The sequence below is a fragment of the Streptomyces massasporeus genome (assembly GCF_014648995.1).
Classification (GTDB): domain Bacteria; phylum Actinomycetota; class Actinomycetes; order Streptomycetales; family Streptomycetaceae; genus Streptomyces; species Streptomyces massasporeus.
Genome location: NZ_BMSE01000013.1, coordinates 1 through 114597, shown reverse-complemented (window position 1 = coordinate 114597; position 114597 = coordinate 1). Strand labels below are relative to the sequence as shown.

Genomic DNA, 114597 nt, shown 5'->3' with positions numbered 1-114597 from the left:
ACCGCGTCCGTGCTGTTCTGCCGCCAGACCGGCCAGACGATCGGCGCCGCGGTGTTCGGGGCGGTCGCCAACGGGGTGCTGGCCGCCAGGCTCGGCGGTGCGGGCGACCTGGACTCGGTGACGCGGGCGCTCGATTCGGGCCCGGCTCCGGAGGCGACCCGGCGCGCGATCGCCGACGCGGTGCACGCGGTCTACCTCGGCGCGGCGGGGGCGGCGGCCCTGGCGTTCCTGGTGCTGCTGTTCCTCGCGCCCCGGAAATTCCCGATGCTCAAGGACTGAGCGTCCGTATCCTCACGCCCATGGTGACCTTGGAACCCCTGCGGGCGGATCACGCCGACGCGCTGCTGGCGTTCGAGCGGGAGAACCGGGCGTACTTCGCGCGGACGGTGCCGGACCGCGGGGACGCCTTCTTCACGCCGGCCGGGTTCGCCGCCCGCCTCCAGGCGCTCCTCGAGGAGCAGCACGCGCGTGTGTGCCGCTTCCATGTGGTCCTCGGGGAGGACGGCGAGCTGATCGGCCGGGTGAACCTGATGGATCTGGCGGACGGCAGCGCCGAACTCGGTTACCGCGTCGGCGAACAGGCCGCCGGCCGGGGCGTGGCGACGGCGGCCGTCGCGCAGGTGTGCCGGCTGGCGGCGACCGACTACGGCCTGACGTCCCTCACCGCGCGCACGACCCTCGACAACCCGGCTTCCATGAGGGTCCTGGCCCGCAACGGCTTCACGTGGGTGGAGAACACGACGGTGGGTGGACAACCGGGGGTCCGCTACGTGCGCCGGTCCCTCGACACCTCCCCCGACAGCCCTTAGGGCACCCCTAGGGCGCGACCCCGACCCCTTTCCGGGTCCGCACACTCTTTCGGGTGACGCGGAGTGACGGGCCGTGCGGGTCTGCTGGTGGCATGGACTTCAACAGGCGCACGGCGATGGCGACGGGGCTCGGGGCGATGCCGGCAGCAAGCGGCGGCAGCGCCCGGGCGACCGCGCCCGGGACAGTGACGGTGCAGGGCGAGTCCGCGGTGCGGACGAACATTCCGGTGGTGAGGGACCGCCGGGCAGCCCGCGGCCGGTATTGGGGTTACGGACGACGGAGAAACCCCCTGCGCGAACGAGCTGGTACGCGACGTACACCGTGCGCGCCCGGCAGGCAGGGGTGTACACGCTGACGGCTGTGGCCACGGCGCCGGTGGAGACGCCGCACACCGTGACCGTCGACGTCTACAACTTCGGCGACACCGCACGCCGGGTGACCCTCACCGCACGGCCGGTGGGTGGCGGGTGGACCGTGCGGGCGGAGCAGGAGACCCGCATACGCGTGCCGGCCGGAGGCCGTGTCGGCGTCAACTTCACACTTCTCGCGAGCAGTTCGGTCGCGCGTCGGACCGACCGGCGGCCGGCCTTCCGGGCGACGCTCGACGACCGCTCCGAAATACCGGCTTCCGTGGCGCTGATCCACCTCAGGTGACGCGCCGGGACCTGCGAAGAATCCGAGTTAACGCGGGTAACACCCGAGGTCGGAAAGGTAAGCGCATACCGACCGATCAGTTTGCCAAAACCCTCGCGCTGGACCCCTACTCCGAAGTAGCGTGCGTGGCTCCCGCCCCCCACCTCCCTGCGGCCCGCCGCACCGGATCCCACCCTCGCAAGGAGAACCGGGATGTCCTACGACCCGTCCCCGTCCTACCCGTACCGACCACCCGATCCGCCACCGTCCTACGACCCGTACACGTACGACACCTACCCCTGGGCACCGCAGGAGGCGCCCGAACCGGCCGGACGGCGCCCCCAGCGCCACACCGCGCTCGGGCACCACAGCGACCTCCGTGTCCTGCGCAGCGCCTACCGCTGGCAGCGACGCGTGGCCACACTCACGGCGCTCGGCTACTTCGTCCTGTTCCTGATCCTGTCGGCGTTCGCACCGTCGTTCATGACGAGCACCGTCACCGACGGCCTGCCCACCGGCCTGCTGCTCGCGCTCATCCAGGTCCCCGTGACCTGGCTGGCGATCGCCCTGTACGAGCAGACGGCCCGACGCCGCGTCGACCCGATCGCGGACCGGATACGCAAGCACGCCGAGCTGGACGCGAAGCGAGAGGGGACACGGTGAACACCGACTTCAGCGGCAACGCCCAGGCCATGTCCCTGGTCGGCTTCTCCGCCGTCGCCACGATCACGCTGCTGCTGTGCGTGATGACGGGCCCGGACCGGGACGACCTGGACGAGTTCTACACCGGCTACAGCTCCCTGTCCCCCATGCGCAACGGCCTGGCCATCGCGGGCGACTACATCTCCGCCGCGACCGTCCTCGGCACCGGCGGCGTCATCGCGCTGTTCGGCTACGACGGGATCGTCCTGGCTCTGAGTACGGCCCTGTCGCTGATGCTGCTGATGTTCCTGCTGGCCGAACCGCTGCGGAACGCGGGCCGGTTCACCATGGGCGACGCGCTGACCCGCCGGATGCCGGGACGCGGTGTCCGCATCGCGGCCTGCGCAGTGACCCTTGCGGCGTTGCTGCCGCTGATGCTGGTCCAGCTGGCGGGGACCGGGCAGCTGATGGCATTCATCCTCGGCTTCTCCGGCGAGTCACTGCAGACCGGATGCATCATCGGCGTGGGCGCGCTGATGATCAGCTACGCGGCGATCGGCGGCATGAAGGGCACCGCCCTCATCCAGATCCTGAAGATCGTGATGCTGCTCGGTTCCGGCATGGTGGTCGCGGTGCTGATCCTCAACCGGTTCGACTGGGACCCTGGAGCCCTGTTCGACGCGGCCGCCCAGAACAGCGGCGTGGGCTCGTCGTTCCTCTCCTCGGGCCTGCAGTTCTCCGGCGGGCCCAGCCCCGACCTGGACATGATCACCGCGCAGCTGACGGTGGTCCTCGGCGGTGGCGTCCTGCCGCACGTCACCATGCGCATGTACACGGCCTCCAGTGCCCGGCAGGTGCGGCGCTCGATGTCCTGGGCGGTGTCGGGCGTGGCCCTGTTCGTGCTCGTCATCACGGTCGTCGGCTTCGGCGCGACCGCGCTGGTCGGGCGGGAACTGATCGCGCAGGTCGACCCGCAGGGCAACACGGCGTATCTGCTCGGATCGCAGGCGGCGTTCGGCGCGGACGTGTCGTCGGCGGAGACGTTCCTGTTCACGACCGTCACCACGGCGGTCTTCCTCACGCTGCTCGCCTCCGTCGCCGGCATGATCCTGGCCTGCGCCAACTCCCTCGCGCACGACGTGTTCGCGGCGCGGGTGCAGGAGATGTCGCCGCGGCGGGAGATGACCGTGGCGCGGCTGTCGGCACTGGCCGTGGGCGTCCCCGCGATCCTCCTGGCCACCCAGGTCCAGCACCGCAGCCTGCAATGGCTGGTGACGCTGTCCTTCTGCCTGGGCGCCTCGGCCATCGCGCCCGCGCTGGTCTACAGCCTGTTCTGGCGCCGCTACACGCGAACGGGCCTGCTCAGCACGCTCATCGGCGGTTCCCTCGCGGTCCTGTTGCTGATGCCGGGTACCAACCTGGTCTCCGGCTCACCCGTCTCGGCCTTCCCCGAGGCCGACTTCAACTGGTTCCCGTTCACCACCACGGGCCTGGTCTCCATACCCCTGGGCTTCGCCTGCGGCTGGCTGGGCACGATGGCCTCCGGCCACCGGAAGTCGGAGGAACAGCGCCACCAGTACGAGGCGGTGGAGGGCTGGATCCTGGCGGGCGCGGCCCGCAGGGACCAGTGACCCCGGCGACACGGCAGCCGGGGACGGCTCGCCGTGCCGCCAGGTGGACGGAGAGCCCGACCGGCACACCGGGTCGGGCTCGTCAGCGGCTGGCGGTTGGCTGGCTGTATGGCGACTGGCTGCTTCCTTCGGGCTGCGGGCTGCGGGCTGCTGACGGTCGGCGGCTGTCTGCCGGCCGGCCGTTGACTGGCGGCTGCTTGCCGCTGACTGCCTGATCCCGGCTGCCGGCTGCTGACTGCCGACTACCGGCAGCTGGTTGCCGCCCTCTGGCTGCCGGGCCCTGGCCGCCGGCTGCGGACTGCACGCTGCCGGCCCCCGGCCCCCGGCCCCCGGAACGAGCTCCGCAGCACCGGATGGGGCCGGACTACGGGGTCACCACTCCCTTGCGGCCCGGGCGGCGGCTGCCCCACAGGCGGCCGCCGCCGGCCTCATTCTGCCGCCACCCGCCCCGCCCAAGCCGTCAGGCTGGAGTGGACGCGGTCGATGTGGGACAGGGCGTCGTCTCGTTGCTCGGCGTGTTCGCCGAGGAGCCGGGCTGTCTCCTCCGCCACGGTCTCGGCGTGCTCGCGGGCCTGGGCGACCAGCTCCGCCGCATGGGCATGGGCCTCCTCCTCCAGATCGCGGGCGGAGTCCTCTGCGTCGGCGAAGGCGTGCTCGGCGTCGGACAGTGCTTGCTCGGCGCGCGACATGGCCTCCCCGTCGTGCGCGTCCGACGCAGCCTCGCGGGCGGCCTCCTCCCGCTCCGCCTGCGCCCACCGTTCGGCGTGTTCCTTGGCCTGCTCGGCCAGCATCCCGGAGGTACGCCGGCGCATCTCCCGCAGCGCGGCCACTGCCTCGCCCCGTTCTTCCTCCGCCTCACGCCCTGCCACGCCCCGGATCTCGTCGGCCTCGGCGTGTGCGGCGAGCAGCCGCTGGCGGGCGCGTTCGTCGCCGTCGGCGCGTACGGCATCGGCGTGCGCCTGGGCGGACTCGCGCACGCCGGCCGCGGTCGACCGCACCGAGTCCACGCGTTGCCGCGCTTCCCGCAGCGCTTCCTCCCGCACGGCAGCGGCCTCCTGCTCGCCGAGTTCGAAGAGTCGCCGTGCACGCTCCCCGAGCGTCTCGTAGGTCTGCGGGGCCAGCCGGGCCACGGCCTCGCGCAGCCGCTCCAGTTCCTCGTCCATCCGCCGGGCGAGCACCGTCAGGCGGGCTGCCCTCTCCCAGGCCGCGTCCCGGTCCGCGGAAAGGGCCTCGGCATACGCGTCGACCTGCTCGGGACGGTAGCCGCGCCCCCGCACGGCCGTGAAGCCGTGCGGTGACGCCGTCGCGCTGCTCATCCAGGCCCCTCTCCACCACACCGATGCGCAGGCAAGCGCACCGATGCGAAGTCGCGCTAGAAATGGGATGATTTCGCGCACATCTTGGTGGATCAGGCGGAAGTGTTCATAACGCGACACTCCGCACAGAGGTCACGGGCCCACGGCCCGTACGGGCCGTCAGCCCCAGGTGGTGCCCGCGGGCTCCTGGATGGTCGTGTTGATGCGGTTGAACATGTTGGTGACCGAGACGGTGAGGATCAGGGCGGAGAGTTCCTTCTCGTCGAAGTGGTCGGCCACCTCGTCCCACAGCGCGTCCGGCACCGACTCCCCCGAGAGGTCGGAAAGCCGCGTCATCGCCTCCGTCAGCTTCAGCGCGGCGCGCTCGGCGTCCGAGAAGAAGGGCGCATGCCGCCAGGCGGCGACGGCCGCGATGCGCTCCTCGCTCGCCCCGGCCTTGCGGAGGTTGGCCACGTGTCCGTGCACGCAGGCCCCGCAGCCGTTGATCTGGCTGGCGCGCAGCCCGACGATCTCCGCCACGTCCGGGGCCAGGCCGCCCTCCCCGATCGCCTGGAAGAGGGTGCCGATGCCCTTCATCGCGCCGGAAAGGACGTACGCCGGGTTCGTCATCCGTGCCTGCATGATCTCTGCCTCCTGTGTCGGCGGTGCGTCGTGCGTCGCTGTCACTGCACTGACGGAACAGCGGAGAGAGATGTGACAGCCCGGCGCGAAGAATCTTCGGCACGGGCATGAGAAGAGCCGGGCCCGGTCGTACGAGCGACCGAGTCCGGCTCCTTGTGGCACGTCAGCGGCGAGGCGTCACAGCAGTCCGTCCCACATCTGCTCCAGCAGCACCGACCACCAGCTCTCCGGCGACCCCAGTGCCGCCGGGTCGAGCGCGGCCAACTGGGCCTGGAAGTCGACGGTCCAGCGGCCCGCCTGCTCCTGGTTCAGCCCGAACCGCAACCGCCACATCCGCCCGAGCAGCGCCAGACAGCGCGCGAACTCCGGCAACCCGGTGTTCACGAACTGCGGCGGCACGGGCGCTCCGCCCGGCCCCGCCTCCACCGGCACGGCGACGATGTTCGCCGTGCCGTACTGCACGCAGATCGCCTTGCCGAAGTCGCTGCCCATCACCAGGTAGGAACCGGCGTCCGAGGCCGACTGCACCCCGCGCTCGGCCGCCAGCTCCGCCAGTGTCGGAACGGGCCGGCCGGGCTGCGCCTGCGCCCAGAAGAACGGGCCCATGTCCATCGGCAGTCCGGCCGCCACCAGCGTGTGCGCCACCACCGGCGGCACACCCTGCCGCGACACGGCGGCCTGCTCGAACCGGAACACCCCCGGCCCGAACGCGGCCCCCAGCTCCTGCCCGATGGCCTCCGGCGGGATCGGCGGCGCCATCTGCACCGGCGGCAGCGGAGCGCGCACCGGCGCAGGGCGCGCCGGGCCGTCCGCCACCTGGTGCAACTCGCCCTGGTGGGCCAGCAGCTGCTGCATGCCCTGCTGGCGGCTGGCGTGGTCCGTGCCGTACGGCGCGATGCTCGTGATGCGCGCCTGCGGCCACTGCTCCCGGATCATCCGCGCGCAGTACGCACCCGGCAGCTCGCACGACTCCAGCTCGGTGTGCAGCTCCAGCACCTGGTCCGGGGGCACGTTCATGGCCCGCAGCTCGTGGAAGATCTGCCACTCCGGGTGCGGCGTACCCGGCGCGGAACGCCGGATCAGCTGCTGCTCGGAGCCGTCCTGCGCGCGGTAGCGCAGCACGGCCTGATAGCCGGGCCCGACCGTCGGCTGCCCGGTCGGCTGCTGCGGATAGCCGTACGCCGGCGGCTGCCCGGGGACGGGCTGGCCGGGCGGCGGCATCGCACCCGGGGGCATCGCACCCGGCGGCATACCGGGCGGCACCGCGCCCGGCATCCCCGGCGGAAGCGGCTGAGCACCGGGCGTGCCAGGGGCGCCCGGGGCGGCACCCGGGGCGGCGGGTGGTGCGCCGGGAGCCTGCGGCGGCGGAGGCACGCCGGGACCGCCCGCCGGGGGCGTGGCCAGCATGGTCTCCGCATGGTGCACGGGACCCGGACCACCGGGAGCACCGGGAGCACCAGGGGCACCGGGCGCACCGGGCGGCTGCGGCGCACCGGGCGGGCCGGGCGGGTGGGGAGCACCCGGCGGGTTCGGCATCCCCGGATGCTGGGGGGCACCCGGAGCACCGGGCGCTCCAGGGGGAGCCGGAGGCTGCGGCGCACCCGGGCCCATCCGGCCCGGGTCGGCAAGCATCGTGGCAGCGTGGTGGACACCGCCGGGCGGCGTGCCGCCCGGAACGCCAGGAGGCTGCGGCGCACCGGGAGGACCGGGCGGGTTCGGCGCACCGGGAGGGCCGGGCGGGTTCGGCGCGCCCGGAGCACCGGGAACCCCCGGCGGCGGCAGCGGCGTGCCCGTCCCCGAAGAGTCCCCGGATCCGGATCCACCCGGCCCGTCAGGCCCGAGCGCCGACACCATCTGCGTGGGCACGTAGCCGCCCGCGGGAGTGCCCGGCGCCCCGGGCCCGGACGGCGGAGGCGTGCTGCCCGGCTGAGCACCGGGCGTCCCCGGGGCACCCGGAGGAGGCGGAGTGGACGGACCCGTACCCCGCCGCCCGGGCGGCGGAGAGGCCTTGCTGGTCGCGGCGTCGGCGATGTCCCCGGCGTTCGGAGCGGCCCCCGGCCCGGCGGCCGGCGGAGGCGTACTCCCCTGCGGGGCCTGCGGATACCCGTACGGCTGCCCGCCGGGCACGGGCGGAGGCGTACTGCCCTGCGGGGCCTGCGGATACCCGTACGGCTGCCCGCCGGGCACGGGCGGAGGCGTACTGCCCTGCGGCACACCACCGGGCGGCGTCCCCGGCACACCACCGGGCGGCGTCCCCGGCACACCCGGAGCACCCCCCGGACCTGCCGGATAGCCGTACCCGGGACCACCAGGCGCGGGCGGGGGCGCCGCCCCCGGCCCCTGCGCGTTCGGGTCGTCGACCGCCGGCGACAGCGCCGTGGGCGGCAGCTGACTGCCACCCGACATCAGAGTCGTCTTGGCCTCGGGCGTGGCCGAGGGCGGCGCGACGTCGCTGTCGGCCCCGCTCAGCGGCGGCGCGAAAACCGTCGCCGGCAGCGGCACGGAACGGTCGTCACCGGCGTCCGCGTTGGTGTCCGTGCCGGCCCAGGGCGTCGCCCCCGCAGGCACGGACGGCGCCACCGGAGCCCCGGAAGCACCCGCGTCGGCGTCGGAGTCACCGCCCCCGGCCGCCGGCCACGAGGCACCACTGCCCGGCGCGGCCGGCGCACCCTGCGCGGGAGTCGCCGAACCGGAAGCAGGACCGGACCCAGAACCGGAAGGGCCAGCGCCGGAACCAGAACCAAGCCCAGAACCAGAACCAAGCCCGGCACCAGAGCCGGAATCCGACCCCCCAGCCGCAGAAGCCGCTTGCTCCCCGGCTCCAGCCCCCGCACCCCGCCGATCCGGAATCCCCAGCTTGTCCGCCGCGTCCTGCAACCACTCCGGCGGAGTCAGCAGGAACGACGTCTGATTCAGATCCACCCGCGCGGCAGGCGCCTGCGGTGCCGGCTCGTCCACCGCGTCCGGACGGCCGTACTCCTCCTCGTACCGGCGGATCACCTCACCCACCGGCAGCCCGGGCCACAACGTCGCCTCGCCACTGTCCCGCGCGATCACCAGCCGCTGCGCACCACCGTCCGACCGCGGCCCGTCCGCCCGGTCCTCGGCCCACACCACGAACCCGAGATCGAACTCCCGCACCCGCACCTCACGATGCTGGTACGACGGCAGATCCCCGTTGATCCACTCTTCCGCACGCTCCTGCGCCTGCGCGAAGGTCACCATCGCCGACCTCACTCCCCCACGGCCGAGGACGACACCGCACCCACCGGCACCACACGCGCGAACCCGCCGTCCACCATCAGGTTCGCCACCGTCTCCAACTCCGGCGGATTGCCCGCCAGCCGCGACAGGAAGACATCGAAGTCGTCCCCGCACAGCAGCAACAACCGCTCCACGCGCTCCGCCGGCGGCATCGAGGGATCCACGTCCCGCGCGTCGTCGTACGCGCAGAACCACACCGAACCGATGTGCTCGCCCCTCACCTTCACGGCCAGCAGCCCGCCCTGGACGAACGCGATCCCCAGATAGTCCTTGGTCAGATGGTCACGCAGACACTTGTTGACGTACACCAGGTCATTGACCGCCGCCTCGTCGCGCACCGTGAAGAACGGCTGGTCCACCAGCAGACCCAGCTCCGCGTCCAGCGCGGCACCCACCGGCGCACAGCCACCCGCCGCCTTCAGGAACGACCGGTACGCACCCGGCAACCGGTAGCCGAGGTCCTCCTCGACGCCCTGCACCTGCGACTCCGTCACCGCGACACCCGACTTCGGCAGCCCGAAATGCGCCGGACGCGTCTCCTGCAACGGCCGCGTGCCCCGCTTGGAATGGTCGACACCCGACGTCGCCACACCCCCGTGATGCCGCAGCAGCGCCTTCACCTCGACCGGAACCAGCTCCAGCCGCCGCGTACCCACCACGTGGTGCCACGTCCAGCCGTGCGGCGTCGCCACCGCCGGCACCGTGTCCCACAACTCGTGCCCGGACGCCGACAGCGCCGTGTTCGCCGACACATAGTCCGTCAGCCGCAACTCGTCGACACCGAAACCCTCCGGCGGCTCCGCGATCTCCGCGGCCGCGCGCGCATAAGCCGAGAAGTCGGGGTAACCGTGCTCGTCGACCCGTACCCCTCTCGGGTGACGCGCCGCCCGGACCGGATCCGGGAAGTGCACGACCTGCCCGGCGTAGGCCGCGTTCGGCGGCGCGGCTTGCTGCCCGAGCCGACCTGTCGTCATGGCGGTTGCCCCCTGCGGCACTCTGTACGACCCGTATTGACCACCCTTGGCGCACTACGACCCGTATCGACTGTCACTGCACGCGCCGACAGCGGATCACCCTCCGGTTCACTGCATCGAGCCCCGAACGGATCACCGCATCGCCCGCGGTGCCGACAGCCTATGCGGTACGACGACACCGGTCACCGGCACCGGTCAGCACCCCCTCCGCTTCCGTGACCAGGCGTCACCCCACCGTGACGGCACACCCCGCTATGGGCGTGTCGCCGCGCCCCAGCTTCCGCACCAGCCACGGCATTTGGCAGTCTGTGACCCCCGGGGGGATGCACGGAGGGGAAGACGATCATGAATGCCACGCAGACGGGACCACACACCGGCAGGTCCGCCGACCCACGAAACGGCGACCCCCGAGGCGGCAGCCACGGCACCGGCCCCCAGGCCGGCGACCCACGAGCCACCGACCCCCGAGGCGGCGACCCCCGCATCGGCTGGAGCGCCACCGAGGCAGCCCACGCCCCCGCCCTCCGGCACCGCCGCGACGGCATCCTCCCCACCGTCGCCGCCGCCCTCTCCGTCCGCGGCACCACCCTCACCGGCACCGCGGCCCGCGGCGACACACCCCCCGCCCTGCACCCCCTCGTCCAGGACTTCCTCGACACCCTCACCAGCGCCCAACGCGACCGCTACACCGGCCGCTGCGCCGAAACCATCCTCATCTCCCGCCACATCGCCGCCGCCGACACCGCCCGCAGCAAACGCGCCGCACGCAAACCCATGACCAACGGCGAGGCACGCAAAGCCCTCAAGCAGGCCAAACTCACCGCCCGACGCATCCGCGAGGACGGCGACCCCCTCCACGGCAGCTTCGCCACCCCCTGCCGCGCCTGCACCGCGCTCAGCGCCCACTTCGGCGTCCGCATAGTCGACCCGGCGTCCCAGAACGGCTGACGCACCCCACCCCCACAGCACCAGACACCCCGGCGCGCCCTCTCGCGCCACCCCATGACCTCGACGAGACGAAGGGCGCATGCACGCCGACCGCACCTCCACCACCCGCTTCGCCGTACCCGTCGACGCCGCCCTGCGCGCCGCCGGCTGGCAACCCGGACGCTGGGACATCAAACAAGCCGAGATCTGGGCCGACGCCCTGCGCGACCACGCCTCCCCCGCCGGCCACCGCCACACCGTCTTCCCCGCCGCCGTCGAGGCCTGGGCCGAATTCGGCGGACTCCACATCACACCCACCGGCCCCGGACGCCAGGTCGCCCCCGCCCACCTCCACCTCGACCCACTGCACGGCCTCCACATGGCCCGCACCCTCGGCGACCTCGGCCGCGCCCTCGGCACCGACGTCTGCCCCCTCGGCGCCGAAACCGACAGCCAGGCCCTCCTCGCCATCGACACCGACGGCCGCGTCTACACCCTCGACCACACCGGCGACTGGTACCTCGGCCCCGACATCGACCAAGCCCTCGCCACCCTCATCGCCGGCACCGCACCCGCCCGCCTCACCACGAGCTGAGCACCCAGCCGCGTCACGACGCCGGAATCACCGCCGACACCCGGAAACCCCCCGCATCCGTCGGCCCCGACACGAACACACCACCCAGCGCCGAAACCCGCTCCCTCATCCCCACCAGCCCGTTCCCACCCGACGGCAACCGCGCCGACGACGCCGCCTCCTCAGGCGGCTCGTTCTCCACCTGCATCGCGATCTCCGACACCCGATGCGCCAACCGCACATACGTCTTCGCCCCGGCCGCGTGCTTGTGGACGTTCGTCAACGCCTCCTGCACCACCCGATACGCTGTCTGCTCCACCTGAGGCGCATACGACCGGACATCCCCCTCCACCGACAGCGCCACCACCATCCCCGCGGCGGCCGACTGCCCCACCAACTCCTCGAGCTCCGCCAGACTCGGCCCCTCGTCGTCGGCCGCCCGCGAAGCCGCCGCAGCCGCGGCCGCAGCCACCCCCACCGCCGCGAGCGGCACCGAGGCGGCAGGAACCCGCCGCTCACCCCCACCGCTGCGCAGCACCCCGAGCATCTCCCGCAGCTCCGTCAGCGCCTGCCGCCCCATGTCCCCCACCAGCGCGGCGTTCTTCACCGCCTTCTCGGGATCCTTCCGCGCCACCGCCTGCAGCGCCGCCGCATGCACCACCATCAGACTCACCCGATGCGCCACGACATCGTGCATCTCCCGCGCGATCCGCGTCCGCTCCTCGCTACGGGCCCACTCCGCCCGCTCCTCCGCCCGCTCCGCGAGCAACTGAAGCTCCCGCTCCAGACTGTCCGCCCGCTCCCGCAGGCTCTCCATCAGCCGCCGCCGCGCCCCCACGTACAGACCGAGCAGCACCGGAGGCGCCGTGAAGCCCAGCGACATCGTGATCGCCGCGAACGGCACGAACCAGTCCCCTATGTCCAGGTCCCCCCGCGACATGTCCTGCCGCGTCTTCACGAACGTCACGATCAACGTCCCCACCAGCGACATCCCCGCCAGCGAGGCGATGATCCGCCGGGGCAGCTCGGCCGCGGCCAGCGTGTACAGGCCGACGACGCCCATCACGAAACCCATCTCGGCGGGCGTGATCGCGATCGAGACCAGCACGACGGCGATCGGCCACCGGCGCCTCACCAGCAGCACGGAACCGGCCAGCAACCCGAAGACGACCCCCGCCGCCACCGGGATCCCCGCGTCCCGCGCGAACGGGACCCCCTCCACCGCGCACTCCAGCGCGGACACCACGGCCAGGCTCGCATCGAACACGGCGCTACGCCGCCTGGCCCACCACCACGGCCCTCCACGGGCCGTCACATGGTCTTCCCCCGTCGCGGTCATGCCTCCCAGCCTAAAGGCGCCCCCCGCCCGCTTTCCGGCGAGTTTCCGGGACTGGCCCACACCACACTCCGTGACCGTTCGGCTGCGATACCACCCGATATCCCTCGAACTGCTGAATCGCTCACCGTTCGAGCCCGGAGGGTCCCATTCCGCCCGGACGGTATGCGTATGGCACATGCATCCGGCAAGTACGCCGACTTCGAGGGACTACGGGAGAAGGCGGTGGCACTCCGCCGCCAGGGCCTCAGCCTTCGCCAGATCCGCGACGAACTGAAGATCTACAACAACGACATCCTCAACCAACTGATCAAGGGCGAACCGCCCCCGGCCTGGACGAAACGCCCCCGGGCGAAGGACGACCTGCGGGAGAACGCGAGGGAGCTCCGCCTCCAGGGCTGGACGTACGACCAGATCGAGGTGGAGCTGGGGTGCTCCAAGAGTTCGATCTCGCTGTGGGTACGGGATCTGCCGAAGCCGGAGCGTCGTGATCCGACGGAGCAGGCGAAGCTGGCAGCGCGACGGAGGTGGGAGCACGAGCTGGCGGTGCGCCACGAGGCACGGCAACAGACCAAGGAGGCGTCCAAGCAGGCGATCGGCGAGCTCTCCAACCGCGAGCTGTTCCTGGCCGGTGTCGTCCTCTACTGGGCCGAGGGCGCCAAGGACAAGGCGCACAGCCGACAGCGCCGCGAGAACCTCCAGTTCATCAACAGCGACCCGAACGTCATCCGGTTCTACCTGCGCTGGCTCGAGTCGCTGGAAGTCGATCGCGAGCGTCTTCGATTCCGCCTCTACATCCACGAGTCGGCGGACGTGGCAGAAGCCGAGGCCTACTGGGCCGATCTTGTCGGCGTGGACACCGGGACGTTCCAAGGCACGACCCTCAAGAAGCACAACCCCAAGACAGTTCGCAAAAATGTGGGTGACTCGTACCGAGGCTGCCTGGCCATCTACGTCGCCCGGAGCGCTGACTTGTATCGTCGCGTGGAAGGCGCCTGGTACGGCATAGTAGAGGGCGCCGATCGGCGACCTGGCTAAATGTCCGGTTTAGTCGAACTGTCCCCCGTGGTGTAATTGGCAGCACTGTGGCTTTTGGTGCCATCTGTCCGGGTTCGAGTCCTGGCGGGGGAGCCCATGCTCGGTGCGGGCCCTGACTGATCACACCCCAGTCAGGGCCCGCACCCATGCCCCCCACAAAACCCCCCGGTATCCTGCGGATGTCACCCCACCCCATCCACAGCCGAAGGGCATCCCGTGAGCGCCAACCGCCCGGCAGCCGTCGTCGTTCTCGCAGCGGGTGAGGGCACCCGTATGAAGTCGGCCACACCCAAGGTCCTGCACGAGCTCTGCGGTCGCAGCCTCGTGGGCCATGTGCTCGCCGCCGCGGGCGAGCTGAACCCCGAGCACCTGGTCGTCGTGGTCGGCCACGCCCGTGAGAAGGTCACCGCCCATCTCGGCGACATCGCCCCCGAGGTCCGCACTGCCGTGCAGGCGGAGCAGAACGGCACCGGGCACGCCGTGCGGATGGGCCTGGAGGAGCTGGGCGGGGCCGTCGACGGGACGGTCGTCGTCGTGTGCGGGGATACGCCCCTGCTGACGGGCGCGACGCTGCAGGCCCTGGCGGCCACGCACTCCGCGGACGGCAACGCGGTCACGGTGCTGACCGCCGAGGTGCCGGACGCGACGGGGTACGGGCGGATCGTCCGGGACGACGCCTCCGGTGCCGTGACGGCGATCGTCGAGCACAAGGACGCCACCGATGCCCAGCGGTCGATCCGTGAGATCAACTCGGGTGTGTTCGCGTTCGACGGGCAGTTGCTGGCGGACGCGCTGAAGAAGGTGCGGACGGACAACAGCCAGGGCGAGGAGTACCTGACGGACGTGCTCGGGATCCTGCGTGAGGCGGGGCACCGGGTCGGGGCGTCGGTGGCCGGCGACCACCGTGAGATCGCCGGGATCAACAACCGTGTGCAGTTGTCGGAGGCCCGCCGGATCCTGAACGACCGGTTGCTGACCGAGGCGATGCTGGCCGGTGTGACCGTGATCGATCCGGCCACGACCTGGATCGACGTGACCGTGACCTTCGAGCAGGACGCCGTCGTGCACCCGGGCACGCAGTTGCACGGCACGACGCATCTGGCCGAGGGCGCGGAGGTCGGGCCCAACTCGCGGCTGACGGACACCCGGGTGGGTGCGGGTGCGCGGGTCGACAACACTGTGGCCGCGGGTGCCGAGGTCGGTGCGGACGCGACGGTGGGTCCGTACGCGTATCTGCGTCCGGGGACGCGGCTGGGTGCGAAGGGCAAGATCGGGACGTACGTGGAGACGAAGAACGCGTCGATCGGTGACGGGACGAAGGTGCCTCACCTGTCGTACGTGGGTGACGCGACGATCGGTGAGCAGACGAACATCGGTGCCGCGAGCGTGTTCGTGAACTACGACGGCCAGGAGAAGCACCACACGACCATCGGTTCGCACTGCCGGACGGGCTCGGACAACATGTTTGTGGCGCCTGTCACGGTGGGGGACGGTGCGTACACCGCTGCCGGGTCCGTGATCACGAAGGATGTGCCGGCGGGTTCGCTGGCCGTGGCCCGTGGTCAGCAGCGGAATATCGAGGGTTGGGTGGCTCGGAAGCGTCCGGGGAGCGCGGCGGCGAAGGCGGCCGAGGCGGCTTCCCGGGAGTCGGCCGGCGAGGGCTGACCGGAAACCGATGCCTGAAACACGGCGTACGGTGATAAGTGCACACCCGCACCCCCACCAGCTGAGACGGCCTCCGGCAAGCCGGCTGCGAGGTTTCTCGACACCTAGCTGCGACACCTCTGAGGAGACAGTGCTGTGACCGGGATCAAGACGACCGGCGAGAAGAAGTTGATGTTCTTCTCCGGCCGCGCCCACCCCGAGCTTGCCGAGGAGGTCGCCCAGCAGTTGGGTGTCGGGGTTGTCCCGACGAAGGCCTTCGACTTCGCGAACGGTGAGATCTATGTGCGTTATCAGGAGTCGGCGCGTGGCGCGGACTGCTTCCTGATCCAGAGCCACACGGCTCCGATCAACAAGTGGATCATGGAGCAGTTGATCATGATCGACGCGCTGAAGCGTGCGTCGGCCCGCTCCATCACGGTCATCGTGCCGTTCTACGGTTACGCGCGGCAGGACAAGAAGCACCGTGGACGTGAACCGATTTCGGCGCGTCTGATCGCGGACATGATGAAGACCGCGGGTGCGGACCGGATCCTGACCGTGGATCTGCACACGGACCAGATCCAGGGCTTCTTCGACGGTCCGGTGGACCACCTGTTCGCGCTGCCGCTGCTGGCGGACTACGTGGGCCGGAAGGTGGACCGGGAGAAGCTGACGGTCGTGTCGCCGGACGCCGGCCGGGTGCGGGTGGCGGACCGCTGGTGCGACCGGCTGGGTGCGCCGCTGGCGATCGTGCACAAGCGGCGTGACAAGGACGTCGCGAACCAGGTCACCGTCCACGAGGTCGTGGGTGAGGTGAAGGGTCGCGTGTGTGTCCTGGTGGACGACATGATCGACACCGGTGGGACGATCTGTGCCGCTGCGGACGCGCTGTTCGCGCACGGTGCGGAGGATGTGATCGTGACGGCGACGCACGGGGTGCTCTCGGGCCCGGCGGCGGACCGGTTGAAGAACTCGCGGGTGAGTGAGTTCGTGTTCACGGACACGCTGCCGACGCCGGGTGAGCTGAGCCAGGATCTGGAGAAGATCTCGGTGCTGTCGATCGCTCCGACGATCGCGAGTGCGGTGCGTGAGGTGTTCGAGGACGGTTCGGTGACGAGCCTGTTCGACGAGCAGTAGGAGTCCGTGGTCGGGCTTCCGTAGATCGTTTTGGGTGCGGCCTCCCTTGCCGAGTAGACTGCTGAAGTTGCTCGGCGAGGGAGGCCGTTCCCGTTTCGGGATGTGCGGCTCTCCGTTATCGACGCGCTCTTCGTAGCAGGCCGTTCGTGGCCGGGTGACCACGTCCGTTCTGATTTCGAGGAGTGACTATGTCCGAGGTGAAGATCTCCGCCGCGACGCGCACCGAGTTCGGCAAGGGTGCCGCGCGCCGTATCCGTCGTGAAGACAAGGTTCCGGGTGTCCTGTACGGGCACGGTTCGGACCCGCTGCACCTGACCCTGCCGGGTCACGACCTGCTGATGGCGCTGCGTACGCCGAACGTGCTGATCGCGCTGGACATCGACGGCAAGACCGAGCTGGCGATTCCGAAGTCGGTGCAGCGTGACCCGCTGAAGGGTTTCCTGGAGCACGTCGACCTGCTGCTGGTGAAGCGCGGCGAGCAGGTCAACGTCGACGTCTACGTCCACACCGAGGGTGAGCTGGCCCCGGGTGCCTTCCTGCTGGAGCACGTGCTGAACGCGCTGCCGGTCGAGGCCGAGGCGACGCACATCCCGGAGTCCGTGACCGTCTCCATCGAGGGTCTGGCGGCCGGCGACTCCATCCTCGCCAAGGACATCACGCTGCCGAAGGGCACGACCCTGGCCGTCGAGGAGGACACCGTCGTCCTTCAGGTCCTGGCCGCGCAGGCCGAGGAGGCCCCGGAGGGTGAAGAGGCCGAGGGCGACGAGGCCGCCGAGGCCTGATCCTCTTCGTCGTCGTTGCGTCGGCCGCTGTTCCCGTGCGGGGCAGCGGCCGACGCGTATGAAGGAGACATGGACGTGACGACCGATGCGGCCGCTCCCTGGCTGATCGTGGGGCTGGGCAATCCGGGGCCGGAGTACGCGGGGAACCGGCACAACGTGGGTTTCATGGTGGCGGATCTGCTGGCGGACCGGGTCGGGGGGCGGTTCAAGCGTGCCGGGCGGGCGCAGGCGCAGGTCGTGGAGGGCCGGATCGGGCCTCCTGGGCCGTTGAACCGGCGGGTGGTGCTGGCGAAACCGATGTCGTACATGAACCTGTCGGGTGGGCCGGTGAATGCGCTGCGGGACTTCTACAAGGTGCCGGTGGGCCATGTGGTGGCGGTGCATGACGAGTTGGACATCGACTACGGGGTGCTGCGGCTGAAGCTGGGCGGCGGGGACAACGGGCACAACGGGCTGAAGTCGATGACGAAGGCGTTCGGTGCGGAGTATCACCGGGTGCGGTTCGGGATCGGGCGGCCGCCGGGGCGGATGCCGGTGGCGGATTTCGTGCTGAAGGATTTCTCGTCGGCGGAGCGCAAGGAGCTGGACTACTTCGTGGACCGGGCGGCGGACGCGGTGGAGGCTCTGGTGATCGAGGGGTTGGAGCGGGCGCAAAGCACGTACAACTCCTGACTTGTCACCCGTCGAGGTTGACGGGCCGTTCAGGCATGGCCAATGATCCCGGCCATGCCTGCCATTGCCACCTCTTCGTCCCAGGGTTCGGCCGCCGTTCTGCGGTTCGGGAGGTTCGCGGCGATGGGTACGGTCGCGGTGCTGATCCTGATCGCGGGTGTGTGGGCGTCGTGGGGTACGGCGCAGCATGTGATGCTCACGAAGGGCCGGGAGCGGGGCACGGTCGATGTGACGCGGTGCGGGGCGGATGCGTGCTGGGGTCGGTACACGCCGTTGTCGGAGGGTTCGCAGCCGCGGGCGCGGGTGGTGCTGGAGAAGTCGGTCGCGGTGGAGCGGGGCCGGACGTACACGGTGGTCCTGAAGTCCGGTAGTGATGACGCGGTGCGTTCGGGTCCGGCGGGTGTGCTGTACGCGTGGATTCCGCTGGGTGGTGCGTTGTTGCTGGCGTCGGTGGTGGTGGCGGGTGGTCTGCTGCGGACGCGGGCGGCGTGGGTGATGGCGTTGTCGGGGGTGGCGTTGCTGACGGCGGCGTTCGTGACCGTCTGAGGGGTTCTGGCGTTCTCCACATCTGTGGAGGAACGGAGCGTTGTCTGTTCGTGATTGACGGGCGTTCGGGTGAGGCTGGAAGCTGAGCCGCCCCCTCCACATCTTCCCGGTCACTTCTCGAAGATGGACGACTCCTCCATGCGAACCCTCTCTCGCTTCGGCGCTGTCTGCGCCGCCGCTTCCGCGGTCCTTCTGCTCGCTCCCGCCGCTCACGCCACACCTCCCGGCGACAACGGCACGGTGAAGATCCATGACGCCTCGACGGGTGAGGAGCTGCGCCGCAACGAGCCGCACGTGTGCGCGTTCTATCTGGATGCCTTCGGTTTCGACGGCGGTCAGCGGGTGGACTGGCACATCGACGCGATCCCTCCGAGTGAGAACAAGGGGGAGACGGTGGAGTCCGGTGCGCTGACGCTGGATTCCCAGGGTCACGGGCGCAGCGAGGACCTGTCGCTGCCCGACGGGCACTACAAGCTGTTCTGGAACTTCGAGGGCGAGAAGGGCTCCGCCAAGCACAAGGTGTTCTGGACGGACTGTGAGGACGAGCAGGAGCCGGGTGGTGCGACGCCGTCCGCGTCGGCTTCGCCGGGGGCGTCCGAGGCGCCGTCGGGTGAGCCGAGTGTGTCGGCGTCGGCGAGTTCACCGGCCGGTGGGGCTGTGCCGGCGTCGTCGCCGTCGCCGCAGGGTGGTGCGGAGGGTGACCTCGCCGAGACGGGCAACGGGGCCCCGGTGGGTGTGCTGTCGGGTGTGGCTGCCGCGCTGGTGGCGGCGGGCGGTTACCTGGTGCTGCGGCGTCGGCGGGCCGGCCGCGGCTGACGTGGAACATGACCGTGCCCCCGAGCCCTGCGCGGGCTCGGGGGCACGGTCATGTCCGGGGTGGGTCAGCCGGTGTTGCGCAGGCCGGCTGCCACGCCGTTGACGGTGAGGAGGAGGGCGCGGGCGAGGAGCGGGTCGGGCTGCTCGGCGGCCTGGGCGGCGTCGCGCTGCCGCTTGAGCAGGGCGACCTGGAGGTAGGAGATGGGGTCGAGGTAGGCGTCGCGGATGGCGAAGGTCTGCTTCAGGACGGGCGTGGCGTCGAGGAGTTCCTCTTCGCCGGTGACGCGCAGCACCTCACGCACGGTCAGTTCATGCTCGGCCTTGATGGTGTCGAAGACGTGCTTGAGCTCGTCGGGGACGAGGGTGTCGACGTAGTGCTGGGCGATCCGCAGGTCGGTCTTGGCCAGGGTCATCTCGACGTTGGAGATGAAGTTGCGGAAGAAGTGCCACTGCTGGTGCATCTCGTCGAGGACGGTGTCGAGGCCGGCTTCGCGCAGGGCCTTGAGGCCGGAGCCGACGCCGAACCAGCCGGGGACGATCTGCCGGGACTGGGTCCAGCCGAATACCCAGGGGATGGCGCGCAGGCCGTCGAGCGAGACGCCGGAGCCGGGGCGGCGGGAGGGCCGGGAGCCCAGGTGCAGGTCGGCGAGCTGGTCCACCGGCGTCGACGCGAGGAAGTACGTCGGCAGGTCGGGGTCCTCGACGAGGCGGCGGTAGGCGGCGTGGGCGGCGTCGGAGACGACGTCCATCGCGGCGTCCCAGCGGGCGAGAGCCTCGTCGGACTGGCGGGGTGCGGTGTGCAGGGCGGACGCCTGGAGGGTGGCGGCGACGGTGAGTTCGAGGTTCTCCCGGGCCAGGGACGGGATGAGGTACTTGTCGGAGATGACCTCGCCCTGCTCGGTGACCTTGATCTCGCCTTCGAGGGTGCCCCAGGGCTGGGCGAGGATGGCGTCGTGGGTGGGGCCGCCGCCGCGGCCGACGGTGCCGCCGCGGCCGTGGAAGAGGCGCAGGCGTACGCCGTAGCGGTGGGCGACGTCGCGCAGGCGGCGCTGGGCGCGGTGGATCTCCCACTGGCTGGTGGTGATGCCGCCGAACTTGGAGGAGTCGGAGTAGCCGAGCATGACCTCCTGGACGTCCCCGCGCAGGGCGACGAGGCGCCGGTAGGAGGGGTCGGAGAGCATGTCCTCGAGGATGGTGTCGGCGGCCTTGAGCTCGTCGGTGGTCTCGAGGAGCGGCACGATGCCGATCTTGGCCCAGCCGGCGTGCAGGTCGATGAGACCGGCTTCGCGGGCGAGGACGGCGGCGGCGAAGACGTCGTCGGCGCCCTGGCACATGGAGATGATGTAGGACTCGATGACCTCGGGTCCGAAGACCTCCAGGGCGCGCTTGACGGTGCCGAAGACGCCGAGGGTCTTCTCGCCGGGTGCGTCGACGGGGGCCGGGGTGGGGGCGAGCGGCCTGCGGGACCTGAGCTCCTTGGCGAGGAGCTTGGAGCGGTAGTCGCGGGGCATGTCGGCGTAGCGCCAGGATTCCTCGCCGAGCCGGTCGAAGAGCTGGCCGAGGGCGTGGTGGTGGGCGTCGGCGTGTTCGCGGACGTCCATGGTGGCGAGCTGGAGGCCGAAGGCGGCGAGGGTGCGGATGGTGCGGGCGAGGCGGCCGTCGGCGAAGAGTCCGCCGCGGTGCTCGCGCAGGGAGCGCTGGATGATCCGCAGGTCGTCGAGGAGTTCGCTGGTGCCGAGGTAGTCGCGGCCGTCGCGGTGGGCGGTGCCCTTGGCGAGGCGCTTCTTGGTGTTCTCCAGCTTCTGGCGGATGCAGGTGGCCTTGAGCCGGTAGGGCTCTTCGGCGTTGAGGCGCTTGTAGCGGGGGCTGATCTCGGGGAGGTTCTCCAGGTCGGTCTGGAGGGAGGTCAGCAGTTCCTCGGTGGCACCGGCGTAGCGGATGGAGTTGGAGAGGAAGCCGCGGAGTTCGTCGATGGTCTCCAGGGCGTCGTTGATGCCGTGCTCGTGCTGGAGGATCAGGACGTCCCAGGTGACCTGGGGGGTGACGTTGGGGTTACCGTCGCGGTCGCCGCCGATCCAGGTGCCGAAGGTGAGGGGGCGGGTGTCGTCGGGGAGCTTGACCCCGGCGCGCTCCAGTTCGGCGGTGAGGTCCTCCAGGACGTCGCCTACGGCGTTGGCGTGCAGCTCGTCGAGGTAGTAGATGGCGTTGCGGGCCTCGTCGGCGGGCTCGGGGCGCACCACGCGCAGTTCGTCGGTCTGCCAGACGAGGTCGATGTTCTCGGCCAGGCGGGTGTCCAGGCGGCGCCGGTCGGACTCGATGACCGGGGTCTCCAGGAGCGCGGCGATGCGCCGGAGCTTGTTGAGGACCGAGCGGCGTGCGGCCTCGGTGGGGTGGGCCGTGAAGACGGGGCGGACGTTGAGGTTGCTGACCGTCTCGCGCAGGTGCTCGGGGTCGGCGTCCTTGAGCCGGTCGGCCGTACGGGCGAGGAGGCCGCCTTCGGCGGCGCGGCGGGCGCGCAGCTCGCGGCCGCGGTGGACCTGCTCGGTGACGTTGGCCAGGTGGAAGTACGTGGAGAAGGCGCGGACCAGCTTGGCCGCGGTGTCGAGTTCGGTGCCGCGCAGCAGCTCTGCGGCGGCCTCGCCGTCCTCGCGGGTGAGGCGGCGGACCTTCTCGACGAGTTCCAGCAGCTCGGGGCCCTCTTGGCGGACGAGGGTCTCGCCGAGCAGGTCGCCCAGTCGGCGGATGTCGGCACGCAGCTCGCTGCTCGTCGTCGTGGTCTGGTCGTCGGCACTGCTCACAGGTGCGGCTCCTTGCAGTGTTGAAGCTCGTCTGGGAGGGGAACCCGGACGGCGTCTCGCGCGGCGGGGCGCCGCATACGGTCCGGACATCCGGGAAGAAATCAGAGCGGACCGCGCTGTCCGACCGACTCAAGGATAGGTGTCGGCAAGGACGCGCAGGCTCGCGGGCTCTTGCCGCCGGGCGGCGCACTGCCATACTTACGATGCCGTAGGTTACGGAACCGTAGGAAGCACATCACGGTTGACGTGCCCCGGCTACCCCTTCTCCATCCACATACCCCCCAGGGGACGCGTATGACCAGTAGTTCCGACGTGATCGAGGACGCCCCGAAGGCGCCCGGTCAGGCCACCGACGCCGCTTCCGCCACGCTGGGCGGCGAGAAGAAGCGCTCCATCGAGCAGATCGCCCTGCTCCTCTTCATCACCGTCCCGTTCATGGCTCTGCTGGCGGCTGTGCCGCTGGCGTGGGGCTGGGGGGTGAGCTGGCTGGACCTCGGTCTGCTGGTCTTCTTCTACTACCTGGGGTGCCACGGCATCACGATCGGGTTCCACCGTCACTTCACGCACGGTTCTTTCAAGGCCAAGCGGCCGTTGAAGATCGCTCTGGCGATCGCGGGGTCGATGGCGGTCGAGGGTCCGCTGGTGCGCTGGGTGGCCGATCACCGCAAGCATCACAAGTTCTCGGACGCGGAGGGTGACCCGCATTCGCCGTGGCGGTTCGGTGAGACCCTTCCGGCCCTGATGAAGGGCCTGTGGTGGGCGCACATCGGATGGATGTTCGACGAGGAGCAGACGTCGCAGGAGAAGTACGCCCCGGACCTGATCAAGGACAAGACGCTCCGTGCCATCTCCCGCCAGTTCATCTGGTGGACGGTGCTGTCGCTGGCATTGCCGCCGGCGATCGGCGGGCTGGTCACGATGTCCTGGTGGGGCGCGTTCACCGGCTTCTTCTGGGGTTCGCTCGTGCGGGTCGCCCTGCTGCACCACGTGACCTGGTCGATCAACTCGATCTGCCACGCGGTCGGCAAGCGTCCCTTCAAGTCGCGTGACCGCTCGGGCAACGTGTGGTGGCTGGCGGTGCTGTCCTGCGGTGAGTCCTGGCACAACCTGCACCACGCCGACCCGACGTCGGCCCGGCACGGTGTGATGCGCGGGCAGCTGGATTCGTCCGCCCGGCTGATCCGCTGGTTCGAGATGGCGGGCTGGGCGTACGACGTGCGGTGGCCGTCACGCTCCCGTATCGATTCGCGCCGCAATACCGGGGAAGGCGGCTCCCCGCGCGGGAAGGAGCCCGTCGAGGCGGCATGATGGGCGCTGTGGCGACCGACTCGAGCAGCACCCCCAGCAATGACAAGCCGCGGCGAGCGCGTCGCACCCGGATGACCGGTGCCGAGCGCCGCCAGCAGCTGCTGGAGATCGGTCGCACGCTCTTCGCGGCGAAGGGTTTCGAGGGCACCTCGGTGGAGGAGATCGCGGCGAAGGCCGGGGTCTCCAAGCCGGTGGTGTACGAGCACTTCGGCGGCAAGGAAGGGCTGTACGCGGTCGTGGTGGACCGTGAGATGCGGCGCCTGCTGGACATGGTGACCAGCTCCCTCACCGCCGGTCACCCCCGCGAACTGTGCGAACAGGCGGCGTTCGCCCTACTGGACTACATCGAGGAGTACACGGACGGTTTCCGCATCCTGGTCCGTGACTCCCCCATCCCCCAGTCGACGGGCACCTTCGCCTCACTGATCTCGGACATCGCCACCCAGGTGGAGGACATCCTGGGCCGCGAGTTCAAGAGCCGCGGCTTCGACCCGAAGCTGGCCCCGCTGTACGCACAGGCACTGGTCGGGATGGTCGCCCTGACCGGCCAGTGGTGGCTGGACGTGCGCCGGCCGAAGAAGGCCGAGGTGGCCGCGCACCTGGTGAACCTGGCGTGGCACGGCCTGGACGGGATAGAGGCCAAGCCACACCTGATAGGGCGCCGCAAGGCCTGACCAGGTCCGTTCCAGAGGGGTTCGAGGAACTCCAGGCGGTTGCCGACCGGGTCCTGCGCGTAGCACCGCTTGTGCCCGGGCAGGGCGGAGTCCCGGACGACGGACGCCCCGCCGGACTCCAGCCGGGCGGCGTAGGCGTCGATGCCCGTCACCCGCAGTCCGGGGTGGGCCTTGCGCGCCGCCCGGAAGTCCTCCTCGATCCCCAGGTGCAGCTGCACCGCCCCGGCCCTGAACCAGCACCCGCCCCGCCGGGCGAGCTCGGGCGGTTTCGGTACCTCGGTCATGCCGAGGACGCCGACGTAGTACGCCCGCAGCCGCTCCTCGCTGCCGGGCGGGGCGGCGAGCTGGACGTGGTCGAGGGCGGTGATCATCAGCTCTCCCTCCGGGCGACGGCGAATACCCGGCGGAAGGGGAACGGCGTGCCGTGCGGGCCGGCCGGATAGGCCTCGCGCAGCGCCGCCCGGTACTCGGCGACGAACGCCTCCCGCGCCTCGGGGTCGTCGGCGAGCGCGGTCAGCACGGGCCGCAGGCCGGTCCCCTTCACCCAGTCGAGCACCGGGTCCTCGCCTTGGAGCAGGTGAAGGTACGTCGTCTCCCACACGTCGGCCGCGCAGCCGAGGGACGTCAGACGCTCCAGGTAGACCTCGGGGGCGTGGACGGCGTCGGCGTGGCGCAGGGTGTCGGCGAGCCGGCCGCGCCAGCGCGGTGAACCGGCGAGTTCGCGCATGAGCCGGTGGCTGGGAGCGTCGAAGTTGCCGGGCACCTGGAAGGCGAGGGTGCCACCGGGTTTCAGTCCCGCCACCCAGTCGGGGAAGCGCTCGGCATGGCCGGGCACCCACTGGAGCGTGGCGTTGCTGATGATCAGGTCGTGGGGCTCGTCCGGCGTCCACGTCCGTACGTCGGCGTGGCCGAAGTCGAGACGCCCGCCGCCCGGGGTCGGCCCCTCGTGGTCGACGTGGGCCTTGTCGAGCATCTCGGGCGAGTTGTCGTAGCCGGTGATCCGGGCGGTGGGCCAGCGGGCGGCGAGCAGCGTGGTGACGTTGCCGGGCCCGCAGCCGAGGTCGGCGATGCGGGGGTGGTCCGCGGACGGTCGGGTGGGCAGGTCGGGGACGCGGGCGAGGAGGTCGGTGAAGGGGCGGGCGCGGTGGTCGGCGTGACGGAGGTACTGGGTGGGGTCCCAGGTGGGGGTGGCTGCGGGCATGGTTCCTCCTGGTGTCCTTTGTGTCCTGGCGATGACCGTGCGGGGCGCACACCCAGCGTGATCTCTCATATATCTCGATGTCAAGAAACTGGATGTCAAGAGACTCTACGTCGACACAACCACTACACTGATCGTCATGGAGGACGAGGTCGATCGGCTGGTCGCAGCGTGGCGCCGGGAGCGCCCTGACCTCGACGTGGAACCGCTCGAGGTGCTCAGCCGCGTGAGCAGACTGGCCCGGCACCTGGACCGGGCACGGCGGCTGGCCTTCTCGGAGCACAACCTGGAGCCGTGGGAGTTCGATGTCCTGACGGCCCTGCGCCGCGCGGGCACGCCGTACCAGCTCTCGCCGGGGCAGCTCCTCACCCAGACGCTCGTCACCTCGGGCACGATGACGAACCGCATCGACCGCCTGGCCAAGAAGGGCCTGGTGGAACGGCTCCCGGACCCCAGTGACCGCCGGGGCGTCCTGGTCCGGCTGACGGACGAGGGCCGGGACCGGGCGGACCAGGCCCTGGCGGGTCTGCTGGACCAGGAGCGCGCGATCCTCGCGGAGCTCTCCCGGGCCCAGCGCGGCGAACTGGCGGGGCTGCTACGCCAGCTGACCGCCCCGTTCGACAACATCCCCGGCTAGGTCCACTGGCCCGACTCCGGCGCGCCGCGCGAGGGCGACGGCGGCGAGGGTGGAATGCACGCCGAGCTTGCCGAGCACGTTCTGCATGTGGGTCCGCACGGTGTGCGGCGACAGATACAGGCGCTCGGCGACGGCCTTGCGCCCCAGCCCCGCGACCATGCACCGCAGCACTTCCCGCTCACGCGGAGTGAGGGACTCGACGAGCCGCTCGCTCTCGGTGCGGTGCTTGCGGGCGGCGGTGAGCTCCCGCAGCACGCCCGTCAGCAGCGCGGGCGGCAGATGTGTCTCGTCCCGCAGCACGCCCCGGATGACCGTGAGCAGCCGGGACAGGGAGCAGTCCTTCGCCACCCACCCGGAGGCGCCGGCCTGCAGGGCGAGCGCCGCCCGCCGCGGGTCGTCCTTCTCGGCGAGCACGACGATCCGTACGTGCGGCTGCGCGGAGCGCACGCCCGTGACGAGGGAGATCCCGTCGACGAGCCCGTCCTCGTTGCCCTCCTGCACGGGTACGGCCGGGCGGGCGCCCGGCACCTTGCCACCCAGGTCGGCGTCCACGAGCAGCACGTCGAAGCGCCGCCCCTCGGCGACCGCCCGCTCCAGGCTGCGCAGCGCGGCCGGACCACTGCCGGCCGCGGAGACGTCGACGTCCGGCTCGGCCGCCAGGGCCGCCGCGAGTGACTCCGCGAAGATGCGATGGTCGTCGACGACCAGGACTCGGATGCGAACCACGAAACCCCCTTCCCCGAGCTCCCGAAGAGCAGGGGCTACCCCATCGTCGGAGGATGACACCGCGCGGGTACGACGCGGAGTGTCCGGATCTGCCGCGTCCGACCAGTCGGTCCTTGCCGCAGCAGTCTGTTCGGGTCGCCGCAGCCGCACGGCCGCCGCCGTGCAGTACCGCTACCCCCACCCCGGGCGTCGTACCCGGCTGTCTCGCCCCCTGAGCGGCACCGGCCCCCACCGGTGCTGTTCATCAGGGTACGGACGGGGGCCCGGAGCGGAAGGTTATTTGCAGAACTGACTGTCCGACGCGTTTATGGTGTGCCGCATGTTCCGTCTTGAGACAGAAGTCGACAAGGCCCGACGTGATCTGCTCCGCACACGCCTGCGGGACACGAACACAGCCGCCTCTCCGATCCTGCGCGCCCTGCGCGGCACACCGGACGAAAGGGACGCGCCCTTGCATGTGTGGGCTGTGAACGACCGGGACGACGCCCTCGCCGGCGGCCTGGTCGGCCACACCTGGGCGACCTGGCTCCACGTGACCTACCTCTGGGTCGACGAACGCCACCGCGGCAGGGGCCTGGGCGCGCAATTGCTCGCCCAGGCGGAACACATCGCGACAACCTCCCGCGGCTGCCGCGCGTCCCGCCTGGAGACCTGGGACTTCCAGGCCCCGCGGTTCTACGAGAAGCAGGGGTACGAGGTGGTGTGCGTGGTGCCGGACTATCCCCCGGGCATCACGGAGTACATGCTGACGAAGAGGCTGGGCTGAGCTGCGGGGACGAAACCCTCGATGACGCCCCGCCCTCACTCACCGATAGCGTTGGTTCGCTTGAGTTATCCCCCCACACATGATCAACGGGAGACACAGTGAACCGCCCCGCTCGGCTCGTGACAGCCGCGCTCACCGCATCCGCGGCCCTGCTGCTGACCGCCTGCGGCTCGGGGGGAGGTGACAGTTCGTCATCGTCCGACAAGATCGCCGGTGCGGGTTCGGGCGACACGGCATCGGCTTCGCCTTCGGCCTCCGCGTCTGCGGACGGGATCGATCGGCCGGAGATCAAGCTGCCCGGAGACATGAAGCTGGCTTTCGAGAACCGGCAGACGGGCGACTCCGTCAAGGACGCGATCCTGACGGACAACGAACGGGCCGTCAGCACGGTGTGGCAGGCCGTGGCGTCCGGCGATCTGAAGAAGTCGGGCATGGGCTTCTACTACACGGACGCCGCACTGACGGGCGTCTACAACTACGCGAAGGACAACAACGCCAGGAAGACCAGTTGGGCCGGCACCCTGCGCTACTTCGACCGACAGGTGACGGTGTTCGACAAGACGTCGGCGGCCCTGACCTACTGCGTGGACGAGAGCAAGGCCAACGTCAAGGACCTCAAGACGGACAAGGTGAAGGTGGTCGAAACCTCGCCTGACAGCTACGTGTACTACAACGCCAGCGTGAAGAGGGACAAGCAGGGCGTCTGGCAGATCTGGAAGCTTCACGAGGACCGCGGCTCCCAGAGGTGCCAGCCGTGACGCAGCGCGCGGCACTGGCGGCCATGACCGCCGCAATGCTCCTCCTCGGGGTGGACACGGCTGTCGCCGGCGGGATCGGCAGCAACGGAAACCAGGTCTCGAAAACGTCCGGGAACTCATCAGGACGGGTGCTTCAGTCGCGCATCACCTTCAATGTGAAGGGCGCAACCCCGTCGAAGGACGGCGGCCCGATCACCTCCACCGCCATGGACTGGGAACCTCCGGCCTGCTGGTACGAGCCCTACTGGAAGGCCAAGGACTTCAAGACCTACACCGAGGCCAACTGGTCCATCTACGACTCCGTCGGTGGTGCGCCCGAGGGCGTGGCGGACGACAAGGCCCGCTACAAGGAGGGTCGTCCCTACAAGGACTTCAACGTCGACAAGAACGACGAGGGCATGTGGTGGGTCGCCGTCACGAATCCGAAGATGGAGGACGACCCCGCCGCCGGAAACTGCAAACGCGACCCCTTCTGGGTCGACAACGGTAAGAACCCGGGCGTCCCCCAGGCCATCGACACCAAGACCCTCGCCGGGCTCGCGCACCAGCGTACCGTCGTGCCGCCGACCAAGATCTCCCTCGCGCCGGACGCCAGGTCCACGGTGAACGCGCCCACTTGGGTCTGGCTGGACAAGGGCGCCTTCAAGCCCGTGTCCGTCACGGCGAGTCTGCCCGGCACCGGGCTGTGGGCGACGACGACGGCGAAGCCGGTGAGCCTGCACATCGATCCGGGAACGGCGGACGCGGAAACCCTTCCCTCGTCCGGTGAGTGCCTGATCAACGACGACGGTTCCATCGGAGAGCCCTACGCCCGGGGCAAGGCGGAGCTGACGCCTCCGTGCGGGGTGCGGTACCTGCGTTCGTCGGGGGACGGCACCTACGGCCTGGAGGCGACTCTCACCTGGGAGATCACCTGGGAAGGCGCGGGGAACACGGGCGGGAAGCTGCCCAACGGCACCTTCGCCACCACCACCGAGGTGCCCGTCCAGGAGATCCAGTCCGTCAACCGCTGACCGTGGCAGCGGTGCCCTCCCCGTGGAGGGAGGGCACCGCTCGTCGGGGCCGGTCAGTCGAGGCGGTGGGCGCCCGCTGAGGGGACCGCTTCGAAGACTCGGGGGGTCGTGAAGCCCGCCGTCGCGAAGGCCTCTGTCACCGCCTTGGTGATGGCGTCGACGTCCGGCTCCTCCGCGAGGACGATCGCCGAGCCGCCGAAGCCGCCGCCCGTCATGCGGGCGCCCAGCGCGCCGGAGGCCAGGGCCGTGTCGACGACCAGGTCCAGTTCCGGGCAGGAGATGCGGAAGTCGTCGCGGAGCGAGGCGTGGCCCTCGACCAGGACGGGGCCGATCGCGCGGGTCTCGCCCGACTCCAGGAGGGAGACGACCCGTTCGACGCGCTCATTCTCCGTGACGATGTGGCGGACCAGGCGGCGGACCTCCTCCTCGTCGCCCAGGCGGGCCAGGGCCGCGTCCAGGTCGGCGTAGGGGACGTCCCGCAGCGCGTCGACGCCCAGCAGGTCCGCGCCCTTCTCGCAGCCGGCGCGGCGCTTGCCGTACTCGCCCTCGCTGTGGGAGTGCTTGACCTGCGTGTCGACGACCAGAAGCCGCATGCCCTCGGCCGCCAGGTCGAAGGGGATCTGGCGCTGGGAGAGGTCGCGCGTGTCGAGGAACAGGGCGTGGCCGGCCTCGCAGCAGGCCGACGCCGTCTGGTCCATGATGCCGACCGGGGCACCGACGTAGACGTTCTCCGCGCGCTGGCACAGGCGGGCCAGCTGCCATCCCCGCAGGCCGAGGGCGAACAGGTCGTTCAGGGCGAGGGCGACGACGATCTCCAGGGCCGCCGACGACGACAGGCCCGCGCCGGAGGGGACCGTGGAGGTCAGGTGGATGTCCGCGCCCGTGACCGCGTGGCCGGCCTCGCGCAGGGCCCAGACCACGCCCGACGGGTACGCCGTCCAGTTCCGGTCCGCCCCCGGCGTCAGCTCGTCGACGCGCAGCTCGACGACCCCGCCCTCGACGTCCGCCGAGTGCAGGCGCAGCACGCCGTCCGTGCGCCGGGAGACGGCCGCCACGGCGGTGTGCGGCAGCGCGAAGGGCATCACGAAGCCGTCGTTGTAGTCGGTGTGCTCACCGATGAGGTTGACGCGGCCCGGGGCCGCCCAGACACCCTCGGGGGCGGTTCCGTAGAGCTCCTCGAAACCGTCCCGCACCTGCTGTGCGCCCACTACTGCTCCCTTGAGATGTTCTGCGCGAAGTCCCACGCGTCCGCGACGATCCCCGCGAGGTCCGCGCGGGACGGGTTCCAGCCCAGCTTCTCGCGGGCCGTGGCGGCCGACGCCACCAGGACCGCCGGGTCGCCGCCCCGGCGCGGGGCGACCACTTCCGGGATCGCGTGGCCCGTCACCGTGCGGACCGTCTCGATGACCTCGCGGACCGAGAAGCCGTTGCCGTTGCCGAGGTTGCAGATCAGGTGCTCGCCGGAGGTGGCGGCCGTCAGGGCCAGCAGGTGGGCCTCGGCCAGGTCCGCGACGTGGATGTAGTCGCGCACGCAGGTGCCGTCCGGTGTCGGGTAGTCGTCGCCGAAGACCGAGATCGCCTCGCGCCTGCCCTGCGCGACCTGGAGGACCAGCGGGATCAGGTGGGACTCGGGGTCGTGGCGCTCGCCGTACGCGCCGTACGCGCCCGCCACGTTGAAGTAGCGCAGGGAGACCGCGCCGAGGCCGTGGGCCGCCGCCTCGCCCGTGATCATGTGGTCGACGGCGAGCTTCGAGGCGCCGTACGGGTTGGTCGGGGACGTGGGCGCCGACTCGACGATCGGGACCTGCTCCGGCTCGCCGTACGTCGCCGCCGTCGAGGAGAAGACCAGCGTGCGGACGTCCGCCTCGCGCATCGCGGCCAGCAGCGCCATGGTGCCACCGACGTTGTTGTCCCAGTACTTCTCGGGCTTCGCGACCGACTCGCCGACCTGCGAGAACGCGGCGAAGTGCAGCACGCCGTCGAAGGAGGAATTCAGCCATTTGGCGGCGTCGCGGATGTCTCCCTCGACGAACGTCGCGCCCGCGGGGACGCCCTCGCGAAAGCCCGTGGAGAGGTTGTCGAGGACGACGACCTCGTGACCGGCCTCCAGCAGGTGCTCCGCGACCACGCTGCCGACGTATCCCGCGCCGCCCGTCACCAGGTACTTCCCGCTCATGAACTCGCTACCTCTCGCAGTCGCTCGGCCGCGCGCTCCGGCGGCACGTCGTTGATGAACACGTTCATGCCGGACTCGGAACCCGCGAGGAACTTCAGCTTGCCGGAAGTGCGGCGGATGGTGAAAAGCTCGAGGTGCAGCGCGAAGTCCTCGCGCACGACCCCGTCGAACTCCTCCAGCGCGCCGAACGGCGCCTGGTGCCAGGCCGCGATGTACGGCGTCGGAGCCTCACCCTCGCCGAAGATCCGGTCGAAGCGCCTCAAGAGTTCCAGATAAACCTTGGGGAACTCTGTGCGCGCGCCCTCGTCCAGGCCGAGCAGGTCGGGCACGCGGCGCTTGGGGTACAGGTGGACCTCGTACGGCCAGTGCGCGGCGTACGGCACGAAGGCGACCCAGTGTTCACCCTCCAGGACGACCCGCTCATCGGCGAGTTCACGCTCCAGGAGGGCGTCGAAGAGGTTCTCCCCGCCGGTCATCTCCTTGTGCGCCGCGACCGAGCGGAGCATCAGGGCGGTGCGGGGCGTGGTGAAGGGGTAGGCGTAGATCTGCCCGTGGGGGTGCTGGAGGGTCACGCCGATCTCGGCGCCCCGGTTCTCGAAGCAGAACACCTGCTCGACGGAGGGGAGATGCGACAGCTCCGACGTGCGGTCCGTCCAGGCCTCCAGCACCAGGCCCACCTGCTCCTCGGTGAGTTCGCCGAAGGACGCGTTGTGGTCGGAGGTGAAGCAGACGACCTCGCAGCGGCCCGAGTCGCCGGCGAGCGAGGGGAAGCGGTTCTCGAACACGACGACGTCGTACGAGGAGTCCGGGATCTCGCTGAGGCGATCGCCCGCCGACGGGCACAGGGGGCACTCGTCGGCCGGGGGGTGGTAGGTGCGGCCCTGGCGGTGCGAGGCGATGGCGACGGAGTCGCCGAGCAAGGGGTCGCGGCGGATCTCGGACGTGGTGACGGTGCGGTCCAGCGGTCGGCGGTCGGTCGCGTTCCGCACGCTGTCGTCACGCAGGTCGTAGTAGATGAGCTCGCGACCGTCGGCCAGTCGGGTCGAGGTCTTCTTCACGCCGGACTCCTTGTCCTTCAAACAGAACCCAACATACTTAAACACGACCCACCCCAATCGTCAACATCACAATCAAACAAAGAGCGCCATCGGACGTGTTCAATCACTGAAGGCGGAGAAGTAGATTCCGCGAGGTATCGGTTCACGCAACGAAGCGAGGGCTCATGCAGACCCCCACATATCTGTCAGCCGAGCTGCGACTCCCCACGAACTGGCTCGACTACACGATCCTCGGCATCTACTTCGTCGTCGTCCTCGGCATCGGCTTCGCCGCCCGCCGCTCGGTGAAGACCAGTCTCGACTTCTTCCTCTCCGGCCGCTCGCTGCCCGCCTGGGTGACCGGCCTCGCGTTCATCGCGGCCAACCTGGGCGCCACCGAGATCCTCGGCATGGCCGCCAACAGCGCCCAGTACGGCGTCTACACCACGCACTGGTACTGGATCGGCGCCATCCCGGCCATGGTCTTCCTCGGCCTGGTGATGATGCCCTTCTACTACGGCTCCAAGGTCCGCTCGGTGCCGGAGTTCCTGCTGCTGCGGTTCGACAAGGCGGCGCACCTGCTCAGCTCGGTCCTCTTCGCCTTCGCCGCGATCCTCATCGCCGGCGTCAACCTCTACGCCCTGGCCATCGTCGTCGAGGCGCTGCTGGGCTGGCCGGAGTGGGTGGCGATCGTCGTCGCCGGATTCTTCGTCCTCGCCTACATCACCCTCGGCGGCCTCTCCTCGGCGATCTACAACGAGGTCCTCCAGTTCTTCGTGATCCTGGCGGCGCTCATCCCCATCACCTTCCTCGGGCTGAAGAAGGTCGGCGGCTGGGACGGACTGTCCGACTCCCTGACGAAGAGCCACGGCGCCGACTTCATGACCTCCTGGGGCGGCACGGGCATCGGCAGCGACAACCCGCTCGGCGCGAACTGGCTGACCATCGTCCTGGGTCTCGGTTTCGTGCTCTCCTTCGGCTACTGGACGACGAACTTCGCCGAGGTGCAGCGCGCGCTGTCCGCGAAGAACCTCTCGGCGGCCCAGCGCACCCCGCTGATCGCCGCGTTCCCGAAGATCTTCATCGTGTTCCTGGTCATGATCCCGGGCCTGGTCGCCGCGGTCCTGGTCCCGAAGATCGGCACGGCCGACTCCGACCTCCAGTACAACGACGCCATCCCCTACCTGATGGAACAGTTGCTGCCCAACGGCGTGCTCGGCATCGCCGTCACCGGTCTCCTGGCGGCCTTCATGGCGGGCATGGCGGCGAACGTGTCGTCGTTCAACACGGTGTTCACGACGGACATCTGGGCGAAGTACGTCGTCCGGGACCGCGAGGACGAGTACTACGTGCGCTTCGGCCGCCTCATCACCGCGGTCGGCGTCCTGGCCTCCATCGGCACGGCGTTCCTCGCGCGGTCCTTCTCCAACATCATGGCCTACCTCCAGACGCTGTTCTCCTTCTTCAACGTGCCGATGTTCGTCGTCTTCATCATCGGCATGTTCTGGAAGCGGGCTTCGATGAAGTCGGGCTTCTGGGGGCTGCTCGCGGGCACCACCGCGGCGATGGTCAACTACTTCGTCCTCTACAAGCAGGACATCATCGACATCCCCTCCGACCAGGGGGCCAACTTCGTCTCGGCGATCGCGGGCTTCGTCGCGGGTGCCGTGGTGATGGTGGCGGTGTCACTGTTCACGGCGCCCAAGCCGACCGAGGAGTTGCAGGGACTGGTCTACGGCACGACCTCGCCCGGCATGGCGGAGCCGCCGGCGCCCGGGGACGAGGCCTGGTACCGCAAGCCGGCGCTGCTGGGCTGGGGCGCGATCGTCCTGGCCGCGGCCTGCTACATCCCGTTCTCGTTCTGACCGACGGAGGATTGATCGCACATGTCCGAGTCCCACTCCGAGAAGGACCTGCAGCGGGAAATCACCGAGCTGCAGGGCAAGTCGGCGACCGCCGCGCGGCTGTTCGACATCCGGCGGATCATCGGCGGGCTGTTCGTGGTCTACGGCGTCATCGTCACGCTCGCGGGGCTGACGGCGTCCGACGCGGACATCGACAAGGCGGCGGGCGTCAACATCAACCTCTGGACCGGGTTGGGGATGCTCCTGCTGGGTCTGTTCTTCCTGGCCTGGCTCAAGCTGAGGCCGGCGGCCCCGGCCCCTCCGGGGGTTGAGCCGGAGAACGACGAGCGGGTGGAGTAGCGCTGCGCGTCGGTGCCGGGGCCGGGTGGGTCCGCAGCCCGGCGTAGCGGGGTGCCGCTGCGCCCACCCTCCCCCAAGCTCTCGGCTCCGCTCGAGCAGGGGGGGACCCCCATCGCCCCCAGCGGCACGCATGCCCGCAGCTAAGCGGACCCGCACCCGCCGTCGTGCGCAAGGGGCCGTGTCGGGGGGTGTCCGCCCGCAGCGGTTGGCGCGTCAACGGACAGTGAGTCGGTACCCGACCTCATCGCGCCGTTCCGAGGACGGACACCCCCCGGCGCGGCCCCGACCCACCCCCAACGCCAAGGCGCAGGCGCGCACCCCCACTCACCTCACAGCTCTCGCTGCACCGCGCCCGCCCGGTCCAGCAACCCCGTCCGCGCCGCCAGCGCCGCCGCCTCCAACCGGGACCCCACGCCCAGTTTCATCAGCACCCGCTGGACATGCGTACGCGCCGTCGACGGTGCGATGCCCATGCCCGCCGCGATCAGGCGGGTGTCCTCGCCGTCGGCTACACGGACCAGGACCTCCACCTCCCGCGGCGTGAGCATCTGGAGCAACCGCTGGCCCTCGTCGTCCGGTTGGGCCGCCGGGTTGAGCAACTCACTGAACGCCCCCTGCAGCAGTTGCGGCGCCACCGCCGCCTCCCCCGACCGCGCCTTCATGATCGCCCGCTCGACACCCTCTATGCGCTCATCGTGCCGGACGTACCCCGATGCCCCCGCCGCGAACGCCGCCGCGATGCCCCGAGGGCTCGGCACCGGTCCCAGCACCAGCACCGCCACCTGCGGCCGCTCCCGCTTGATCTGCACCACCGGGTCGAAGATCCCCGGCTCCGCCGGCGTCGCCGTCCCCAGCAGGCACACCTCCGGCGCCCGCGTGATCACCAGCTCCGCCGCCCCCGCGGCCGGCGCCGCCGCGGCCAGCACCCGGTGCCCCCGCAGCTTCAACGCCGAAGCCAACGCCTCGGCCAGCAATCGGTGGTCGTCGACCACCATGAGCCGCACTCCCATCGAGCAACCCCCCAGTCACCCCAGCCCCCCATGGAAGCCCCCCGGCTCCCCCGCCTTCATGCCCCCGGAAGCTACACGCTTGTTCGACGTTGCGCTCCCCCTACCGGCGAGAATCGCCCCGGATCGCCGAAATTCCTCTCATTCCAGGTTGACCGCGCCAAACAGCTGTGACCCCGCCCCTGAACAGGGACGGGGCCACAGCAGCCACCAGTCGATCAAGAACCGGTCAGTACCCGATCAGACCCCGGTCGGAGCCCGATCAGGGCCCGGTCAGCTCGTACCGAAGCCGACCGCCAGATACTCCTTCTCCCGCACCGTCGACCGCTTGCTCGCGTACACCTTGGACATGTACAGGTGCCCCTCGGCGTACAGGAACTCGGAGTACTCCGGCGACATGCTGGTCTCCACGTCGCGGACCGACTCCGTCGAGGGATTCTGCAGCAGCGTCGTCTGCTTGAAGCTGCCCCCGGCGATGCTCACGATCTGTCCGCCCTTGTCGTAGGGGGGACGCTTGTACGCGATCAGGTTGCCGCCGTCCATGCGCAGCGGCGAGATCGTGTAGCCGTCGCCCGCGTCGGCCCGCTGCCCGGTCTGCTTGCCGGTGGCGAGGTCGAAGGCGACGATCTCGTTGGTCTGGCTGTACTTGCCGGTGCCGTCGTGCTCCTCGGTCGGCAGGTACAGCCGGTCGTTGCCGACGGCCAGCAGGTTGCAGGCCTCGACGCGGGTGATGCCCTCGCAGCGGGCCGCGAACTGCTCGCCCGGCGCGGAGATCCGCGTGCGCAGCTTGCCGGTCTTGCTGTCGATGGAGAAGAAGTCGGAGATGCCGCTGCCGTCGCCCGCGGAGTCGCCGACGTCGGCGGCCACGACCAGCGGGTTGGTCGACACGATGCTGGCGTACTCGATGCCCTCGGTCATCTTGTACTCCGAGATCACCTTCCCGGACTTCGGGTCGATGGTCTGGATGTGCAGCTGCCGCTGGTCGTACGAGCCGCACTTGCGCACCGCGACCAGCTTCTCGCCACCGCCGTACCCGGCGTCGTAGCAGGAGTCGGTCGGCTTCGGGCTCCACAGGAGCTTGCCGGAGACGTCGAAGGCGGCGCCGCCACTGGTGCTGCCGACGGCGACGGTCTTCCCGCTGAGCGTGATGTTGTCGAAGTTGATCAGCTGGTCACCGGTCTTGACGGTCTTCGTCCACAGCTTCTTGCCGGCGTCGAGGTCGATGAGCGCGATCTCGCTGCACCCGTGCGAGGGGTCGGCCTTGGTGGGCATCGCCGGCTGGTAGAGGATCGCCGTCAGGTTGTCGTCGGTGACGTGGCGGCTGGCCTGGCAGACCGGGCCGGCCAGCGGGAGCTTCCACAGCTCGCTGCCCTTGTCGCGGTCGTAGCCGACGATCTGGGCGATGCCGCTCTTGACGTACGCCTTGTCGGTGAGCCACGAGCCGGAGACGACGACCGTGCTGTCGTTCTTCACCTCGGGCGCCGGGACCTGGAAGAGGACCTTGGCGCTGGGGTCGGACGGCGCCTTCTCCTTGCCGGAGGTGGTGCCGCCCTTGCCGTCGTCGGTGCCGCCGGTGCCGCCGGTGCCGCCGCTCACGCCGGCGGTGTCGTTCTCCCTGCCCTCGTCCTTGCCCGACGAGGCGTACAAGACACCGCCGCCGATGATCAGGGCGATCGCCACGACCGCGGCGACGATGATCGCCAACTGCGCGTTGAACTTCTTGCCGCCGCCCGGCTGTCCGGCCTGCGGCTGGTGCGGCATGGCCTGCTGCGGATAGCCGTAACCGGGCTGCTGACCGTAGCCGGGCTGCTGACCGTAACCCGGCTGCCCATAGCCCGGCTGCCCGTAAGGCGCCTGCTGCGGCTGCCCGTACGCCCCCGGCTGCTGACCGGGGTAACCGTAGCCGGGCGGGCCCTGCGGGGCCTGCGGAGGCTGGGGCGCCGGAGCCCCCTGCGGATACCCGTACCCCTGCGGAGGCGTGGGCGGGGTCTGCGGCGCGGCCGGCGGAGGCGTCTGCGGAGCCTGGGGCGTCTGCGGAGCCTGCGGCGCCTGGGGGTAGCCGTACCCCGGCTCAGGGGCCTTGCCGAGGTTCGGCCCGGCCGCGGGCGGCGGGGTCTGCGGCGGCTGGTCCTGGGGCGGCTGGTCCTGGGGCGGCCCGAAGCCGCCCCCCTGCGGGGGCTGCTGGGGCGGCGGGGGCGGCGGCTGGGTCATGGCGTGGGTACCTCGGGGAAGGGGACGGACGACAGGGCGGGTTCGGAAGGAGAAGGAGGAGGAAGAGTCACTTGCCGTAGGCGAGCATCAACTTCTCCTTCGAGTCGTCGTTCCCGCTCAGCCGGGTCGTCGAGAGGTAGAAGCGCCCGTCGACCCAGTCGATGTCCTTGGAGAAGAAGCTGTCCTCGATGTCCGCGGCACCCTCGGGGTTCTGCAGCAGCTTGGACGGCTTGTGGCTGCCGCCGCCGGTCGGGATGGACACGATCTGCCCGCCCGCGTCGTACGACGGCTGCACATAGGCGATGAGCTTTCCGCCCTCGGTCTTCACCGGCAGCATCGACTCGTCGGAGGGCGACTTCACGCGCCACTTCTCCTTGCCGTTGGCGAGGTCGACCGCGACGATCTCGTTGGCGCCGGTGGTGGCCTCGGTCGGCAGGTACAGCGTGGTGTCGTCGACGGCGACGCCCTGGCAGCCCGTGAGGTTGCGCTCGAGGATGGCCCAGCCGCACTCGGGGGCGAAGTCCTCGTCGAAGCCGACCTGCGAGCGGAACTTGCCGCCGGAGGTGAAGGTGGAGATGTTCCAGGCCTTCTTGTCCTCGTTGGTGCTGTACACGACCAGCGGGCTCACCGAGTAGGTGCGCGCGACCCGCCAGCCCTTGTCGAACGGCTGGGTCCACCTGGCCTTGCCGGTCTTCGGGTCGAGCTCCTGGATCTCGTCGTGCTCCTTGTCGGAGCCCGCGCCGCAGGAGGAGACGGCGATCAGCTTCTCGCCACCGGCGAACGCGGCGGGGAAGCAGGCGTTGCCGTACTTCTTCTTGTCGAAGAGCTTGTCGCCGTTGGTGACGTCGTACGCCGTGCCGGACTGGGAGCGGCCCACCATCAGCGTCTTGCCGGTGATGGACAGTTCGACGGAGAGCGTGGAGTCGAACAGGGCGCCGTCGGCGACCTGCTCCTTCCAGCCCTTCTCGCCGGTGACGAGGTCGATCTCCTGGAGCTGGTTGCACTTGGCGCGGTCGCTGCTGCCGCTCATGTACGCGACGACGATCTTGTCGTCGGACGTCTTCTGCGGAGTCGTCGCGCAGATCTTCTGCGGGAAGGTGATCGCGTCCCAGGAGGGCTTGCCGTCCCCGACGTTGTACGCGGACAGCTGCTTGTAGGCCGCCTTCACCGCGGTCTTGTCGGTGATCCACATGCCGTCGGCGTCGGCGCCGGAACCGGGGGCGTCGGGTGCCTCCTTGTACCAGAGGACCTTGGCCTCGCCGGCCTGGCGGCCCGCGTTGAGGTCCTCCGGGTCCTCGCCGCCGTCGCCGCTGCCGTCACCGGGGTTGACCGGGGCGGAGGAGCCGGGCTTGGCGTCGTCGGTCTTCTGGGCGACGGGCTTCTTCTTGCCCTTGCCGTCGTCGCCGCCGGTGACGGCCCACACGGTGCCGCCGACCACGAGCAGCGCGGCGACCGCGGCACCGATGATCATGGCGGGCTTGCCCTTGAAGGGGTTGTTCGAGCCGCCCCCGGGCGGGGTGCCGGGCGCGCCGGGGTACTGCGGCTGCTGCGGGTAGCCGTAACCGGGCTGGCCGTACGGCCCCGGCTGCTGCGGCTGGCCGTAGGGGCCGGGGTTGTACGGCCCCGGCTGTCCCGGCTGCCCGTACGGACCGGGCTGCTGCGGAGGCTGCTGCGGGTATCCGTACCCCGGCTGCGGCGGGCCCTGTGGGGGCGGCGGCGTCTGGGGCGGGCCCTGGGGCGGCGGCGGGGTCTGCGGCGCCCCGTAACCACCGCCCTGCGGCGGCTGGTTCTGCGGTGCTCCGAAGCCACCGTGCGGCGGCTGACTGGGCGGCTGAGTCATCAGCGGCTCCCCCGTTCGATCACTGATTTTTAGCCACGCCCTGAGATACGAAATGGGCTCAGAGTCGCTTCATAAAGTTCTAAGACGACTCTTTGTATCACCAGGTTCCGACAGCGACCGGGCCGTATCACCCCCTGTTCCCAAGGGAGGACCGGCCCGTGATGCCGTCGTTATGCGTCTTCACGCACCCTTCACGCGTCCTCGGCGAGTTCCAGCCAGCGCATCTCGAGCTCCTCGCGCTGACCGGCCAACTCCCGCAGCTCGGCATCCAGTTCGGCCACCTTCGCGAAGTCCGTGGCGTTTTCGGCGATGTGGGCGTGGAGCTTGGTCTCCTTCTCGGAGACCTTGTCGAGCTGCCGCTCGATCTTCTGGAGCTCCTTCTTGGCGGCGCGCTGGTCTGCGGCGCTCTTCTCCGGGGCGGCGGTCTGCGACACGGCGGCGGGGGCCGAGGCGGCCGCCGCCTCCTCCATGCGCTGCCGCCGCTCCAGGTACTCGTCGATGCCGCGCGGCAGCATCCTGAGGGCGCCGTCGCCGAGCAGGGCGAACACCCGGTCGGTGGTGCGCTCGATGAAGAACCGGTCGTGGGAGATGACGATCATGGAGCCGGGCCAGCCGTCGAGCACGTCCTCCAGCTGGTTCAGCGTCTCGATGTCGAGGTCGTTGGTGGGCTCGTCGAGGAAGAGGACGTTGGGCTCGTCCATGAGCAGGCGCAGCAGCTGGAGCCGGCGGCGCTCACCGCCGGACAGGTCGCCGACGGGCGTCCACTGCTTCTCCTTGGTGAAGCCGAACGTCTCGCACAGCTGCCCGGCGGTCATCTCGCGCCCCTTGCCGAGGTCGACACGCTCGCGCACCTGCTGCACGGCCTCCAGCACGCGCGTGGCCGGGTTGAGTTCGGCCACCTCCTGGGAGAGGTAGGCCAGCTTCACCGTCTTGCCGACGCGGACGCGTCCGCCGACGGGCTGGGTCTCTCCCTCGGACCTGGCGGCCTCGGCCATGGCCCGCAGCAGGGACGTCTTGCCGGCGCCGTTGACGCCGACGAGGCCGATCCGGTCGCCGGGTCCGAGCTGCCAGGTGACGTGCTTGAGGAGGACCTTGGGGCCCGCCTGGACGGTGATGTCCTCCAGGTCGAACACGGTCTTGCCCAGCCGGGTCGACGCGAACTTCATCAGCTCGCTGCTGTCCCGGGGCGGCGGCACGTCCGCGATGAGTTCGTTGGCGGCCTCGACGCGGAAGCGCGGCTTGGACGTACGGGCGGGCGCCCCGCGGCGCAGCCAGGCCAGCTCCTTGCGGACCAGGTTCTGCCGCTTGGCCTCCTCGGTGGCGGCGATGCGCTCGCGCTCGGCCCGGGCGAAGACGTAGTCGGAGTAGCCGCCCTCGTACTCGTAGACGTCGCCGCGCTGGACGTCCCACATGCGCGTGCACACCTGGTCGAGGAACCACCGGTCGTGGGTGACGCACACCAGTGCCGACCTGCGGGTCTGCAGATGCCGGGCGAGCCAGGCGATGCCCTCGACGTCGAGGTGGTTGGTGGGCTCGTCCAGGACGAGCAGGTCCTGGTCCTCGATGAGCAGCTTGGCCAGGGCGATCCGGCGCCGCTCACCGCCGGAGAGCGGGCCGATGACGGTGTCCAGTCCCTTGGGGAACCCCGGCAGGTCGAGTCCGCCGAACAGGCCGGTCAGCACGTCCCTGACCTTGGCGTCGCCGGCCCACTCGTGGTCGGCCATGTCGCCGATGACCTCGTGGCGGACGGTGGCCTCGGGGTCGAGGGAGTCGTGCTGGGTGAGTACGCCCAGGCGCAGCCCGCCGGAGTGCGTGACGCGGCCCGTGTCGGCGCTCTCCTGCCGGGCGAGCATGCGGATGAGCGTGGTCTTGCCGTCGCCGTTGCGGCCGACGACACCGATGCGGTCCCCTTCGGAGACGCCGAGGGAAACGCCGTCGAGCAGGGCGCGGGTGCCGTACACCTTGCTGACGTTCTCGACATTGACCAGGTTGACGGCCATTACTCTCCTGCCAAGGGGGATGGATCGACCCCCAGGGTAGTCGCGCGCAGGGGTGCTCCGGCCGGGGCGTTCAGGAGCCGTCGGCGTCCTCCCGGCGGCGCTGGTAGCGCCACACGTCCATCAGCCTCTCGTCGAACGGCTGATCCGGGTCGCGGGGACCGATCCGGTGCTCGGCCTCCACGCAGCGCGGATCGTCGCGGTAGGCCAGGCCGGACACGGCGTCGATGCGGATCTCCTGACGCTCGTCACGGGTGAGGGCGACCAGGGTGTCCCCCACCTCGGGCTCGCTTCCCCGGTAGTGCCCGAGCCAGCGGCACGCGGCCTCGCGCACGCCTGGGTCCTCGTCACCGGCCAGGGTGAGCACCATGGCGAGGCTCTCGGGGCGGACCTGGGAGCGGCCGTCCTCGGAGCGCTCCAGGGTGTCCGGCACCTGGGCGCGCACCCTCGGGTCCGGGTGGGTGAGGTGCGACAGTCCCACGGCCTCGATCTCGGGGGCGCTGTCGTGGGTCATCGCGTTCAGGAGGGCGGCCAGTACCTCCGGGTCCTCCTCCTGTTCGGCCCAGGGCACCAGCTCCCTGCCCCGCTCCCAGAACGGATCACCCCCCTTGAGGGGGTCGCCGAGGATCAGGAACAGCAGGATCTCCGCCGCGAGCAGGCGGTGCAGCCGGTCGGGGTGGTTGAGGAGGTCCCGGGTCCACTGCCAGGTCTCCTCGTCCAGCCGGCGGCCGAGGGTGGACACCACGTCCGACCAGACGACGTGGTCCCGGTCGGGGTGGGCGAGGGCGCGGTCCACCAGCTCGTCGAAGGGCGTACGGATCCCGTAGCCCTGTTCCATGGAGGTGAGGATCGCCCCGTGCTCGTCGCGCACGGTCGTTCCGCCGAGCGTGAGCTGCTCGCACCACCAGCCGATCTCGTCGTCCACGACCCTGATCCGCTCGATGGGCCCGGTGAGGCCTGTGATGCGGCGCAGTTCGGCCTCCGCACCCGCCTCGGCCCACCGTCGGGCCCGGGCCAGCATGTCCGCGCGCGCCGGTGCCGGGAGCGGGATCCGGCTGGTGGCGAGCGCGTGGGTCAGGAGGTGTGCCCCGCCGTCCACGGCCCGCGTCAGCGGCGTGCTCCCGTCGGGCAGCGGGTGAAGGGCGTCGGCACCGCCTTCGAGCAGGGCCTCGACGACGGGTGTGTCGTACGCCGCCACGGCCAGGCAGAGGACCGGCAGGCCATCCGCGAGGGTGTCGGGGTCGGCCCCGTCCTCCAGCAGGGCCCGGACCTCGTCCGGGTCCGAGCGCCGCACGGCCTCGACCAGTCGCTCCACGCCAGTGCTCCCCCTCGTCGACGACCCGGGGGAGCCTAGACACCCGGCGGCTGCCGGGGCACGTGATTAACCGGCGGCCGCCACCGTGGCCCCGGGCGCCGGGCCCGACGCCGTGCGGACCGTCCGGCAGGTCCCGGACGCCAGCAGGGCCTGCGCCACCGCGGCAGCCGACTCCGGGTCGCGGACCAGGAAGGCCGTGGTCGGGCCGGAGCCGGAGACGAGTGCGGTCAGGGCGCCCGCGGCCCGGCCCGCGGCCAGGGTGCCGGCGAGTTCCGGGAAGAGGGAGAGGGCGGCGGGCTGGAGGTCGTTGGAGACGGCCGCGGCGAGCGCGTCCGGGTCACCCTTGGCGAGGGCGGCGAGGAGCTCCCCGGAGGCGACGGGGTCGGGGATGTCCGTGCCCTCGCCGAGCCGGTCGAACTCGCGGAAGACCGCCGGAGTGGACAGGCCCCGTCCGGCCATCGCGAACACCCACTGGAAGGTGCCGCCGACCTCCAGGGGCGTCAGCTGCTCGCCCCGCCCGATGCCGAGGGCGGCGCCGCCGACCAGGCTGAACGGCACGTCGCTGCCCAGCTCGGCGCAGATCTCCAGGAGTTCGTCGCGGGAGGCGCCGGTCCCCCACAACGCGTCGCAGGCCACCAGGGCGCCGGCGCCGTCCGCGCTGCCGCCCGCCATGCCGCCGGCGACGGGGATGTCCTTGGCGATGTGGAGGTGCACGTCGGGGCTGCGGCCGTGGCGTTCGGCGAGCGCTTCGGCGGCCCGCGCGGCCAGGTTCGTACGGTCCAGGGGGACCTGGTCGGCGTCCGGGCCCTCGCAGGTGACGCGGAGCTCGTCGGCCGGGGTGACGGTGATCTCGTCGTAGAGGCCGACCGCGAGGAAGACGTTGGCGAGGTCGTGGAAGCCGTCGGTGCGGGCGGCGCCGACCGCCAGCTGGACATTGACCTTGGCCGGGACGCGGACCGTGACGCTCACGCGGTCTCCTTCTCCTGGTGCCGGTTCGCCTTGTGCTCGGCGATCCGCGCGAACTCTTCCACGGTCAGCGACTCGCCCCGGGCCTGCGGCGAGACCCCGGCGGCGACGAGGGCCTCCTCGGCCGCGGCGGCGGATCCGGCCCAGCCGGAGAGGGCGGCCCGCAGCGTCTTGCGGCGCTGGGCGAACGCCGCGTCGACGACGGCGAACACCTCGCGCTTGGCGGCGGTCGTCTTCAGCGGCTCGCTCCGGCGGACCAGGGAGACCAGGCCGCTGTCGACGTTGGGCGCCGGCCAGAACACGTTCCGGCCGATGGAACCGGCGCGCTTGACCTCGGCGTACCAGTTGGCCTTGACCGAGGGGACGCCGTAGACCTTGGAGCCGGGCGGGGCGGCGAGCCGGTCGGCGACCTCCGCCTGGACCATGACGAGGGTGCGCTCGATGGTCGGGAAGGTGTCGAGCATGTGCAGCAGCACCGGGACGGCCACGTTGTAGGGCAGGTTGGCGACCAGCGCGGTCGGGGCGGGGCCCGGCAGCTCGGTGACGTGCATGGCGTCCGAGTGGACCAGGGCGAACCGGTCAGCGCGCTCGGGCATGCGGGCCGTGACGGTCGCGGGCAGCGCGCCGGCCAGCACGTCGTCGATCTCCACCGCCGTGACCCGGTCGGCGGCCTCCAGCAGCGCGAGGGTGAGCGAGCCGAGGCCCGGGCCGACCTCGACGACCACGTCGCCGGGGCGGACCTGCGCGGTGCGGACGATACGGCGGACGGTGTTCGCGTCGATCACGAAGTTCTGTCCGCGTTGCTTGGTCGGGCGCACGCCGAGGGCTGCCGCGAGCTCGCGGATGTCGGCGGGGCCCAGGAGGGCGTCGGGCGTGGGGCTGCTGGTCACGGGGACAAGGGTACGGGGGGTTCTGCAGGGCCCGGTTTCCTGATTGCTCGGCGCTGGTGCCGGGCCGGGGCGTTGCGCAGTCCGGCGCCGCGGGGTGCCGCTCTCTGTGGGACGGGGCCGCCCTTCGCGGCACGATTGCCCGCAGCCGGGTTGTCATCCGTGCAAGCGGCCGCCGCAGTGGGGCCATGGGCTTGCGCCCCGTCGCACATACAGCTTCTTCGCCCGGTATGTCTGCTCCGCCGCGGGTGCGTCCTGGGGGCGTCCGCTGCCGCCGAGGGCCTGCCAGGTCCGGGTGTCGAACTGGTAGAGGCCGCCGTAGGTGCCCGAGGAGTCGACCGCGTCGGGCCGGCCGCCGGATTCGCAGGCCGCGAGGCCCTGCCAGTCGAGGTGGTCGGCGCCCTGCACCGAGGCCGGGCGCTGCCTGGTGCCGACCTTCACCACCTGGGGACGTGGTTCGCGCACCACCTCGGACTTGATGCGGCGCGGCTTCTGCCGGACGCCGTTGACCGTGCGCAGGGCGAAGGTGACCCGGCGCAGGCCGGGTTCGCCCGCCCGCTCCACGACCTCCGTGCCCCGCAACAGCGTCGGGTCCTCCGTCCGCCGCACCTGGAAGGGGATCGGCTCCTCGCGGACCTCCTTGCCGCCGGTGATCCGCAGCACGGTCACGGTCTGCCCGTCGCGCGGGAAGCTGCCCTGCGGGACCGAGGTGGCGTCCTGGCCGTGCAGGGTGATCCCGGCCTCCTCGACGGCCTCCCGTACGGTCGCCGCGTTGGTGCGTACCGTGCGGGCGCGGCCGTCCGCCATGATCGTGACCGTGCGCTCGGTCCGCACGTCCAGCGCGAGCCCCTCGCGCCCGATGCGCCGGGAGCGCGAGGTGGAGAGGTACGCGCCCTCCTGCCGTACGCCGAGCTGCCGCAGCGCGCCCTCCACCGTGTGGGCGGTCGTCCACACCTGACGGCGGTGTCCGTCGAGGGTGAGCCGCACGGGGCGGGCGTAGTGGACGGCGACCTCGTCGCCGCTGCTGATCTCCGTGCCGGGCCCGGGCGCCACGACGTCGTGGGCGCCGATCTCGACGCCCTCCTCCGTCAGCAGCTCGGTGACGTCGTCGGCGAAGGTGTGCAGCGTGCGGGTCTCGCCGTCGACGTTCAGCTCGATCGCCTTGTCCTTGGCGACGAACGCCGTGGTGCCGCCCGCGAGGAAGGCGACGACCAGGGCCTGCGGGAGCAGCCGTCGCATGGGGCTGTCGGGGCGCTCGGCGTAGCGCGCCTTGCGCCGGCGCGCGGACCTGCGGTGCGAGCCGTTGCGCGCCGCGGCACGCGACCCGGCGCGCGCACCCGTGCCCGGGTCGGTGTACCCCGCGAACCCGGACCCGGGCTCGTCGTCCGGCCCGCCCTGCCGGGGGAGGCCGGGCAGGGTCGGCACCTCGTAGTCGGGCAGAGTCGGCGCCTCATGGGCGGGCCGGGTCCGCACCTCGTAGGAGGGCAGGGTCGGTGCCTCATAGGCGGGCCGGTAGGTGTCCTCGTAGCCGCCGGGGGCCCCGGGTGTCCCGAGGGCGAGCGTCTCGGCGCTGTGCAGATCGGCCGGTGGCGCACCGAAACCGCCGTACACCGGGTCGGCGTAGGCCGGGCCATACGTCTCGTACGTCTCGTACCGCGCGTTGCTCACGCCGCTCCAGGGGCCGGAGGGGTCCAGAGGGGTCCGGATCGGGCCCCCAGAACCTAGCGGAGCGGTCGTCACTCTCCAAAGCGACGCGACTACGCACAGTCGTGCGGTGAGGTCGGCGGCGGGGGGTCAGTACCCGAACGCGCGTGCCGTGTTGGCGCCGAGGGCCGTGGCCAGCGTGTCCTCGTCGACGCCGCGCACCTCGGCCATGGCCCGCACGGTGATCGGCACGAGGTACGGGGCGTTGGGCCGGCCGCGGTAGGGCGCCGGGGTGAGGAAGGGCGCGTCCGTCTCCACGAGGAGGAGTTCCGGTGGGGCCACCGCCACCGCGTCCCGCAGGTTCTGGGCGTTCTTGAAGGTGACGTTGCCGGCGAAGGACATGAAGTAGCCCGCGCTCGCGCAGATCCGCGCCATCTCGGCGTCGCCGGAGTAGCAGTGGAAGACGGTCCGCTCGGGGGCGCCCTCCTCCTTCAGCACGCGCAGGACGTCGGTGTGGGCCTCGCGGTCGTGGATGACCAGGGCCTTGCCGTGCCGCTTGGCGATCTCGATGTGGGCGCGGAACGACAGCTCCTGCGCGTCCTTGCCCTCGGGCCCGGTGCGGAAGTAGTCGAGGCCCGTCTCACCGACGCCCTTGACCTGGGGCAACGCGGCGAGCCGGTCGATCTCGGCGAGCGCGTCGTCCAGGGCCGCCGGGCCGCCGGGCTCGCGGGCGCCCTGCCGCGACCAGCCGTCGGGGTCGCCGTGCACGATCCGGGGCGCCTCGTTCGGGTGCAGGGCGACCGTCGCGTGGACGGCGTCGTGCGCGGCGGCCGTCTCCGCGGCCCACCGCGATCCCTTGATGTCGCAGCCGACCTGCACGACCGTCGTCACTCCGACCGACGCCGCCTTCACCAGCGCCTCCTCGACCGTGCCGGACTGCATGTCCAGGTGTGTGTGGGAGTCGGCGACCGGCACCCGGAGGGGCTCCGGGAGGGGCGGGGCCGCGTTCTTGTCCTGGCGGCCGTTGTCGTTCGAAGGCATGCCCCGATCCTACGAAAGGGGTCTGCGAGAGGGGCACGCCCTCCCCGATGGGGGAGGACCGGGGAGGGCGTCGGACAAGGGAAGCCGGACGGGTCAGCTCGCCTTGCGCTGGAAGGGGTGCAGCAGGTCGGACAGGTGCCAGTGGTGGTGCTCGCGCTGCTCCTGGTCGGCCGTCGCCCCGGACTCCGCGTCCGCGGTGGGCGCCTCCACCGGCCCACCGGGCGGTGGCACGCGGGAGGGCCGGTGCGCCGCGTCACGCGCCGAGGCGACCCGCCCGGGCCGCATGATCCGCACGACGTGACTGTCGCAGTTGTGGCACTCGGGCTTGCTCAGCGGGGAGGGCACCACCTTGCCGTCCGCGACGTAGAGGACGAACTCGTGACCCGCGGCGTCCGTGTGGTGCTCTATCTCGTACGACTGCTCCCAGCCGTGCCCGCACCTCATGCAGGCGAAGGAGTAGGACTCGTTGACGACTGCGGTCGCACCGGCGCGGAGCCCGGTCTGCCCTGCGATCTCACTCATGCCAGCTCCTGTTGGTCCGCTGTGGCGTGAGGACGATGCCGTCCCCGCAACCCAGTGGACTCCTCGGCCGGACCGATGGCAGCAGACCTGTCGACTGTTGGCCCCGATTTGGGCGTCCCTTGCCCCTGCGCCCCTTGCGCTTTGCCCACGCATGGGGCGCACGCTCAAACGACATGCGCCCTGCTCAGAGGGTGTTCAGCGCCCCTTCAGGGGCGCGGGGAACTGTGCGATCAACCACACACAACGCGCACCCCGCCAAGCACTCCGGCCCCCACCCCGAACCCGGCTCACACCCCGGCGTTCTTCGCAGCGACCACCGCATCGAACACAACCCTCTTCGGCACCCCGGCCTCCACCGCCACCGCGGCGATCGCCTCCTTGCGCCGCTCCCCCGCTTCCTCCCGCACCCGCACCCGCCGCACCAGCTCCTCCGGCCCGACCTCCTCGGGCCCCTTCTCCGGCGCGCCCTCCACGACGACCGTGATCTCCCCGCGCACGCCCTCGGCCGCCCACTCGGCCAGCTCCCCGAGCCCGCCCCGCCGTACTTCCTCGTACGTCTTGGTCAGCTCCCGGCACACCGCGGCCCGCCGCTCCGCCCCGAACACCTCGGCCATCGCCGACAGCGTGTCGTCGAGCCGGTGGGGCGCCTCGAAGTAGACGAGCGTGCGCCGCTCGTCGGCGGCCTCCCGCAGCCGGCCCAGCCGCTCCCCCGCCTTGCGCGGCAGGAACCCCTCGAAGCAGAACCGGTCGACGGGCAGCCCCGACAGCGCGAGCGCGGTGAGCACCGCGGACGGGCCTGGCACGGCGGTGACCCGCACGTCCCGCTCGACCGCGGCGGCGACCAGCCGGTACCCCGGGTCGGACACCGACGGCATCCCCGCGTCGGTCACCAGCAGCACCCGCGCGCCGCCGACCAGCTCGTCGACCAGCTCCGGCGTCCGGGCGGACTCGTTGCCCTCGAAGTACGACACCACCCGGCCCTTGGGCGTGACGCCGAGCGCCTGGGTCAGCCGGCGCAGCCGCCGCGTGTCCTCGGCGGCGATCACATCGGCTCCGGCCAGTTCCTCGGCGAGCCGGGGCGGGGCGTCCGCGATGTCGCCGATGGGGGTGCCTGCGAGTACGAGGGTTCCGATCACGCTCCCATCCTCCCAGGGGCGGGGGGTGCGGACTCCTCCCAGGGGCGGAGGATGCGGACGCATACCGGCCATGCACGGGACTCACACAGAACGGTTCCCTACGATGGCGCGGTGACCAGTACCGCGTCCTCCACGGACACCCGGCAGGGCCAGGCGCCGCTCGACCAGCGGCCGTCCTGGCAGCAGCGGCTGCGCCGCTTCGGCTACCAGGGGCAGCCCAGAAGCGCCGCCGGCGACGTCCGTGACCGCCTGGTGCCGCCGTACACCGAGCCCTCCCCGCGCCTGTGGGCGGCGCTCGGCGTCCCGCACCCTCTCGCGCTGCGGCTGGTGCGCTGGTCGGGCTGGATCGGCCCGCTGCTGGTCACGCTGCTGGCGGGTGTGCTGCGGTTCTGGAACCTGGGCAGCCCCAGGGCGGTGATATTCGACGAGACGTACTACGCCAAGGACGCGTGGGCGCTGGTCCACCGCGGGTTCGAGCTCAACTGGGACAAGAACGCCAACGACCTGGTCCTGTCCTCGGGCGGGCACGTCACGCTTCCGACGGACGCGGCGTACGTGGTGCACCCGCCGGTCGGCAAGTACGTCATCGGGCTCGGCGAGCTGATGTTCGGGTTCGATCCGTTCGGCTGGCGGTTCATGACGGCGCTGCTCGGCACGCTGTCGGTGCTGCTGCTGTGCCGGATCGGCCGCCGCCTGTTCCGCTCCACCTTCCTGGGGTGTCTCGCGGGCGCGCTGATGGCGGTGGACGGACTGCACTTCGTGATGAGCCGGACGGCGCTGCTCGACGGCGTGCTGATGTTCTTCGTGCTGGCCGCGTTCGGCTGTCTGCTGGTCGACCGGGACAGGGCCCGCGCGAAACTCGCCGCCGCACTGCCGCTGGACGAGGACGGCCGGGCCCGGCCCGACCGGCACACGGCGGAGACGGCCCGCCTGGGATGGCGCCCCTGGCGCTGGGCGACGGGCCTGATGCTGGGCCTGGCCATCGGCACGAAGTGGAACGGCCTCTACATCCTGGCCGCGTTCTGCCTGATGGCGGTGTTGTGGGACGTCGGTTCGCGCCGGGTCGCCGGCGCCCGTCACCCGTACGCGGCGGTCCTCAAGCGCGACACGGGCCTCGCGTTCCTCGCCACGGTCCCGGTCGCCCTGCTCACCTACGTCCTGGCCTGGACCGGCTGGATCCTCTCCGCGACGAACGGCTCCGGCGGCTACTTCCGCAACTGGGCCGCGACCAGCGGCAAGGGCGGCAGCTGGACGTTCCTGCCCGACTGGCTGCGCAGCCTGTGGCACTACGAACACCAGGTGTACGAGTTCCACGTCGGCCTGTCCTCGCCGCACACGTACCAGTCCAACCCGTGGAGCTGGCTCGTCCTCGGCCGCCCCGTCTCGTACTTCTACGAGTCCCCGGCCCCCGGCAAGGACGGCTGCCCCGCCGACGCGGGCGAGAAGTGCGCCCGCGAGGTCCTCGCCCTCGGCACGCCGATGCTGTGGTGGGTCGCCTGCTTCGCGGTCCTCTACGTCCTGTGGCGCTGGTTCTTCCGCCGCGACTGGCGCGCGGGCGCCATCGCCTGCGGCATCGCGGCCGGCTACCTCCCCTGGTTCATGTACCAGGAGCGCACGATCTTCTTCTTCTACGCCGTCGTCTTCCTGCCGTTCCTGTGCCTGGCGGTGGCGATGCTCCTCGGCGCGATCATCGGCCCACCCCGCTCCACGGACACCCGCCGCGTCGCAGGCGCCACCGCCGCGGGCGTCCTGGTCCTCCTGATCACCTGGAACTTCATCTACTTCTGGCCCCTGTACACCGGCCAGGCGATCCCGATCGACGACTGGCGGTCGCGGATGTGGCTGGATACATGGGTCTAGCCGGGCACACGCGCCGTGACGGTCCCGCAGGGTGCCGGGCCGTCACGGTCGTGTCCGGCCGTCAGTGGCCGGCGCCGGGCCTCTTCGGACGGCCCGGTTTCTCGTCCTCGTCCAGCAACTCCCGGCAGACCTCCGTGAAGTCGTGGAGTCGGTCGACCGCCAGCAGGCTCGCACCGGCGGCCTCGCGCAGAGCCCGGTCGCGACCGACGCGAGGGCTTTCCTCGAGCAGCCAGCCGATATTGATCTTCCAGCCCAGGACCTCGCTGTGGGCTTCATCTGCAGCCTCGGCCGCCTGCGCGGGCCCCTCGAGCTGTACCAGGACGTACGCCTCCTCCAGGGCCGCTTGAGCCTTCACGAGCACCTTGTAGGACTCAGCGGCCTCAGGCGTGTTGTCCCGGGCGGCCTGGTGCGCCGCCTCCGCCACCGCAATGGCCTGGGAGGCTCTGCTGATGAACTGGCTGTAGGCGTCGCGCCGGACCTGGCGCCGCCACTGTGCGCGCTGGGTCTGCTCCTGCGCTCGCCCTGTCATCCGGGCGGCGCCGAGTGTGCCGACGATGCCGATCAATCCGCCCGCTATGGCTCCTGCGAGCCCGGCAATTCCTTGATCCACATCAGGCATTGTCTGCCATGGAAGTGAGCGCGCTCAGGCCCGGGCTCACCTCTGGGCCTGAGCCCTGTTCGGTCAAAAATCGAAACGCCCGTCCCGTTAGTAACCGCTTACGCATAGAGTGCTCCCGGGATTCGAGCTTTCTGAACGCGTTCAACGGGACGCGGAAGGCTCAACGGGGAGGGGACCGCCCTATGAGCAAGGGGGTCAAAGCCGCCGTCATAGGCGGGGTGTTCGCGGTGATGGTGGGTGGGGCCGGGTACGGCGCCTACAACATCGTGAGCGCCTTGAACGGTGACGGGGGCGGCGCGGCCGGGGTCGCCTCGGAGAAGCGGACGGGGCCGCCCGGCGAGGACGAGGTCAAGGAGACCACCGCCAAGTTCTTCGCGGCCTGGCAGACGGGAGCGGCCGCGGAGGCTGCGTCGTACACCAACAACGACACGGCCGCCGAGCAGCTGCTCGGCGCCTTCGCCGACGACGCGCACATCACCGACGTGAAGATCACGCCCGGTGCGGCCCGGGACACCACCGTGCCGTACACGGTGAAGGCGAAGGTGGCCTACGACGGGAAGTCCGAGCCGCTGAGCTACAAGAGCGAGCTGAAGGTCGTGCGCGGGCTGACCACGGGACGGGCGCTGGTCGACTGGCAGCCGTCCGTCGTGCATCCGGAGCTGAAGAAGGACGACACCCTCGTCACCGAGCAGTCGGCCACCCCGCCCATCGAGGCCGTGGGCCGCGACGGCACCGAGCTGACGAAGGAGAAGTACCCCTCCCTCGGCCCGGTCCTGGACGCCCTGCGCGACAAGTACGGCGAGAAGGCCGGCGGCAGCCCGGGCATCGAGCTGGTCATCCGGCACGACGGCGACGGCGCTCCCGACACCCCGCTGCTCACCCTCGCCAAGGGCAAGCCGGGCAAGCTCACCACCACCATCAGCCCGAGCGCGCAGGCGGCGGCCGAGAAGGCGGTCAAGCGGTTCGCCCAGTCGTCGGTGGTGGCCGTCAAGCCCAGCACCGGCGAGGTGCTGGCCGTGGCCAACAACCGTACGGACGGCTTCAACGCGGCCTTCGAGGGTCAGGCGGCACCCGGCTCCACCATGAAGATCATCACCGCCGCGATGCTCATCGACAACGGCGTGACCTCGATGAACGGCCCGGCCCCCTGCCCCGACACCGCCGTGTGGCAGAGCCAGACCTTCAAGAACCTCACGAACATGAAGCCCAACGAGAACGCCACGCTCGCGAACAGCTTCATGCGGTCCTGCAACACCGCCTTCATCAAGCTCATCGACGAGAAGCCGCTCACGGACGCCTCGCTGACCCAGGAGGCCGAGGAGCGCTTCGGTCTGGGGCAGGACAACTGGAAGACCGGCATCGTGTCGTTCGACGGCAGCGTCCCCGCGGTCGACGGGCCGGACCGGGCGGCGGGCGCCATCGGGCAGGGCCAGGTCCAGATGAGCCCGCTGAACATGGCCTCGGTCACCTCGACCGCGATCACCGGCGCCTTCCGCCAGCCCTACCTGGTCTCGCCGAAGCTGGACGGCCGGGAGCTGGCCCAGGCCCGCGGTCTGCGGTCGAGCACCGCCGCCCAGCTCAAGCAGATGATGCGGCTCACCGCCACGCAGGGCACCGCCATGCAGGCCATGGCCGGACTCGGCGGCGACATCGGCGCCAAGACCGGTTCCGCCGAGGTGGACGGCAACGCCAAGTCCAACAGCTGGTTCACCGGGTTCCGGGGCGACATCGCGGCGGCGGCCATGACCGAGGAGGGCGGCCACGGCGGCGACGCGGCCGGGCCGATTGTCGCAGCCGTGCTACGAACAGGTGGCTGATCTCACCTTCGAGGGCCGGGACTCTAGGGTGGTGGCCGTCGTTGGGACAGCTGAGGGCAACGGGGACCCTGGGGATTCGCGGAGGAACGAACAGCAGTGGGCAACAGAAGGCGCGTCGCCGAGCGACGGAAGACGAGACCCGCCGTGATCGGCGGGATGATCGCCGTGGTCGTCGTGGGTGCCGGGGCCGGGGCCTACGCGCTGTACGGCGGCGGCGCCGCTGCCGACGACGGAACGCGGGCGTCGGACGGGAAGCCCGAGGTGAAGACCGGCCCGCTGTCGCGGGCCGAAGTCACCACCACCGCCCGCGCCTTCCTCACCGCCTGGCAGTCCGGAAAGGTCCCCCGGGCCGCCGCGGTCACCGACGACCCCTCCGCGGCCCGGCCGCTGCTCACCGGCTACACCAAGGACGCCCACATCAAGGACGTCACCCTCACCCCGGGCAGTCCCACCGGCGACAAGGTGCCGTTCTCCGTCAAGGGCACGGTGTCCTACAAGGGCACCGACAAGCCGCTGACCTACGACAGCGCGCTGACCGTCACGCGCCGCACCACCGACGGAAAGCCCCTGGTCGACTGGCACTCCGCGGTCGTCCACCCGGACCTGAAGGACGGCGACGAGCTGGTCACCGGCGAGGCGGGGACGCCTCCGGTCAAGGCCCTCGACCGGGACGGCGGCGAGCTGACCAAGGCCGAGTACGCCTCGATCGGCCCGATCCTGGACGGACTGCGCGAGAAGTACGGCAAGAAGGCGGGTGGCAAGGCCGGCATCGAGCTCCGGGTCGTGCGCGGCAAGGCCGCCAAGGCCAAGGACCTCTCCGACAAGACCCTGCTGGAGCTGAGCAAGGGCACGCCCGGCACGGTGAAGACCACGCTGGACCCGGCCCTCCAGGCGGCTGCCGAGAAGCAGGTCGGGAAGAAGGCGCGCTCGTCGGTGGTCCTGCTGCGCGTGTCGACCGGCGAGATCCTGGCCGCCGCCAACGCCTCCCCCGGCTTCAACACCGCCTTCCAGGGCTCCCTGGCTCCCGGCTCCACGATGAAGGTCATCACCTCGTCGCTGCTGCTGGAGAAGGGCCTGGCCTCGGCGGACAAGAAGCACCCGTGCCCGAAGTACTTCACGTACGGCCACTGGAAGTTCCAGAACGACGACAAGTTCGAGATCAAGAACGGCACCTTCAAGGCGAGCTTCGCCCGCTCCTGCAACACGGCCTTCATCAGCCAGGCGCCGAAGCTGAAGGACGACGACCTCACCAAGGAGGCCCAGCAGGTCTACGGCCTGGGGCTGAACAACTGGGCCATCGGTGTGCCGACCTTCGACGGCGCCGTGCCGGTGCAGTCGGCGGCCCAGATGGGCGCCTCGCTGATCGGGCAGGGCGGGGTCCGCATGAACCCGCTGAACATGGCGTCGGTGTCGGCGACGGTCAAGTCCGGCACCTTCCACCAGCCCTACCTGGTCTCCCCGGACGTGGACGGACGCAAGCTGGCGAAGGCCGCGCGCACGATGCCGGCGAGCACCCTGTCCCAGCTGCGTGAGCTGATGTCGTACACGGCCGCGTACGGCACGGCGGCGGAGGCGATGGCGGGGGTCGGCGGCGATGTCGGCGCGAAGACCGGGTCCGCCGAGGTCGACGGGCAGAAGAAGCCGAACGGCTGGTTCACGGCCTACCGGGGCGACCTGGCCGCCGCGGGCGTCGTCCAGCAGGGCGGGCACGGCGGCTCGACGGCCGGCCCGATCGTGGCGGCGCTGCTGAAGATGGGCGGCTGACCCTCGGGTTCAGTGGGTCCCGGGCTCAGTGCGTCACGGGTTCCGCGGCGGCCATGTACGTCCGCCGCAGGAACCGCAGCAGCGCCTGCCGCTCGAACTGCACCACCGACACGCCCTGCGCGGAGTGGAACTCGACGACGACCTGCACCCGGCCGCACGGCCACACCCGCACCTCGCCGCTCCCGGTGGGGGCCCGCAGCCCCTCCTCCAGCAGATCGCGGCCGAAGATCCACTCATGTCCCCCGCTGCCGGGCAGGGTCATCCGTACCGAACGGGGATCATGGTCGGGGTCGTACCGCAGGGTGACCGGAACCGCCTCCAGCTCGTCCACGAGCGGCACGGCCGCGTCCGAGACGATGTGGGCTCGCGCGTACTGCTCGACTACGGACATCGGACGGCCCCTTCACCGTGCGCAATACGAGTGGAAACTCTCCGTCCACTCTTCCTCCAATGTCGCATATTTTCCGTATTGCGCCGCTTGGGGTTGATATATCACGGGTGAGATAAAACGAGCATCACGCTCTTGCAAACCATTCGCATCAAGCCACATCATCGAACGGTGCATGTACCTGACGGATTCATCAACGCGCCCACCTCAGCCGCCACCGGCGTGATCGCCGCGGGCGCCGTCGCCGTGAGCCTGCGCGGCGCACGCCGCGAACTCGACGAGCGCACGGCGCCGCTGGCCGGACTGGTCGCGGCGTTCATCTTCGCCGTGCAGATGCTGAACTTCCCCGTCGCGGCGGGCACCAGCGGCCATCTGCTCGGCGGCGCGCTGGCGGCGATACTCGTGGGCCCCTACACCGGGGTCCTGTGCGTCTCCGTCGTCCTGCTGATGCAGGGCATCCTGTTCGCGGACGGCGGTCTGACCGCGCTCGGCGTCAACATCACCAACATGGCGATCGTCACGACCGTCGTCGCGTACGCCCTCTTCCGCGGCCTGGTGAAGGTGCTGCCCCGCACCCGCCGGTCGGTGACGGTGGCCTCCTTCGTCGCGGCCCTGGTCTCCGTCCCGGCCGCCGCGCTGGCCTTCACGCTGATGTACGCGATCGGCGGCACCACCGACGTCTCCATCGGCAAGGTCGCCACCGCCATGATCGGCGTGCACGTCCTCATCGGCATCGGCGAGGCGGTGATCACCGCCCTCACCGTCGGCGCGGTCATCGCCGTACGCCCGGACCTGGTGTACGGGGCGCGCGGACTGACGCAGAAGCTCAAGCTGCGGGTCAACGGCGAGCTGGTCGACGCTCCCGGCGCCGAGCCCGAGCCCGCGCCGGTGGCCGCCCGGACCTCGCACCGCAAGGTGTGGGCGGCCGGCCTGGTCACCTCCCTGGTCCTGGCCGGATTCGTCAGTTTCTACGCCTCGGCGAACCCTGACGGGCTGGAGAAGGTCGCGACCGACCACGGCATCGACAAGAAGGCCGAGGAGCACGCGGTCGCCGACTCCCCGCTCGCCGACTACGGCGTCAAGGACGTCGACGACGCCCGCCTGTCCGGGGGGCTCGCGGGCGTCATCGGCGTGGGCGTCACGGTCGTCGCGGGCACCGGCGTGTTCTGGGCCGTGCGCCGCCGCCGTACGGACGACGCCTCCCCGTCGGACACGACCAGCGTGACGAGCGTCTGACATGGGGGCCGGGCACGCGCACAAGCTGTACCGGCACGGGCACTCGCCCGTGCACGGCCTGCCGCCGCACACCAAGCTCGCGGCCGTGTTCGCCTTCGTGGTGGTCGTGGTGTCGACGCCGCGCGAGGCGATGTGGGCGTTCGGGCTGTACGCCGTGCTGCTCGGGGCCGTCGCCTGCGTCGCGCGCGTGCCCGCCGCCTTCCTGCTCCGGCGGCTGCTGATCGAGGTGCCGTTCGTCGCGTTCGCGGTGCTCATGCCGTTCGTGGCGGAGGGCGAGCGGGTCGACGTCCTCGGCCTGTCGCTCAGCGTGAACGGCCTGTGGGGTGCCTGGAACGTGCTCGCCAAGGGCACGCTCGGCGTCGCGGCCTCGGTGCTGCTGGCCGCCACGACCGAGCTGCGCGAACTGCTCCTCGGCCTCCAGCGCCTCAAGCTCCCGCCGCTCCTCGTGCAGATCGCGTCCTTCATGATCCGCTACGGCGACGTCATCACGGACGAGATGCGGCGCATGCGGATCGCGCGGGAGTCGCGCGGCTTCGAGGCGAAGGGCGTCAGGCACTGGGGCGTGCTCGCCAAGTCGGCCGGCGCGCTGTTCATCCGCTCCTACGAGCGCGGCGAGCGCGTGCACCTGGCCATGGTCAGCCGCGGGTACGCCGGTTCCATGCCGGTCATCGACGAGGTGACCGCGTCCCGGGCGCAGTGGTCGTACGCCCTCGCCCTCCCCTGCGCCGCTCTGCTCGTCTGTCTGCTGGGATGGTCCCTGTGACTGCTTCTCTGGAGGTCTCCGGCCTCGCCTTCGCCTACCCCGACGGACACCAGGCCCTCTTCGGCGTCGACTTCTCGGTAGCGCGCGGTGAGCGGGTCGCGCTGCTCGGGCCGAACGGCGCCGGCAAGACGACCCTCGTGCTGCACCTCAACGGCATCCTGACCGGCGGCGCCGGCACGGTGAAGGTCGCCGGGCTGCCCGTGGACAAGCGGAACATGGCCGAGGTCCGGCGCCGGGTCGGCATCGTGTTCCAGGACCCGGACGACCAGCTGTTCATGCCGACGGTCCGGGAGGACGTGGCGTTCGGGCCCGCGGCGGCCGGGCTGAAGGGGCCCGAGCTGGAGGAGCGCGTGGACCGGGCGCTGGAGCGGGTCGGCATGGCGGAGTTCAAGGACCGCCCGCCGCACCACCTGTCCTTCGGGCAGCGCCGCCGGGTGGCCGTCGCGACGGTGCTGGCGATGGAGCCGGAGATCCTCGTCCTGGACGAGCCCTCCTCCAACCTCGACCCCGCCTCCCGCCGCGAACTGGCGGACATCCTGCGGTCCCTGGACGTGACCGTGCTGATGGTCACGCACGACCTGCCCTACGCGCTGGAGCTGTGCCCGCGTTCCCTGATCCTCAGCGACGGGGTGATCGCGGCCGACGGGCCGACCGGCGAGCTGCTCTCCGACGAGGAGCTGATGCGGGCCCATCGCCTGGAGCTGCCGTTCGGTTTCGATCCGCGTTCCGTCCCGGCGGCCGCGGCCCGTCCGTGACAATGGGCGCGTGACGAACGAGGAGAGCGACGGATCGCCGCTGCTGGACGAGCAGCTGTGCTTCGCGCTGTACGCCGCCCAGCGCGCGGTGACGGCGGCGTACCGTCCGCTCCTCGACGAGCTGGGCCTCACCTACCCCCAGTACCTGGTCCTGCTGGTCCTCTGGGAGCGCGGCGAGACCACGGTCAAGGAGCTGGCCGCGGCCCTGCGTCTCGACTACGGCACGGTCTCGCCGCTGCTGAAGCGGCTGGAGGCGGCCGGTCTGGTCCGGCGTGAGCGGTCGGCGCGGGACGAGCGGTCGGTGCTCGTGGCCGTGACGGGGCGCGGGGAGGACCTCCGGGAGCGCGCGGGGCGGGTGCCCGGCGCGCTGCTCACGGCGACCGGCTTCGACGGGACCGAGGCCGGGCGGCTGCGGGCGGAGCTGTGGCGGCTGGCCGAGCGGGCGGAGTCGGCGGCGGACCGGGCCCGCTGAGGGTTACCCCCGGTTGCCCACCCCCTGGTCACCACCCATGAGTTACTGGCCAGTACCTTGTGCACGATGTGTTTGTGCACACCTGGTTCCCGGGGGAGGACAGCATGACTGACGGCCCCGCCGTCGACAGCCGCCCGACGAAGATCATGTACGTGGCGGAGGCCACCGCCCACGGCGGTCGCGAGGGTTACGTCACCAGCCAGGACGGTCAGCTCGACCTCAAGGTCGCGATGCCCCCGCAGCTCGGCGGCGACGGCGACGGCACCAACCCGGAACAGCTCTTCGCCGCCGGCTACAGCGCCTGCTTCCACAACGCCCTGATCCTCGTGGGCAACCGCGAGGGCTACGACCTGGCCGGCTCCACGGTCGCCGCGAAGGTCGGCATCGGCCCCAACCGGCAGCGCGGCTACGGACTCGCGGTCGCCCTCACCGTCTCCCTGCCGGTCGTCGACCCCGACCTCGCGACCAGGCTGGTGGACGCGGCCCACGAGATCTGCCCGTACTCGAACGCGACCCGCGGGAACATCGACGTGACCATCCTGCTTGGCTAGGGGGGAGCACCACGAGCACAGCGGCTATACGAGGAGTACGGACGTGGACGTGAACGGCGCGGTCGCCGAGGGCTTCGAGCCGGTCAGGGAAGCGTTCGTACGGAACTTCGAGACGCTCGGGGACCGGGGCGCGGCGGTCGCCGTCTACCGGGACGGGCAGAAGGTCGTCGACCTGTGGGGCGGCACCAGGGACGTCGACGGCACGGCTCCCTGGGAGCGCGGCACCGCCCAGGTCGTGCGCTCGGCGACGAAGGGTGTCGCGGCGGCCGTACTCCTGCTGCTGCACCAGCGCGGGCAGGTGGACCTGGACGCGCCGGTGGGGCACTACTGGCCGGAGTTCAAGGCGCAGGGCAAGGAGCGGGTGCTGGTCCGGCACGTGCTGAACCACCGGGCCGGGCTGCCGGTCCTCGACCGGCCCCTCACCCCGCAGGAGGCCCTCGACCCGCTGCGGGGACCGGCGGCGGTCGCGGCGCAGGCCCCGGCCTGGGAGCCCGGCACCGACCACGGCTACCACGCGCTCACCTACGGCTGGCTGCTCGACGAACTGGTGCGGCGCGTCACCGGACAGAGCACCGGGGAGTGGCTCGCGTCGCAGGTCACCGGCCCGCTGGGGCTGGACCTGTGGCTCGGTCTGCCGGAGTCGGAGGCCGGCCGGGTCGGGCGCGTGGGCCGCGTCGAAGGGGCCGAGCCGACCGGGGGTCTGCGGGCCCGCCCGAAGCGCTCGGTCACCGAGGCCTACGAGGACCCGGCCTCCCTGACGCGCCGGGCTTTCGCCGCGATCTCCCCGTTCCCGGACCAGAACGACCCCGCCTACCGCGCGTCCGCCCTCCCGGCGACCAACGCCATCGCGACGGCGGACGGACTGGCCCGCTTCTACGCGACCCTGATCGGCGACACGGCCGGCGCGACGCGCCTCTTCACGCCGGAGACGGTGGAACTGGCCCGGGCCGAGGAGTCGGCGGGCCCCGACCGGATCCTGGTGGTCGGCACCCGCTTCGGCCTCGGCTACATGCTGCACGGCAGCGCCTCACCGTTCCTCACCCCGGGCTCCTTCGGCCACCCGGGCCGCGGCGGCGCCCTCGGCTTCGCCGACCCGGAGACGGGGATCGCCTTCGGCTACGTCACCAACGGCTTCCGCAAGACGGTGACGGCGGACCCGCGGGCGCAGGGGCTGGTGCGGGCGGTGCGGGGAGTGCTGGGGCTGTAGAGGGTCGCTGTGACTCCGCCCCTGTGGGCCGCTAGACGTGGATGGGGTGGGAGGTCCGGCCGGACGCCTGGTCGATCTCCTCGTGGGCCTTGGTCAGCAACGCCATGGCGAGTTCGTTGAGTGCCCGGGCCCCGGCGATCTCCTCCCCGACCCGCGGCTGATTCGCGTCGGTCTGATGCCGGCTGGCGTGCCCGTGCGCCCGTACCTCGCTGCCGTCGGGGAGGCGGACCATCGCGGCCGCCTTCGTGTGCTGGTCGTCCTCCGTGAACTCCATCTCGACGTGCCACCCCACGGTGGTGTGCATCATGACGATCACCTCCGGAACGCTTAGTTCCAGGGTGCTCCTCGCACGGGCCGGACGCACCCGCCTGACGGCGAGCTATCCGGTGTGCAGCATCAGCCCGATCCCGACGACCAGCAGCCCGGCCGCCGCGATCCTCGGCGCCCCGAACCGTTCCTTGAAGAACACGGCCCCGATCGCCGCGCCGACGATGATCGACGACTCGCGCAGGGCCGCGATGGGGGCGAGTTCGGCCTTGGTCTGCGCCCACAGGACGAGGGCGTAGGCGGCGACGGACAGCACGGCGCCGATCAGTCCGACCCCGGCGAACGGCCGCAGCAGGGCGACGGTCCTCCCGCGCCAGTGCCACGCGGCGTACGCCGGGATGACGACCCCCTGGACCGCCATCAGCCAGGCGATGTAGCCGAGGGAGGACCCGGAGGCCCGCACGCCGAGCCCGTCGACGACGGTGTACACCGCTATGGTCAGCCCGGTCGCCAGGGCCGCGCCGATCGCCGCCCAGTCGGGCCGCCGCCCGCGCAGTCCCCACAGGGCGACGCCGGTCAGCCCCGCGCACGACAGGGCGATCCCGGCTGCGGCCCACCCGTCGGGCACCTCGTGCGCGAAGAGGGCGGCCAGCACGGTCACGACGAGGGGCGCGGTGCCCCGGGCGATGGGATAGGCCTGCCCGAAGTCGCCCAGCCGGAAGGACTTCATCAGCAGGGCGTAGTAGGCGACGTGGACGGCTGCGGAGGCGAGCAGATACGGCCATGCCGCGGCCGCCGGAAACGGCACGAAGGGCGCGAGGGCCAGCCCGATCAGGACGCCGCCGCCCGAGATCAGCGCGAACCCGGCCAGCTTGTCGGTGATCTTGTGGGCGATGGCGTTCCAGCTGGCGTGGGTGACGGCGGCGAGCAGGACGGCGGCGGTGACCAGAGGGGTCACGAGGTGCGCTCGCGCACGTCCACCAGGGTGCCGTCGGCGTGGGCGACGAGGTCCCCGGGGGCGATGGGGAACACGGCGTACGGCGTCCCGGCCGCGGCCCAGACGACGTCGTGCTCCAGCAGGGAGCGGTCGGCGAGCACGCGGGTCCTGGTCTTGTGCCCGAAGGGGGGCACGCCGCCGATGGCGTACCCGGTGGTCTCCCGGACGACGTCCACCTTGGCCCGGGTGACCTTGTCGGCGCCCAGCTCCTTGCGGACGAGCTCCAGGTCGACCCGGGAGGCCCCGTCCATGAGCACGAGCACCGGAACGCCGTCCGCCGCGAAGATCAGCGACTTGCAGATCTGGCTCAGCTCGCAGCCGACGGCGGCAGCGGCCTCGGTGGCGGTACGGGTGGCGTCGGGAAAGCGGCGGACCTGCGGTACGAGGTGTCCGAGCCCGAGCCCCCGCAGGGCCTCGGCGAATCGGGGGTGGGCTCCGGAGCCCTCGGCGTCAGTGGCGGCTGTCGTCGTCATGAAGGCACCGTAACGGTGCGTGTATCAGCCAGGCGAGTGGGTTCCGGCCGGGCCGGGCGACGGGAAGGCCGGTGAGGGTCCCCGTCCCCACGGAGCCCTCACCGGCCGGTTCTCGCAGCGGCCCGTCAGGCGCGGACCAGCTCCCTGTCCTCGTCGCCGCGGTCGGTGCGGGTGCGCAGGCCCTCGCCCTCCACGTCGACGTTGGGCAGCGCGCGGTCGAGCCACTTCGGGAGCCACCACGCCTTGCGGCCGAGGAGGGCCAGGACGGCCGGGACGATGGCCATCCGGACGATGAACGCGTCGAAGAAGACCGCGATCGCGAGGCCGAAGCCGATCATCTTGACCATCGACTCGGACGAGCCGATGAAGCCGGCGAAGACGGCCATCATGATGACCGCGGCGGCCGTGACGACCCGCGCGCCGTGCCGGAACCCGGTGACCACGGCCTGCGCGGGCTTCTCACCGTGGACGTAGGCCTCCCGCATCCGGGTCACGAGGAACACCTCGTAGTCCATCGCCAGGCCGAAGACCACGCCGACCATGAAGATCGGCATCATCGACATGACCGGCCCGGTCTGCTCCACGCCCATCAGGCCGGACAGCCAGCCCCACTGGAAGACCGCGACGACCGCGCCGAGGGCCGCCATCACCGACAGCAGGAAGCCGAGGGCCGCCTTCAGCGGGACCAGGATCGAGCGGAAGACCACGATCAGCAGCAGGAAGGCCAGGCCGACGACCAGCACCAGATACGGCACGAGCGCGTCGTTGAGCTTCTCGCTGACGTCGATGTTCATCGCCGTGCTGCCGGTGACCAGGACGCCCGCGTCCGTGTCGGCCTTGATGTCCGCGCCCGCCTCCCGGATGCCGTGCACCAGGTTCTCCGTCGTGACGGAGGACGGCTTGGAGCCGGGGACGACGGTGATGGTGGCGGTGTCGCCGGCCTTGTTGGGCTGCGCCGGTGTGACGGTGACGACGTCCTTCAGGCCCTTGATCTCGTCGCCGGTCTCGGTGAAGACCGCCTTCGGGTCGTCGCTGTTCTTCGCGTCGACGACGACCATCAGCGGGCCGTTGAAGCCCGGCCCGAAGCCCTCGGACAGCAGGTCGTAGGCGCGGCGCTGGGTGGTGGAGGTGGGCTGGGAGCCGTCGTCGGGCAGGCCCAGTTCGAGGGAGGTCGCCGGGACGGCCGCAGCGCCGAGGCCGATGACGCCGAGCAGCAGGACCGCGAGCGGGCGGCGGACGACGAAACTCGCCCAGCGGGTGCCCAGGTTCGGCTTGGCCGGCCTGTCCTGCTCCTTCTTCGCCCGGCCGAGGAGCTTGCCCTTCTCCCCCATCGGCTTCACCTTGCGGCCCGCGTATCCGAGCAGGGCCGGGATCATCGTCAGGGCGATCAGCACCGCGATGGCCACCGTGCCCGCCGCCGCGATGCCCATCTTCGTCAGCATCGGGATGTTGACGACGGACAGGCCCACCAGGGCGATCACCACGGTCAGACCCGCGAAGACCACCGCGGAGCCCGCCGTGCCGACGGCCCGGCCCGCCGCTTCCTCGCGCTCGCGGCCCTCGGCCAGTTCGGCGCGGTAGCGGGAGACGATGAACAGCGCGTAGTCGATGCCGACGGCCAGGCCGATCATCATCGCGAGGGTGGAGGTGGTCGTGCCCAGGTCCAGCGCACTGGCCAGGCCCGTGATCGCGGAGACGCCGATGCCCACGCCGATGAGCGCCGTCAGCAGCGGCAGACCGGCCGCGACCAGCGAGCCGAAGGTGATGACCAGGACGACCGCGGCGACCGCGATGCCGATGACCTCGCTGGAGCCGGTGTGCGGCACGGCCTGGAGGGCGTCGCCGCCGATCTCGACGGTCAGCCCGGCCTTCCGCGCGTCCTGCGCGCTGTCCTTGAGGGCGTCCTTCGCGGTGTCGTCCAGCTCCATGCCGGAGACCTTGTACGACACCTGCGCGTACGCGATCGTGCCGTCCTTGCTGACGGCCTTCGCCTGGTACGGGTCGGTGACGCGGACGACCTCGGAGCCGTCGGACAGCTCCTTCACCGTGTCCTTCACCGTCGCCTTGTTGCCGGGGTCGGTCATCTTCTCGCCGCTCGGCGCCTTGAAGACGACACGTGCGGTGGCCCCGTCGGCGCTGGTGCCCGGGAAGCGCTGCTCCAGCAGGTCGAAGGCCTTCTGGGCCTCGGTGCCGGGGATGGAGAACGAGCTGTTGCCCGCGGCGGGGGCGCCGGCGGCGCCGACACCGGCGAGGGTCAGCAGGGCCACCCATATCAGGGCGACGAAGTGCCGCCGCCGGAACGAGAGCCGGCCGAGTTTGTAGAGGAATGTGGCCACGAGGGCCCTCCCGGTCAGTCGTGGGGTGTTCAGGGCAGGGGTGATCAGCCCGACGACGTGAGCGGATACGTCAGGTAGGGGCTAGCTGAGGGGACTAGTCGGTGGTGGGTACGCCGAGGGCGGGGAGGACCACGGCGTCGATGTACGAGGTGAGGAAGGCCGCCGTCGGCGGCCGGTCGTCGAGAACCGCGCAGGTGACGAACGCGCCGAGCATCATGTGCACCACGAACTCGAGCGCGGGGCAGTCCGCACGGACCTCGCCCCGGTCGACGGCGCGCTGGAGCACGCGGCGCGAGTCCGCGATCTCCGGCTCGATGATCTGGCTCCGGAACTCGCTGTGGAGATCCGGATTCGCGTGCATCGCCGTGGCCAGGCCGCGCATCAGCGCGCCGTTCTGCTCCATCTCGGCGTCGTCCGCACGCGCCATGAGGGCGTGGAAGTCGCCGCGCAGCGAGCCGGTGTCGATCTCGTCGAAGTTCTTGACCGGCTTGTTGTGGCGCAGTGCCTTGACGACCAGCTGGGCCTTGCCGCCCCACTGGCGGTAGAGCGTGGCCTTGCTGGAGCGGGTGCGGGCTGCCACGGCGTCCATGGTGAGGGCGTCGTAGCCGACTTCCCGGAGCAGGTCGAGCACGGCCGCGTAGAGCTCGGCCTCACGCTCGGGGGTGATCCGACTGCGACGCGCGGCGGCGACCTCAGCCATCTCTCTCACCTTCCTGCTCCGAACGACACGGTTTCGTACGTCACGAATGTAGCGCACCTCTCATAGAAACGAAACCGTTTCGTACGTGTGTTGCGTCACGGCCATGGATTTGCCTTGACTTGCCCAGGTCCGTCCCCCGGCAAAGCATGAGGACGTGACCTATCTGCGCCTGCCTCACCTCCATGACGACCTGCTGTGCTTCGTGGCCGAGGACGACCTCTGGCTCGCCCCGCTGGACGCCCCCGGCCGCGCCTGGCGGCTCACCGTCGACCGCACCAAACTGGGCCACCCGCGCTTCTCGCCCGACGGCCGCCACCTCGCGTACACGAGCTGGCGCAGCCTGGTGCCCGAGGTCCACGTCGTCCCGGTGGACGGCGGCCCGGGCCGTCAGGTGAGCCACTGGGGCAGCGCCGACACCCGGGTCTGCGGCTGGACCCCGGACGGCGAGATCCTGGCCGTGGCCTCGCACGGCGAGCCGTTCTCCTACTTCACCTGGGCCTACAAGGTCGCCCCGGCCGGCGACCCGGGCCGCAAACTGCCCTGGGGGCCGGTCTCCGACATCCAGGTCGCCGACGTGGACGGGGAGCGCAGATCCCTCCTCCTCACCGGCACCCCGCCGCACGAACCGGCCTCATGGAAGCGCTACCGCGGCGGCGCCACGGGCAGGCTCTGGCTGCACGGCGAACGGCTGCTGGAGGGCCTCGGCGGCCATCTGCACTCCCCCATGTTCGTCGGCGGCCGGATCGCGTTCCTCTCCGACCACGAGGGCGTCGCCAACCTCTACTCCTGCGCCCCCGACGGCTCCGGCCTGCGCCGGCACACCGACCACGACGCCTTCTACGCCCGGCACGCCGCGAGCGACGGCACCCGGGTCGTCTACCAGTGCGCGGGCGACCTGTGGATCGTCGACGACCTGTCCCCGGACTCCGTGCCGCGCCGGCTGGACGTACGGCTGAGCGGGCCGCGGGCGGGGCGGCGCCCCTACCAGGTGGCCGCGTCCCGGCACGTCGACGGGCTCTCGGTCGACGAGACCGGGCGGGCCAGCGCCGTCGTCGTGCGCGGCAGCCTGTACTGGCTGACCCACCGCGACGGCCCGGCCCGCACCCTCACCGACACCCCGGGAGTCCGGGTCCGAATGCCGGAGATGCTCGGCGGGAGCGGGCGGGTGGCGTACGTGACGGACGCCGAGGGCGAGGACGCCGTCGAGATCGCCTCCCTGCCCAGGGCGAGCGGCGCCCGTGCGCCCCGGCGGCTGGCCGCGGGTGAGCTGGGCCGGGTGCGCGAGCTCGTCTCGGACCCCGACGGGGAGCGGCTGGCGGTCGCCTCGCACGACGGCCGGCTCCTCCTCGTCGATGTCACCGAGGACTCCGGCGGCGAGGTCACCGAACTGATCCGGTCGATCAACGGGCCCGTGCGCGACCTCGCCTTCTCCCCGGACGGGGCGTGGCTCACCTGGTCGCACCCGGGCATCGGGCGGAGCCTGCGGCAGATCAAGATGGCCCGGCTCGCCGACCGGGTCGTCGTCGACGTGACCAACGGCCGCTTCGAGGACGAGAACCCGGTCTTCACCCGCGACGGCCGCTACCTCGCCTTCCTGTCCTGGCGCGGCTTCGACCCCGTCTACGACGTGCACACCGGCGACCTGTCCTTCCCGCTGGGCTGCCGCCCGTACCTCGTACCGCTGTCCTCCGCGACGCCCTCCCCGTTCGCGGTGAACCCCGAGGGCCGCCCGGCAGCCGGGGGCCTGGACCCGGTCGAGGACGGCGACAACGGGGACAACGGGGCCGTGACCGTCGAGGTCGAGGGGCTGGAGAGCCGCGTCACGCCGTTCCCGGTGGCCGCCTCCAAGTACTCGGCCCTGCACCCGGTCGCCGGCGGCGGGCTGGTGTGGCTGCGCTGGCCGATCTCGGGCGCCCTCGGCGAGACCTTCGCCAACCCGGACGACACCAGCGGCCGCCCCACCCTGGAGCACTTCGGCATCACCAAGGCCAGGAAGTCCGAACTCGCCCAGCACCTCGACTGGTTCGCGGTCAGCGGCGACGGCAGCCGGCTGGTCATCGTCGACGAGGGCGAACTGCGCGCGGCGCCGGCCAACGAGCCGGGCGACAGCGACTCCACCGTGTGGATCGACGCGCGCCGCATCCTGCACACCGTCGACCCGGCGGCGGAGTGGCGCCAGTCGTACGAGGAGGCCGGGCGGCTGATCCGGGCCTACTTCTGGGAGCCAGGCATGTGCGGCATCGACTGGGACGGCGTGCTCGCCCAGTACCGCCCGCTGGTCGAACGGGTCGCCTCCCCCGACGAGTTCGCCGACCTGCTCCGCGAGGTCCTCGGCGAGCTGGGCACGTCCCACGCGTACGTCACGGCCGCCCGGCGCAACGAGGGCCCGCCGCACTACCAGCGCCGGCAGGGCCTGCTGGGCGCCAACTTCGTACGCAGGGACGGCGGCTGGGCGGTCAAGCGGATCCTGCTCGGCGACTCCTCCGACTCCAAGGCCCGCTCCCCGCTGGCCGGTACGGGCATCCGGGAGGGGGCGGCCCTCACCCATGTCGACGGCCGCCCGGTGGACCCGGACGCGGGCCCGTATCCGCTGCTGGCCGGCGCGGGCGGTACGACGGTGGAGCTGACCTTCGACCCGGCGGAAGGCTCGGCGCAGAACTCGGCAGAGGGCCTGGTGGAGGGCTCGGCGGCGAGCTCGGCCGAGGGTTCCGCAGAGGGTCCGGTGGAGGGCGGGGGCCCGCCCCGGCGGATCGCCGTCGTCCCGCTCGTCGACGAGCGGCCACTGCGCTACCAGGACTGGGTGGCCAAACGCCGTGCCGTGGTGCGCGAGTTGAGCGGCGGGCGCTGCGGCTACCTGCACATCCCGGACATGGGCGGTTCGGGCTGGGCTCAGTTCAACCGCGACCTGCGCATGGAGGTGTCCCGGCCGGCACTGATCGTGGACGTGCGCGGCAACGCGGGCGGCCACATCAGCGAGCTGGTCATCGAGACGCTGAGCCGGACGATCCTGGGCTGGGACCTGACCCGCGACGCCCAGCCGGTGTCCTACACCTCGAACGCGCCGCGCGGCCCGGTGGTGGCCCTGGCGGACGAGGCGACCTCCTCCGACGGCGACATGATCACCGCCGCGTTCAAGCTGCTGAAGCTCGGCCCGGTCGTGGGACAGCGCACCTGGGGCGGCGTGGTCGGCATGACCGGCCGCCACGAACTGGGCGACGGCACGGTGATCACGGTGCCGATGAACGCGGCCTGGTTCGACGCGTACGGCTGGTCGGTGGAGAACAAGGGCGTCGCCCCCGACATCGACGTCCTGCGCACCCCGCTGGACTGGGCCGAGGGGCGGCACGCCCAGCTGACCGACGCGGTGGAGCTGGCGCTCGGGCTGCTGGAGACCAACCCGCCCGCTACACCGCCGACCTACAGCGACGTACCGGACCGCTCCCGCCCGAAGCTGCCGCCCAGGACGTGAACGCCCGGCCGGCGCAAGGGGAAAGGGGCACCCCGCTCAGGGGAGCCCCTTTCCTCAGACACGCAACGTCAGGCGTCGTAGTCCTGGTCGAAGCGGTCCTCCTGGTCACGCTCACGCTCACGGTCGCGCTGCGGCTCGGAGCGCTCACGGTCGCGCTGCGGCTGCGAGGGGTCCATGTCCTCGTCGCGCCGACGACCGCGGCCCTGCACCTGCTCGCGAGCCTGGTCCGCCTTCTGGCGAGCCTGGTTCTGCCACTGCTCGGACTTCTCCTGGAACTGGTCCTTCATACCCATGTGGGTTCACTCCCGTTGGGGGTGAGGGGATCTGGCTCGATCAGATTCACACGGGCCGTGACGCTGCGCATGTCGATCACTTACGCAGCGTAGTCCGCTGCTGCTCGTCGGCCGCTCCACCGGCCCCGACCAGGCCCGTGCGCATGCCCGTCAGCCGGTCCGCGAACCGCCGCATCTCGCGCTGGCCGACCGTCCCGATGACCCCGGGCAGGTAGCCGCGCACCCCCTGCATGCCGCGCAGCCACCACTGCCCGTACACATGGCTCGACCGGCGCTCGATCCCCTCCACCAGCCGGTCCACGGCCGGCCCCAGCGGATACGTCTTGTTGGACGGCCAGGGCAGTCGCTGCCTCAACTCCCGCATGACATCGTCCTGATCGGCCCCGCGCACCATGTCGGTGTCGGTCCACGACAGGTACCCGACGCCCACCTTCACGCCCCGGTGCCCGACCTCGGCCCGAAGGCTGTGCGCGTACGCCTCCACGCCCGACTTGGACGCGCAGTACGCGGTCATCATCGGCGCCGGGGTGATCGCGGCGAGGGAGGCGATCTGCAGCAGATAGCCCCGGCTCTCCGTCAGCAGCGGCAGGAAGGCGCGGCCGGTCACCGCCGAGCCGATCAGGTTGACCTCGATCACCCGCCGCCAGGACTCCGGGTCGGAGTCGGCGAACGGACCGCCGGTGGCGACACCGGCGTTGGCGACGACGATGTCGACCCGGCCGAAGCGCTCCTTGACCTCGCCCGCGACGCGGACCATCGCCTCGTGGTCGGTGACGTCGGCGTGCCAGTGGTCGCTCTCGCTGTGCAGCCGCGCGGAGACCTGCTTGAGCGCGTCCGGCTCCAGCCCGACCAGCGCCACCTTCACGCCCCGCGCGGAGAGCTTGCGGGCCAGCAACTCCCCGACGCCACGCGCCGCCCCGGTCACCACGGCGACCTTGCCTTCGAGGCTCACCCTGCTCATGCGCTCTCCTCGGATACGACCTGGATGTGTGCGTGGACGAGGTCCCGGATGGTGCCGGTGACCAGTTCGGGCGTCTCGATGGGCGTCATGTGGCCGATGCCCGGCAGTTCGACGATCCCGGTGCACCGCGGCAGCGCCGCGGCCAGGGCCCGGGACTGCGCCGGCGGGGTCAGCCGGTCCGCCGTGCCGACGATCACGGCCGTGGGCACGTCCAGTTCCCGCACGCCGTGGTCGAGGTCGAGCAGATCCAGCACCTGTGACCAGGAGTGGCGGACCTTGCGGGGGCAGGCGTGCACGATCCGGGCGCAGGCCTCGATCATGTGCGGGGCCGAACCGGGGCCCATCGTGCCGTACTTGAGGATCCGGCGGGCCAGCGGCGTGACCGGCCCGAGCGGGGCGCGGGAGCCGAGGATCCGCCGGGTCAGCCAGGTCCGTACCCGTCCGGCCCGCATGGGCACGACGGTGGAGGCGGCGACCAGCTGCGAACTGCCCGTGCTGCACAGCAGGACGGCGGCCGCGTGCGCCCGGAAGGCGGCTCTGCCGGAGGCCGCCATCACGGTCATCCCGCCCATGGAGTGCCCGGCGATCACGGCCTGTTCGCCGGGCGCGAGGGTGGCTTCGAGGACGGCTTCCAGATCGTCGGCGAGCGCGTCGGAGCTGCACGTGGCGCTCGCGGGGCTGCGCCCGTGGCCGCGCTGGTCGTAGGCGATGACCCGGTGGTCGGCCGCCAGATCGCGGATCTGCGCCGCCCAGAAGGCGGTGGAGCAGGTCCAGCCGTGGGCGAGGACGACGGCGGGCGCGCCCTCGGACCCGTGCACCTCCACGTGCAGCCGGGCGCCGTCGGCGGACACGGCGGTCAGTTCACGCGCCGGGGAGGGCGGGGCGTAGGGCCCGGAGTCGACGTGCGTCAGGCGGCTCACGCGTCCACCCCCGCCTTCTCCGCGGCGGTGGCCTTCTTCGCCGCGGGAGCCCGCAGGACGTCGTACTCCGCGAGGTCCACCCGCCGCGTCGCCCGCCGGAACTCGGCGGTCGTACCGGGCCAGATGGTGGTGTTGCGGCCGCTCGCGTCGAGGTACCAGCTGGTGCAGCCACCGGTGTTCCACACGGTGCGCTTCATGCGCTCCTGCACCCGGTGGTTCCAGGCGCGCACGGCGTCCGGGCGGGCGTCGAGGGCGACCCGGCCGCCGAGGACGTCGAGCTGACGGACGTAGTCGGCGAGGTAGTTCAGCTGGGACTCGATCATGAGGATCATCGAGGAGTTCCCGAGGCCGGTGTTGGGCCCGATGACCGTCATCCAGTTGGGGAAGCCGGCCGCCGAGGCGCCGCGCAGGGCCTCCATGCCGCCCTTCCAGGTCTCGGCGAGGGTCCGCCCGTCGGCGCCCACCACCCGGTCGGCGATGGGCATGTCGGTGACGTGGAACCCGGTGCCGAAGACGATCGCGTCCACCTCGGCCTCGCTGCCGTCGGCGGCGACCAGGGTCGAGCCGCGCACCTCGGCGAGGCCGCTGGCGACGACGTCCACGTTGGGCTGTGCGATCGCCGGGTAGTACGCGCTGGACAGCAGGATCCGCTTGCAGCCGATGCGGTAGTCCGGGGTGAGCTTCGCCCGCAGGGCCGGATCCTTGATGGAGCGGGCCATGTTGCGCCGGGCCAGCTGCTCGACGAAACCGAGCTCGTTCGGGCGCTTGGTGAACGCCTGGACCTGCACCTCCCGGATGCCCCACAGCAGTCCGCGCCGGACCTGCGAGGTGAAGGGCAGCTGCCGGTGGACCCACCGCTCGGCGCCGCTGATGGCCCGGTCGATGCGCGGCATCACCCACGGCGCGGTGCGCTGGAAGAGGGTGAGCCGGGAGACGTCGGGCTGGATGGACGGCACGATCTGGATGGCCGAGGCGCCGGTACCCACCATGGCGACGCGCTTGCCGCGCAGGTCGGCGTCGTGGTCCCAGCGGGCGGAGTGGAACACCTTGCCCGGGAAGGACTCCAGGCCGGGGATGTCCGGCACCTTCGGATCGGACAGCGGCCCGGTGGCCGACACGACGAAGTCCGCCGAAAGACTCCCGCTGCTGGTCTCGATGTCCCAGCACAGCCGCTCGCCGTCCCAGGCCATCCGCTTCACCTCCGAGTCGAAGCGGATGTGCGGCCGCAGCCGGAACACGTCCGTCACGTGCTCCAGATAGGCGCGGATGTGCTCCTGCCCCGAGAAGGTGCGCGGCCAGTCGGGGTTGGGCGCGAAGGAGAACGAGTACAGATGGGACGGCACGTCACAGGCACACCCCGGGTAGCTGTTGTCCCGCCAGGTGCCGCCGACACTGCTCGCCCGCTCCAGGACGACGAAGTCGGTGACACCCTCACGGCGCAGCCGCACGGCGGCCCCCAGCCCGCCGAACCCGGACCCGATCACCGCGACCCGCACATGTTCGTGTTCGCGCTCGCCCATGCCGACACCTCCACACACCACGAGAACCGTGCCAGTGAACACTGGCGCAATGGGAGCGTAGGGCAGCGGCGTACCGATGGGTAGGGGGCGGGGCCAGGAAAGTTACCCCTGGTACGCCTTAAGGTGCCCAGGTGGCCGAGAAGCGTGAATACCGCATGGAAGAGCTGGCCCGCCTCGCCGGGATCACGGTGCGCACCCTGCGCTTCTACCGCGAACGCAAACTGATCCCGCCACCCCGCCGCGAGGGCCGCATCGCCTGGTACGACGACCACCACCTGGCCCGCCTGCGCACGATCACGGCCCTGCTGGAACGCGGCCACACCCTCAGCGGCATCGCGGAACTGGCGGAGGCCTTCGACCACGGCCGCGACGTCGGCGACCTGCTCGGCGTCGGCGGCCCCACCGAGGAGGAGCCGGTCCACCTCACCCCCGAGGAACTGGCCGACCACTTCGCGGGTGAGGCCACCCCGGAGAACCTCGCCGCCGCGATGGACCTCGGCTACCTCGGCACCGACGGCCAGGAGATCGTCCACGTCAGCCGCCGCCTCCTCGACGTCTCCTCGGCCCTGGTCCACGAAGGCATCCCCCTCGCCGCGGTCCTCGCCGCGGCCAAACAGGTCCGCACCCACGCCGACGCCCTGGCCGAACTCTTCACCGACCTGGTCCTCGACCACGCCGGCCCCGAGGACCTCTCCCGCCTGCGCCCCCTGGCCCGCAGCGTGGTGGAGGCGGAACTGTCGCTGGCGTTGGACCGGAGGATGCGCAGGCCCTAGCGGGCGGCGGTCCTAGCGGTCGTAGACGACGGTCACGGGCGCATGGTCGGACCACCGCTCGGCATGCGTGGCGGCCCGCTCCACGAACCCCTTCACCGCGCGCTCGGCGAGCCCCGGCGTGGCGCCGTGGTAGTCGATCCTCCACCCTGTGTCGTTATCGAAGGCGCGCCCCCGATACGACCACCAGGAGTAGGGCCCCTCGGTGTCCGGGTGGAGCGCCCGGACGACGTCGACGTATCCGCCGTCGGCCGGGTCGAAGACCCGGGTCAGCCACTCCCGCTCCTCCGGCAGGAACCCGGAGCTCTTCTGGTTCCCGCGCCAGTTCTTCAGGTCGGCCTGCTGGTGGGCGATGTTCCAGTCGCCGCAGACGAGGACCTCGCGCCCTTCGGCGGCGGCACGCTCCCGCAGCCCCTTGAGGTGGGCGAGGAACTCGCCCATGAAGCGTTCCTTCTCGTCCTGCCGCTCGGTGCCGACCTCGCCGGAGGGCAGGTAGAGGGAAGCGACGGTGACCCCCGGCAGATCCGCCTCCACATACCGCCCGCTGCCGTCGAACTCGGCGGACCCGAAGCCGATCCGCACCCGGTCGGGCTCGCGGCGGCTGTACAGGGACACCCCGGCCCGCCCCTTGGCGGCGGCCGGCGCGTGCACCACGTGCCATCCCTCGGGCGCACGGACGTGCTCCGGCAGCTGCTCCGGCTCGGCCCGCACCTCCTGGAGGCACAGCACATCGGCTTCCGTCTCCGCGAGCCACTCCACGAAGCCCTTCTTCGCGGCGGCACGGAGCCCGTTCACATTCACAGAGGTCACAGTGAGCACCCCGGCACGATACCGGCACACTGGACGAGGTCCAGTTCCGGATCGAATACGGTAGCGGCCATGCACATACGCCGGGTCTCCTTCGACCACCCCGACGCCTCGAAGCTGAACGACCAGGTCCAGGCCGAGTACGCCGTCCGCTACGGCGACGACGGCGACGCCACGCCCATGGCCGCCGCCGACTTCGACCCGCCGAACGGCACCTACCTGATCGCGTACGACGAGGACGGCACGCCCGTGGCGTCGGGTGGCTGGCGTGCCCAGGACGCCAACGACGAGGGCAACGCCGACGGCGACGCCGAGCTCAAGCGCATGTATGTGGCCGACGGCATGCGCGGCCGGGGCCTCGCCCGCCGCATCCTGGCCGCCCTGGAGGAGGACGCCCGCACGGCGGGCCGCGTCCGCATGGTCCTGGAGACCGGCACCAAGCAGCCGGAGGCCATCGCCCTGTACACGTCCAGCGGCTACGAGCCGTGCGCCAAGTTCGGCTACTACCGCTTCCACGACGAGAGCCGCTGCTTCGCCAAGGACCTGCGGCCCGCCGGCTGACGGGGGCTCAGCGACCGTCCCGACTGTGGCCCGTGTCACCCGGCGCGGGCCGCCACCGCTGCTCGCTCGCCGATCGGGCCCTGAACATACGTCAGAGCCCGGTCGGTTTCCCGACCGGGCTCTGAGCTGCGTGGACCTGAGGGGATTTGAACCCCTGGCCCCCTCGATGCGAACGAGGTGCGCTACCGGACTGCGCCACAGGCCCTTGCAACGAGTGAAACTTTAGCACCCCGATCGGCCTGCTTGGAAATCCGTTCCCGAGGGGCGGTCACCTGCGGCTTCGTGGGACTACTCGTTGGCGGCCCGGGGGCGCTCCCCGTCCTCGTACTGGTCGAAAAGCGGGGTGCGGCCGCGCTCGCGGGCCCGTCGGGCGGAGGCCGCCCGGCGCGCGTCGGTGCGTCCGTCGCCGTCGTCCGTGTCCGGGGTGGAGGGGTCCGGCTCGCCCGGGTGGTGATCCACGGCGGCGGGCTCGTTCTCCGCGTTCGGGGCGACCGTGCTCGACCGGGCGGAGCTCCAGGTGTCGGGGGCGCCGAGGTCCACATCGCTGGTGGCCCGCGGGGCGACCGGGGCCGTCACGTAGGTCGGCAGGGGCACCGGAACCGGCTCCCAGCTGTCGCCGCCCTGCCCGGGGCGCCGCTGCCGCTCGCGCTGCTGGTCGACCCACTCCGCGTGGTCGGTCTGCTCGACGAGGGCGCGCCGGTCCGCCGCGAGGGCCGACAGGCCGGGGTCGGTCACCGGCTCGGGTCCCTCCTCCGGTTCGTCGTTCTCGTCGGCGGCCAGGGCGCGCCGGCGGGGCTGACGCTGCCGCTCCCGCAGGCGCTGGGCCGCGGCCTCGGCCATGCGGCGGTCCATCTGGTAGGTGAAGCGGCGGCGCTCCTGGGAGCGCAGGTACGCGATGTAGACGCTGAGCATGACCGCGGGCACGCCGGGGGCCCACAGGAACGCGAGCCCACCGACCGCTGCGACGATCGCGCCGACGGTGAAGGCGAGGAACAGCATGGTGGTGGTGCGCCGGCGGCGCGCGAGCACCTTCGAGCGCCGGGCTCGTGCTGCGGCCGCCTCGTTCGCCTGCGCCGAGGCGTTGCGCCGGGCGGCCGGCACCCGTTCCCGGGGGCGGCCGGAAGCGGCCGCGTTCGGCGCGGGCGACTGCCGGGCGGGGGGTTCGGGGGCCGCGGGCCGGGCCTGGGGCTCGGGGGTGGGCGACGGGACGGGCACCTGGGTCTGCCGACGGGTCTTGGACACGGCGAAGGCCCGGACGTCCACCGAGTCGGTGACGGCGTCCAGGTCGTCGGCGCCCTGCTCCCCCTCGTCGGTGGAGCGCGCCCGCAGGTCCTTGGCGTACCGGCGCTCCATTCCCGCCCGTCCGGACAGCAGCCGGATGGCGGTGCTGAAGCGTTCCGTCGGACGGGCCTCGTTCAGCTCGTCCTGCCTACGGAGCCACATCGGCACCAAGTAGGCGGCCCAGGCCCCGACAATGACTGCGTAGATGAGGCCGCTGCTGCTCACGCTCACACCGTAGAGGGGTTTGCGTGAGGCCATCTGCCAATTGAGCCGGTGTGTCGCACGATCTGGCTGATATTTCGAACTTTTCTTGTGACCGATGCGATCAGCAGACCACCCAGGCCGGGAATTCATTGCCCTGAGACGGTCACCGGCCGATCAATTTCGAACACTTATTCAATTTCCGGGGTGGTGCCGCATTCCCGGATTACTCTGCGATCGTGCCCGGTGCCAGCGCCTGAGCAGCCCGTCCGGGACCTCTTCCGCCGTGAGGGCGAAGACGAGATGGTCGCGCCAGGCCCCGTCGATGTGGAGATAACGCGGCCGCAGCCCCTCCTCGCGGAATCCGAGTTTTTCCACGACCCGGCGGCTGGGCCCGTTCTCCGGGCGAATGCAGACCTCGATGCGGTGCAGTCCGACGGTGCGGAAACAGTGGTCCGTGACCAGAGCCACCGCCGTCGGCATGACGCCGCGTCCCGCCACCGACTCATCGACCCAGTAACCGACGTGACCCGAGCACATCGAGCCCCAGGTGATGCCGGCGACCGTCAACTGCCCGACCAGCCGCCCCTGGTACTCGATGACGAAGGGCAGCATCCGGCCCGCGTTCGCCTCCGACCTCAGGTGGCGGACCATCTGGCGGAAGGTCGGGCGGTGCGTCATCGGCCCGCCGGGCGTGGGCGGCGGGATCGTCGCCTCCCAGGGGCGCAGCCAGTCGCGGTTGCGCCGGTTGACCTCGCGCCATGCCCGCTGGTCGCGCAGCTTTATCGGCCGAAGGACGATGTCGCCGTCCACCAGCTCCACGGGCCAGGAGGGGCTGTTCAGCTCGCACCCCCGCTGCCGGGTCTGGGGTGGTCGCCGCCCCGGAGCTGTTCCACGGCGTGGATCAGCAGCGGTTCCAGGACGGCGAGGCCGTCCTTCACTCCGCCGCTGGAGCCGGGCAGATTGACGATCAGCGTCTCCCCGGCCACTCCGGCCAAACCCCGGGAGAGCGCCGCGGTCGGCACCTTGTCCCGGCCGAACGCCCGGATGGCCTCGGCGATGCCCGGCACCTCCTGGTCGATCACGCGGCGGGTCGCCTCGGGGGTGCGGTCGGTGGGCGAGATGCCGGTGCCGCCGGTGGTGACGATGACGTCGTAGCCGGCGTCGACACCGGCGCGCAGGGCCGCCTCCACGGGGTCGCCGTCGGGGACGACCTGGGGGCCCTCGACCTCGAAGCCGAAGCCCTTCAGCCCGTGGGAGACCATCGGGCCGCCCTTGTCCTCGTAGATCCCGGCGGCGGCCCGGTTCGAGGCCGTGACGACGAGAGCGCGGTAGGTCATGCCCGGCTCCAGTCGCCCGACTTGCCGCCCGTCTTCTCCTCCACCCGTACGTCCGTGATGACCGCTCCCTTGTCGACCGCCTTGACCATGTCGATCACGGTGAGCGCGGCGACGGAGACCGCGGTGAGGGCCTCCATCTCGACACCCGTACGGTCCGTCGTCTTCACGGTGGCCAGGATCTCCACGGCGTCGTCCGCGACCGACAGGTCCAGTTTCACACCGGACACCGACAACGGGTGACAGAGCGGGATCAGATCGGGGGTTCGTTTGGCGCCCATGATCCCCGCGATCCGCGCGGTCGCGAGGGCGTCGCCCTTGGGGACACCCTCGCCGCGCAGCAGCTCGATCACGCGGGGCGAGACGAGGACACGTCCGCTGGCGCGTGCGGTGCGCGCGGTCACGTCCTTCTCCGACACGTCGACCATACGGGCGGCGCCCGCCTCGTCGATGTGCGTCAGCCGGTCCGGCGTACGGTCGTCCGGCGGGGGTGGGTCCTGCGTGCTCATGCTGTGTGGCGCTCCCGGTCCGGGCCCGTCGCGGTGCGGCGCACGGGCCTGTTGTGCGCGACACGGTACCCCCAACCAGCGGCTATCGGCCGAGCAGGACCACCTCGACCTCGGTGCCGGGCTCGACGGAGACGGTGTCCTCGGGGACGGCGATCAGGGCGTCGGCGTGGGCGAGGGCGGCGACCAGGTGGGATCCAGCGCCGCCGACCGGTGTGACCTTGCCGTCGGCGTAGGTGCCGCGCAGGAACTGGCGGCGGCCCTTCGGGGAGGTCAGCGCCTTGTCGGCGGTCAGCGTCGCCCGGGTCGTGGGGCGGTGGACGTCCTGAAGGCCCATGAGGGTGCGGATCGCGGGGCGGACGAACAGCTCGAAGGAGACGTACGACGACACCGGGTTGCCGGGCAGGGCCAGCAGCGGGGTGTGGTCGGGGCCGATGGAGCCGAAGCCCTGGGGCTTGCCGGGCTGCATGGCGAGCTTGCGGAAGTCGATGCCGCTGCCGGGCTCGTCCTCGTCGCCGACGTGCGACAGCGCCTCCTTGACCACGTCGTACGCGCCGACACTCACGCCTCCGGTGGTCACCACCAGGTCGGCGCGGACCAGCTGGTCCTCGATGGTGGAGCGCAGGGTCTCGGCGTCGTCGGCGACGGCGCCCACGCGGTAGGCGATGGCGCCGGCGTCACGGGCTGCGGCGGTGAGGGCGAAGCTGTTGGAGTCGTAGATCTGACCGGTGCCCAGTTCCGTGTCGGGCTGGACGAGTTCGCTGCCGGTGGAGAGCACCACCACGCGCGGGCGCGGGCGTACCCGGACGGTGCCGCGGCCGATCGCGGCGAGCAGGGAGATCTGGGGCGGGCCGAGGACGGTGCCGGCCTCCAGGGCGCGGTCGCCGGCCCGCACGTCGCTGCCCTTGGCGCGCACGTGCGCGCGTGCCTCTGCGGGGCGGTACACCTGCACGTGCCCGGTGGCGCCCTCGGGGCCGAGGCTGCGGGCGAGCATGCCGCGCACCGGGCCCTCGCCGAGCCCGCCGTCGGTCCACTCGACGGGAACGACCGTCTCGGCGCCGGGAGGCAGGGGGGCGCCGGTCATGATGCGGGCGGCCTGGCCGGGGCCCACGTGGAGCAGTTCGGCCTGGCCGGCGGCGACGTCCCCGACGACCTCGAGGGCCGCCGGGAACTCCTCGCTCGCGCCCGCGACGTCCGCGACCCGTACCGCGTACCCGTCCATCGAGCTGTTGTCGAAGGGCGGCAGGGACACCGGCACCGTGATGTCCTCGACGAGGACGCAGCCCTGGGCGTCGAGCAGGTGCAGCTCGATGGGTTCCAGGGGCCGGACGGTGGCGAGGATGTCCTCCAGGTGCTCGTCCACCGACCAGAGGTGGTCGGGGCCGAAGTGGTCCTGGCCGGTGACGTGGGGCGCGGCGCTGCTCAACGTGCTACATCTCCTCGGCTACGTAACTGCGAAGCCAGGTCCGGAAGTCCGGGCCCAGGTCTTCACGTTCGCATGCGAGTCGGACAATGGCACGCAGGTAGTCCCCGCGGTCGCCGGTGTCATAGCGGCGGCCCTTGAAGACGACGCCGTGCACGGGGCCGCCGATCTTCTCGTCCTCGGCGAGCTGCTGGAGGGCGTCGGTGAGCTGGATCTCGCCGCCGCGGCCGGGCTCGGTCCGGCGGAGTATGTCGAAGATGTGCGGGTCGAGGACGTAGCGGCCGATGATGGCGTAGTTGGAGGGCGCGTCGGCCGGGTCGGGCTTCTCGACGAGGCCGCTGACCTGGACGACGTCGCTGTCCTCGGTGGTCTCCACGGCCGCGCAGCCGTAGAGGTGGATCTGCTCGGGGGCGACCTCCATGAGCGCGATGACGCTGCCGCCGCGCTGCTCCCGGACCTCGACCATGCGCTGCAGCAACGGGTCGCGGGGGTCGATGAGGTCGTCGCCGAGGAGGACCGCGAAGGGCTCCTCGCCCACGTGCGGGGCGGCGCACAGGACGGCGTGGCCGAGGCCCTTGGGGTCGCCCTGGCGGACGTAGTGCATGGTCGCGAGGTCGCTGGACTCCTGCACCTTGGCGAGGCGGCCGGCGTCGCCCTTCTTCTGCAGGGCCGACTCCAGCTCGTAGTTGCGGTCGAAGTGGTCCTCGAGGGGGCGCTTGTTGCGGCCCGTCACCATGAGGACGTCGTCGAGACCCGCGGCGACCGCCTCCTCGACCACGTACTGGATCGCGGGCTTGTCCACGACCGGCAGCATCTCCTTGGGAGTGGCTTTGGTGGCCGGCAGGAACCGGGTGCCGAGGCCTGCTGCGGGAATGACAGCCTTGCTGATCCGAGGGTGCTGAGTCATGTCCGCCACCCTATCCGGTGCCTTTGGATGGAATCTGCGGCTCCGGTTCATAGGCGCTCATATGAGCGTATTGCCATAGTTCGGGAGCAACCATTGAGGCCTATCGCACGTCCGGGCGAGCCTGACAAGCGGAGTTTGCGGCGCGAGATCCTCGCGGTGAGGAGCAGGTTGACGGCGGATGACCTGCGGGAAACGTCGGCCGCGCTGGCCGGGCGGGCTCTGGAGCTGCCCGAGTTGGGGCAGGCCGGGACGGTGGCCGCGTACGTCTCGGTGGGGAGCGAACCCGGCACCCGCGCGCTCCTGGACGCGCTGCACGCCCGGGGAGTACGCGTGCTGTTGCCGGCCCTGCTGCCCGACAACGACCTGGACTGGGGGCCGTACGAGGGCGAGGCCTCCCTGGCGCGTGTGCAACACGGCGGCAGGATGGCCCTCTTCGAACCCGCGGGCGAGCGCCTCGGGCCGGACGCCGTGACCACCGCCGACGCGGTGCTGCTGCCGGGGCTCGCGGTGGACGCGCGCGGGATGCGGCTCGGGCGGGGCGGCGGCTCGTACGACCGGGTCCTGGCCAGGCTGGAGCGGGCGGGCGCTCATCCCGCTCTCGTGGTGCTGCTGTACGACGCCGAGGTCGTCGGGCACGTCCCGGAGGAGCAGCACGACCGGCCGGTGCACGCGGTGGTGACACCGTCGGGCGTACGGCGGTTCGTCCGGGAGCCGTGACGCGAAACGGCCCTCCACGCACGCGTGGAGGGCCGTTCGTCCTACGGGTGTCGGTGGCTCACGGTTTGAGCACCAGCTTGTCGCTCGTGCTCTTCTCGACCGCCTGGTCCGAGAAGGCCCACGGCAGCAGCTCACCGTCGGCCCACTTGTCGGTCTGGTCGACGTAGTGGGCGCTGTAGGCGTGCCCGGAGGCACCGGTGAGGTTGATCCACTTCGACTTGTCGAGGTCGCCGAGGTTCACCACCATCCGCATGGACGGCACCCACACCACCCCGTAGCCGCCGGCCGCGTTCCAGCCGGTCGCGTTGACCGTGGCCTCGCCGCCGCCGAGCTCCCAGGGGCCGCGGTTGAGGGCGTACTGGATGAATTCGGGGCCCGCGGTGCCGAGGGTCTGGTTCTTCAGGAACAGGCGGTGCAGCCGGCCCCAGCTCCAGGAGTCGATGTCCTTGCCGAGCTTGGCGGTCAGCTCCCAGCGGGCGTCGATCATGGCCCGCTTGAACAGCTGGTCGCGGTTGTGGGCGGCGGGACGGGTGCCCACCTTGGGGGTGTTCCACCATTCGCTGTCCGGCTGGTCCATCAGCTTGCGGACCACCTCGAACCACCGGTCGCCGCCGTCCGGCTGCGCCTTGTCGGGGTCGCGCTGGCCGCACTCGCGGACCTTCTCGGCCTCGTCGGCGGGGCCGGTGGTGTTGACCGGCTCGACCCACAGGCACTGGCCCTTGGGACGCAGCTCCTTGGGCAGCTTGTTGCCGAAGGCGAGCTTGAGGACGTTGCGCCAGACCGCGTTGAAGTAGGCCGCTGCCGCGGAGTCGGCGTCCTGGGTGTAGTCCCAGCCCTCCAGGAGCTTCTGCGCCTCGCGGACGTCCTTGTTCTCCGGGTCGATCTTCAGCAGCGTGGGCACCAGCAGCCGGGCGATCTCGCTGCTGTTGTCCAGCTGCATCTGGCGCATGTCGTCCGTGGAGATCTTGCCGCCGTCCTTGATCTTCGACTGGATCAGGTCGGTGATCCGCTGGCTGCGCGCGCCGTAGCCCCAGTCCGCGGTGAGCGTGTACGGGTACTTGTCCGGGTCGATCACGGCCTGGTTGGCGGTGACGATGTAGCCCCGCTCCGGGTCGTACTCGTAGGGCAGCGCGTCCTGCGGGATGTAGTCGGTCCAGCGGTATTCGGGGTCCCAGCCGGGCGCCGGGATGGAGCCGTTGTCGCTCTCCTCGCGCAGGGGGATCCTCCCCGGCAGCGTGTAGCCGATGTGGTTCTCGTTGTCGGCGTAGATCAGGTTCTGCGACGGCACCTCGAACTGCGAGGCGGCCTTGCGGAAGTCGGTCCAGTTCTTCGCCTTGTCCATGGCGAAGACCGCGTCCATGGTGGTGCCGGGCTGCAGGGCGGTCCAGCGCAGCGCGACGCCGTAGCCGTCACCTCGGTCGGGTGCGGCGGTGTCGACGGTGGCCTTCCTGCCGACCTTCACGAGCTCCTCGTCGCGGTCGGACAGCAGGGGCCCGTTGTTGGTCTCCCGGACGACGATCTTCTTGGACTCGCCCCCGGCGACCTTGATGGTCTCCTCGCGCGTCTCGAAGGGCTTGACCTTGCCGTCGTACAGGTAGCCGTCGCCGGTGATCTTCTCCAGGTAGAGGTCCGTGACGTCGACACCGGAGTTGGTCATGCCCCAGGCGATGTCCTGGTTGTGACCGATTATCACGCCCGGCATGCCGGCGAAGGTGTAGCCGCTGACGTCGTACTGGCACGTGCTGGAGACGCTGCGGCAGTGCAGGCCCATCTGGTACCAGACGGACGGCAGGGACGGCGACAGGTGCGGGTCGTTGGCCAGCAGCGGCTTGCCCGTGATGGTGTGCTCCCCGCCGACGACCCAGGAGTTGGAGCCGATGCCGTCGCCGTTGACGCCGACGGCCGGCGGGAGGTCGTCCAGGACCCGGGTCAGGCCGCCGAGCTGGCTGTCCAGGCCCGCGGTGCCCGAGGCGCCGGAGGCGGTGCCGGACGTGCCGGAAGCGGTGCCGCTCGTGCCGGAGCCGCCGGACGCCGTGCCGGTCGAGGTGCCGCCGGTTCCGCTCGTCCCGGAGGTACCGCTCGTCCCGGAGGTACCGCTCGTGCCGGACGAGCCGCTCGTGCCGCCCTGCTGGAACGCTCCCGCCAGTTCGCTGTACTGGCCCTCCTGGACGATCGCCTTGTTCCGGCTGTACGGGTACTGCGGGTACAGGTCGGCGATCTGCTTCGGGCCGAGGCGGCTGGTGAGCAGGGCGCGGTCGATCTCGTCCTGCATGTTGCCGCGCAGGTCCCAGGCCATCGCCTTCAGCCAGGAGATCGAGTCGACCGGGGTCCACGTCTGCGGCTTGTAGTCGTTGGTGAAGCCCAGCGCCGCGTACTCCAGGGAGATGTCCTCGCCGTCCTTGCCCTGGAGGTAGGAGTTGACCCCCTCGGCGTAGGACTGGAGGTACTTCTTCGTGGTGGCCGACAGCTTGGTGTCGTACTCCTGCTTGGCGACCCGGTCCCAGCCGAGGGTGCGCAGGAACTCGTCGTTGTCGACCTGGCTCTTGCCGAACATCTCCGACAGCCGCCCGGAGGCCATGTGGCGGCGGACGTCCATCTCGTAGAACCGGTCCTGCGCCTGGACGTAGCCCTGCGCCATGAACAGGTCCGCGTCGGAGGAGGCGTAGATCTGCGGGATGCCGTAGTTGTCGCGTTTGACCTCGACGGGACCCGACAGGCCCTTCAGCGTGAGGGTGCCCTTGGTCTGCGGGAAGGAGGCCCGGACGGTACTGATGGACCAGTACGACCCGTAGGCCACGCCTCCGATGAGGGCCAGCACCAGGACGAGCACGATAAGTCGGGCTTTGCGCCCCTTTCTCCTGCCGGACTTGCCGGGCTGCTGACCCGTGGAGGCGGTGGTGTTGGGGGGCATCGCTGTCCTTGCTGTCCTAACGCGAGCGGCAGGTTCGGCTGTGCTTTTAACTGAGCGCTGGAGCAACGATAGGCGCAGGGCCTTGCGCCCCTTGACGCGGAGTCGGGAACCAGCGCGCACGGACGTTCGATCTTGCCCCCGAAAGCGTCAAGAAATCGTCAAGAGTTAGGTAAGGTAACGAAGTAGTTGGCGCGGTGCGCCACAGCTTCATGTGCGATGTACGTGAGCCCACGCGCGCATGCGTGCGGGCCAGGGAAGGATTCGGCCGCTGACTGTTCACCACCTCAACCAGCTCCTGCTCGTCTGCTCGCTGGTCCTGCTCGTCGCCGTCGCAGCGGTACGGATCTCCTCGCGCAGCGGGCTCCCCAGCCTGCTCGTGTACCTGGGGATAGGCGTCGCCATGGGCCAGGACGGCGTGGGCGACATCCACTTCGACAACGCCGAACTGACCCAGGTCATCGGATACGCGGCCCTGGTCGTGATCCTGGCCGAGGGTGGTCTGGGCACGAAGTGGAAGGAGATCAAGCCGGCCCTGCCCGCCGCCACGGCACTGGCGCTGGCCGGTGTCGCGGTGAGCGTCGGGGTGACGGCGTCGGCCGCGCACTATCTGATCGGGCTGGAATGGCGGCAGGCGCTCATCATCGGGGCGGTCGTCTCCTCGACGGACGCGGCGGCCGTGTTCTCCGTGCTGCGCAAGATCCCCCTGCCCGCGCGCGTGACGGGCACGCTGGAGGCGGAGTCAGGCTTCAACGACGCCCCGGTGGTCATCCTCGTGGTGTCCCTGTCCACGGCAGGGCCGGTCGAGCACTGGTACGCGCTGCTGGGCGTGATCCTGCTGGAGCTGGCCATCGGCGCGGCCATCGGTCTCGCGGTGGGCTGGCTGGGCTCCTGGGGGCTGCGGCACGTGGCGCTGCCCGCGTCCGGCCTCTACCCGATCGCCGTCATGGCGATCGCCGTGGTGGCGTACGCGGCGGGCGCGCTGGCCCACGGCAGCGGCTTCCTCGCGGTGTACCTCGCCGCGATGGTGATGGGCAACGCGCGACTGCCGCACTGGCCGGCCACGCGCGGGTTCGCCGACGGGCTCGGCTGGATGGCCCAGATCGGCATGTTCGTCCTGCTCGGCCTGCTGGTCACGCCGCACGAGCTGGGCGACGACATCGTGCCCGCGCTGGTCATCGGGCTGGTGCTGACCATGGTGGCGCGACCGCTCAGCGTGGTGCTGTGCCTGTCGCCGTTCCGGGTGCCCTGGCAGGAGCAGGCCCTGATGTCCTGGGCGGGACTGCGCGGGGCCGTGCCCATCATCCTGGCGACCATCCCCATGGTGCAGGGCGTCGACGCCAGCCGCCGGATCTTCAACATCGTCTTCGTGCTGGTGGTCGTCTACACCCTGGTCCAGGGCCCGACGCTGCCCTGGCTGGGCCGCAAGCTGCGCCTCGGCGACGGTTCGGAGGCCTCCGACCTCGGCATCGAGTCGGCACCGCTGGAGCGGCTGCGCGGGCACCTGCTGTCCGTGGCGATCCCCGACGGATCGAAGATGCACGGCGTGGAGGTGGCCGAGCTGCGGCTGCCGCACGGCGCGGCCGTGACGCTCATCGTGCGCGGGGGCGAATCGTTCGTCCCGCTGCCGACGACGATCCTGCAACGAGGGGACGAGCTCCTGGTGGTCGCCACGGATCCCGTCCGGGACGCGACCGAGAGCCGGCTGCGGGCCGTGGGACACGGCGGCAAACTGGCCGGCTGGCTGGGGACGGACGGGGCGGGCCGGTAAGAGGGGTTTTGTCCCCAATGTGATTTGCAAGGCGGACCGCCCCGTGGTGCTCACTTTCACAGGCACACGCCCCTTGATCCCTGTACGATGAAGGCGTTACCCAGATCGAACCAACTCTGCCTGACGCAGAGCTGGCGCGACCGTATGGCGGTCGGGACACCCCTCCTCACCGGGCCCCGGCATCTACCGCAGTTCCGCGCAAGAGGACAGCTCTCGGCGCCGCCCGCTACGGGGCCGCGCTACCAGGCGGCAGAAAGGCACGGGCCGTGGTGTCCACGGTCACCTCGAAGGCGTCGGAGAACCCGACGGCTTCCGCCCGCCCGGGATACGGCCGGCTGCTGCGCACCCGCGGCGCCTGGACGTTCCTGCTCCCCGGCTTCGCGGCACGTCAGCCGTTCGCGATGCTGACCATCTCCATCGTGCTGCTGGTGCAGCACACCACCGGCTCGTACGGAGCGGCGGGCGCCGCCGCGGCCGTCACCGGTGTCTCCATGGCCCTGTTCGCTCCCTACAGCGGCCGCCTCGCCGACCGCTACGGGCAGCGCGCCGTGCTGATCCCCGGCGTGCTGCTGCACGCGCTGTCCGGGCTGACGCTCACCGCGCTCGCGCTGCTGGACGCGCCCCTGTGGGCGGTGTTCGTGGCGGCCGTCCCGACCGGTGCCTCGGTGCCGCAGGTCGGCCCGATGGTGCGGGCCCGCTGGGGTGTGAAGCTCAAGGACTCGCCGCTGATGACCACCGCGGCGGCCTTCGAGTCCGTCACGGACGAGCTGACCTTCGTGGTCGGGCCGCTGCTGGCCACCGCCCTGTGCACGGCCGTCGACCCGGCTGCCGGACTGGTCACGGAGGCCTCGCTGACCCTGATCGGCGGCCTGCTGTTCGCCGCGCAGAGGAGCACGCAGCCCTCCGTCGCCGCCGACGGGCACGCGCGCGTGGAGCACGCTTCGGCCCTGCGCGTCCCCGGAGTGCGCGTGCTGATCGTGACCTTCCTGGGCATCGGCACCGTCTTCGGCGGCATGCAGGTCTCGCTGGCCGCGTTCACCGAGTCGATCGGCGAACCGGGCCTGAACGGCGTCCTCTACGGCGTCTTCGCCGCGGGCAACATGCTCTCCGGCGTGGTCTGCGGCGCGATCGCCTGGAAGGCGGCCCCGCAGCGGCGCCTGGTCGTCGGCTACACGGCACTCGCCCTGACCGCGTCGGGCCTGTGGGCCGCCCACTCGGTGCTGGTCCTCGCGGGCCTCGGCCTGCTGGTCGGCATGTGCATCGCGCCGGCCCTGATCACCGGCTACACCCTGGTCGACAGCCTGGTCCCGGCCGGTGCCCGCACCGAGGCCTTCACCTGGCTGACCGGAGCGGTGGCACTCGGCCAGGCCGCCGCCGTCACCGTCGCCGGACAGCTGGAGGACCGCTTCTGGGGAGGCGCCGGTTTCCTGGTGCCGATGGGCGGCACCGTCCTGGCCCTGGCGACCCTCCTGGCCTTGCGTTCCCGGCTGGCGGCGCGGGGCAACGGCCGGACGGTCGCACGTGGCGTGGGTCACCGCGTGCCGGTGGCAGTGGACTGAGCGGCCGGAATACGTCACTATGGATCGTCGTTAGCACTCATCGAGTGAGAGTGCCAGGAGGAAGACAGTGCCGACCTACCAGTACCAGTGCACCGAGTGTGGCGAAGGCCTCGAGGCGGTGCAGAAGTTCACCGACGACGCCCTCACCGAGTGCCCCAACTGCAAGGGCCGCCTGAAGAAGGTGTTCTCGGCGGTCGGCATCGTCTTCAAGGGCTCCGGCTTCTACCGGAACGACAGCCGCGGCTCCTCGTCGAGCAGCTCCCCGGCCGCGAAGTCGTCGAGCACCTCGGGCTCGTCGTCCTCCGACTCCGGCTCGTCGAGCTCCGGCTCGAGCTCGTCGTCGAGCACCAGCAGCTCCTCCAGCAGCAGCAGCACCACCGCCGCGTAAGGCCTGATTCTTACGGGACCCTGTCACCTTCGGGCGACGGGGTCCTCGGCGTTTTCGCCTGCGGTTAGGGTGCGGGCATGGCGAACAAGGCGAACGTGACGGACCAGGCAGGCGCCGGGATCGGCGTCATCGGCGGCTCGGGGTTCTACTCCTTCCTCGACGACGTGACCGAGATCCAGGTCGACACCCCGTACGGGCCGCCGAGCGACTCCCTCTTCCTCGGCGAGGTCGCCGGCCGGCGGGTCGCCTTCCTGCCGCGGCACGGACGGGGCCACCACCTGCCGCCGCACCGGATCAACTACCGGGCCAACCTGTGGGCGCTGCGCTCGGTCGGCGTGCGCCAGGTCCTCGCCCCCTGCGCCGTGGGCGGTCTGCGCCCCGAGTACGGGCCGGGCACGCTGCTGGTGCCGGACCAGGTGGTCGACCGCACGAAGTCCCGCGCGGGCAGTTACTTCGACGGGCTGCCCCTGCCCGACGGCTCCGTGCCGAACGTGGTGCACGTGTCGCTGGCCGACCCCTACTGCCCGTCCGGGCGGGCCGTCGCGCTGAAGGCGGCGCGGGGCCGGGACTGGGAGCCGGTGGACGGCGGCACGCTGGTCGTCGTCGAGGGGCCGCGCTTCTCGACCCGTGCGGAATCGTTGTGGCACCAGGCGCAGGGCTGGTCGGTGGTGGGCATGACCGGCCACCCCGAGGCGGCGCTCGCCCGTGAGCTGGAGCTCTGCTACACGTCCCTGACCCTGGTCACCGACCTCGACGCGGGTGCCGAGACGGGCGAGGGGGTCTCGCACGACGAGGTGCTGCGGGTGTTCGCGGCGAACGTGGACCGACTGCGGGGGGTGCTGTTCGACGCGGTGGCCGGATTGCCCGGGGAGGACGAGCGGGACTGTCTGTGTGCGAGTGCGCTGGGTGGGATGGATCCGGGGTTCGTGCTGCCGTAGCCGGCAGGCCCCGGTCTCTGGGGGAGGGCGGAAGGTGCCGTTCGGGTGAGGGAGTTGTCCACAGGCCGGCGGTGGGTCCACAGGCCTGAGCGGGCGGCGTCGGGAAGCCTCATCGTGGGGAGCGCAAGCCGGTCCCTCGTCGCAGGTGGTGGTCTCCGTGTCCCTCGCTCGTTCCTCGGTCGTCCCTTCGTCGCCCTCCTGGTCGCTCGCCTCGTGTCCGCCCGGGGCCGAGGTGCCCGCGACGCGTGAGGTGCCGCGGTTCGATCCGGTGCGGGTTCGCGGCGGTCACCGGTCCGCCCGGCTCGTGCGGCACCGGCGGCGGGCCGTGGCCGTCGGACTCGCCGTCACCGCGACGGCACTCGTGGCGGCGGGACCGCGCGATTCCGACGGGGCCCGTGGTCATCCCGGGACCCGGCCTCCCGCGCACACGGCCTCCCTGCCCGGGGAGCAGTCCGCCTACCCGCACCGCACCGCCGGGTCGGTGACGGCCCCGGTCCGCATCTCCGACGCGGCCACGGTGCGGCTGCTGCGGCCCGGGGACCGGGTCGACGTCATCGCCGCGGAGGGGACGGTGCCGGGCGGCGACGCCCGGGTGGTCGCGCGCGGGGCCAGGGTGACGAAGGTGCCCGAGCCGGTGGCAGACGCGAGCGACAGCGGGGCACTGGTCGTGCTGTCGGTGCCGCGGGCCACCGCCGCCCGGCTGGCCGGCGCGAGTGCCACGGGGCGGCTGGCCGTGACGCTGTGGTGATGCTGTGCGTGATCTGGTCAAGGCCCTCGTTCGAGGGACCCGAGTACTCGGTTCGGCCCAGGCGTGACGTAGGTTGCGGAGCGTTTTGTTCCACAAGCTGCTCGTACGAGGAGAGGCCCCGAGGTGAGCGAGAAGAAGGAACCGAGCGTCTGGCAGGACTTCAAGGCCTTCCTGATGCGCGGGAACGTCGTCGACCTGGCGGTTGCGGTGGTGATCGGTGCCGCCTTCACCAACATCGTCAACGCCGTGGTGAAGGGCATCATCAACCCGGTCGTCGGCGCCATCGGGACCAAGAACCTCGACCACTACAGCTCGTGCCTGAGCTCGACCTGCGAAGGCGAGCAGGGCATCCAGATCCTTTGGGGTTCCGTGCTCGGCGCCGCCCTGAGCTTCGTGATCACCGCGGCGGTCGTCTACTTCCTGATGGTCCTGCCCATGGCGAAGTACCTGGCCCGGCAGGAGGCGCGCCGGAAGGCGAAGGAGAACACGCAGGAGGTCCTGGAGGTGACCGAGCTGGAGGTCCTGAAGGAGATCCGGGACGCCCTGGTCGCCCAGCGAGGCTCGGGGCACGACCGGCAGTAGCGGCGTCACGGGCGGTTCAGAGGCCCGGGGCGGCGGTTCACAGGTGGCGGGCGGTTCAGAGGTGGTGGGGCGGCTTCTCGTCCAGGAAGCGCTTGAGGTCCGCCGCACTGCCGCCGGAGTCGGTGCGCTCGCCCCAGCCGCGGTCGGTGTCGTCGGAGGACTGCTGGTCGAGCGGGTCGTCGAAGACCAGCGCGGGCCTCGGCTCGCGCGGCTCGGGGGCGGGGACGGTACTCATGCGACCAGGGTACGGTCGCGGAGAAATTCCCCGCGCCTTCTGCTGTGCTGGGACGCATGACGTCCAGCCCCGCTCCCCCGCCCGTCCCCTCCGGCCCGCCCGGCATCCGGCAACCCCTGCGCAGGCTCCGGGCCCGTGGCCGCGACGAGGCGCACCGGACGGCCACGCCGCTGGAGCTCTTCTTCGACCTGTGCTTCGTCGTGGCCGTCGCCCAGGCGGGCATCGAGCTGGTGCACTCCGTCGCCGAGGGGCACGCGGGCCAGGGGATCCTCGACTACGCGATGGTGTTCTTCGCCCTGTGGTGGGCGTGGATGAACTTCACCTGGTTCGCCTCGGCGTACGACAACGACGACGTCCTCTACCGGGTCGTGACGCTGGTGCAGATCGCCGGTGTGCTGGTTCTCGCGGCGGGGGTCTCTCGGGCGTTCGAGGAGCACGACTACCTCGTGGTCTGGCTGGGCTACGCGATCATGCGGGTGGCCATGGCGGCGCAGTGGCTGCGGGCGGCCCGCGGCGCCGAGGGCCCGGAGCGGACGACGGCCCTGCGCTACGCCGGCGGCGTGCTGGCGTGCCAGGTCGGCTGGCTGGGGCTGCTGTTCCTGCCCGAGGGGGCCCGGCCCTGGTGGTTCCTGGTGATGGCGCTGCTGGAGATGTGCGTGCCGCCCTTCGCGGAGAGGGGGCACACCACCTCCTGGCACCCCCGCCACATCGCGGAGCGGTACGGGTTGTTCACCATCATCGTGCTCGGCGAGACGATCGCTGCGGCCACGGTCGCGGTGAAGTCCGGCATCGACGAGAACGACGCGCTGGGCGAGCTCCTCCCCATCGCGGCGGGCGGGCTGCTGATCATCTTCGCCGCGTGGTGGATCTACTTCGTGGTGCCCATCCACGGCCATCTGCGGTCCAACCGGCAGGCGTTCCTCTGGGGCTACGGCCACTACCTGGTGCTCGCGTCGGCGGCGGCGATCGGGGCCGGGCTGGAGGTGGCGGTGGAGGAGACGGTCGGCAAGGCGCACATCTCCACGCTGGCGGCGTCGGCGGCCGTGACCCTGCCGACGGCCCTGTACCTGCTCACGGTGTGGGCCCTGCACTCGCGCCACTTCAAGCGGGGCATCACCCAGCAGCTGGTGCTGCCGACGACGGCCCTGCTGGTGATCTGCTGCACGTTCTTCGGGCACTGGGCGGTGTTCGCGGCGGGTGTGGTCTGCGCGCTGTCGGTGGTGGCCGGAGAGACGCTGGCGGCCACGCGCCCCGCTGCCCGGCAGAGCGGGTCGGCCACGCGCACCGGGTGAGAGCACCCGCGCTCCGTCCTTCGCGACCGTCGCCGGGCTGATCCCCCCGGCAGGTCGGCGGACCGAGGAGGGCGCCCCTGCTCGGCGCATCCACCGGCTCGGCACGCCCACCTCGGCACACCCACCGGCTCGGCACGCCCACCTCGGCACACCCACCGGCTCGGCACGCCCACCTCGGCACACCCACCGGCTCGGCGCGCCCGCCGGGACCGGCGGCTCGACGAGACTGTGCGTCATGACAGTTGACGCACTGACGGATGTCTCCGGCCTGCGGGTGGGGCATGCGACACGCACCGGCGACGGTTGGCTCACCGGCACCACGGTCGTCCTCGCGCCGGAGGGCGGGGCCGTGGCCGCCGTGGACGTGCGGGGCGGCGGGCCCGGCACCAAGGAGACGGACGCGCTGGATCCGCGCAACGTGGTGCGGACGGTGGAAGCGGTCGTACTGACCGGTGGCAGCGCCTACGGGCTCGACGCGGCGTCGGGGGTGATGGCCTGGCTGGAGGAGCGGGGGCGCGGCATCCGGGTCGGGGCGGACCCGGCGCATGTCGTGCCGGTGGTGCCCGCGGCCTGCGTCTTCGACCTGGGGCGCGGCGGCGACTTCCGGGCCCGGCCGGACGCGGCGACCGGCCGGGCCGCGGTCGAGGCCGCCGCGGCGAGCGAGCTCGGCGCGCCTGTGCCCCAGGGGTGCGTGGGCGCGGGCACGGGAGCGGTGACCGGGGTGGTGAAGGGCGGTGTCGGCAGCGCGAGCACGGTGCTCGGGTCGGGGATCACGGTGGCCGCCCTGGTGGTGGCCAACGCGGCGGGGTCGACGGTGGATCCGGAAACGGGGGTGCTGTACGGGGAGTTGTTCGAGGGACGGGTGGAGTACCCGGGGGCGGAGGTCCACGCGGCAGCGCGGCGGCGTCTGGCGCAGACGGCCGAGAGGAGCACTCCGCCGCCGCTCAACACCACACTCGCGGTGGTCGCCACGGACGCGGATCTGTCGAAGGCACAGGCACAGAAGCTGGCCGGCACGGCGCACGACGGCATCGCCCGGGCGGTGCGTCCGGTCCATCTCCTCAACGACGGGGACACGGTGTTCGCGCTGGCGACGGGTGACCGCGCGCTGGACGCCGCGAACCCGCTCGCCCTGAACGAGATCCTCGCGGCGGGCGCGGACATGGTGACGCGGGCGATCGTCCGGGCCGTACGGGCCGCGGAGACGGTGGACGGTCCGGGCGGGGCGTGGCCGTCGTACGGGGAGTTGTACGCGGGCCGCTGAAGAGGCCTGCGCGCACAGCGGATCCACAGCCGGCCCGGAATTTGTCGCGGTTCTGTCACGTGACGGCCCTCATGGGAAACGGACGGAACCCGACCGGCTCCCCCGCCCCTCTTCTCCCACGTACTGGAGCGGATCACGCAACATCACACGAACTGGGAGCAGCCCGTGACAACGCCGAACATTTCAGCGCGGCGCACTCTGGGGGCCTGTGCCGCCCTGATGGTCGGCGCCCTGACGCTCACCGCCTGCGGTGGCAGCGCCAACGCCAAGGACGACGAGAAGGACGGCAAGGGCGGCACCAAGACGTCCGTCGCGAAGATCGCCATCTCGGCCAAGGACGGTTCGACCGGCGCGTCCATCAACTCGACCGGCGTGAAGGTCAGCGACGGGAAGCTGACCGACGTGAAGATGACGGTGGCGGGCAGCGGGCAGACCGTTGCGGGCTCGGTCTCCGGTGACGGCAAGGTGTGGAAGCCGAAGGAGCAGCTGGAGCGCGGGACCAAGTACCAGATATCGGCGACCGCCAAGGACGCGGACGGCCGGACGGCCGCGGCCAACTCCATCTTCACGACGGTGACGACGTCCAACAGCTTCATCGGGACGTACACGCCGGACAACGGCACGACGGTCGGTGTGGGCATGCCGGTGTCGTTCACCTTCGACAAGGCCATCACCGCGCGCAAGGACGTGCAGTCGCACATCACGGTGACCTCCAGCAGCGGGCAGAAGGTCGTCGGGCACTGGTTCAACGGGCAGCGGCTCGACTTCCGGCCGGAGGAGTACTGGAAGGCCGGCTCCAAGGTCACGATGAAGATCGACCTGGACGGGGTCGAGGGCGCGAACGGCGTCTACGGGGTGCAGAAGAAGACGGTCACCTTCACGGTGGGCCGTTCGCAGGTCTCCACGGTCGACGTCAACACCCAGACGATGACGGTCGTGCGGGACGGCAAGACCGTCAAGTCGATCCCGATCTCGGCGGGCAGCCCGGAGCACACCACGTACAACGGGCAGATGGTGATCTCCGAAAAGTTCGTGCAGACCCGGATGAACAGCCGGACGGTCGGTCTCGGTGGCGAGTACGACATCCCGGACGTGCCGCACGCGATGCGTCTGACGACGTCGGGCACCTTCATCCACGGCAACTACTGGTACAACAAGGGCAACCCGCCCTTCGGCCGCTCGGGCACCAGCCACGGCTGCGTCGGTCTCGCCGACGTCCAGGGCGCGGGGGGCAGCACACCGGCCAAGTGGTTCTACGACAACTCCCTCATCGGGGACGTGGTGATCGTGAAGAACTCCCCCGACAAGACGGTGGCGCCGGACAACGGGCTCAACGGCTGGAACCTGCCGTGGAGCCAGTGGGTCTCGGGCGGCACTGCCTGACCTGCCGAAAGTCCGTCCCTCCAGGGGCTTTTGACCGAACCGACCGGGCCGCGCGGGAACCATTCGCGCGGCCCGCGCGTTTTCCCGGACGTACGTTTTCTCGGTTCCCGGACATGATGTCCGACCGAGGGGCTACGGTATGCACCCACAAGGTGACATGCAGCAACGCCGGGAGAAACCTTGAGCGTTCCGTACGAGACGGCAGCGTACGAACCCCACGACTCGCCCGAGTCTCCGGAGGAGCACCTCGCGCGACTCCTCGGCCGCGCCCTGAACTCCTTCGAGCTACCGGACGAGGCGATACGGCGCCTGGACTGCGCGCTGGCGCACGACGGTTCGCTGCATTCCGCGCACCACAGCGCAGGCCTGCACCGGGAGACGTACCGGCACACGTGGCTGCTCGCCGACGGTTCGGCGCTCACGCTCTGGGAGCTCGTCCACAACACCGCGCCCGGCAGCGAGCCGCAGCACGAGGTGTACGTCGACGAGGAGGAGCTGCGCGCCGCCACCGCGCGACTGCCGCTGCCGCCGGACGCCCCGGACTTCGAACTGCCGGTGACGGTGCAGCTGTCCCCGATCCCGGCGCCCCGGCACGCGTACGCCGCGGAGAACTCGGCGGACCACGCGCGCAGGTTACTGCGCCGGGCGGAGAACTCGGACCGGCCGGGCGCCGACACGGCGGACCTGCTGACCACGGCGTCCGGGCACCAGATCACCCAGGCCTTCGGCCGGCCGTGCCGCGCGGGGCGGGCGGGGCTGGGCTTCTCGCTCTACGAGCACGCGTTCCTGCTGCGCGACGGCGCGGAGGTCTCCCTCTGGGAGGTCGAGCACACGGCGACGCCGGACGGGCGGCACATGTGCGAGGTGTACGTCAGCGAGGACGCGGCGCGCGAGGCGATGGAGCGGCGGGCGGCGCAGCTCTCCTGAGACGAGCCCTGGACCTGTCGTGTGGAGCGGGTCCTAGACGCCTCTGTCGCCGAGTTGACGCACCAGCTCGGCGAAGGCGTTTCTCTCCTCGGGGGTCAGTTCCACGGACTCCGACCGGGGGCCCGTCTGCCGCTGTTGCGGGAGGGCGGGGAGAGGGTGGCCTTCGGGCCATCGGGAGACGTGCTCGGGCATGCGCCCCAGTAGACACCACGGCCCGGGACTACGGTCCCGGGCCGTGATTTTCGTGATCTATCTCGCAGGTGGCATGAACGGTTCACACACCCCGAAAGGGGCGAACCTTCAGCCACTTCAGGCCGCGACGGGCTGCTTCTCCTCCGCCGCCCGGACCGCGCCGCCCTCGCCGGAGGCCGGTGCGGCGCCCGGAACCGGCTTGCGCATGCCCTTCAGGACGACGACCAGGGCCGTCGTGACGCAGACGCCCGCGGCGATGGCGACCAGGTAGAGGAACGGGTTGCCGATCAGCGGGACCACGAAGATGCCGCCGTGCGGGGCCCGCAGGGTGGCGCCGAAGGCCATCGACAGAGCTCCGGTGACCGCGCCGCCCGCCATGGAGGCCGGGATGACGCGCAGCGGGTCGGCCGCGGCGAACGGGATCGCGCCCTCGGAGATGAAGGAGGCGCCGAGCACCCAGGCGGCCTTGCCGTTCTCGCGCTCGGTCTGGGTGAAGAGCTTGCCGCGCACGGTCGTCGCCAGGGCCATGGCCAGCGGCGGGACCATGCCGGCCGCCATCACCGCGGCCATGATCTTCATGGCCGAGTCGCTGGGGCTGGCCACCGCGATGCCGGCCGTGGCGAAGGTGTAGGCGACCTTGTTGACGGGGCCGCCGAGGTCGAAGCACATCATCAGGCCGAGGAGCGTGCCGAGCAGGATCGCGTTGCTGCCGGACAGGCCGTTCAGCCAGTCGGTCATGCCCTTCTGGGCCTCGGCGATGGGCTTGCCGATGACGACGAACATCAGGAACCCGACGATCGCCGAGGAGATCAGCGGGATCACCACCACGGGCATGATGCCGCGCAGCGCCGCCGGGACGTTCACCTTCTGGATCGCCATCACCACGCCACCGGCGATCAGACCGGCCGCCAGACCGCCGAGGAAGCCGGCGTTGATGTTGAACGCGATCATGCCGCCGACGAAGCCGGGCACGATGCCGGGCCGGTCGGCCATGCCGTAGGCGATGTAGCCGGCCAGGACCGGGACGAGGAAGCCGAAGGCGACACCGCCGATCTGGAAGAACAGGGCCGCCCAGCTGTCGGCCTGCATCCACAGGAAGTGGTCCATCACCGACGGGGCCTTGTTGATCTTGTAGCCGCCGATCGCGAACCCGAGGGCGATGAGCAGACCGCCCGCGGCGACGAACGGCACCATGTAACTGACGCCGGACATCAGCCACTTGCGCAGCTTGGTGCCGTAGCCCTCGCCGGACTCGCCCGCGCGCTCCACCGGGGTGGCAGGGGCGGATCCGGAGGTGACCTCGCCGCGCGCGGCCTTCTCACGGACCTCGGCGATGAGTTCGGCGGGGCGGTTGATGCCCGCCTTCACGCCGACGTCGACGGTGGGCTTGCCCGCGAAGCGCTCCTTCTCCCGCACGGGGACGTCGTGGGCGAAGATCACGGCGTCCGCCGCCGCGATGACCTCCGGGGCGACCCGGGTGAAGCCTGCCGATCCCTGGGGCTCGACGGTGAGTTCGACGCCCGCCTCCCGGCCGGCGTTCTCCAGCGACTCGGCCGCCATGTAGGTGTGGGCGATGCCCGTGGGGCAGGAGGTGACGGCGACGATGCGAAACGGGCGCTCCGGGGAGGGCTCTTCGGCGGTGTCGTCATCGGTGACCGTGGCGGCGGCGGGAGAGGCCGCTCCCGCCGACGCCACGGTGTTCTCGGAACCCGCCGGGGCGGGTGCGTCCGGCTCGTCGCCGCGGATCAGGGCCGCGGCGGCGGAGGCGTCACCCACCGCGCGCAGGGCGTCGGTGAACTCGCTGTTCATCAGCTGCCGGGCCAGCGACGACAGGATCGTCAGATGGGCGTCGTCCGCACCGGCCGGCGCGGCGATCAGGAAGATCAGGTCGGCGGGGCCGTCCGCCGCGCCGAAGTCGATGCCGTCGGCGCTGCGTCCGAAGGCGAGGGTCGGCTCGGTGACGTGCTCGCTGCGGCAGTGCGGGATGCCGATGCCGCCGTCGAGGCCGGTCGGCATCTGGGCCTCGCGGGCGGCCACGTCGGCGAGGAAGCCGTCCAGGTCGGTCACCCGGCCCAGGGCCACCATGCGCTCCGCGAGGGCACGCGCCGCCGCTTCCTTGGTGTCGGCGGACAGGTCGAGGTCGACCAGGTCCGCCATGATCATGTCGCTCATCGCGGGCTCCTTAGCACGCGTATCGCCCGGTGGGAGGGGTGGGCGGGGAGGGGGACGGGGGTGCGGTGGGGGGTGACAGGGAGGGAGGCGGGGGTGGAGGGGAGGGAGGCGGGGGTGGAGGGTAACGGGGAGGGGGCCCGCCGTTCGCGCGTCGGTCCGCGCTGCTCGTCGTGGGTCATGAGGCCGGCTCCTTGCGGGTCATGAGGCCGGCTCCTTCAGCACGCGGTCCGCCGGGACCTCGGCCGTGACCGTCACCGCCGCCGGGTCCAGGTCGCCCGGCGTCGGCATCACGCTGCCCGGCAGCTGGACGGCCGCGGCGCCGTGCGCGACGGCGGAGGCCAGGGCCTCGGGGCCGTTGCCGCCGGCGATCAGGAAACCGGCGAGGGAGGAGTCGCCGGCGCCCACGTTGCTGCGGACGGCGGCCACGCGGGCGCTGCCGAACCAGGCGCCCTCGTCGCAGACGAGCAGCTGCCCGTCGGCGCCGAGGCTCGCGAGGACGGCCCGGGCCCCCATCTCACGCAGTTCCTCGGCGGCCTTGACGGCGTCGCCGACGGTGGCGAGGGGGCGGCCCACGGCTCCGGCGAGCTCCTCGGCGTTGGGCTTGACCACGTCGGGCCGCTCGCGCAGGGCGGCGAGCAGCGCGGGCCCGGAGGTGTCCAGGGCGATCCGTGCCCCGGCGGCGTGCGCGCGGGCGACGAGGTCGGCGTACCAGGAGGGGGCGAGTCCGCGCGGGAGGCTGCCGCAGCAGGCGATCCAGGAGGCGTCGCGGGACTGCTGCCGCACGGTCTCCAGGAGCAGTTCGCGTTCGGCACCGGAGAGTTCGGGGCCGGGGGCGTTGATCTTCGTCAGGACGCCGTCGGACTCGGCGAGGGCGATGTTGGAGCGGGTGGCCCCGGCGACCGGGACGGGCGCGACCTCGATGCCCTGCTGGTCGAGCAGGTCGGCGACGAGTGCGCCCGGTGCGCCGCCCAGGGGGAGGACCGCCACGGTGCGCCGGCCGGCCGCGGCGACGGCGCGCGAGACGTTCACGCCCTTGCCGCCCGGGTCCATCCGCTCGCCGGTGGCGCGGATGACCTCGCCGCGGTCGAGGGACGGCACCTCGTAGGTGCGGTCCAGGGACGGGTTCGGGGTGACGGTGAGGATCATGCGCGCACTACTTCCGTGCCGCCGCGCTCGATCGCGACGGCGTCTTCTGGGCTCAGCCCGCTGTCGGTGATCAGCAGGTCCACATCGCTCAGGTCACCGAAGCGGGCGAAGTGCTCCTGGCCGTGCTTGGAGGAGTCGGCGAGCAGCACCACGCGACGGGCGGCGGCCACGGCCGCGCGCTTCACGGCGGCCTCGGCGAGGTCGGGGGTGGTCAGGCCGTGCTCGGCGGAGAAGCCGTTGGCGGCCACGAACAGCACGTCGGCGCGGATCTCGCCGTACGCCCGCAGCGCCCAGGCGTCCACGGCGGCGCGCGTGCGGTGCCGTACGCGCCCTCCGATGAGGTGGAGCTGGATGCCGGGGTGGTCGGCGAGGCGGGCCGCGATGGGGAGGCTGTGCGTGACGACGGTGAGGGAGGCCTCCAGCGGGAGGGCGGCGGCCATCTTGGCCACCGTCGTCCCGGCGTCGAGGATCACCGTGCCCTCGTCGGGCAGCTCGGCGAGGGCCGCCTTGGCGATGCTGTCCTTCTCGTCGGCGGCGGTCGTCTCGCGCTCGGCGAGGTCCGGCTCGAAGTCGAGGCGCCCGGCCGGGATGGCCCCGCCGTGCACCCGGCGGACGAGTCCGGCGCGGTCGAGGGCCTTCAGGTCCCGGCGGATCGTCTCCGCCGTCACCTGGAACTGCTCGGCCAGCGACACGACATCCACCCGGCCGCCGTCACGGGCGAGCCGGAGGATCTCCTGCTGCCGCTCCGGTGCGTACATGTCCGTTCGCCTCCACCTCATGCCCGAACGTGTGGTTTCAGCGGGAGGCTACGCCGAGATTTCCGCAAAGTAAACAGGTTCGGACCCAATCGGGCACAGGCAGAAATGCGAGCGGGCCCGGCACCCGAAGGCGCCGAGCCCGATGTGTCCCCAGCCGACAGCCCTGAGGGCACCGGTTCCCTAGGAGACCAGCGCCGGTTCCTTCTCCTCCACCGGCGCCTGCTCCCCCTCCACGTGCTGTGCGGGCCGCTTCGGCAGCGCGAACATCAGCAGGAAGATGGCGCCCATGACCGCGGCGACCCAGCCGAGCGCGTTCTGGAAGGCGTCCACGAAGGCCGGACCCACCTGATCCGGCCGCAGGTGGTCGGAGATCGTGCCGAAGAACACCACCGACACCAGGGCGAGCCCCAGCGCGTTGCCCATCTGCTGCACGGTGTTGATCAGCCCCGACGCCGAACCGGCGTGCTCGCGCGGCACCTCCGAGAGGATCGCGTCGGTCAGCGGCGCGACGATCAGGCCCATGCCGACGCCCATCACGACGAGCGGGAGCGCCATCTGCCAGGGGGTGATGGCGAGGCCGTAGTGCCCGGACTCCCAGATGTAGAGGAGCACTCCGGCGCCCATCACCAGCGCGCCCGCCTGGAGCACCTTGCGGCCGAAGCGCGGGACCAGCATCTGCACGGACATCCCGGCGGCCGCCGACACGGCGATCGAGAACGGCACCCCGGTCAGGCCCGCCTTCAGCGGCCTCCAGTTCAGCCCGACCTGCATGTACAACGTCCACACGAGGAAGAACACGCCCAGCGCGACCCCGAAGACGGTCTGCACGGCGATCCCGGCCGCGAAGCTCTTGACCTTGAACAGCGGCAGCTCGACCAGCGGGGAACCGTCCCGCGCGGCCTTGCGCCTCTCGTACGCCACCAGCACCGCGAGGACGACGAGCGAGCCGGCCATCGAGACGTATCCCCACACCGGCCAGTCCAGCTCGCGGCCGCGGATGAGCGGGTAGAGCAGCATCAGCAGGCCCAGCGTCACGAGCGCGACGCCCACCAGGTCCAGCTTCAGGGCGCGCGGCGCCTTGGACTCGGTGATGAAGCGGCTGCCCAGGATCAGTCCGGCGACGCCCACGGGCAGGTTGATCAGGAAGATCGACCGCCACTCCCAGCCGAACAGGTTCCACTCGGTCAGCAGCGCGCCGAGCAGCGGACCGGACACGGCCCCGAGTCCGACGACCGCGCCGAACAGCCCGAACACCTTGCCCCGCTCGTGCGCCGGGAAGGTGGCGTGCACGATCGACAGCACCTGCGGCACCATCAGCGCCGCCATGCCGCCCTGGAGGAAGCGCGAGGCGACCAGCATCTCCGGGTTCACCGCGAGACCGCACAGCGCGGAGGCGACGGTGAATCCGCCGATGCCGACGAGGAAGATCCGCTTACGCCCGTGGATGTCGCCGAGCCGCCCGCCGGTGATCAGGCCCGCGGCGAAGGCGAGGGCGTAACCGGCGGTGATCCACTGGATCTGGCTGAAGGAGGCGCCGGACTCCTGCCGGATCGACGGTATGGCGATGTTGACGATGGTCACGTCGACGAGGTCCATGAAGGCCGCGGTCATCACGATCGCGAGGGCGAACCAGCGCCGGCGGTCGGTCCCGCCGCCCGCCGTGCCGAGAGTGGTGTCGGTGGAGTTCATGCTTCGAAGTTAGACCCCCATTAGGTCAGATCATGACCTAGTGGTGCGGCATCCTCATCGGTATGACGACGGACACTCCGGCTCGGCTGCTGACTCTCCTCTCCCTCCTCCAGACGCCCCGCGAATGGCCCGGCGGCGAGCTCTCCGAGCGGCTCGGGGTGTCCCGCCGCACGGTGCGGCGGGACATCGACCGACTGCGGGAGCTCGGCTATCCCGTCCAGGCGACCAAGGGCGCCGACGGCGGCTACCGGCTGGTCGCCGGCAAGGCCATGCCACCGCTCGTGCTCGATGACGAGGAGGCCGTGGCCATCGCGGTCGGGCTGCGCGCCGGGGCGGGGCACGCGGTGGAAGGCCTGGACGAGGCGTCGGTGCGGGCGCTGGCCAAGCTGGAGCAGGTCCTGCCGGGCCGGCTGCGCCACCGCGTGACCACCCTCCAGGCCGCGACCACACCATGGACCAGCGGGGACGGGCCGAGCATCGCGCCCGAGACACTGACCGTCATGGCCTCGACGGTGGCCGGGCACGAGCGGCTGCGGTTCGCCTACCGAGCGGCGGACGGCACGCAGACGCGGCGCCTGACGGAGCCGTACCGGCTGGTGTCGACGGGCCGCCGCTGGTACCTGGTGGCGTACGACATCGACCGGGACGACTGGCGCACGTTCCGCGTCGACCGGGTCGGCGAGCCGTTCGCCACCGGGGCGCGCTTCGTGCCGCGCGAGCTGCCGACGGGGAACGCGGCGGAGTACCTCCGGCGCTCGATGCAACGGCAGCAGCAGGTCTACGACTTCGAGGTCACGTTCGCCGCCCCGGCCGACTTCGTCGCCGCCCGGGTGCCCCACTGGCTGGGCACGCCCGAGCCGTTGGACGACGGCAGCTGCCGGCTGCGGGGATCCGTCGGGGACGCGGTGCAGTGGGTGGCGTTCCGGCTGGCGATGCTGGAGTGCGACTTCGTGGTGCACGCGCCGGAGCAACTCGTCACGGCGGTGAGGGAATTGGGGGCACGGTTGAGCAGGGCGGCGGCCAGAGGGGACGCGACCGGAGGGGACGCGGGCGGGGATGTGGGCGGCGGGGTGTGAGCCCTCGCCTCGCATCCACCGCGGGAAGGCTCACGGCCCCCACGGGAAGTCCCGCAGCGCCGCGAGATTGCGCAGGGCGAGTTCCGCGGGCCCGTCCGGACCCTCGACGGGGGCGTCCCCCGCGGCCCACGCCTCCAGCGCGGCACGTACGGCGGCGCTGGCCACGGCGGCGGCGAAGCGCAGCTCGGGGGTGGCGGCGCGGGGCGGATGAGGGGGTGCGGTGGGGGGCACGTGAGGGGTCGCGGCGGGGGCTGGATCAGGCTCGGAGGCAACGTTGTCGCGGCCCTCCGCGGAGACCTCAGGAACCCCGGCCGCCTCAGGGACCCCGACCGCCTCAAGGACCCCGGCTACTCCCGGAACCCCGGCGGCCCCAGGGACCCCGGCTACTCCAGAAACTCCGGACGCCCCAGGGACCCCGGCTCCCGGAACTCCGGACGCCCCAGGGACCCCGGCAACTCCCGGGACCCCGACACGTGTCACCCGTTCCGCCAGCACCTCCCCCAGCAGCCGCTCGGACGCCTGGCAGACCTCCGCCCACACCCTGCGCAGGGACGGGGTCGCCTCGGCCAGGCGCAGCAGCGTGCGGACCCACTCCCAGGAGGACGCCGAGACGCCGACGCCCGGGGTGAGGGTGTGGCGGACCCCCTGTTCCAGGGCGTGGAGCACGCCTGCGTCGGTGGGAGCGGCGCGCACCGCCTCCACCCAACGCTGGGCGCCGGCCGCGTAGAGCGGGGCGACGGCCTCTTCCTTGGTGGCGAAGTACCGGTAGAAGGTGCGCGGTGCGATACCGGCGGCCTGGGCGATGTCCTCCGCGCGGGTGGCGCGCAGGCCGTGCCGTACGAAGAGGCCGGCCGCGGCCCGGGCGATCTCCATACGTGTTTCGGTCTTCCGCCGCTCGGTCAGCGAGGACGGAGGCGGGGTCGGGGTGGTGCTGCTCACGCCCGGCAGGCTATGCCCATGTGACACAATCTGCCATCTGGCGGGCCACCCCGTGGTTCAGGTACGGGGTGGCCCGCCCTCCAGACCCGGTCTGCAGCACCCCGCTCTCCAGCACCCCGTCCGGCGCACCGCAAGCAGAGAGCCGGGCTCCGACGTCCGGGGGGAAGGACGCCGAAGCCCGGCCTTGGGGAAAGTCCCGGCGCCGGGGGGAGTGCGACGGGACTTGGCTGTTGGGGGTCAGGGGGTGTGACCCGGGCCCGAACTGGTGGACCCAGAAGTCTTGTTCCCTGAGTCCGCGAATTGAAGCGGCGTTACATCGCCATGTTTGCGCGGTCTTTCGCCACCCGGCGTACGCGGTGCCCTCCGGGCGCACACGCTCCGTCACCCACTGGCCGTGGGGACGGGCCGTACGCCCGGACGCTCACCGTCTCGCCGATGTCCGGCCGCCGCGCGAACGGGATCTCGCCGCCGCGCGAACACGGTCACGCCTCCGCGCGATACAGGGTCACGCCGCGGCGTCGAACCCCGTGCTGCGGGCGAGCTTCTTCAGCTCCAGCAGTGCGTGCTTCTCGATCTGCCGGATGCGCTCGCGGGTCAGGCCGTGCTCCTTGCCGACCTCGGTCAGCGTGCGCTCCCGGCCGTCCTCGATGCCGTAGCGCATCTTGATGATGGACGCCGTGCGCTGGTCGAGCCGGCCGATCAGGTCGTCGAGCTCCTCGCTGCGCAGCAGCGTGAGCACCGACTGCTCGGGCGACACCGCCGAGGTGTCCTCCAGGAGGTCGCCGAACTGGGTCTCGCCCTCGTCGTCCACCGACATGTTCAGCGAGACCGGGTCGCGCGCCCAGTCGAGCACGTCGGTGACGCGCTCCGGCGTCGAGCCGAGCTCGGCGGCGATCTCCGCGGGCTCCGGGTCCCGGCCGTGCTCGCGGTTGAACTCGCGCTGCACACGGCGGATCCGGCCGAGCTCCTCCACGAGGTGGACGGGCAGGCGGATCGTACGGGACTGGTCCGCTATGGAACGGGTGATGGCCTGGCGGATCCACCACGTCGCGTATGTGGAGAACTTGAAGCCCTTGCGGTAGTCGAACTTCTCGACCGCGCGCACCAGGCCGGCATTGCCCTCCTGGATCAGGTCCAGCAGCGGCAGACCGCTGCGGGGGTAGCGGCGGGCGACCGCGACGACCAGGCGCAGGTTGGAGCGGATGAAGACATCCTTGGCCCGCTCGCTCGCGTCGACCAGGGCCTGCAGCTCCTCGGGCGAGGCCCCGGCCTTGTTCTCCTCGAGGCCGTCGAGGATCTGCTGTGCGAACACACCCGCTTCGATGATCTGGGACAGCTCGACCTCCTTGGCGGCGTCGAGCAGTGGTGTGCGCGCGATCTCGTCGAGGTACATGCCGACCAGGTCGCGGTCGGCGATCTCGCCGCCATGGGCGCGAACACTGCTTGCCGCGTCGGCCGTCTCGCCGGTGGCGGACTGACGACGGGCGACGGCACGGGTTGCCATGCGAGCTCCCTTGCGATGGTGAGGTCAGCGGGTGGTCCTTCGGACGCTGGACTCCGTCTTCCGGGACTCTCCGGACTCTCCTCGGGTGCCCTGCATCCGATGGAAACAACGACTGGAATCAGGACAGAATTCCCAACCGGGCCCCCGATTTTTCTGATCATGCAGTACCCTGTCCGGCCACACGGGGAGGCACGATGCCGTCGCAACGTACAGAGGTGCAGGTCAGGCCGGGAGTCGAGGGTGACCTCGAGGCCCTCACGGCCCTCTACAACCACTATGTACGTGAGACGGCGATCACATTCGATACCGCGATCTTCACTCCGGAGGAGCGCCGCCCTTGGCTGCTCTCCCACCCTGAAGACGGACCGCACCGCCTGATGGTTGCCACGACGGCGAACCCACAGGAGATTCTGGGCTACTCCACATCAAGCCCTTTCCGAACGAAGCCGGCCTATGCCACCTCCGTGGAAACGACCGTGTACGTCGCCCCGACGGCCGGCCGGCGCGGCGTCGGCACGCTCCTCTACACGGCCCTCTTCGAGGCCCTGTCCGGCGAGGATCTGCACCGCGCCTACGCGGGCATCGCGCTGCCGAACGAGGCGTCGGCCCGGCTGCACGAGCGCCTCGGTTTCCGGCACGTCGGCACCTACCGGGAGGTCGGCCGCAAATTCGGCCGCTACTGGGACGTGGCCTGGTACGAGAAGCCGCTGTAGGCGCCCGTTTCCCGGGTCCTCCTCAGCCGAACTGCACCGACCGCTTCGCCAGCCCCATCCAGAACCCGTCGATGACGGACTTCTGCACGTCCAGCTCACCGGCCGCGTCGGCCGCGCCCATGGTCACGAACAGTGGGGCGAAGTGCTCGGTGCGCGGGTGGGCCAGCTGCCCCGCGGGCGACTTGCGGGTGAAGTCGAGCAGGGCGTCCACGTCACGCGCCTCCAGCGCCCGCCGGCCCCAGTCGTCGAACTCGGACGACCAGGCGGGGATGCCGCCCTGCCGGAGCGCGGCCAGGTTGTGGGTGAAGAAGCCGGAGCCGACGATCAGCACGCCCTCGTCCCGCAGGGGGGCGAGCTTTCGGCCGATCTCCAGGAGCCGGACCGGGTCCAGCGTCGGCATGGACACCTGGAGGACCGGGATGTCGGCCTCCGGGTACATCTCGACCAGCGGCACGTACGCGCCGTGGTCGAGGCCGCGGTCGGGGACGTCCTGGACGGGCACGCCGGGGGCGCGCAGCAGCTTGCGTACGGACTCGGCGAGCTCCGGTGCGCCGGGGGCGTCGTACGTCACCCGGTAGTAGTGCTCCGGGAAGCCCCAGAAGTCGTAGACGAGCGGGACGGTCTCGGTGGCGCCGAGGGCGAGCGGGGCCTCCTCCCAGTGGGCGGAGACGATCAGTATGGACTTGGGGCGCGGCAGTCCGGCGGACCAGGCGGCCAGCTCACCGGGCCAGACCGGGTCGTCCGCCAGGGGCGGCGCGCCGTGGCTGAGGTACAGAGCGGGCATGCGCTCCTGGGTGGCGGCGGACATGCTGCGGCTCCTTCCAAAACATGGTTCCCTACAAAACTGTACGGGCCATTTGTTTAAAGTTCAAGGAGGGTCCACGTAGAGTGGAACACATGAAGGCACCCGCATCCGCACCGGCACAGGGCTCCACCGCGGAGCCCCAGGAACCACGCTGGCTCACCGACGAGGAGCAGCGCGTCTGGCGCTCGTTCATGGAGGGCGTCACCCTCCTCGACGACCATCTCGACCGTCAGCTGCAGCGCGACGCGGGCATGCCGCACGTCTACTACGGCCTGCTGGTCAAGCTCGCCGAGGCGCCGCGGCGGCGGTTGCGGATGACCGAGCTCGCGATGCTGGCGAAGATCACCCGGTCCCGCCTCTCGCACGCCGTCGCGCGTCTGGAGAAGAACGGCTGGGTGCACCGGGAGGACTGCCCCGACGACAAGCGGGGCCAGTTCGCCGTCCTCACGGACGAGGGCCTGGAGGTGCTGCGGCAGACCGCGCCGGGCCATGTGGAGGCCGTACGCCAGGCGGTCTTCGATCGGCTCTCCCCGGAACAGCAGAAGTCCCTCGGCGAGATCATGCGGATCGTCGCCGAGGGACTTCAGCCGGCCGAAGCGGGTGCGGACCTGCCTTGGCTTCGCTGACGCGGGAGCGGGAGCGGATGTGCCCTGGCTTCGCTGACGCGGGAGCGGGTGCCGATGTGCCCCGGCTCCGCTGACGCCGAGACGGCAGGTACGTAGCTGCCCTGCTCCGCTAACGCCGAGGGCGAATGCGGAGCTGCCCTGCTCCACTGACGCCGAAGCCGCGAGTGCGCAGCTGCCCTGCTCGCTGCCGCCGCGGCCGGATGCGGACCTGCCCTGCCCCGCTGAGGCGCGGGAGCAGGGCAGGTCCTGGATTCCGTAGGTGCGGGGCGTCCCCTTCCCCGTGCCTACGACAGGGCCCGAAGGGGTGCGGTGCGCGGGCGTCAGTGGGCGACGACCGGGATCTGCACCTCGTCCACCACGTCCTCGTCGGAGGACACCACCGTCGTACCGCCCGGGCGGCCGGCGTTGACGAACGTCAGGGCGATCGCGGCGGCCACCACGAGGATGCCGACGGCGAACCAGATGGCGCTGGTGTAGCCCTGCACCATGGCCTCCAGCTGGACCAGCTGCTGCTGGGACCGGCTGGTCGCCCCGGCGATGTGGTCGGCGACGTACGCCGTGGTCGCCGAAGCGGCGATGGTGTTCAGCAGGGCCGTGCCGATCGCGCCGCCCACCTGCTGCGAGGTGTTGACCATCGCGGAGGCGACACCGGCGTCCCGCGGCTCGACGCCCTGGGTGGCCAGCGACATGGCCGGCATGAACGCCGTACCCATGCCCAGGCCGAGCAGCAGCATCGCCGGCAGCAGCAGAGCGGCGTACGAGGAACCGATCTCGAGCTGGGTCAGCAGCAGCATGCCGAGCGCGGCGACCAGGAAGCCCGGGCCCATCAGCAGGCGCGGCGCGACCCGGGTCATCAGGCGGGTGCCGATCTGGGTGGAGCCGGTGATCATGCCCGCGATCATCGGCAGGAAGGCGAACCCGGTCTTGACCGGCGAGTAGCCCTTCACGATCTGCAGGTAGTAGGTCAGGAAGAGGAACAGGCCGAACATCGCGATGATCGCGAGACCGAGGGAGAGGTAGATCCCGCCGCGGTTGCGCTCGGTGATCACGCGCAGCGGCAGCAGCGGGGCCTTGACCTTCGACTCGACGAGCACGAAGGACGCCAGCAGCACGGCCGAGGCGACGAACATGCCGACGGTCACGGAGTCGCTCCAGCCGTTGGACTCGGCGCGGGTGAAGCCGTAGACGAGGGCGACCAGGCCGAGGGTGGACAGGATGACGCCGGGGATGTCGAGCGCGGAGCGGTTGCGGCCGCCCTCGGGCTCACGGATGACGAAGTAGGCGCCGGCCGCGGCGACGATGGCGAACGGGATGTTCACGAAGAACGTCCAGCGCCAGTCCAGGTACTCGGTGAGGAAGCCGCCCAGGATCAGACCGACGGCACCGCCACCACCGGCGATCGCGCCGTAGATGCCGAACGCCTTGGCGCGCTCCTTGGCGTCGGTGAACATCACCGCGAGCAGGGAGAGCGCGGCGGGCGCGAGCAGGGCACCGAAGACACCCTGGAGGGCACGGGCGCCGAACATCATCGCCTCGTTGGTGGCAGCGCCGCCGAGCGCGGAGGCCGCGGCGAAGCCGCCGAGCCCGACCACGAAGGCCTTCTTGCGCCCCCACAGGTCCGCTATCCGGCCGCCGAACAGGAGCAGACCACCGAAGGCGAGGGCGTAGGCCGTGACGACCCACTGCCGGTTGCCGTCGGAGATGCCGAGGTCCTGCTGGGCGGAGGGCAGGGCGATGTTCACGATGGTGGCGTCCAGGACGACCATCAGCTGGGCGAGCGCGATGAAGACGAGCGCTTTCCAGCGGCCGGGATCCGGTTCTGCGGCCGGAGCGCGGAGAGCCTTTGAGGCTGTTTCAGACATGGGGATACCCACTTCGGGACTTCGTGACGGAAAAACGGGACGTCGTGATGGAAAAAGGGTGACGAAAGGTGACGGCTCGTCTGCGGGGACGGCCGTGATGACTGCCGGTCAGGCGATCAGGTGGTCAGGGTTCAGACGGGTGGGGCGGCCTGAACTCATCGGTCAGGGTCGGCGCAGGTCCTCCAGAGTCACCGGCGTGCCCGGGAGGGTGGAGCGAGCCGGAGCGCGCAGCCCGTCCAGGAACAGCTGGAGATGGCGGTGGACGAAGCGGTCGGCGCGGAAGCAGTCCGTGCCGGCCGGGGGCCGGCTCAGCTGGGCCACGGCGATCATGACGTCCCCGACGTCCACGTCGGACCGGAGCTGTCCGGCCGACCTGGCGCGGTCCATGACCTCCGCGACCAGTCGTTCGACCCGTTCGCGCGCGGCCTCCAGATCCGGGTGGTGCTGGTCGAACGTGCTGGAGACCATCGGGCACAGCGCGCTGATCCGCTCGTCGGCCGCGGCGTGCACGAAGCGCTCCAGCGCCTCGAACGCGTCGCCGGTCTCGGTGAGCGCGGCCTCGGCGGCGGCGGCCGTACGGTCCATGACGGAGCAGACGACCTCGCGGACGAGCGCGTCGCGGTCCGGGAAGTTGCGGTACACCGTGGCATTGCCGACGCCGGCCCGGCGGGCGATGTCGTCGAGCGGCACCTCGGGGCCGTGCTCGACGAACATCTCCCGGGCGGCGGTGACGATCCGCTCCCGGTTGCGCAGGGCGTCGGCACGGGGCCTGGGCACCTTGCGCGTGACGGGGTTGGCGGTCTGCACGGCGTACTCCTGATGTCGGTGTTGAAGTGTGTGGCGCTTGAAGGTGTCTCGTGGCCCGATCCGGGGAGCGGGTCCCCGTTTCGTTCCGACACATGGCTAAACGGGGAGTGGGTCCCCGGTATTTCCCGCTCCCGCGGAAAATGTTTGTGACCTGACTCACAAACTCATCGGGGCGCTACTGACGGGAAACCCACGATCGGTCTCTTCCAACGCGCGTCCCCCCACCCCGCGACGCAGGGTGATCGCAAGGGTGCAGCCGGGAACCGGGAGGCTGCCGTGGCGCGGGAGGTCCCTTGCAGGTCCCTTGCATACGGCCACGGCCCCGGCGCCCGCGCCCGGACGGCACGGGTCCGCCCGGCGGCCGGATACCCAGGCGCCGGCTGGCCGCGCTGGCCTGCGTGACCGCCCTGACCTTCACGGTCAGCACCTCGGCCGGCACGGGCCGTCTCAGCCCGGGCACCAATACGGCGGGAGCGGGCCCGATCGCCCTGTCCCACACCGCCGAGCACGGCCCCTGCATGATCCGCGGCGCCCGCGAGGTCCAGATGTCCGAGGGCATCCCCACCTCCACCGGCTACACCCGCTCCACCGGCACCGTCCGCGCCCTCACCCTGATGGTCGACTTCTCCGACGCCCCCGGCCAAGGCGACGCCCAGGACCGCTACCACGAGTTCTTCCCGCAGACCCGCGAGTGGTTCCGCACCAGCTCCTACGGCCGTCTCGACTACCGCCCCGAGACCCCGATCCCCGGGTGGCTGCGGATGCCGAAGTCCTTCCGCGAGTACGGCATAGAGCGCGGGGCCCCGTTCGACCCCGGCTACCGCGCGATGGTCCAGGACCTCGTGGCCGCCGCCGACCCGAAGGTGGACTTCCGCGCGTACGACCTGCTGAACGTCCTGGTGAGCCCCAACGCCGGCCCCTCCGCCCTGGACACCGTCCTGTCCGTCACCTTCGCCGGCAATCCGGAGGCACCCACGGCCGACGGCCTACCCGTGGCCAACGCGTCCTTCGTCTACTCCCGCCAGGACGACGGCTCGGGCTCCTACGACCGCACCGGCTACCGCGTCCTCCCCCACGAGAACGGCCACGTCTTCGGCCTGCCCGACCTGTACACCGCGGAGGGCGGTGGCGCGGTCGGCCACTGGGACATCATGAGCGAGGACTGGGGCGCCAACAACGACTTCCTCGGCTGGCACAAGTGGAAGCTGGGCTGGCTCGACGCCGCCCAGGTCCACTGCGCGGCGTCCTCCGGCACCACGGAGTACACCCTGACGCCCCTGGCCCTGGCCGGCGGCTCCAAGCTGGTCTTCGTCCCCCTCGACGGCAGAACCGGCTACGCCGTCGAACTGCGCACCCGCGGCGGAAACGACGAGGCGGTGTGCCGCCCCGGCGTCCTGATCTACAAGGTCGACGCGGAGGTGGACACGGGCATGGGCCCGGTCACCGTCCAGGACGCCCGCCGTGACAGCGGCGGATGCACGCGCGCGCCGAACGTCCACGCGGAGTTGTCGGACGCGCCGTTCACGCCCGGGGAGTCGTTCCGCGACACGGCGAGGGGGATCACGATCGAGGTCGCGGGCGTGGGGGCGGGGACGGGGGCGGCGGGGGCGGGTGTGGAGGCGGGGTATCGGGTGCGGGTGACGAGGGAGTAGACGGGTCGGGCCCCACCGGTGGAACCCCTCCCGGCCTTCGGGCTGGCGATTCCGGATTACGGTGGGCCTGCCGCGACCGTCGCGAGCGCCGTACCGGAGAGCCGATGCCAGCGAAGCGCACGCCCGAGACCCCGGAGGGGTCCGCCCCACCGGCCGCCGAGAAGGAGCCGCCGCCGGTCGGGAAAACGACTGCGTCGGCCGCTCGGAGGGACGACCGGGCCGCTGGGGCGGCGGGCTCGGGCGCAGGGACGGCCGGATCGGCGGCCGGGTCGACGGCCGGAACGGCCGCACGGACGGCCGGGTCGGCGGCCGGGTCGAGGGTCGGAACGGCCGCACGGACGGTCGGGTCGGCGGCGGGATCGACTGGCGGCGCGACTGCGGAGCGAGGGGCCCCCGCCGAGGTGGTCACTCCCCTGATCCGCGGCATCGCGGTGCTGCGGGAACTGACGGAGGTGGGCGGCACGCTGAGCCTGAGCGGCCTTGAACGCGCGAGCGGCCTGGCCCGCTCCACGGTCGACCGCATCACGGCCACGCTCGCCCGCATGGGCTACGTCCGCTTCGACGGCCGGGACGTCCACCTGTCCCCCCGCCTGATGGAACTGGGCAACGCCTACATGTCGGCCCTGCGCCTGCCCGCCCTGCTCTCCCCACACGCGGACGCCCTGGCCGACGAACTGGACGAGTCGGTCTCCCTGGCGGTCGCCGACCGCGACGGCATCCGCTTCATCCACCAGGCGACCCGCCGCCGCGCGATGTCCCTCAGCTTCCGCATCGGCGACCTGCTCCCCGCCGAACGCACGGCCCCCGGCCCGCTGTTCGCGACCCAGTGGACGGCAGCGGACTGGCAACGCTGGCGCGAGCGCAGGGCGGCGGACCCGAGGGACCTGTCCTTCACGGCCGTACCGCCCCGCACGTACGAAGGGGACTACGAAGGGGACCCGGAGGACGACGAGAGGTTCGTACACCGCACGCGAGAGGCCTCGACGCACGGCTGGTCCCTGGACGACCAGCTCATCGAGCCGGGCCTGGTGGCGATCTCGGTACCGGTCCGCTCCCCCGGCCCGGGCGGCCGGATCGCGAGCGTGGCGAGCGTGGTCAGCCACACGAGCCGCCACACCGCGCGCGACCTGCGAACGACGCTGCTGCCGCGGCTGCGGTCCGCGGTGCGGGCGATGGAACGCGAACTCCACACCGCCCCGCCCCCCGAGCCCGGCCCGCCCCCGTCGGACCTGGCCCTGTGGACCGGCGCGTCCAAGCAGCAACTGGGCCGCGAGTTCATCGAATCCCTGGCCCGGGGCCTGACGGTCCTCACGGCCTTCGGCGAGGGCAGGCCGGAGCTGACCCTCACGGAGGTCTCCCAGGCGACGGGTTTGGCCCGGGCGACGGCCCGCCGGGCCCTGATCACCTACGAACACCTGGGCCTGGTCACCGCGGCGGGCCGCACCTTCACCCTGACCCCCCGGGTCCTCTCCCTCGGCTTCCCTCCCCTGTCCCGCACCTCCCTCCCCGAGATCGCCCAGCCTCACCTGGCCGACCTGACGTCCCGCATCCACGAGTCGACGTCACTGGCGGTGCTGTCGGACTCCGGCGAGGAGATCCAGTACACGGCCCGGGTGGCCACGGCCCGGGTGATGAGCGTGAACATCACGGTCGGCACGCGGCTGCCGGCGTACGCGACGGCACTGGGCAGGGTGCTGCTGGCGGACGCGTCCGAGGGAATCCGGGGGGCCAAGGAACTACCGGCGCTCACCGCCCACACGATCACGGACAAACACACCCTCGAAGGGGTCCTGACCTCGGTCCGCGCGCAGGGCTACGCCCTGGTGGACGAGGAACTGGAAGAGGGCCTGCGCTCGATCGCGGTCCCGATCCGCGACGGCTCGGGCCGGGTGGTGGCGGCCCTGAACACGGCGATGCACGCGAGCCGCCGCACCCCGAGGGAGTGCGTGACGGACCTGGTCCCGGAACTGACGGCCACGGCGGCCCGCATCCAGACGGACCTCCACACAGCGGCCCGCTTCACCCACGTCCCCCTGACCTGACCCCCACACCCGCCCGACCCACATCCGGTACGCTGACGCCTGTGGTCCTCCCAGACCACAGGCACGACGCTCCTTGCGTCCACTGCCACTGCCTTCGTAGCTCAGGGGATAGAGCACCGCTCTCCTAAAGCGGGTGTCGCAGGTTCGAATCCTGCCGGGGGCACAGCCAGGAGGGCCAGCTCAGGAGGGGTTTCCTCCAGGGCTGGCCCTTCTGCGCTTCAGGGGTCGTGCCCCGTCTGCCAGATCGGGTCGTCCGGTGCGGGGCGTCTAAAGTGGTTGTCCGGCCCATTCACCGAGTCCACACCCGCTGGAACTCTTCGGCCGGGATGGCCTCCAGCGGGTCCTCTTCAGGTTCGATCGCTTGGTCTGTCAAGCCGCCGTGCTCGTCCTCCAGGTGCTCCCAGCTGTACCGGTGGAGCTGGCCGGCCGAAGTCAGCTCGGCTTGCTTGATGACGACAAACTCGCTGCGGACGGGTACGGCCTCGATGTACCACAAGCCACCCTCCTCGTCCGCGTGGCGGAAGTGGCGCCGCAGGGTGGCGTTCTCATCGAGTGCTCGGATGTATGCCACGGTCTCCGCTTTGATGCGCTCCAAGTCCACCACGGGACCATCGTGCCAGCGAGCGTTTCAGGCGCTGTGCCGCACACCTGCCGTACGGTCCCCTCATGGCGAATGGCGACGGTGTGCCGGAAAAGGTTGCGTGGGTCCTGGTCCGGGACGGCCTGGTGCTCGTGACGCGTAGTCACGGCAGGGATCGCTTCTATCTCCCAGGCGGTCACCGTGAGCCGGGTGAGTCCGACGGTGAGACCCTGGTGCGGGAGATCGACGAGGAGCTGCGGGCGACGATCGACCCCGGTTCCATGGTGCATGTCGGCACCTTCGAGATCGGCGAGGGACATCCGGAGCACGACCCGTTCCGGATGATCTGTTACGCCGCCGATCACCGTGGTGAGCTGATCCCCGCGCGGGAGATCGCCGAGAAGGCGTGGTTCCGCTACGCCGACAGGGATCGAGTCAGCGTCATCGACGGGCTCGTCTTCGACGTGTTGCACGAGACCGGCCGGCTTCTCTGACCATGCCGAAATTCCTTCGAGCCCGGTCCTGCGACGGCTCTACCCTGGCCGCATGGCCCACGCCAAGACCTCGTATGTCTGCCTGCCCTGCCGGGCCTCGTACAAGCAGCCCTACCCCGGCCATCACGACCACGACCGGGTCTGTCCACGCTGCGCCGAACCACTGATCCACGTCGGCTCCGCCTTCGCGGCGCCCAAGAAGCGGGACAACGCCGCCTGGCGAACCCTCTCCGTGCTGCTGCACGCCGGTGTGCGGTTCCACAAGAGCTGTTGCGGCGGGCCCGGTTATCGCCCACGCACCCTCAGCGAGGTGCGCGAGCGGATGGCCTACGCCCGGGCCACCGGAGAGCCGTTCGCTCAGGCGTTGGTCCGCCGAGAGCTGCCCTAGGTCGTGTCCGCAAAGTCAGGGCAGCCAGAGCAGTAGGCAGGCGAGGGTGACCATG

Annotated in this window: 105 protein-coding genes, 3 tRNA genes and 1 pseudogene (1 of these 109 only partly in view); 54 read left to right on the top strand and 55 right to left on the bottom strand. The window is 71.3% G+C overall.

Annotation, left to right across the window (positions count from 1 at the left end; translation table 11 throughout):
- The 5 genes from IE153_RS26300 to IE153_RS26280 form a co-directional block, all read left to right on the top strand.
- Window positions 1-279 carry the 3' end of an MFS transporter gene (locus IE153_RS26300; RefSeq protein ID WP_189592289.1) on the top strand. Its footprint begins 1215 nt before the window's first position, so 279 of the gene's 1494 nt are visible here — the last part of the coding sequence; its start codon lies beyond the left edge, outside the window; it ends in the stop codon at window positions 277-279.
- A gap of 20 nt (window positions 280-299) precedes the next feature.
- Entirely contained in the window at window positions 300-809 is a 510-nt protein-coding gene (locus tag IE153_RS26295) for a GNAT family N-acetyltransferase (protein WP_189592288.1), read from the top strand.
- A 361-nt stretch (window positions 810-1170) separates the two neighbouring features.
- A complete protein-coding gene (locus IE153_RS26290; protein ID WP_189592287.1) occupies window positions 1171-1464 on the top strand; it encodes a hypothetical protein in 294 nt (97 codons plus the stop codon).
- 192 nt (window positions 1465-1656) lie between these two features.
- Window positions 1657-2106: a DUF485 domain-containing protein gene (locus IE153_RS26285; RefSeq protein WP_189592286.1), complete on the top strand. Its 450-nt coding sequence runs from the start codon at window positions 1657-1659 to the stop codon at window positions 2104-2106.
- Between the two features lie 29 nt (window positions 2107-2135).
- Window positions 2136-3716: a sodium/solute symporter gene (locus IE153_RS26280; RefSeq protein ID WP_435811932.1), complete on the top strand. Its 1581-nt coding sequence runs from the start codon at window positions 2136-2138 to the stop codon at window positions 3714-3716.
- Between the two features lie 428 nt (window positions 3717-4144).
- Here IE153_RS26280 and IE153_RS26275 read toward each other — a convergent pair whose 3' ends face one another.
- The 4 genes from IE153_RS26275 to IE153_RS26260 all read right to left on the bottom strand — a co-directional run bounded on the left by IE153_RS26275 (window position 4145) and on the right by IE153_RS26260 (window position 9891).
- A complete protein-coding gene (locus IE153_RS26275; protein ID WP_189592284.1) occupies window positions 4145-5032 on the bottom strand; it encodes a coiled-coil domain-containing protein in 888 nt (295 codons plus the stop codon).
- 159 nt (window positions 5033-5191) lie between these two features.
- Complete coding sequence (locus tag IE153_RS26270; RefSeq protein ID WP_097217081.1) at window positions 5192-5653, bottom strand: carboxymuconolactone decarboxylase family protein; 462 nt, start codon at window positions 5651-5653, stop codon at window positions 5192-5194.
- A 177-nt stretch (window positions 5654-5830) separates the two neighbouring features.
- On the bottom strand, window positions 5831-8878 hold the full coding sequence (locus IE153_RS26265) for an SUKH-4 family immunity protein (protein WP_189592283.1): 3048 nt from the start codon (window positions 8876-8878) through the stop codon (window positions 5831-5833).
- 8 nt (window positions 8879-8886) lie between these two features.
- A complete protein-coding gene (locus tag IE153_RS26260; protein WP_189592282.1) occupies window positions 8887-9891 on the bottom strand; it encodes an SMI1/KNR4 family protein in 1005 nt (334 codons plus the stop codon).
- A 345-nt stretch (window positions 9892-10236) separates the two neighbouring features.
- Here IE153_RS26260 and IE153_RS26255 point away from each other — a divergent pair, with 345 nt between their 5' ends.
- Entirely contained in the window at window positions 10237-10839 is a 603-nt protein-coding gene (locus IE153_RS26255; protein WP_189592281.1) for a YwqJ-related putative deaminase, read from the top strand.
- A gap of 79 nt (window positions 10840-10918) precedes the next feature.
- Window positions 10919-11413, top strand: a complete 495-nt coding sequence (locus IE153_RS26250; protein ID WP_189592280.1) for an SUKH-3 domain-containing protein — start codon at window positions 10919-10921, stop codon at window positions 11411-11413.
- Between the two features lie 13 nt (window positions 11414-11426).
- Here the strand turns inward: IE153_RS26250 and IE153_RS26245 are convergent, their stop codons facing one another.
- Window positions 11427-12731 carry a sensor histidine kinase gene (locus IE153_RS26245; protein ID WP_189592279.1) on the bottom strand — a complete coding sequence of 435 codons (1305 nt, stop codon included), beginning with the start codon at window positions 12729-12731 and terminating at the stop codon, window positions 11427-11429.
- 168 nt (window positions 12732-12899) lie between these two features.
- On the opposite strand from IE153_RS26245, the gene IE153_RS26240 reads away from it, so the two are divergent.
- The 8 genes from IE153_RS26240 to IE153_RS26205 all read left to right on the top strand — a co-directional run bounded on the left by IE153_RS26240 (window position 12900) and on the right by IE153_RS26205 (window position 19363).
- Complete coding sequence (locus IE153_RS26240; protein WP_189592278.1) at window positions 12900-13766, top strand: hypothetical protein; 867 nt, start codon at window positions 12900-12902, stop codon at window positions 13764-13766.
- 21 nt (window positions 13767-13787) lie between these two features.
- Window positions 13788-13859 (top strand) — tRNA-Gln (locus tag IE153_RS26235).
- Window positions 13860-13982: 123 nt separating this feature from the next.
- A complete protein-coding gene (glmU, locus tag IE153_RS26230; protein ID WP_189592277.1) occupies window positions 13983-15431 on the top strand; it encodes a bifunctional UDP-N-acetylglucosamine diphosphorylase/glucosamine-1-phosphate N-acetyltransferase GlmU in 1449 nt (482 codons plus the stop codon).
- Between the two features lie 135 nt (window positions 15432-15566).
- Window positions 15567-16547: a ribose-phosphate diphosphokinase gene (locus IE153_RS26225; RefSeq protein WP_189592276.1), complete on the top strand. Its 981-nt coding sequence runs from the start codon at window positions 15567-15569 to the stop codon at window positions 16545-16547.
- 188 nt (window positions 16548-16735) lie between these two features.
- Window positions 16736-17329, top strand: coding sequence for a 50S ribosomal protein L25/general stress protein Ctc (locus tag IE153_RS26220; protein WP_189592275.1), 594 nt, complete (start codon window positions 16736-16738; stop codon window positions 17327-17329).
- Window positions 17330-17398: 69 nt separating this feature from the next.
- Window positions 17399-18001 carry an aminoacyl-tRNA hydrolase gene (gene pth, locus IE153_RS26215; RefSeq protein ID WP_185007705.1) on the top strand — a complete coding sequence of 201 codons (603 nt, stop codon included), beginning with the start codon at window positions 17399-17401 and terminating at the stop codon, window positions 17999-18001.
- A 42-nt stretch (window positions 18002-18043) separates the two neighbouring features.
- Complete coding sequence (locus tag IE153_RS26210; protein WP_189592274.1) at window positions 18044-18547, top strand: hypothetical protein; 504 nt, start codon at window positions 18044-18046, stop codon at window positions 18545-18547.
- A gap of 138 nt (window positions 18548-18685) precedes the next feature.
- The gene (locus IE153_RS26205) at window positions 18686-19363 is read left to right on the top strand and encodes an LPXTG cell wall anchor domain-containing protein (RefSeq protein WP_189592273.1); all 678 of its coding nucleotides are present in this window, start codon (window positions 18686-18688) and stop codon (window positions 19361-19363) included.
- Between the two features lie 65 nt (window positions 19364-19428).
- Here the strand turns inward: IE153_RS26205 and ppc are convergent, their stop codons facing one another.
- On the bottom strand, window positions 19429-22161 hold the full coding sequence (ppc, locus tag IE153_RS26200; RefSeq protein ID WP_189592272.1) for a phosphoenolpyruvate carboxylase: 2733 nt from the start codon (window positions 22159-22161) through the stop codon (window positions 19429-19431).
- A gap of 294 nt (window positions 22162-22455) precedes the next feature.
- On the opposite strand from ppc, the gene IE153_RS26195 reads away from it, so the two are divergent.
- A complete protein-coding gene (locus IE153_RS26195; RefSeq protein WP_189592271.1) occupies window positions 22456-23469 on the top strand; it encodes an acyl-CoA desaturase in 1014 nt (337 codons plus the stop codon).
- The gene (locus IE153_RS26190; protein ID WP_097217094.1) at window positions 23466-24143 is read left to right on the top strand and encodes a TetR/AcrR family transcriptional regulator; all 678 of its coding nucleotides are present in this window, start codon (window positions 23466-23468) and stop codon (window positions 24141-24143) included. Before IE153_RS26195 ends, IE153_RS26190 begins: the two co-directional genes overlap by 4 nt.
- 14 nt (window positions 24144-24157) lie before the next feature.
- Here the strand turns inward: IE153_RS26190 and IE153_RS26185 are convergent.
- Together IE153_RS26185 and IE153_RS26180 are read right to left on the bottom strand one after the other, a co-directional pair.
- A pseudogene (locus tag IE153_RS26185) lies at window positions 24158-24514 on the bottom strand (VOC family protein); the annotation flags it as partial.
- Window positions 24514-25344, bottom strand: a complete 831-nt coding sequence (locus IE153_RS26180) for a trans-aconitate 2-methyltransferase (protein ID WP_189592270.1) — start codon at window positions 25342-25344, stop codon at window positions 24514-24516. The gene IE153_RS26180 and the pseudogene IE153_RS26185, both read right to left, overlap by 1 nt.
- Before the next feature lie 136 nt (window positions 25345-25480).
- Between IE153_RS26180 and tamR the strand changes: the two genes are divergently transcribed.
- On the top strand, window positions 25481-25978 hold the full coding sequence (gene tamR, locus IE153_RS26175) for a MarR family transcriptional regulator TamR (protein WP_004000571.1): 498 nt from the start codon (window positions 25481-25483) through the stop codon (window positions 25976-25978).
- Here tamR and IE153_RS26170 read toward each other — a convergent pair.
- A complete protein-coding gene (locus IE153_RS26170) occupies window positions 25937-26704 on the bottom strand; it encodes a LuxR C-terminal-related transcriptional regulator (RefSeq protein ID WP_031104593.1) in 768 nt (255 codons plus the stop codon). The genes tamR and IE153_RS26170 overlap by 42 nt on opposite strands.
- Before the next feature lie 307 nt (window positions 26705-27011).
- On the opposite strand from IE153_RS26170, the gene IE153_RS26165 reads away from it, so the two are divergent.
- From IE153_RS26165 to IE153_RS26155, 3 genes are all read left to right on the top strand, one after another.
- Complete coding sequence (locus tag IE153_RS26165; protein ID WP_189592269.1) at window positions 27012-27470, top strand: GNAT family N-acetyltransferase; 459 nt, start codon at window positions 27012-27014, stop codon at window positions 27468-27470.
- A 98-nt stretch (window positions 27471-27568) separates the two neighbouring features.
- On the top strand, window positions 27569-28228 hold the full coding sequence (locus tag IE153_RS26160) for a hypothetical protein (protein ID WP_189592268.1): 660 nt from the start codon (window positions 27569-27571) through the stop codon (window positions 28226-28228).
- Complete coding sequence (locus tag IE153_RS26155; RefSeq protein WP_308432207.1) at window positions 28225-29241, top strand: hypothetical protein; 1017 nt, start codon at window positions 28225-28227, stop codon at window positions 29239-29241. Before IE153_RS26160 ends, IE153_RS26155 begins: the two co-directional genes overlap by 4 nt.
- 53 nt (window positions 29242-29294) lie before the next feature.
- On the opposite strand, the gene galK is transcribed toward IE153_RS26155, so the two are convergent.
- The 3 genes from galK to galT are packed head-to-tail and all read right to left on the bottom strand — an operon-like array spanning window position 29295 to window position 32475.
- Window positions 29295-30449, bottom strand: a complete 1155-nt coding sequence (gene galK / locus IE153_RS26150; protein WP_189592266.1) for a galactokinase — start codon at window positions 30447-30449, stop codon at window positions 29295-29297.
- Window positions 30449-31417, bottom strand: coding sequence for a UDP-glucose 4-epimerase GalE (gene galE, locus IE153_RS26145; protein WP_189592265.1), 969 nt, complete (start codon window positions 31415-31417; stop codon window positions 30449-30451). The genes galK and galE overlap by 1 nt, the downstream gene beginning before the upstream one ends.
- The gene (galT, locus tag IE153_RS26140; RefSeq protein WP_189592264.1) at window positions 31414-32475 is read right to left on the bottom strand and encodes a galactose-1-phosphate uridylyltransferase; all 1062 of its coding nucleotides are present in this window, start codon (window positions 32473-32475) and stop codon (window positions 31414-31416) included. The genes galE and galT overlap by 4 nt, the downstream gene beginning before the upstream one ends.
- 164 nt (window positions 32476-32639) lie before the next feature.
- Here galT and IE153_RS26135 point away from each other — a divergent pair, with 164 nt between their 5' ends.
- Both IE153_RS26135 and IE153_RS26130 read left to right on the top strand, forming a co-directional pair.
- Window positions 32640-34319 carry a sodium:solute symporter family protein gene (locus tag IE153_RS26135; protein ID WP_189592263.1) on the top strand — a complete coding sequence of 560 codons (1680 nt, stop codon included), beginning with the start codon at window positions 32640-32642 and terminating at the stop codon, window positions 34317-34319.
- A gap of 21 nt (window positions 34320-34340) precedes the next feature.
- Window positions 34341-34658, top strand: coding sequence for a hypothetical protein (locus IE153_RS26130; RefSeq protein WP_189592262.1), 318 nt, complete (start codon window positions 34341-34343; stop codon window positions 34656-34658).
- Window positions 34659-34987: 329 nt separating this feature from the next.
- Here the strand turns inward: IE153_RS26130 and IE153_RS26125 are convergent, their stop codons facing one another.
- The 11 genes from IE153_RS26125 to rsmI all read right to left on the bottom strand — a co-directional run bounded on the left by IE153_RS26125 (window position 34988) and on the right by rsmI (window position 49224).
- The gene (locus IE153_RS26125) at window positions 34988-35668 is read right to left on the bottom strand and encodes a helix-turn-helix transcriptional regulator (RefSeq protein ID WP_189592261.1); all 681 of its coding nucleotides are present in this window, start codon (window positions 35666-35668) and stop codon (window positions 34988-34990) included.
- A 270-nt stretch (window positions 35669-35938) separates the two neighbouring features.
- Window positions 35939-37876, bottom strand: a complete 1938-nt coding sequence (locus IE153_RS26120; RefSeq protein ID WP_189592260.1) for an outer membrane protein assembly factor BamB family protein — start codon at window positions 37874-37876, stop codon at window positions 35939-35941.
- A 67-nt stretch (window positions 37877-37943) separates the two neighbouring features.
- Window positions 37944-39716 (bottom strand): outer membrane protein assembly factor BamB family protein, encoded by a 1773-nt coding sequence (locus IE153_RS26115; protein WP_189592259.1) that lies wholly within the window; start codon window positions 39714-39716, stop codon window positions 37944-37946.
- Between the two features lie 191 nt (window positions 39717-39907).
- Window positions 39908-41716: an ABC-F family ATP-binding cassette domain-containing protein gene (locus tag IE153_RS26110; protein ID WP_189592258.1), complete on the bottom strand. Its 1809-nt coding sequence runs from the start codon at window positions 41714-41716 to the stop codon at window positions 39908-39910.
- Between the two features lie 70 nt (window positions 41717-41786).
- On the bottom strand, window positions 41787-43028 hold the full coding sequence (locus IE153_RS26105; RefSeq protein ID WP_189592257.1) for a HEAT repeat domain-containing protein: 1242 nt from the start codon (window positions 43026-43028) through the stop codon (window positions 41787-41789).
- A gap of 66 nt (window positions 43029-43094) precedes the next feature.
- Window positions 43095-43997 (bottom strand): 4-(cytidine 5'-diphospho)-2-C-methyl-D-erythritol kinase, encoded by a 903-nt coding sequence (locus tag IE153_RS26100; protein WP_189592256.1) that lies wholly within the window; start codon window positions 43995-43997, stop codon window positions 43095-43097.
- Window positions 43994-44884: a 16S rRNA (adenine(1518)-N(6)/adenine(1519)-N(6))-dimethyltransferase RsmA gene (rsmA, locus tag IE153_RS26095; protein ID WP_189592255.1), complete on the bottom strand. Its 891-nt coding sequence runs from the start codon at window positions 44882-44884 to the stop codon at window positions 43994-43996. The genes IE153_RS26100 and rsmA overlap by 4 nt, the downstream gene beginning before the upstream one ends.
- 153 nt (window positions 44885-45037) lie before the next feature.
- Window positions 45038-46549 carry a resuscitation-promoting factor gene (locus tag IE153_RS26090; RefSeq protein ID WP_189592254.1) on the bottom strand — a complete coding sequence of 504 codons (1512 nt, stop codon included), beginning with the start codon at window positions 46547-46549 and terminating at the stop codon, window positions 45038-45040.
- 126 nt (window positions 46550-46675) lie between these two features.
- Entirely contained in the window at window positions 46676-47566 is an 891-nt protein-coding gene (locus IE153_RS26085; protein ID WP_189592253.1) for a TatD family hydrolase, read from the bottom strand.
- A gap of 93 nt (window positions 47567-47659) precedes the next feature.
- On the bottom strand, window positions 47660-48088 hold the full coding sequence (locus tag IE153_RS26080; RefSeq protein ID WP_189592252.1) for a hypothetical protein: 429 nt from the start codon (window positions 48086-48088) through the stop codon (window positions 47660-47662).
- Between the two features lie 287 nt (window positions 48089-48375).
- Window positions 48376-49224: a 16S rRNA (cytidine(1402)-2'-O)-methyltransferase gene (rsmI, locus tag IE153_RS26075; RefSeq protein WP_189592251.1), complete on the bottom strand. Its 849-nt coding sequence runs from the start codon at window positions 49222-49224 to the stop codon at window positions 48376-48378.
- A gap of 111 nt (window positions 49225-49335) precedes the next feature.
- On the opposite strand from rsmI, the gene IE153_RS26070 reads away from it, so the two are divergent.
- Window positions 49336-51084, top strand: a complete 1749-nt coding sequence (locus IE153_RS26070) for a dolichyl-phosphate-mannose--protein mannosyltransferase (RefSeq protein ID WP_189592250.1) — start codon at window positions 49336-49338, stop codon at window positions 51082-51084.
- A gap of 61 nt (window positions 51085-51145) precedes the next feature.
- Here the strand turns inward: IE153_RS26070 and IE153_RS26065 are convergent, their stop codons facing one another.
- Window positions 51146-51703, bottom strand: a complete 558-nt coding sequence (locus IE153_RS26065; protein WP_189592249.1) for a hypothetical protein — start codon at window positions 51701-51703, stop codon at window positions 51146-51148.
- Between the two features lie 182 nt (window positions 51704-51885).
- Here IE153_RS26065 and IE153_RS26060 point away from each other — a divergent pair, with 182 nt between their 5' ends.
- Together IE153_RS26060 and IE153_RS26055 are read left to right on the top strand one after the other, a co-directional pair.
- Complete coding sequence (locus IE153_RS26060) at window positions 51886-53520, top strand: penicillin-binding transpeptidase domain-containing protein (protein ID WP_189592248.1); 1635 nt, start codon at window positions 51886-51888, stop codon at window positions 53518-53520.
- A gap of 96 nt (window positions 53521-53616) precedes the next feature.
- The gene (locus tag IE153_RS26055; RefSeq protein WP_189592247.1) at window positions 53617-55284 is read left to right on the top strand and encodes a penicillin-binding transpeptidase domain-containing protein; all 1668 of its coding nucleotides are present in this window, start codon (window positions 53617-53619) and stop codon (window positions 55282-55284) included.
- 25 nt (window positions 55285-55309) lie between these two features.
- Here the strand turns inward: IE153_RS26055 and IE153_RS26050 are convergent, their stop codons facing one another.
- Entirely contained in the window at window positions 55310-55675 is a 366-nt protein-coding gene (locus IE153_RS26050) for an SsgA family sporulation/cell division regulator (protein ID WP_189592246.1), read from the bottom strand.
- A gap of 168 nt (window positions 55676-55843) precedes the next feature.
- On the opposite strand from IE153_RS26050, the gene IE153_RS26045 reads away from it, so the two are divergent.
- The 6 genes from IE153_RS26045 to IE153_RS26020 all read left to right on the top strand — a co-directional run bounded on the left by IE153_RS26045 (window position 55844) and on the right by IE153_RS26020 (window position 60656).
- On the top strand, window positions 55844-56908 hold the full coding sequence (locus tag IE153_RS26045) for an energy-coupling factor ABC transporter permease (protein WP_189592245.1): 1065 nt from the start codon (window positions 55844-55846) through the stop codon (window positions 56906-56908).
- A 1-nt stretch (window position 56909) separates the two neighbouring features.
- A complete protein-coding gene (gene cbiQ, locus IE153_RS26040) occupies window positions 56910-57671 on the top strand; it encodes a cobalt ECF transporter T component CbiQ (RefSeq protein ID WP_189592244.1) in 762 nt (253 codons plus the stop codon).
- Window positions 57659-58426 carry an energy-coupling factor ABC transporter ATP-binding protein gene (locus IE153_RS26035; RefSeq protein ID WP_189592243.1) on the top strand — a complete coding sequence of 256 codons (768 nt, stop codon included), beginning with the start codon at window positions 57659-57661 and terminating at the stop codon, window positions 58424-58426. Before cbiQ ends, IE153_RS26035 begins: the two co-directional genes overlap by 13 nt.
- Before the next feature lie 10 nt (window positions 58427-58436).
- On the top strand, window positions 58437-58898 hold the full coding sequence (locus IE153_RS26030) for a MarR family winged helix-turn-helix transcriptional regulator (RefSeq protein WP_189592242.1): 462 nt from the start codon (window positions 58437-58439) through the stop codon (window positions 58896-58898).
- A 104-nt stretch (window positions 58899-59002) separates the two neighbouring features.
- The gene (locus IE153_RS26025; RefSeq protein ID WP_189592241.1) at window positions 59003-59449 is read left to right on the top strand and encodes an organic hydroperoxide resistance protein; all 447 of its coding nucleotides are present in this window, start codon (window positions 59003-59005) and stop codon (window positions 59447-59449) included.
- Window positions 59450-59492: 43 nt separating this feature from the next.
- Window positions 59493-60656 carry a serine hydrolase domain-containing protein gene (locus IE153_RS26020; RefSeq protein ID WP_189592240.1) on the top strand — a complete coding sequence of 388 codons (1164 nt, stop codon included), beginning with the start codon at window positions 59493-59495 and terminating at the stop codon, window positions 60654-60656.
- Between the two features lie 31 nt (window positions 60657-60687).
- On the opposite strand, the gene IE153_RS26015 is transcribed toward IE153_RS26020, so the two are convergent.
- From IE153_RS26015 to IE153_RS25995, 5 genes are all read right to left on the bottom strand, one after another.
- Window positions 60688-60963: a DUF1876 domain-containing protein gene (locus IE153_RS26015; RefSeq protein WP_189592239.1), complete on the bottom strand. Its 276-nt coding sequence runs from the start codon at window positions 60961-60963 to the stop codon at window positions 60688-60690.
- Between the two features lie 72 nt (window positions 60964-61035).
- A complete protein-coding gene (locus IE153_RS26010) occupies window positions 61036-61881 on the bottom strand; it encodes an EamA family transporter (protein WP_189592238.1) in 846 nt (281 codons plus the stop codon).
- Window positions 61878-62393 (bottom strand): YbaK/EbsC family protein, encoded by a 516-nt coding sequence (locus tag IE153_RS26005; RefSeq protein ID WP_189592237.1) that lies wholly within the window; start codon window positions 62391-62393, stop codon window positions 61878-61880. The genes IE153_RS26010 and IE153_RS26005 overlap by 4 nt, the downstream gene beginning before the upstream one ends.
- Before the next feature lie 125 nt (window positions 62394-62518).
- The gene (locus IE153_RS26000) at window positions 62519-64729 is read right to left on the bottom strand and encodes an MMPL family transporter (protein WP_189592236.1); all 2211 of its coding nucleotides are present in this window, start codon (window positions 64727-64729) and stop codon (window positions 62519-62521) included.
- 94 nt (window positions 64730-64823) lie between these two features.
- The gene (locus IE153_RS25995) at window positions 64824-65429 is read right to left on the bottom strand and encodes a TetR/AcrR family transcriptional regulator (RefSeq protein ID WP_097217125.1); all 606 of its coding nucleotides are present in this window, start codon (window positions 65427-65429) and stop codon (window positions 64824-64826) included.
- Window positions 65430-65583: 154 nt separating this feature from the next.
- On the opposite strand from IE153_RS25995, the gene IE153_RS25990 reads away from it, so the two are divergent.
- Entirely contained in the window at window positions 65584-68898 is a 3315-nt protein-coding gene (locus IE153_RS25990; RefSeq protein ID WP_189592235.1) for a S41 family peptidase, read from the top strand.
- 68 nt (window positions 68899-68966) lie between these two features.
- On the opposite strand, the gene IE153_RS25985 is transcribed toward IE153_RS25990, so the two are convergent.
- The 4 genes from IE153_RS25985 to IE153_RS25970 all read right to left on the bottom strand — a co-directional run bounded on the left by IE153_RS25985 (window position 68967) and on the right by IE153_RS25970 (window position 72592).
- Window positions 68967-69191, bottom strand: coding sequence for a hypothetical protein (locus IE153_RS25985; protein WP_030844982.1), 225 nt, complete (start codon window positions 69189-69191; stop codon window positions 68967-68969).
- 76 nt (window positions 69192-69267) lie between these two features.
- A complete protein-coding gene (locus tag IE153_RS25980; protein ID WP_189592234.1) occupies window positions 69268-70152 on the bottom strand; it encodes an SDR family oxidoreductase in 885 nt (294 codons plus the stop codon).
- Complete coding sequence (locus IE153_RS25975; protein WP_189592233.1) at window positions 70149-71072, bottom strand: alpha/beta fold hydrolase; 924 nt, start codon at window positions 71070-71072, stop codon at window positions 70149-70151. Before IE153_RS25975 ends, IE153_RS25980 begins: the two co-directional genes overlap by 4 nt.
- Complete coding sequence (locus IE153_RS25970; RefSeq protein ID WP_189592232.1) at window positions 71069-72592, bottom strand: flavin-containing monooxygenase; 1524 nt, start codon at window positions 72590-72592, stop codon at window positions 71069-71071. Before IE153_RS25970 ends, IE153_RS25975 begins: the two co-directional genes overlap by 4 nt.
- A 155-nt stretch (window positions 72593-72747) precedes the next feature.
- On the opposite strand from IE153_RS25970, the gene IE153_RS25965 reads away from it, so the two are divergent.
- Window positions 72748-73365 (top strand): MerR family transcriptional regulator, encoded by a 618-nt coding sequence (locus IE153_RS25965; RefSeq protein WP_189592369.1) that lies wholly within the window; start codon window positions 72748-72750, stop codon window positions 73363-73365.
- 12 nt (window positions 73366-73377) lie between these two features.
- Here the strand turns inward: IE153_RS25965 and IE153_RS25960 are convergent, their stop codons facing one another.
- A complete protein-coding gene (locus tag IE153_RS25960; RefSeq protein WP_189592231.1) occupies window positions 73378-74181 on the bottom strand; it encodes an exodeoxyribonuclease III in 804 nt (267 codons plus the stop codon).
- 60 nt (window positions 74182-74241) lie between these two features.
- On the opposite strand from IE153_RS25960, the gene IE153_RS25955 reads away from it, so the two are divergent.
- Window positions 74242-74730 (top strand): GNAT family N-acetyltransferase, encoded by a 489-nt coding sequence (locus IE153_RS25955; protein ID WP_189592230.1) that lies wholly within the window; start codon window positions 74242-74244, stop codon window positions 74728-74730.
- Window positions 74731-74861: 131 nt separating this feature from the next.
- On the opposite strand, the gene IE153_RS25950 is transcribed toward IE153_RS25955, so the two are convergent.
- The 7 genes from IE153_RS25950 to galU form a co-directional block, all read right to left on the bottom strand.
- A tRNA-Ala gene (locus IE153_RS25950) sits at window positions 74862-74935 on the bottom strand.
- An 83-nt stretch (window positions 74936-75018) separates the two neighbouring features.
- Entirely contained in the window at window positions 75019-76236 is a 1218-nt protein-coding gene (gene sepX, locus IE153_RS25945; RefSeq protein WP_189592229.1) for a divisome protein SepX/GlpR, read from the bottom strand.
- A gap of 171 nt (window positions 76237-76407) precedes the next feature.
- Window positions 76408-77055 carry a GNAT family N-acetyltransferase gene (locus IE153_RS25940; RefSeq protein ID WP_031108727.1) on the bottom strand — a complete coding sequence of 216 codons (648 nt, stop codon included), beginning with the start codon at window positions 77053-77055 and terminating at the stop codon, window positions 76408-76410.
- Window positions 77052-77552: a MogA/MoaB family molybdenum cofactor biosynthesis protein gene (locus tag IE153_RS25935; RefSeq protein WP_189592228.1), complete on the bottom strand. Its 501-nt coding sequence runs from the start codon at window positions 77550-77552 to the stop codon at window positions 77052-77054. Before IE153_RS25935 ends, IE153_RS25940 begins: the two co-directional genes overlap by 4 nt.
- Entirely contained in the window at window positions 77549-78058 is a 510-nt protein-coding gene (moaC, locus tag IE153_RS25930) for a cyclic pyranopterin monophosphate synthase MoaC (RefSeq protein WP_189592227.1), read from the bottom strand. Before moaC ends, IE153_RS25935 begins: the two co-directional genes overlap by 4 nt.
- 82 nt (window positions 78059-78140) lie before the next feature.
- Window positions 78141-79481 carry a molybdotransferase-like divisome protein Glp gene (gene glp / locus IE153_RS25925; RefSeq protein WP_189592226.1) on the bottom strand — a complete coding sequence of 447 codons (1341 nt, stop codon included), beginning with the start codon at window positions 79479-79481 and terminating at the stop codon, window positions 78141-78143.
- A 4-nt stretch (window positions 79482-79485) separates the two neighbouring features.
- Entirely contained in the window at window positions 79486-80385 is a 900-nt protein-coding gene (galU, locus tag IE153_RS25920; protein ID WP_189592225.1) for a UTP--glucose-1-phosphate uridylyltransferase GalU, read from the bottom strand.
- A gap of 168 nt (window positions 80386-80553) precedes the next feature.
- Here galU and IE153_RS25915 point away from each other — a divergent pair, with 168 nt between their 5' ends.
- Entirely contained in the window at window positions 80554-81102 is a 549-nt protein-coding gene (locus IE153_RS25915) for a 5-formyltetrahydrofolate cyclo-ligase (RefSeq protein ID WP_438817935.1), read from the top strand.
- Between the two features lie 58 nt (window positions 81103-81160).
- On the opposite strand, the gene IE153_RS25910 is transcribed toward IE153_RS25915, so the two are convergent.
- A complete protein-coding gene (locus IE153_RS25910) occupies window positions 81161-84013 on the bottom strand; it encodes a penicillin acylase family protein (protein WP_189592223.1) in 2853 nt (950 codons plus the stop codon).
- Between the two features lie 238 nt (window positions 84014-84251).
- On the opposite strand from IE153_RS25910, the gene IE153_RS25905 reads away from it, so the two are divergent.
- The 6 genes from IE153_RS25905 to mscL all read left to right on the top strand — a co-directional run bounded on the left by IE153_RS25905 (window position 84252) and on the right by mscL (window position 89996).
- A complete protein-coding gene (locus IE153_RS25905) occupies window positions 84252-85781 on the top strand; it encodes a potassium/proton antiporter (RefSeq protein WP_189592222.1) in 1530 nt (509 codons plus the stop codon).
- Window positions 85782-86047: 266 nt separating this feature from the next.
- Window positions 86048-87340 carry an MFS transporter gene (locus tag IE153_RS25900; RefSeq protein ID WP_189592221.1) on the top strand — a complete coding sequence of 431 codons (1293 nt, stop codon included), beginning with the start codon at window positions 86048-86050 and terminating at the stop codon, window positions 87338-87340.
- A 67-nt stretch (window positions 87341-87407) separates the two neighbouring features.
- Window positions 87408-87728, top strand: a complete 321-nt coding sequence (locus IE153_RS25895; RefSeq protein WP_189592220.1) for an FmdB family zinc ribbon protein — start codon at window positions 87408-87410, stop codon at window positions 87726-87728.
- Window positions 87729-87805: 77 nt separating this feature from the next.
- Window positions 87806-88666: an S-methyl-5'-thioadenosine phosphorylase gene (locus IE153_RS25890; RefSeq protein ID WP_189592219.1), complete on the top strand. Its 861-nt coding sequence runs from the start codon at window positions 87806-87808 to the stop codon at window positions 88664-88666.
- Window positions 88667-88823: 157 nt separating this feature from the next.
- On the top strand, window positions 88824-89414 hold the full coding sequence (locus IE153_RS25885) for a hypothetical protein (RefSeq protein ID WP_229829170.1): 591 nt from the start codon (window positions 88824-88826) through the stop codon (window positions 89412-89414).
- 123 nt (window positions 89415-89537) lie between these two features.
- Complete coding sequence (gene mscL, locus IE153_RS25880) at window positions 89538-89996, top strand: large conductance mechanosensitive channel protein MscL (RefSeq protein WP_031111455.1); 459 nt, start codon at window positions 89538-89540, stop codon at window positions 89994-89996.
- Window positions 89997-90051: 55 nt separating this feature from the next.
- Here mscL and IE153_RS25875 read toward each other — a convergent pair whose 3' ends face one another.
- Window positions 90052-90231, bottom strand: a complete 180-nt coding sequence (locus IE153_RS25875; protein WP_189592218.1) for a hypothetical protein — start codon at window positions 90229-90231, stop codon at window positions 90052-90054.
- Window positions 90232-90287: 56 nt separating this feature from the next.
- Between IE153_RS25875 and IE153_RS25870 the strand changes: the two genes are divergently transcribed.
- The 4 genes from IE153_RS25870 (at window position 90288) to IE153_RS25855 (ending at window position 95097) form a co-directional block, all read left to right on the top strand.
- Window positions 90288-91523, top strand: a complete 1236-nt coding sequence (locus IE153_RS25870) for a low temperature requirement protein A (RefSeq protein WP_189592217.1) — start codon at window positions 90288-90290, stop codon at window positions 91521-91523.
- A 235-nt stretch (window positions 91524-91758) separates the two neighbouring features.
- A complete protein-coding gene (locus tag IE153_RS25865) occupies window positions 91759-92787 on the top strand; it encodes a P1 family peptidase (RefSeq protein ID WP_189592216.1) in 1029 nt (342 codons plus the stop codon).
- A 165-nt stretch (window positions 92788-92952) separates the two neighbouring features.
- Window positions 92953-94170 carry a L,D-transpeptidase gene (locus tag IE153_RS25860; RefSeq protein WP_189592215.1) on the top strand — a complete coding sequence of 406 codons (1218 nt, stop codon included), beginning with the start codon at window positions 92953-92955 and terminating at the stop codon, window positions 94168-94170.
- 180 nt (window positions 94171-94350) lie between these two features.
- Window positions 94351-95097: a DUF6227 family protein gene (locus IE153_RS25855; protein WP_189592214.1), complete on the top strand. Its 747-nt coding sequence runs from the start codon at window positions 94351-94353 to the stop codon at window positions 95095-95097.
- A 33-nt stretch (window positions 95098-95130) separates the two neighbouring features.
- On the opposite strand, the gene IE153_RS25850 is transcribed toward IE153_RS25855, so the two are convergent.
- The 5 genes from IE153_RS25850 to IE153_RS25830 form a co-directional block, all read right to left on the bottom strand.
- Window positions 95131-95289, bottom strand: a complete 159-nt coding sequence (locus tag IE153_RS25850) for a hypothetical protein (RefSeq protein WP_189592381.1) — start codon at window positions 95287-95289, stop codon at window positions 95131-95133.
- A 117-nt stretch (window positions 95290-95406) separates the two neighbouring features.
- The gene (locus IE153_RS25845; protein WP_189592213.1) at window positions 95407-97461 is read right to left on the bottom strand and encodes a PTS fructose transporter subunit IIABC; all 2055 of its coding nucleotides are present in this window, start codon (window positions 97459-97461) and stop codon (window positions 95407-95409) included.
- 198 nt (window positions 97462-97659) lie between these two features.
- Window positions 97660-98607: a 1-phosphofructokinase gene (pfkB, locus tag IE153_RS25840; RefSeq protein WP_189592212.1), complete on the bottom strand. Its 948-nt coding sequence runs from the start codon at window positions 98605-98607 to the stop codon at window positions 97660-97662.
- Window positions 98604-99365 carry a DeoR/GlpR family DNA-binding transcription regulator gene (locus tag IE153_RS25835; protein ID WP_189592211.1) on the bottom strand — a complete coding sequence of 254 codons (762 nt, stop codon included), beginning with the start codon at window positions 99363-99365 and terminating at the stop codon, window positions 98604-98606. The genes pfkB and IE153_RS25835 overlap by 4 nt, the downstream gene beginning before the upstream one ends.
- Window positions 99366-99545: 180 nt before the next feature.
- On the bottom strand, window positions 99546-101054 hold the full coding sequence (locus IE153_RS25830) for an MFS transporter (RefSeq protein WP_189592210.1): 1509 nt from the start codon (window positions 101052-101054) through the stop codon (window positions 99546-99548).
- 62 nt (window positions 101055-101116) lie between these two features.
- Between IE153_RS25830 and IE153_RS25825 the strand changes: the two genes are divergently transcribed.
- Window positions 101117-102130 (top strand): helix-turn-helix transcriptional regulator, encoded by a 1014-nt coding sequence (locus tag IE153_RS25825; RefSeq protein WP_189592209.1) that lies wholly within the window; start codon window positions 101117-101119, stop codon window positions 102128-102130.
- 30 nt (window positions 102131-102160) lie between these two features.
- Here the strand turns inward: IE153_RS25825 and IE153_RS41790 are convergent, their stop codons facing one another.
- Both IE153_RS41790 and IE153_RS25810 read right to left on the bottom strand, forming a co-directional pair.
- Window positions 102161-103069 carry a TetR family transcriptional regulator gene (locus tag IE153_RS41790; protein ID WP_229829169.1) on the bottom strand — a complete coding sequence of 303 codons (909 nt, stop codon included), beginning with the start codon at window positions 103067-103069 and terminating at the stop codon, window positions 102161-102163.
- Between the two features lie 505 nt (window positions 103070-103574).
- Window positions 103575-104573, bottom strand: a complete 999-nt coding sequence (locus tag IE153_RS25810) for a sigma-70 family RNA polymerase sigma factor (protein WP_031107295.1) — start codon at window positions 104571-104573, stop codon at window positions 103575-103577.
- Between the two features lie 194 nt (window positions 104574-104767).
- On the opposite strand from IE153_RS25810, the gene IE153_RS25805 reads away from it, so the two are divergent.
- On the top strand, window positions 104768-105286 hold the full coding sequence (locus IE153_RS25805; protein WP_189592208.1) for a GNAT family N-acetyltransferase: 519 nt from the start codon (window positions 104768-104770) through the stop codon (window positions 105284-105286).
- Between the two features lie 22 nt (window positions 105287-105308).
- On the opposite strand, the gene IE153_RS25800 is transcribed toward IE153_RS25805, so the two are convergent.
- On the bottom strand, window positions 105309-106094 hold the full coding sequence (locus IE153_RS25800) for a dioxygenase family protein (RefSeq protein WP_189592207.1): 786 nt from the start codon (window positions 106092-106094) through the stop codon (window positions 105309-105311).
- An 89-nt stretch (window positions 106095-106183) separates the two neighbouring features.
- Between IE153_RS25800 and IE153_RS25795 the strand changes: the two genes are divergently transcribed.
- Complete coding sequence (locus IE153_RS25795; RefSeq protein ID WP_189592206.1) at window positions 106184-106717, top strand: MarR family winged helix-turn-helix transcriptional regulator; 534 nt, start codon at window positions 106184-106186, stop codon at window positions 106715-106717.
- A 320-nt stretch (window positions 106718-107037) separates the two neighbouring features.
- Here IE153_RS25795 and IE153_RS25790 read toward each other — a convergent pair whose 3' ends face one another.
- Together IE153_RS25790 and IE153_RS25785 are read right to left on the bottom strand one after the other, a co-directional pair.
- The gene (locus IE153_RS25790) at window positions 107038-108579 is read right to left on the bottom strand and encodes an MFS transporter (RefSeq protein ID WP_189592205.1); all 1542 of its coding nucleotides are present in this window, start codon (window positions 108577-108579) and stop codon (window positions 107038-107040) included.
- 162 nt (window positions 108580-108741) lie between these two features.
- Entirely contained in the window at window positions 108742-109386 is a 645-nt protein-coding gene (locus tag IE153_RS25785) for a TetR/AcrR family transcriptional regulator (protein ID WP_189592204.1), read from the bottom strand.
- A gap of 308 nt (window positions 109387-109694) precedes the next feature.
- On the opposite strand from IE153_RS25785, the gene IE153_RS25780 reads away from it, so the two are divergent.
- From IE153_RS25780 to IE153_RS25770, 3 genes are all read left to right on the top strand, one after another.
- A complete protein-coding gene (locus IE153_RS25780; protein WP_435811931.1) occupies window positions 109695-111038 on the top strand; it encodes a M6 family metalloprotease domain-containing protein in 1344 nt (447 codons plus the stop codon).
- 401 nt (window positions 111039-111439) lie between these two features.
- The gene (locus IE153_RS25775; RefSeq protein ID WP_189592202.1) at window positions 111440-113080 is read left to right on the top strand and encodes an IclR family transcriptional regulator domain-containing protein; all 1641 of its coding nucleotides are present in this window, start codon (window positions 111440-111442) and stop codon (window positions 113078-113080) included.
- 90 nt (window positions 113081-113170) lie between these two features.
- Window positions 113171-113243 (top strand) — tRNA-Arg (locus tag IE153_RS25770).
- A gap of 126 nt (window positions 113244-113369) precedes the next feature.
- On the opposite strand, the gene IE153_RS25765 is transcribed toward IE153_RS25770, so the two are convergent.
- The gene (locus IE153_RS25765) at window positions 113370-113684 is read right to left on the bottom strand and encodes a hypothetical protein (protein ID WP_189592201.1); all 315 of its coding nucleotides are present in this window, start codon (window positions 113682-113684) and stop codon (window positions 113370-113372) included.
- 62 nt (window positions 113685-113746) lie between these two features.
- Here IE153_RS25765 and IE153_RS25760 point away from each other — a divergent pair, with 62 nt between their 5' ends.
- Window positions 113747-114154 (top strand): NUDIX hydrolase, encoded by a 408-nt coding sequence (locus tag IE153_RS25760; RefSeq protein ID WP_189592200.1) that lies wholly within the window; start codon window positions 113747-113749, stop codon window positions 114152-114154.
- Window positions 114155-114206: 52 nt separating this feature from the next.
- Window positions 114207-114542: a deoxyxylulose-5-phosphate synthase gene (locus tag IE153_RS25755; protein WP_189592199.1), complete on the top strand. Its 336-nt coding sequence runs from the start codon at window positions 114207-114209 to the stop codon at window positions 114540-114542.
- Window positions 114543-114597 lie beyond the last annotated feature (55 nt).

Coding starts and splice junctions, on each gene's coding strand:
- IE153_RS26295 (WP_189592288.1), top strand. CDS start 300: ATGGTGACCTTGGAACCCCTGCGGGCGGATCACGCCGACGCGCTGCTG.
- IE153_RS26285 (WP_189592286.1), top strand. CDS start 1,657: ATGTCCTACGACCCGTCCCCGTCCTACCCGTACCGACCACCCGATCCG.
- IE153_RS26280 (WP_435811932.1), top strand. CDS start 2,136: ATGTCCCTGGTCGGCTTCTCCGCCGTCGCCACGATCACGCTGCTGCTG.
- IE153_RS26275 (WP_189592284.1), bottom strand. CDS start 5,032: ATGAGCAGCGCGACGGCGTCACCGCACGGCTTCACGGCCGTGCGGGGG.
- IE153_RS26270 (WP_097217081.1), bottom strand. CDS start 5,653: ATGCAGGCACGGATGACGAACCCGGCGTACGTCCTTTCCGGCGCGATG.
- IE153_RS26265 (WP_189592283.1), bottom strand. CDS start 8,878: ATGGTGACCTTCGCGCAGGCGCAGGAGCGTGCGGAAGAGTGGATCAAC.
- IE153_RS26260 (WP_189592282.1), bottom strand. CDS start 9,891: ATGACGACAGGTCGGCTCGGGCAGCAAGCCGCGCCGCCGAACGCGGCC.
- IE153_RS26255 (WP_189592281.1), top strand. CDS start 10,237: ATGAATGCCACGCAGACGGGACCACACACCGGCAGGTCCGCCGACCCA.
- IE153_RS26250 (WP_189592280.1), top strand. CDS start 10,919: ATGCACGCCGACCGCACCTCCACCACCCGCTTCGCCGTACCCGTCGAC.
- IE153_RS26245 (WP_189592279.1), bottom strand. CDS start 12,731: ATGACCGCGACGGGGGAAGACCATGTGACGGCCCGTGGAGGGCCGTGG.
- IE153_RS26240 (WP_189592278.1), top strand. CDS start 12,900: ATGGCACATGCATCCGGCAAGTACGCCGACTTCGAGGGACTACGGGAG.
- IE153_RS26220 (WP_189592275.1), top strand. CDS start 16,736: ATGTCCGAGGTGAAGATCTCCGCCGCGACGCGCACCGAGTTCGGCAAG.
- pth (WP_185007705.1), top strand. CDS start 17,399: ATGGACGTGACGACCGATGCGGCCGCTCCCTGGCTGATCGTGGGGCTG.
- IE153_RS26210 (WP_189592274.1), top strand. CDS start 18,044: ATGATCCCGGCCATGCCTGCCATTGCCACCTCTTCGTCCCAGGGTTCG.
- IE153_RS26205 (WP_189592273.1), top strand. CDS start 18,686: ATGCGAACCCTCTCTCGCTTCGGCGCTGTCTGCGCCGCCGCTTCCGCG.
- IE153_RS26195 (WP_189592271.1), top strand. CDS start 22,456: ATGACCAGTAGTTCCGACGTGATCGAGGACGCCCCGAAGGCGCCCGGT.
- IE153_RS26190 (WP_097217094.1), top strand. CDS start 23,466: ATGATGGGCGCTGTGGCGACCGACTCGAGCAGCACCCCCAGCAATGAC.
- IE153_RS26180 (WP_189592270.1), bottom strand. CDS start 25,344: ATGCCCGCAGCCACCCCCACCTGGGACCCCACCCAGTACCTCCGTCAC.
- tamR (WP_004000571.1), top strand. CDS start 25,481: ATGGAGGACGAGGTCGATCGGCTGGTCGCAGCGTGGCGCCGGGAGCGC.
- IE153_RS26165 (WP_189592269.1), top strand. CDS start 27,012: ATGGTGTGCCGCATGTTCCGTCTTGAGACAGAAGTCGACAAGGCCCGA.
- galE (WP_189592265.1), bottom strand. CDS start 31,417: ATGAGCGGGAAGTACCTGGTGACGGGCGGCGCGGGATACGTCGGCAGC.
- IE153_RS26135 (WP_189592263.1), top strand. CDS start 32,640: ATGCAGACCCCCACATATCTGTCAGCCGAGCTGCGACTCCCCACGAAC.
- IE153_RS26130 (WP_189592262.1), top strand. CDS start 34,341: ATGTCCGAGTCCCACTCCGAGAAGGACCTGCAGCGGGAAATCACCGAG.
- IE153_RS26125 (WP_189592261.1), bottom strand. CDS start 35,668: ATGGGAGTGCGGCTCATGGTGGTCGACGACCACCGATTGCTGGCCGAG.
- IE153_RS26120 (WP_189592260.1), bottom strand. CDS start 37,876: ATGACCCAGCCGCCGCCCCCGCCGCCCCAGCAGCCCCCGCAGGGGGGC.
- IE153_RS26115 (WP_189592259.1), bottom strand. CDS start 39,716: ATGACTCAGCCGCCCAGTCAGCCGCCGCACGGTGGCTTCGGAGCACCG.
- IE153_RS26110 (WP_189592258.1), bottom strand. CDS start 41,716: ATGGCCGTCAACCTGGTCAATGTCGAGAACGTCAGCAAGGTGTACGGC.
- IE153_RS26085 (WP_189592253.1), bottom strand. CDS start 47,566: ATGCCTTCGAACGACAACGGCCGCCAGGACAAGAACGCGGCCCCGCCC.
- IE153_RS26080 (WP_189592252.1), bottom strand. CDS start 48,088: ATGAGTGAGATCGCAGGGCAGACCGGGCTCCGCGCCGGTGCGACCGCA.
- IE153_RS26065 (WP_189592249.1), bottom strand. CDS start 51,703: ATGCCTGATGTGGATCAAGGAATTGCCGGGCTCGCAGGAGCCATAGCG.
- IE153_RS26060 (WP_189592248.1), top strand. CDS start 51,886: ATGAGCAAGGGGGTCAAAGCCGCCGTCATAGGCGGGGTGTTCGCGGTG.
- IE153_RS26050 (WP_189592246.1), bottom strand. CDS start 55,675: ATGTCCGTAGTCGAGCAGTACGCGCGAGCCCACATCGTCTCGGACGCG.
- cbiQ (WP_189592244.1), top strand. CDS start 56,910: ATGGGGGCCGGGCACGCGCACAAGCTGTACCGGCACGGGCACTCGCCC.
- IE153_RS26035 (WP_189592243.1), top strand. CDS start 57,659: ATGGTCCCTGTGACTGCTTCTCTGGAGGTCTCCGGCCTCGCCTTCGCC.
- IE153_RS26025 (WP_189592241.1), top strand. CDS start 59,003: ATGACTGACGGCCCCGCCGTCGACAGCCGCCCGACGAAGATCATGTAC.
- IE153_RS26015 (WP_189592239.1), bottom strand. CDS start 60,963: ATGATGCACACCACCGTGGGGTGGCACGTCGAGATGGAGTTCACGGAG.
- IE153_RS26005 (WP_189592237.1), bottom strand. CDS start 62,393: ATGACGACGACAGCCGCCACTGACGCCGAGGGCTCCGGAGCCCACCCC.
- IE153_RS25995 (WP_097217125.1), bottom strand. CDS start 65,429: ATGGCTGAGGTCGCCGCCGCGCGTCGCAGTCGGATCACCCCCGAGCGT.
- IE153_RS25985 (WP_030844982.1), bottom strand. CDS start 69,191: ATGGGTATGAAGGACCAGTTCCAGGAGAAGTCCGAGCAGTGGCAGAAC.
- IE153_RS25980 (WP_189592234.1), bottom strand. CDS start 70,152: ATGAGCAGGGTGAGCCTCGAAGGCAAGGTCGCCGTGGTGACCGGGGCG.
- IE153_RS25970 (WP_189592232.1), bottom strand. CDS start 72,592: ATGGGCGAGCGCGAACACGAACATGTGCGGGTCGCGGTGATCGGGTCC.
- IE153_RS25965 (WP_189592369.1), top strand. CDS start 72,748: ATGGAAGAGCTGGCCCGCCTCGCCGGGATCACGGTGCGCACCCTGCGC.
- IE153_RS25955 (WP_189592230.1), top strand. CDS start 74,242: ATGCACATACGCCGGGTCTCCTTCGACCACCCCGACGCCTCGAAGCTG.
- IE153_RS25935 (WP_189592228.1), bottom strand. CDS start 77,552: ATGACCTACCGCGCTCTCGTCGTCACGGCCTCGAACCGGGCCGCCGCC.
- moaC (WP_189592227.1), bottom strand. CDS start 78,058: ATGAGCACGCAGGACCCACCCCCGCCGGACGACCGTACGCCGGACCGG.
- galU (WP_189592225.1), bottom strand. CDS start 80,385: ATGACTCAGCACCCTCGGATCAGCAAGGCTGTCATTCCCGCAGCAGGC.
- IE153_RS25910 (WP_189592223.1), bottom strand. CDS start 84,013: ATGCCCCCCAACACCACCGCCTCCACGGGTCAGCAGCCCGGCAAGTCC.
- IE153_RS25905 (WP_189592222.1), top strand. CDS start 84,252: ATGCGTGCGGGCCAGGGAAGGATTCGGCCGCTGACTGTTCACCACCTC.
- IE153_RS25890 (WP_189592219.1), top strand. CDS start 87,806: ATGGCGAACAAGGCGAACGTGACGGACCAGGCAGGCGCCGGGATCGGC.
- IE153_RS25875 (WP_189592218.1), bottom strand. CDS start 90,231: ATGAGTACCGTCCCCGCCCCCGAGCCGCGCGAGCCGAGGCCCGCGCTG.
- IE153_RS25870 (WP_189592217.1), top strand. CDS start 90,288: ATGACGTCCAGCCCCGCTCCCCCGCCCGTCCCCTCCGGCCCGCCCGGC.
- IE153_RS25865 (WP_189592216.1), top strand. CDS start 91,759: ATGACAGTTGACGCACTGACGGATGTCTCCGGCCTGCGGGTGGGGCAT.
- IE153_RS25850 (WP_189592381.1), bottom strand. CDS start 95,289: ATGCCCGAGCACGTCTCCCGATGGCCCGAAGGCCACCCTCTCCCCGCC.
- IE153_RS25845 (WP_189592213.1), bottom strand. CDS start 97,461: ATGAGCGACATGATCATGGCGGACCTGGTCGACCTCGACCTGTCCGCC.
- pfkB (WP_189592212.1), bottom strand. CDS start 98,607: ATGATCCTCACCGTCACCCCGAACCCGTCCCTGGACCGCACCTACGAG.
- IE153_RS25835 (WP_189592211.1), bottom strand. CDS start 99,365: ATGTACGCACCGGAGCGGCAGCAGGAGATCCTCCGGCTCGCCCGTGAC.
- IE153_RS25830 (WP_189592210.1), bottom strand. CDS start 101,054: ATGAACTCCACCGACACCACTCTCGGCACGGCGGGCGGCGGGACCGAC.
- IE153_RS25825 (WP_189592209.1), top strand. CDS start 101,117: ATGACGACGGACACTCCGGCTCGGCTGCTGACTCTCCTCTCCCTCCTC.
- IE153_RS25810 (WP_031107295.1), bottom strand. CDS start 104,573: ATGGCAACCCGTGCCGTCGCCCGTCGTCAGTCCGCCACCGGCGAGACG.
- IE153_RS25805 (WP_189592208.1), top strand. CDS start 104,768: ATGCCGTCGCAACGTACAGAGGTGCAGGTCAGGCCGGGAGTCGAGGGT.
- IE153_RS25800 (WP_189592207.1), bottom strand. CDS start 106,094: ATGTCCGCCGCCACCCAGGAGCGCATGCCCGCTCTGTACCTCAGCCAC.
- IE153_RS25795 (WP_189592206.1), top strand. CDS start 106,184: ATGAAGGCACCCGCATCCGCACCGGCACAGGGCTCCACCGCGGAGCCC.
- IE153_RS25790 (WP_189592205.1), bottom strand. CDS start 108,579: ATGTCTGAAACAGCCTCAAAGGCTCTCCGCGCTCCGGCCGCAGAACCG.
- IE153_RS25760 (WP_189592200.1), top strand. CDS start 113,747: ATGGCGAATGGCGACGGTGTGCCGGAAAAGGTTGCGTGGGTCCTGGTC.
- IE153_RS25755 (WP_189592199.1), top strand. CDS start 114,207: ATGGCCCACGCCAAGACCTCGTATGTCTGCCTGCCCTGCCGGGCCTCG.